Genomic DNA, 115,343 nt, shown 5'->3' with positions numbered 1-115,343 from the left:
GACCTAATTTTTCACCGATTTTTGCTTTTTTCGTAGAATGAACCAGCCACTCGTTGCCATCTTCATCAATACAACCAATTTCGTAATGCACCCCACGGAATAATACCCAGTCTACGGTGACACGCAAGTTGCCTTTTTCTTCGGTCGTAATTTCCAAATCCTCAGGGCGAATAATCACTTCCACAACCTCATTCGGGTTGAAACCTTGGTCGACACATTCAAAACGACGCTCCACAAATTCCACTTCGAAATCTTGAATCATCTTCCCAGAAACAATGTTCGACTCTCCGATAAAGTCCGCCACAAAGCGATTAATCGGCTCATCGTAAATATCAATCGGCGTTCCACTTTGCTGAATCTCGCCTTTATTCAAAACAAAAATCTCATCACTCATCGCAAGCGCTTCTTCCTGATCATGCGTCACAAAAATAAACGTAATACCAAGTCGGCGCTGCAAATCACGTAATTCATACTGCATTTCTGTACGCAACTTCAAATCCAGTGCAGATAACGGCTCATCCAGCAAAATAACTTCCGGCTCATTCACAATCGCACGAGCAATCGCCACACGTTGCCGCTGACCACCAGACATCTCCGTAATCTCCCGTTTTTCATAACCAGCCAAGTTCACAAAACGCAAAGCTTCCACGACTTTTTGCTGAATCACGTCTTTCTTCATTTTCTTAATACGCAAGCCAAAAGCCACGTTTTCAAAGACATTCAAATGCGGAAATAACGCATAATCCTGAAAAACCGTGTTTACAGGTCGCTTGTTCGCTGGAATTTCATTAATGACCTTATCGTTTAGAAAAATCTTGCCATCACTCGCCTCTAAAAAACCAGCAATCAGGCGCAAAATCGTCGTTTTACCGCAGCCAGAGGGGCCAAGTAATGTATAAAACTTCCCTTTTTCAATCTCAAAACTAACATTATCAAGTACCGGTGGATCATTATCGAACTGCTTTGTTACATTTTCAAAGCGAATAATTGTTTCTGCCATCCGTGTTTCCTCCTTACAAATACGAATCCGTCGCAACCAGAATGACGGTCGCTGGCGTGTCTTCTTCATTATATATTTGATGTTCATCCGAAGCATGGAAATAAATCGCTTCACCTTGTTTGGCAGTATATGTTTTTTTACCTAACTTAATCGTTACTTTGCCTTCTAATACATAGGCGAACGTTTCTGAAAGCGAGGGCTCGAACTGCTTAAATGCCCCTTTGGCAAACAATGTGACGTAGACCGGTTCCATTTCTTTCTCGTTAGACTCTGGAACAAGCCACTTTACTTGATACCCTTTTTCCTCATCTTCAAAAAAAGTATGCTCCGTTTCGTCGTACACTACTTTTTGTTCCTGCTCTGCTTCATCGAAAAATTCCTTTGGCGAACAGCCAAGCACTTCTAAAATATCAAATAATGTTTCGATGGAAGGTGAGCTTAAATCGCGCTCTAATTGCGATATGTAACCCTTTGTTAAATCCGTTCGTTCCCCAAGTTCTTCTTGCGTCAAATTCTTACTAAGTCGTAAATTCTTAATCCGCTTCCCTATATCCATAGTCGCAACCTTCCTGTTAGTTTAGTAGAAGTAAACTCCGAGTCATTATTGTTTAGTGATATTAAACTTCATGTTTACTACAGCATTGATTATTATACAACACGAAGTGACCTCCCCGCAATACTTTTTTACAAAAAAAAAACTAATGAAGATCTCATTGCTCCATTAGTTTTTTCATTTATGCTAAGTCTTCTGTTCCTAAATAATATGTCTCGTATAGGCTTAGATTTTGTCGTAGTTCGCGTGCTAGATCACGTGAAACTTTACCTTTTTCGAATAATTCTTGAATGATGTCTCGTTCTAGTTGAACAGCTTGTAGTTGGACATCTTTTTTCTGTTGTTCGAATTTCTCTCTTGATTTTGGTACAACGCGATCGCGGCGCATTTGTTCTGCGATACGTTTATTTTCATTAATAAGCGGCCAAATAACAGCCGGATTCATGTCTCCAAGGCGTTCGTTTAATTTCTCCGTCACGAATGCTGCATTTTTCTCACGTAGCAAACGGATTGTTTCCATTTGCGCACGGCCACGCTCTGGATCTTGTTTCATTTCGGCGATTCGTTCTCTTGCTCGCCTCCATTCTTTTGGATGTAACAGCTGACGGGTTAGGCGTTTAGCCATTATTCCCATCATACGATAACGCGTTCTTAATTTGTGCGTCAAAGCATTTTCTAACGCATCGATGTATTTTTCATAGCGGTACGCTGTTTTTTCATCTATTTCGCCGTTTTTAAGAAGTAGTTGGGTATTTTCGCGCTCCCAGCCTAAAATCTCTAAACGCAATTGTTGTTGACCAATCTCGATGTCACGCTGTTTCGTCATATCTAAATCTTGTTTTTGCACATCGCGCATCCGTTGCCGGTAGTCGTCCATCACAGCTTGTGCTGCAGCCTTGCTATCGGCATCTACTTCTTTGCCTAGGTTGTCAATCACATAGCGATAAACCATCAACTTCATTGTTTGTTCCGCGCGTGGACTGTCCGATTTCGTCTCATCTTTTCGAGCCAAAATTGGCAAAATCGCCGTCGCAATAATAAGCGAGCACAAAATAACGCCTGATGCGATACAAATGATGAGCGAGCGTTCCGGAAACGGGCTACCGTCACCAAGTACAAACGGAATCGACAGCGCCGAAGCTAGTGTTACCGCCCCTCGTACACCAGATAAGGAGGTTAACATCATAGCACGTAGATTTGGTTTACGCATATCCTCCTTTTTCATTAGATGCAGACTGAGCCAGCCCAAATGAATCCACAAGTAGCGAATCGCAATAAGCCCAAATGAGATAAGTAAAATATAGAGTAGCACCTGCCAATTACTAATGCCTGAGTTTTCCCATACGACTTGAATAATGTCCGGCAATTGCGTACCTAAAATAATAAACACTAAACCGTTCAACACAAAAATGATAACCGACCACGTTCCCTGCGATACTACGTTTAGCTTCACAGACATCGGGTCCATTTTCTTTCTTTCAAAAGCATGCATAATTCCAGCAGCAACAACGGCTAGAATTCCTGAAACATGAAATTCTTCTGCCACCAAATAAATCACAAATGGCGTCAAAATTTGAATTAACATATGTAATGTGACATCTTCCATACCCAGCTTGCGCATCCATTTTAAAAACCTGAATTTGATAAATGTTAACACGAGACCGCAAATAATCCCACCAACTGCAACCACAACAAATTCAACAGAGGCATCCCAAAGCGAGAACACACCAGTTACCATCGCTGCAATCGCAAATTGGAATGCTACAAGACCAGATGCGTCATTCATCAACGCTTCGCCCTCAAGCAAATGCGTGATTTTTTTTGGCAAATCAATACGTCCAGACAAAGAACTCACTGCTACGGCATCCGTTGGTGCAAGTGCCGCTGCCAGTGCAAAAGCTGCCGCGAGAGGTATCGTTGGAATCATCCAGTTAACAAAGTAGCCTACAACAAACACCGTTACGAAAACAAGCCCTAATGCTAACATCAGGATTGGTGCTCGTAAATTCCATAGCGCCTGTCGATCTGATCTCTTCCCGTCATTAAATAGTAGCGGTGCAATAAACAACACTAAAAATAATTCTGGGTTTAATTTCAATTCAAAAGCTAGCGGTAAAAATGCCACTAACACCCCTAATCCAATTTGAATTAGAGGTATCGATACGAATGGCACAAATCGATTAACAACATTCGAAATCAAGATGGCAGCTAACATAATGAGTACGTAATAAAATATATCCATCTTTTTTCCTCCCCTTACTCCTTGCCCTCTACCTCATTTTTATACTGGTCAATTTCATCATTTAAATATTTCATCTTATCATCCAAATGCTGAATAATGGCCGCAGCTTCATATAGTTCTTGCGTCAAATGCGCTGGAGCCGTTGATTTATACTTATAATAAATTTTATGTTCGAGACTGGCCCAAAAGTCCATCGCCACCGTACGAATTTGGATTTCCACACACATTTTGCGAGATGTATTTGTTAAGAAAATAGGTACTTCACAAATTAAATGAAAGCTCCGATACCCGTTCGGTTTAGGATTTTCTACATAATCTTTCACATTTAAAATAGTCATATCATCTTGGTTCGCTAACATTTCATAAATTTTATAAATATCTGAAACAAAAGAACAAGTGATACGGATTCCCGCGATATCACGAACATGAGCATAGGCGTTCTCTGGCGTTATATCTAAGCCTTTTCGTTCTAGTTTTGTTGTAATACTTTCAAAGCTTTTCACTCGTGATTTCAAATGTTCCATCGGATTATAATCATGAATAAATTGAAACTCATCATTTAAGATTTTTAACTTCGTATTGACTTCCTCTAGGGCGAAACGATGCATTAACATCACATTGCGCCATTCCTTTAATTCTTTTATAGAAGGTTGCTGCACAAAAATAACTCCTCTCTTCTTTCTATATTACCTTCTTATGTTACTACATTTTTGAATTTTTCGCACATCAATTCATCAAAATAAGGTGATTTCTTACTATTTTATCACCATTTTATTATTTTTAGGATTCCTATTTTTTATAGTTTTTGGTATGATAGGGTTGTGTAAATCAAATGGAATGGGTGTGTAGCAAGTGTTAAACAAGGAAGCGAAGTTACAATTTCGAATTATTTCTAAAGCATTGGATATGACTAGTGTTGGCGTAATTATTACAGATGGTGATCTTCCGAAAAACCCGATTATTTATGTAAACAGCGGATTTGAACGGATTACTGGTTATACATCCGATGAAGTGATGGGTAAAAATTGTGGTATGCTCCAAGGCCGCAAAACTGATAAAGCCGCACTTGCAAAAATTAGTCAAGCCGTGAAAAATCGAACAAACGTAAATGTTTTCCTGCAAAACTACCGTAAAAATGGCGAAATTTTCTTCAATGAGCTAACAATTGATCCAATTTATGACGAAGAGTCGGGTAAAAACTATTTTATTGGGATTCAAAGGGATGTTACTCGTGAAGAAAAATACAAGATGTTACTGGAGGACTCCATCGAAGAAATCGTGAAGATGTCTACACCTATTGTTCCCGTCCAGGAAGGCGTCGCCGTATTACCACTCGTTGGTGCACTTTCTACTGATCGTTTTGAAGAAATGACACAAAATGTCGCATCGTATCTCGATGATAACCATATTGATTATTTAATTATGGACATTTCAGGCCTTGCGGACTTCAATGACGATATTGCAGCCAACCTCATCAAGTTCCTAGCGTTGACGAAACTAACTGGTGTTAGTCTAATGCTTACAGGTGTCTCACCCAAATTCGCGATGTTAATGGTCAATTACGATAGTCGTTTGCCAAATATTCCAACCTTCAGCACCGTTCGTGAAGCGTTAAAAAATGTCTAACACCAGCAATCCAAAAACTTTTTTTTTTCAAAAAAAAACTTGCATTTACGCATTAGATTCGTTAGTATAGTACATGAAAAACTTAATAAAATCCTCATCAATGGTGAGGTAGAGGTTGCGAAATTCACGACTACCGGCTAATGAGGTGCATGACACACCAATGACTAGCCGCGAAAAGGATGCTCGCCGAAGTAAAAATAGGTGTCTGACTATTTTAAACTGGGGCTGTTATCGAAAGAAACAGAACTGCTGTTTTTGCCAATAGCTTGGCGGGACGGGTGTGCTATCTGATGCTATTTCGACGTTGGTATTATAGAACTGGTCTCTGAAGAAACACTTTCGAGATCGGTTTTTTTGTTTCCAAAACCTCATTTTCAGCAGAGAAAGAAAGGGAGTTTTACAAGTGAAAAAAGAGCAACAAGGTCACATACGGAGAGATTTAAAAACGCGTCATTTATCGATGATTGCGATTGGGGGCTCAATAGGAACAGGATTATTCTTAGCGAGCGGTAATGCGATTGCTACTGCTGGTCCTGGCGGTGCATTAGTAGCTTATGCTGCTATTGGTTTAATGGTTTACTTTTTGATGACAAGTCTTGGTGAGATGGCGACGTATATGCCGGTTTCTGGTTCTTTTAGTACGTATGCTTCACGCTTTGTCGATCCTGCGTTTGGATTCGCGCTTGGTTGGAACTACTGGTTTAACTGGGCGATTACGCTTGCTGTTGATATTTCTACGGCTGCACTCATTATTCAGTTCTGGTTCCCGCACGCCCCTGCTTGGTTGTGGAGTGCCGTGTTCTTACTACTTATTTTTGGTTTGAATGCACTGTCTGTTAAAGCTTACGGTGAATCGGAATATTGGTTCTCGATTATTAAGGTAGTTACCGTTATTGTCTTCTTAATCATCGGTGTCTTGACGATTTTTGGGATTCTTGGTGGTCAATTTATTGGTTTTTCTAACTTTACGACTGGGGATGCACCGTTTAATGGTGGGTTCTTCGCGATACTCGGGACGTTCTTGCTCGCTGGATTCTCTTTTCAAGGTACAGAGCTTGTAGGGATTGCTGCTGGAGAAAGCGCAACTCCTGAGAAAAGTGTACCGAAAGCGATTAAGCAAGTTTTCTGGCGTATTCTACTGTTTTATATCTTTGCGATTTTCGTCATTGGGATGATTATTCCTTATACTAGCCCGAATCTACTCGGCGGCGAAGCAACAGATGTAGCGATTAGCCCATTCACACTTGTTTTTGAAAAAGCAGGGCTGGCCATTGCTGCATCGGTGATGAATGCCGTTATCCTAACTTCGGTATTGTCTGCTGGTAATTCTGGTCTTTACGCTTCCACACGGATGTTATGGTCAATGGCCAAAGACGGCAAAGCACCGAAATTCCTATCAAAAGTAAATCGTCGCGGTATTCCGATGGCGGCGCTTATTTTGACAACGATTGTCGGAGCAATGACTTTCATCACAACACTTAGCGAAAATGGAACGGTTATTTATACGTGGTTACTAAGCGCTTCTGGTCTTACTGGCTTTATTGCTTGGGTTGGTATTGCGATTAGTCATTATCGTTTCCGCCGAGCGTATGTGAAACAAGGGCTGGACTTAAATGCCCTGAAATATAAGGCGAAATTCTTCCCGTTCGGGCCATTACTTGCGTTAGTACTATGTATTTTAGTCATTGTCGGGCAAGATTACAACGCGTTCCTACATCCCGACATTTCAAACCCCGAGTGGTGGCAAAAAATTGCGATTTCCTATATCGGACTCCCGATTTTCCTAGCTTTCTGGCTCATCTATAAATTTACGAAAAAAACAAAAGTGATACCGCTTAATGAGTGTTCTTTCGATGAACATTCGTATGTGGATGGAAAACGAGATTAAAAAAACAAATAGATTCCGGTCTTATCTTGGGCTATAGACAAAGTATTAAAATACGGCGCCTATAGTCTTTTTCTTATGCCTTAAATTCAAAGTCTTAGAAATTACGTCATGCCTTGATGTGATGTTACAATCGCACGCAAAAGAAAACTGTATAAGCAATGATCCTAAAATTCATTATTTACACAGTTTATTTTACATTGCATTTAATCCATTTCCATTATCTCGTTAACTTGTACTTATGTCTCTGTCTAAAAAGCTGATACTACTACTTTGCAATACACTAAATCAGACTTATTGATATTTGCTGTACAATCTATCTGCCTGATCTCGTAATTCTTTCATATCTTGGCGAGCTTTGTCGAGTTTTTCATCTGCTTCATTTTTAGATGTTGTTAACTGTGCTTTCTGAGCATTTAGCACTTCGACTTGTGATTTATATTGGTCACGTTCTGTTTTTAATTCATTAATTGTGGTATTTAATTGATTAATCGAGTTATTTAACTGATTAATTTGTGAATTCAATGCGCTAATATCATTATTTTTTTGATTTACTTCATTCTGTTTGTTTTGCAACTCGTTTATTTTTGCATTTAGTTCTTGCTGTTTTGATGCAATTTGATTATCTTTATCTGTCAATTGATTTTTCAAGTTTTGAATTTCATTAGTCAATTCATTAATTTTTTGTGTATTAACTTGTTTTGTTTGTGTGAGTTGATCGATTTTTTGATCCGCCCAATCTAATACTTCTGATACTCTAGCTTTATCATTTTCTCCGCCCCATAAAATAACACTAGTCCCAATTACAAGTGTACCAGTTCCAAAAATCATCAGACTTACTAACAAAATAACTGCAAACTTCTTTGATTTTCTCATGATCTCCTCTCCTTTTATTTTTTTTTTATGTATAAAAAGGAAAAAGTTACTTATTAGTTTATACCACCTTTTTTATTATTGAAACTAATCGATTCAGAATAATGTCTATTATTCTATAATTCTACAAAAAGAGTTTCCCCATCATAAAATAGTACCTATAGAATAGACACATCAAAAAGAAGCGCCTTCTATAGATACCATTTTATCGATAGCTTTGTCATTATGATTGATGTCGGCTAGAGCTAACATCGGAACTTGTCCTTTTTCGTTTACTCTGTCTTTAATAATTTCTCAATTTTGTGGTTAATCTCAATAAGTTTATCAATATCTTCATCGTCCAGTTCTTCGAGTGCCTTCATCATCGCTTTGTAGGCAAAAGCATTTTGTGTAGAGCGCTCCGACATTTCTCTGCCTTTATCTGTTAGTTGTAAGCGCCATGCATCGGTATTTTCTACGAATGCTGTATTTAACTTTTCAACAAGTCTGCCGTGAACAAGCCCGTTAACATTGGCTGTAATGACATCGGTGGAGGTAAACAATTTCTTTTTTAGGTCATCTATGGTGGAATCTGGTCGTGTGTATAAAATATTAATAATCGCCATTTGCTGTAACGACAAGCCCAAGCTTAGTGCGTTTTGTTCGGCGTGTTTGGCAGTGATTCGGTTAATAGCCCAGTAAGATCCTAATACTTCTTGAACGCGTTTTACTTTATCTTCACTTAATTCCATCTTTCTCACCTCTTTATTTCTATTTTACGCTATTATACATGATACACAAGCATCTTTACACAAATTTAACGAAGAAATTTTTATTTTTTACGCTTTTGTGTTGACTTACTTTTTACAAGTATGTTATTATTTGTTTGTAATATGTTTCGATATTAAAACATTTGACTGAAACGGGGTGTTTTCTGTGGAAGATATCGACTTGAAATTATTCACCGTCTTGTTGCGATCTGCCAATTGGATTCAGAAGGTTCATGCGAATTTAGTGGAGTCTCATGGAATTACGCCGAGTGAATTCGGTGTTTTAGAACAGCTTTATCATCTTGGCCCGCAGCAATTGCAGACACTTGGACAGAAGAATTTGATTTCTAATGGAAACACGACTTACATGGTTACCAAACTTGAAAAGAAGAACTATCTAGTCCGCGTCAATGATCAGAATGACCGCCGCATTGTTTATGCAAAATTGACCGCACAAGGTACACAATTTATCAGCAATCTTTTTCCCCAGTTTGAAGCCTTGATTAAAGAACAACTCACGATTTTAAACGAGGAAGAGAAAGAAATACTTATTTCGGGATTAAAAAAAATCGGTCTAAACGCCGAATCCCACTGGCGAGCTAAATGAAGATGGCGCCAAATAAAACAAATATTGGAGGAATTTTAAAATGACAGTAGAAAAATGGAATGTAGACCCAGCACACAGTTCAATCGAGTTTCAAGTAAAACACATGATGGTATCCAAAGTAAAAGGTGCTTTCAAAAACTTCAGCGCGGATTTAACGCTTGATCCAGAAGATTTAACAACAGCTAATCTTTCTTTCACAGTGGACGCAGCTTCTATCGACACACGTCAAGAACAACGCGATGGCCATTTGAAGGGCCCAGATTTCTTCGATGTTGAAAACTATCCATCGATTACGTTCCAATCAACAAATATCGTAGCCGATAGTAGCAACGAATATAAAGTGACTGGTGACTTAACAATCCGTACGATTACAAAACCAATCACATTTAACGTGGAATATGAAGGAACAAGCAAAGACCCAATGTCTGGTAACATGGTTGCAGGCTTTGAAGGAACTGGTAAATTCAATCGTAAAGATTTCGAACTAAATTACAACGCAGTGCTTGAAACTGGTGGCGTATTAATTGGTGATGAAGTGAAACTAAATATTCAAATCGAAGTTTCTAAATAAGATGTAAAAACCCGAGTGCGTGATGGTTGCACTCGGGCTTTGTTTTTATATTTTGCGCCAGATAATCGTTGCTGTGATAAAGCCTGCTACCCCTAGTATAAGTTCGATAAGCGCTCCACTTGAAATGACTTTTCCGAAGTTTGGTAGAATCATAAGTAGGAATACAAGCACGAACACGTACATAATGAGGATTCCGCTACCAATTAGAAAATATGCAGCGATTGATTTAGCAGCAGTCACAGTGTAGTGTTTCCAAAGAATATAGCCACCAACGAGCATACACACGATACAAATAAAGACGAGCAAAATAGATACGACAAATGTCCCGACGTAAAACACACGATCTTTATTTATAAAATGAATGATGCCCATCACGACTAAAAAAGCGCTCATGAGTAGTGTTCCAATAAAGAGGAATATTGGCGTTTGATTGGTTTGCGCTACGTCTGGTAATTTATGTGTGAGCTGTCTGGCGTACGTTGCTGCATCCATGCCAAGTGTTTCTTCTGGTGCTGCATCTTTTGCTTCTAATAGGCGTTCGATGGTTTTTAGCAAGGCCACTTCTTTGTCTTGTTCTGTAATATGTTTATCGGAAGCGACAACCCATTCCACCGTTTTTATGTAAGCTTGTTGTGGTTCGGTTAATTGATCGCTTTTTTCTTGAATTAGTTGTTTCTTGGTCAGCATTAGTTTATCTTCTCCCCTTCACTTCTTTAGTTAATCATATGCGAAAAAATATTTTTCAGCAACTTTCAGCTTTTCGGGGATATATATATGTTACAATGGTTCTATTATTTGTAGAAAAAGGTGAGGACATGTATTCAGAGAAAGAAAAAACGCTGGGGATTTTAACTGCGATTGCCGCGTATATTATTTGGGGCGTTTTACCGCTTTATTGGAAGTTAGCAAGCGGTGTTCCTGCCAGCGAAATTCTAGCATACCGCATTATTTGGTCTTTTGTTTTCATGGTTATTATTATTGTGTTGCTAGGTAAGACGAAGGAAATTTGGGCGGAAATTCAAGCCCTTTTTAAAAAGCCTAAATTGATTTTGGCGATTACAACAGCATCCGTGCTAATTACAGCGAACTGGTTTATTTTTATTTTTACGGTCAATGACGGGCATGTTATTAGTGCGAGTCTTGGCTATTATATTAATCCGCTAGTCAATGTGCTTCTGGCAACGGTGTTCTTGAAGGAAAAATTGAGTCGTGGCGAGATGTTAGCGGTGCTTTCAGCGGCAATTGGTGTATTGATTCTAGCGATACACCAAGGCGTATTCCCTTGGGCGGCGATTTCGATGGCAGTGACATTTGGCCTTTACGGTTTGATTAAGAAGTTAGTGCCAGTCAGTGCTTGGGGCGGGCTTACAGTCGAAACAATGATTATGACACCATTTGCCCTTGTATTTTTGTTGTTCTTTGCGCGCGATGCGTTTATGCACTTTGGCTTTGATACGAACCTTGTATTGTTTGGCGCTGGGGTAGTGACGGCGATTCCGCTTTTATTATTTGCGACGAGTGCGCGGCGGATTTCTTATGTCATGCTCGGTTTCATTCAGTATGTTGGGCCAACTTTGATGCTTATTCTCGGCGTGTTTGTATTCCATGAAGCGTTTGATTTCATCCAGCTAATCGCCTTCATCTTCATTTGGGCAGCGTTACTGATTTTCACTATCTCACACGTAGTCTTTGCCGCAAAACTCAAAAAAACAACCGTATCATAAAAATAGGATGGGGTGTCCGAGTCATGGACACCCCATCCTATTTTTTAGTTGCGAATCATGTAGTCGAATGCGCCGAGTGCCGCCGTGGCACCTGAGCCCATCGAGATGATGATTTGTTTGTAAGCACTGTCGGTACAGTCGCCTGCTGCAAATACGCCGGGAACGTTTGTCGCGCCATGTTTGTCGACAATAATTTCTCCCATTGGATTGCGATCCACGGTGTTTTCAAGCCATTCTGTATTTGGCGCTAGGCCGATCAGGATGAACACGCCTGCGACATCGATATGCTTTTCTTCGTTTGTTTCGCGGTCCACGTATGTAACGCCATCCACTTTTTCTTGTCCGGTAATTTCTTTTGTCTGTACATTTTTTAAAACAGTGACGTTCGCCAAAGAGTACAGTCGTTTTTGTAAGACATCATCGGCTTTTAGGTCTGGTGCGAATTCTAGTACGGTGACATGTTTTGCAACACCTGCAAGATCGATTGCGGCTTCGATACCGGAGTTTCCACCGCCAACAACGGCTACATTTTTACCTGCATAAAGTGGTCCATCGCAGTGTGGGCAGTACGCGATTCCTTTATTTTTGAATTCCTGTTCGCCTGGAACGCCAATGTTACGCCATCTTGCACCAGTCGAGATAATTGCTGTTTTTGTGGTTAAGACTGCGCCGTTTTCTAGCGTTACTTCTACGTTGTCTTTTTTCTGGATGCTTTTCGCGCGGACTTGTTTCATTACGTCAACATCGTATTCGTTCACGTGCTCTTCTACTTGAGCCATCAGTTTAGGACCTTCTGTATATTTCGTCCCAATCAGATTTTCAATGCTCATCGTTTCTAACACTTGTCCTCCGAAAGTATCGGCTACGATTCCTGTTCGAATGCCTTTACGGGCTGCATAAATCGCGGCACTGGCTCCCGCTGGACCGCCACCAATAACTAATACATCAAAAATTTCTTTGTCTTCAAATTCTGAAGCATCAGCTGCTCCAACGATTTTTGTTATGATTTGGTCAATGCTCATCCGACCGCTTCCAAACGCCTCGCCATTGTCAAAAATAGTTGGTACTGCCATGATATTTTTGGCTTCGACTTCGTCTTTGAACATGCCACCTTCGATCATGGTGTGTGAAATATTTGGGTTCAACACACTCATAATATTGAGCGCTTGGACGATGTCTGGGCAGTTATGACATGTCAAACTAACATACGTCTCAAAATGATGCGGTGCATTGATTTTTTGAATTTGGGCTTTGATTTTGTCATCGATTTTCGGCGGACGACCACTCACTTGAAGCAGTGCCAAAATAAGCGATGTAAATTCGTGGCCTAATGGAATCCCTGCAAAAACAATGCCGTAATCTTCGTCTTCACGCGCAACACTAAAACTTGGTGTTCTTGAAAGTGAAACGTTCTCCATACGAATTTTGGAAGACATATCCACGATTTCGCTAACAAATTCAAGTAACTTCTGCGAGTTTTCATCTGTTGCGACACTTACTTTTAAAACAATGTTTTGTTCTAGTAAATCCAGATAACCGGCAAGCTGTTCCTTGATTTCTCTATCTAAAGCCATTTTTAGATTTTACCTACTAAGTCTAGGCTTGGTTTTAATGTTTCGGCGCCCTCTTTCCATTTCGCTGGGCAAACTTCGCCTGGATTGTTGCGCACGTATTGTGCAGCGCGGATTTTGTCTACTAAAGTACTAGCGTCGCGACCAATACCATCTGCATTAATTTCTACTGTTTGAACTACGCCTTCTGGGTCAAGAATGAACGTTCCGCGATTTGCCAAACCTTCTTCTTCGTCTAAAACGTCAAAAATACGTGAAATCGTATGTGAAGGATCTCCAATCATTGTGTATTCGATTTTTCCAATGGCATCTGAGGAATCATGCCATGCTTTATGTGTAAAGTGTGTATCTGTTGAGACCGAATAAATCTCCACACCTAAATCTTTTAAAGTACTGTATTGATCTTGCAAATCCTCAAGTTCTGTTGGACAAACAAACGTAAAGTCCGCTGGATAAAAACAAACCACGCTCCATTTCCCTTTGAAATCTTCAGATGAAACATCGATAAACTCACCTTGGCGAAAAGCCTTTGCAGTAAATTCTTCTATCTCTTTTCCAATCAACGACATTATAACTCCTCCTTGAATCTTATTTATTGTGAAAGCTCACACTCAAAATTATCAACTTAATTAGCGATATTGTCAAGTATTGTTTATAATATATATTATTTGAAAACAAATATTGATTATGTTCACCTATTGCAAATTCTATTAAATTCGGATTTTCCCATTAAAAATATCGCATAGCATTGCTATTTTATCAATTATGAGCTATTTTTCTCATTTAGAATAATTGCCGTGAAAGATAGCTGGATGCAACTTTATGCTTTACATTTCGAACAGATAACAGTATACTTTAACCAACAGTTGTAACTGAATTAGTTACAACTAAAATTCCAAGGAGGTTTTTATAATGAAAATTGGTATTATTGGAGCAAATGGTCGGACAGGTTCCAGAGTTTTAACAGAGGCAAAGAATCGTGGGCATGAGCTAACGGCGATTGTTCGTAATGCTAGCAAGATCACAGATGCTTCCATTGATATATTAGAAAAAGATATTTTTAGCTTAACGAAAAAAGATGTTGCGGAATTGGATGTCTTAGTGGATGCGTTTAGTGCGCCGGTTGAGGAGTCAGATAATCATTGGAAAGCTATCGATCATTTAATTGCTATATTGAATGGCATGACTTCCCCACGCCTAATCGTCGTTGGCGGGGCGGCAAGTTCATTCGTGGATGATAAAGGCACACGTGTGCTAGATACACCTTCCTTTAAAGAAGCGCCTTATTATGCTACTGGTGCAGCGCAAGCAATTCAATTAGATCATTTAAGACAAGATGCCACATTTGATTGGACATTTATTAGCCCAGCTGGACTATTCGAACCCGGCGAACGTACAGGCACCTATGCAACTGGAACAGACGAATTAATCGTAGATGCGAACGGTAATAGCTATATCAGCATGGAAGACTACGCCATTGCGCTTATCGACGAAGCAGAAAATGCCAAACATATCCGCGCCCGCTTCACTGTTGGCCAACGCTAATAACGAAAAAGCGAACTCTCTTCAAATGAGACCAGAACGGCAACTCATTTAGAAAGGGTTCGCTTTTTTATTATTGAACAGTTCCAGTAAAGAATGCTAGGTAAAGACTTTGTGCAAATGTATCAGCGTCTTTGATTTTCCACTGATCTTTATTCGACTCTAAGTTCATCTTCACTTTGACAGCTTTATCAGAAACTTTCGCTTTAGCAATCGTTTCTTGATATACCTCAAGCATTGCTTTGGCTGCTTTTTTAGCATCTTTTTGAATCGAAGGATCCGCCTTTACTTTTTCTTGAAGCTTCGTTGACATGTCTGCTTGAACAGTTGTCATATCAAGCCCGTTGATAGAAATTTCAACAGTGGGTTTGTCTTTGTCGTCGTTAGTTACTTTTGTTTTGTATTTCGTCACTTCATCGACACGTTTTGTAAATGTGTCGTAGAGCGCTTCCACTTCTTTATCAATACTACCGTCTGTAATATTTAGGCTACTTGTGAAACCTTTTTTGAAGCCTTCTTTGATTTCTTTTTGTAAATTCGTTGCATCTTCACCGAATACATCTTTGAATTTATCCGTGTCTTTGTTATAAATGATGGTGTTAACAGCAGTATCAGCGGCCTCTGTTGGTTCTACTTGGCTATTTCCGCAAGCCGCTAACGTCACCGCAGCAGTTAAAACAGCAACAAACATTAAAGCTAACTTTTTTTTCATGTTGTACACTCCTCTTCCCATATTTTATTTTCATACCTCTCTTATTCTAAAGGTTTATATCGATATTACAAGTTTTTAGCCAATAATATCAGGAATAAGCCTTAAAATAAGAGTATCAAGCCTATTTATATGCGAAAATTAGAAAGGTAGTGGTTTTTACAAGATGATGTGAAAGCGATGCTTCATTCGCGTATTATTATTCTGTTTGTATATTCTCAGATTCGGTTCCTGCTTTTACTTTGCTAGCGATATGGCCAACTGGATCTGCTTCACGGGCGCGTTTAACGGTGCTACCGATTTTTTCGATTGGTGCTGAGTCGCGGACGCGTTTTGCGGTATCGACAATTTTGTCTTTTGGACGGAATGCTTTTGTTGTTACTGGTGCTTTTTCTGTTTGGCTCGTTGTTTCCAGTTGTTTTTTTGCGATAGACAGCATTAATTTGATTCGGTTAAGTTGGTTAACTGAGCTTGAGCCTGCGTCGTAATCAATGGACATGATGTTTGCCGCTGGGTACATTTTTTTCAAGCCTTTAATCATGCCACGACCAGTGATGTGATTCGGCAAGCAGGCGAATGGTTGGAGGCAAGCAATATTTGAAACGTTACTATCCAGTAATTCAATCATTTCTCCGGTTAAGAACCAGCCTTCTCCCATTTTATTGCCAAGTGATAGGAGTTGACTTGCTTTTTCTGCAATGACTTCGATATTTTCTGGCGCGGTAAATCGCTTACTTGCGCGTAGAGCGTCAGACATTGGCTTGCGATATTTATTAATAACTGGAATGGCGATGCTATGTTTAGCAAATGATTTCACTTTAGACATGCCGAATGTATTGGCTGCGAAGTGGCTGTCGTAGCAACAGTATAGCAAGAAATCTACGAAATCTGGAACAACTGCTTCCCCGCCTTCTTCTTCAATAACGCCGACAATATCATTGTTGGCACCTGGATGGAACTTCACTAAAATTTCACCGACAACTCCGACTTTTGGTTTGATTTCTTTTGTTAGTGGGATTTGATCGAATGCTTCCACCATCTCACGACAAAATTGAGCATAAGCCGATGGACTGTAATTCGCTAGCATTTCTTTTGCAGCTTCGACGAAATAGCGATGTAGTTTGTTCGCGCTACCTGCTACTCTTTCGTATGGTCGTGTTTTGTAAAGCATTCGGTCTAACCCGTCGCCAAGACAAAGGCCAACAAGGAATCGAACACCGACTTTTGGTGTGATTTTGAAACCTGGTTGTTTTTCAAGTCCGTTTGCGTTTAGCGAAATAACTGGAATATGATCAAGTTCAGCTTGTCCTAGTGCTTTTTTCAACATCGAGATGTAGTTCGTTGCGCGACAACCTCCGCCAGTTTGTGTCATTAAAACTGCCAAATTGTCAAGATCATAGTCTCCATGTTTTAAGGCATCCATCATTTGACCAATTGTTAAAATGGCTGGGAAACACGCATCGTTGTTGACGTAACGCAATCCCTCATCAACAGCACGCGGTGTTACAGCTGGTAAAACTTCCAAATTATAACCTACTTCGCGACCTGCTGCTTCTAGTAATTCGAAATGCGTTGGTGCAAGTTGTGGCGCCAAAATCGTGTAGTTTTTCTTCATTTCTTTTGTAAAAAGGACACGTGGTTTCGGAGCTTTCATCGCTGTTGGTAACACGTTATTGCGTTCGCGCTCGTCCATCGCAGCTTTTAAAGAACGGATTCGAATTCGTGCTGCGCCTAGGTTGTTTATTTCATCGATTTTTAGAAGTGTGTAGACTTTGTTGTGACCTTCGATGATTTCTTGTACCATATCCGTTGTAATCGCGTCAAGACCACAGCCAAACGATGTGAGTTGAACCACTTCGAGATTTTTCTGTTCTGCTACAAAACTAGCAGCGCGATAAAGTCGAGCGTGGTATTTCCACTGATTTTCCACGCGAAGTGGGTGTTTGATTTCGCCGAGATGTGATACGGAGTCTTCCGTCAAGACTGCCATGCCGTTCATTGTGATAAGTTCTGGTAAACCATGATTTACTTCCGGATCAATATGATAGGGATGCCCGCACAAGACGATACCGCGAATTTTGTTTTTGCTAATGTACTCGAGTGCTTCTTCGCCTTTTGTTTGAATGTCTTTGCGGAATGCTTGCGCTTCTTCCATGCCAGCTTTCACGGCACTTTCCATTTCAGCAAGCGGGATTTCTGGGAACGCCTCGTGCAATCCTTTTAGTAGTGCTTTTTCATTATCTAATGTTAGGAATGGCGCGATGAGTGGCACGTTTTGTTCTTCTAGCGCATCGACGTTCACACGGATAACTTCTGGATAGCCTGCAACAACAGGACAGTTGAAGTTATTCGTTGCTTCACCGTATTCCTTATTCTCATACACGACAGACGGATAGAAAATATAGTCGACCTTCTTCTTAATCAAGTCCATCACATGACCGTGCGTTAATTTCGCAGGATAACAAACCGCCTCAGATGCAATCGTTTCAATGCCTTTTTCATACAAATTCTTTGAAGATTTCGTTGATAAAGTGACACGGTAGCCTAAATTCGTAAAAATCGTATGCCATAATGGATAGTTTTCAAACACATTCAGCGCACGTGGAATGCCAATCGTGCCGCGAGTCGCTTCGTCTTTTTTCAACGATTTATAATCAAAAACGCGTTTGTATTTATATTCAAATAAGTTCGGTAACAAATTCTTCTTCGACTCGACACGTTCCCCGCGTTCACAACGATTCCCACTGACAAACTTGCGGTCATCACCAAATCTCGTAATCGTTAATTGACACGAGTTGCTACATAAATTACAGCGTGATTGCGAAGTTTCCGCTTGAAACTCTCGTAATTTCTCCAAAACGAGTAATTGACTAACTTCTCCTGTTTCGTAGTTTTCTTTGGCGATTAGCGCTGCGCCGTATGCTCCCATCATTCCTGCGATATCAGGACGAACAACTTCACGCCCTGTTAGCAATTCGAAAGCGCGCAAAACCGCTTCGTTATAAAATGTGCCACCTTGAACAATCACCTTTTCGCCGATATCTTTTGGACTGCGTAACTTGATGACTTTTTGTAATGCGTTTTTGACAACAGAATAGGCTAGACCTGCGGACAAGTCTTCCATTGATACGCCTTCTTTTTGTACTTGTTTCACTTTTGAGTTCATGAATACTGTACAGCGTGATCCTAAATCAACCGGTTCTCTTGCTTGGAGCGCTTTGTCTGCAAATTCTTGAATGGTCACGCCTAGCGTTTGCGCGAATGTTTCTAAGAACGAGCCACAGCCCGCCGAACATGCCTCATTTAGCATTAAACTGTCCAACGCTTTATTTTTGATTTTCATACATTTCATATCTTGTCCACCGATATCCAAAATAAAATCCACATCTGGCAAAAACTCGCGAGCAGCTCGATAATGTGCCACGGTCTCAATCTCACCAACATCGATTTTCAGTGCCGCCTTAATCAGTGACTCACCGTAACCTGTAATTCCCGACTGTCTAATTTTCACCGCTTCAGGCAAAATTTCATACAGATGACTCGTCGCATCAATCACTGACTGCAGCGGATTTCCTTTGTTGCTATCATAAAAAGAGTACAAAATCTCATTATCTTTCCCCATCAAAACAAGCTTAGTCGTCGTTGATCCAGCATCGATACCTAAATAAACATCGCCTTCATAACTTGCCAACTCACCACGTGGCGCTTTCATTTGATTGTGCCGATCACGAAAAGCCACTAAATCCTCCGCACGCGTAAATAAAGCCGGTAAAATTTCTGTATCTGTCGCCATACTCGAAAAATCCAAATCACGAAGTCGCGTAATAATGTCTTCTATCGCAAGCGCTTCGTCTTTCCAACCATTATAAGCCGTTCCAAGCGCGATAAAATATTCCGCATTCAGCGGCGCAATAATATCGGAATCTTTCATTTTCAATGTCTCTGTAAAACGATACCGCAACTGATCCAAAAATGTCAGCGGTCCGCCTAAAAACGCGACTTTTCCACGAATTGGGCGACCACAAGCCAAACCACTAATTGTCTGCGTTACCACACTTTGAAAAATCGAAGCCGCAATATCTTCTTTTCGAGCACCTTCATTCAATAAAGGCTGCACATCCGTTTTAGCAAAGACACCACAACGCGAAGCAATCGGATAAATCGTCTCGGCGCCCTTAGCCAAGTCATTTAAGCCATTCGGATCTGTCTGTAACAGCGAAGCGATTTGATCAATAAACGCACCTGTCCCGCCAGCACACGCATTGTTCATCCGTTGTTCGATGCCACCGGAGAAATAAATAATTTTCGCATCTTCCCCGCCAAGCTCAATCACGACGTCCGTTTCAGGAATAGCCTGTTCTACAGCTTCTGTGCACGCAATAACCTCCTGAATAAACGGCACCTGCAAAAATTTCGCAATCGCAAGTCCCGAAGAGCCTGTGATTTTAAACGTCATTTCAGTTTCCCCACACGTCTCTTGCAAATCACGCATAATGGCTAAAGTAACCGATTTAATATCCGAAAAATGTCGCCGATACGTCTGGAACACGATTTTCCCCGTCTCATCCATCGCTACCGTCTTTGCCGTCGTTGATCCCACATCTAGTCCTACATGAATCATAATTCTGTCAACCCCTTTTCAAGTATGAATGCTCATAAAATCACAATGATTAGCGCAAAAAATGAGTGATTACTCACTTTAAAAGTATAAAAAGATACCTATATATACATTTTTATTCTACACACTTACAATTAGAAAGTAAAGTAAAAACTAGGCGTCTGCATACATGCAAATACCTAGTTTCTATCGTTCTTATTTCAATAAGCTGATGCGGCGGATACTTTCTTCAGTCGCAGCATTTAAAATCTCATCTTTGCGCGTTGGATCATAGTCCACACCTTCCACAAAGACGCTTGGCAATGTTTCGATACCAATAAAATTCAAAATCGTATTGATATAAGGTTCACCGTGCGTTTCCAACTCCGATTCACCAGTAGAATAAACGCCACCGCTTCCATGAATTTGCAATGCTTTCTTACCTTTTAACAAACCTTCTGGACCTGACTCCGTATATCGGAATGTCTTACCAGCAACAACTACTGTATCAAAATACGCTTTTAACATCGGCGGGATGCCTAAATTCCAAAGTGGAGAAACGATTACATATTTGTCAGCATCGATAAATTGCTGTGTTAATGCGTCAAATTGCGTTAATTTTTGTTGCATTTCAGGATCTAGGTCAGTAAATGCTTTTCCTTCGCGAAGTGCGTTTCCGGCCGCCATAAATGCACCGTCAATCATTGGAATGTCATGCGTATACACATCAATCCGCTCTACAACATCATCTGGATTTTCTTGTTGGTATTTCTCTAAAAAGGCAGTTGCCACAACCATACTCCGTGATACATTATCAGGAAGCGGTGACGCTTTAATAAATAGTAATTTTGCCACTAGATTCAACTCCAATTTCTACTTTAAATGTGTTCTTTCTTATTCTATCCCAGTTCACCTACACTCGTCAATGTACAAAGCCGCAAAAAAATCAGGCGATTGACAAATAAATTTCGCATGCTAAAATAAATACAGTACAACGCTAGTGTATTAATACACTATTTTTCTACAAAATAAAATCGGAGGCATGTTATGAAACGGATTGAGCGAATCTATCACTATATGCAGCAGCAAAACCACGATAACTTAAAGCAACAGCTTGAACAAAATCAAGGTATCACAGCCACGGAAATCTCTGAAGCGCTGTCCATTTTACGAAATAATGTCAGTATGGAACTAAATGAACTACACCGCCAAGGTAAAATTATTAAGATTACCGGTCGCCCCGTGCGTTATTTTGACCGCCAATCTATAGAAGCAAAAATCGAAAATCTCCTCGAAGATGACGAATTAGAGTATGATAATTGCCAAGCCTTACTTGAAAAATTCTCAGAAAACACCGTCACAAGAAGCCCATTCGACGATTTAATCGGCTCTGATGCTAGCCTTAGAACACAAGTCGAGCAAGCAAAAGCCGCTGTCCTTTACCCACCAAATGGATTACATACACTTATTGTCGGACAAACTGGCGTCGGAAAAACACTTTTTGCAAATTTAATGTATCGTTATTCGCAACATGCCGAGCGTCTTAGCGCCGATTCCCCATTTATTATTTTTAACTGTGCCGATTATTATAATAACCCGCAACTTTTGATGTCACACATTTTTGGACATATGAAAGGTGCTTTTACAGGTGCTGAGAATGAAAAAGAAGGCCTTGTCGAAAAAGCAAATGGCGGTATTTTGTTCTTAGATGAGATTCATCGTCTCCCACCAGAAGGCCAAGAAATGATTTTCTACTTGATGGATACGGGGACATTTAACAAACTTGGTGAAACAGATCGACGTCGTAAATCCAATGTCTTAATTATTGGTGCTACAACCGAAGATCCCGAATCCTCTTTGTTACGTACCTTTGTCCGTCGAATCCCAATTGTCATTTCCTTACCAAGTCTCGAAGAACGCTCGCCGAAAGAACGCGTAGACCTATTGAAAAATCTACTTTCTAACGAAGCGCATCGAATCAGTAAGCCGCTTCGAATTGAAGACGAAGCTGCCAAAGCACTCATCGGTAATACTACGTTTGGTAATATTGGCCAATTGAAATCAAATATCCAACTTGTTTGTGCACAAGGTTTTCTCAACAGTTTTGATACGAATGAAGAAATTCTGATTGAGTTTAAGAAACTACCGATGAATATTAAGGATGGGTTTTTTCACTTTAGCGGTCGGCGGAAAGAACTACAAGAGATTTCTAAATATCTCGATCCCTATACGGTAATTATGCCAGAACGTGGCAAGCAGCTCATTAATTCTGATGAATATGAACCCGACTTCAATCTTTACAAAATCATGGAAGACAAAGCTTCTATTTTGATGGATCAAGGCGTTGAGAATGAAGACATCAAGAAGTTCATCACGATGGATATCGACGTCCACCTCAACAGCTTCTATGCCAAATTCAAAAACACCATTCACGACCGTGAAAATATTTTAAAAATCGTCAATGAAGATATTTTGAATTTTACAGAAGACATTCAAGTCAAGATTGAGCGCCAGCTTGGGAAGAAATTAAATGAACGTTTCCTACTTGCTTTTAGCCTCCATCTGACCTCCTTTCTAAAACGGGCGCGTAGTAACAAACCGCTAAAATACACTAATATTGAAAATGTTGTCAACGATAAACCGGAAAGTTATGCGATTGCCTTAGAAATGAAAAAAGAAATCGAATCCGAGTTTCACATTCGCGTGCCTAATATGGAAGTGCTTTATTTAACACTCCTTATCAGCTCGCTACTTAAAGACCAAGAAGAAAATCGCGTGGCTATTCTTGTTGCAACACATGGCAATAGTACTGCCTCAAGCATCGTCAATGTCGCTAAAAAACTACTCGGCGAAGGCCTAGTGGATAGTATCGATATGCCGCTTGATCTCAGCCCGAAAGTTGTCCTAGATAAAATCACGCAGCGCGCACGCGAGCTCGATATGGGACGTGGTGTTCTACTACTCGTTGATATGGGGTCACTCACTAGTTTTGGCTCGGTAATTACGGAACGAACCGGTATTCCCGTCCGCACGATTGACATGGTTTCCACCGCTACCGTTATCGAAGCCGTCCGCAAATCAAATATTTTAGATATGGACCTTGATAGCATTTACGATTCTCTGAAAGATTTTCGTGGTTATGGTGGTTACGATTCCGAATCGAGCACACTTGCAGGAGATAAAGCGCACGCTATCGTCACTATTTGCGCTACAGGTGAAGGTACCGCTGAGAAATTGCAAGCTTTCATTCAGCGTATCCTAGACACGATTACGACCGATAATATCAAAGTCATCCCTCTTGGCGTTCATGAAGCTGCTGGAAAAATAGATCAACTGCAAGAAGAATACGATATTCTGATGATTGTCGGCATTCACGATCCAAAGGTGCAAATCCCGTTCATTCCAATTGAGCGTTTGTTTGCCCAAGATGGTGAAGAGCAAATTATCCAACTCGTTCGACAACGCGATATCTTCATCAAAAAAAGCGAAACCAACTGGATTGCTCGTGAAGTCATCGAAGACAGTCTTAGCGAATTTCTCACATATCTCAATCCAAAAAAAATCGTACCCGTCTTATTAAAATTCGCTGCTTCCTTAGAAAAGGAATTAAATATGACGATGGAAAACACACAAAAAATCAACTTATTAATCCATGTTGGCTGTGCCATTGAACGTATGGTTGTCAAAGACAGTTTGATTTATCATGATTCATCTGAGTCAATCGTTCAGACTCCGATTTTCAAAGCGATTGAACAAACAAATCGAGATTGTCTAAGTCCGATGAAGCTTATGCTAACTACTGATGAGCAACTATATATATATGATATTTTAACAAAAACTCACCAACTAACAACATAATTTAGAAGTCATTGCGAGGCATTTCTACTTATTGGAATGCCTCGTTTTTTTTTATTTTTTTTTGTTTTTAAGCTTTTCAGATTAGGGTAATGAACATTGTATGTACGAAAGTTGATATTCTATTTGCTAGCTAGCGTATTAAGCATAAAATTAACTGTATCATGCTCATTCGCGCATATTTTTTCGGGATACCACGCCCTTACATAAGCCCTTATAAAATTGCCATAATAGAAACGTCAAACGTATCCTAAATTAAAGAAAAAAAGGAGGAATTAATATGCCAGTAGGTATCATTATTGGAACACACGGTGAATCAGCACGTGAATTGCTTAAATCAACAGAAATGATTATTGGTAAGCAGGAAAATGTTGAATTTATCACATTTGTTCCAGGAGAAAACACAGAGACATTAATTCAGAAATTCACCGAGAAATTAAACACCATTGATGCTTCTGATGGGGTTCTTTTTATGGTTGACTTATTTGGCGGTAGCCCATACAATGCAGCTAGTCAGATTGCATTACCTAAAGAAAAAATGGATGTCATTACAGGAGTTAATATTCCAATGTTATTGGAAACGTTATCCATGCGTGCCGTCAGTGGCTTCGACGAGCTACTTAGCACAGCACTCACTGCAGGAAGTACAGGAGTAAAGTCACTAAAACAATCACTAAAAGATGTCGAGGAGGATGATTTATAATGGATATTCGTTTAGCAAGAATCGATGACCGCCTAATTCACGGTCAAGTAGCCACAGTTTGGACAAAAGAAACAAAGGTGGAGCGTATCATTGTATGTAATGATGACGTTGCCAAAGATGAAATTCGGAGTACCTTATTAAAACAAGTTGCCCCACCAGGCGTTAAATCAAGCGTCGTTGATGTAGAAAAAGCGATTCGCGTATATAACAACCCGAAATATGAAACAACGCCAGCCATGCTTCTTTTCACAAATCCGACAGACGTACTTCGTATGGTTGAAGCTGGTGTGCCAATCAAAACAGTCAACATTGGTGGCATGGCTTATCGCGAAGGTCGCACACAAATCACAAATGCCGTTTCTGTAGGACCAGAAGATATAACAGCATTCCGCGCATTAAACGACAAAGGAATTGAACTTGAAATCCGCAAAGTTGCAGCGGATAGCAAAGTCATGATGATTCCATTATTAGATAAAGAAAGTCTGTAATTTTTTTAGAAAGTTAGATGTAGGTGTATACAGCTTGCATCTTGCAATCCCTAATTAAGGGGAATTTTCCAGCTAAAATCATTACATCACTTCTTTCAGCCATTATTCATTTGTTTCGTAAAGAAAAATTGGGAGGGAATTTTATATGGATGCAATTCAATTAATCCTTGTCTTCCTCGTAGCTTGTATCTGTGGTATGGGTAGTATCTTGGATGAGTGGCAGTCCCACCGTCCATTGATTGCTTGTACGTTAACAGGTCTTGTACTTGGCGACATGACAACTGGTATTATTATCGGTGGTTCACTTGAAATGATCGCATTAGGCTGGATGAATATTGGGGCCGCTGTTGCACCTGATACTGCACTAGCATCACTAATTTCAACAATTCTCGTTATTACAGGGGGACAAGACATCAGCGTTGGTATCTCCCTTGCGATTCCACTTGCTGCTGCTGGTCAAGTTTTAACAATTCTCGTTCGCACAATCACTGTAGGTTTTCAACATTCAGCCGATAAAATGGCCGAATCAGGGAATCTGAGGGGCCTCGATCTCCTGCATGTCACGGCACTGCTCCTCCAGGCGATGCGTATTGCGATTCCGGTTCTAATCGTAGCATTATCTGTTGGTACAGACGCTGTTACCAATATGTTGAATGCCATCCCAGATTGGTTGGTTAACGGGCTAAACGTTGCTGGCGGATTCATCGTTGTTGTCGGTTATGCGATGGTTATCAACATGATGGAGGCGAAATACTTAATGCCATTCTTCTTCTTAGGCTTTGTAGTCGCTGCCTTTACAACATTCAACTTAGTAGCACTAGGTGTATTAGGCCTTGTAGCCGCTATTATCTATATCCAATTAAGCCCTAAATATTATCTCAAAGAAGCACTTGCCCAGTACGAGGCGGCAGGTGGCGGTGGGTCGAAACCAGCGAACGATCTGGATGATGACCTAGACGACTAAAAAAGGGAGGTAACCAAATTATGAGTAATGAAACTGCAAAAGTAACCGTTGGCGAGAAAAAGCTAACAAAAGGTGACTTAATGAGCGTATTTATTCGTTCTAACCTGTTCCAAGGTTCATGGAACTTCGAACGTATGCAAGCGTTGGGATTTTGTTTTAGCGTTATTCCAATCATTAATCGCTTGTATGAAGGCGACGAACGTAAAGAAGCAATTAAACGTCATTTGGAGTTTTTCAATACACATCCATATATGGGGGCTCCGATTTTAGGGGTAACTGCGGCGATGGAAGAACAAAGAGCAAATGGCGCACCCATTGACAATGGCGCTATCAATGGTATTAAAGTTGGTTTGATGGGGCCACTTGCCGGCGTTGGTGATCCAATTTTCTGGGGAACAATTCGTCCAGTATTAGCCGCGTTAGGTGCATCTTTTGCATCAACTGGTAATATCTTTGGGCCACTACTATTCTTCGTGCTTTTCAATGGCATTCGTCTAGGCTTCCGTTATTGGGGCGTGTTCTACGGTTATGGTAAAGGTACAGACGTTGTATCTGACATGTCCGGTGGTGTACTTCAAAAATTAACAGAAGGCGCGTCCATTCTCGGTCTATTCGTTATGGGTGGACTGGTTAACAAATGGACAACCATTAATATCCCAATCGTCGTATCAAAAACAACCAACCAAGAAGGTAAAACAACAACAACTACTGTTCAAGATATTTTGGATAGCTTAATGCCTGGTATTCTTGCATTAGGTCTAACATTTGCTTGTATGTGGCTGCTCAAGAAAAAAATCAACGCGTTGTGGATTATCTTGATGTTGTTTGTTCTTGGTATCGTTGGCTATGTACTTGGTATTTTCTCAGTTCCGGGTGCGTGATTAATTCAAAGTGTGATGGAGCAAAAGTTGATTAATAGCAACTGATGCTCCATCTCTTTTCGCAGGACTTTGCTGATTTATACTCGAAATCAAACAGAAATCGTCTAATATGGGCTGCTACTCGCCAGCGTTCTTTGGGAGTGGTAGTCTAATTTTTGCTTGTCATATACTTATTCCTAAGAAATACGGCTTGAATGATGTGATTCGGTTCCTTTTTTTAGTATAGAATGGTACAATGAAGTGAAATTTAATGAATGTAGGTGTGGTTAATGAGCTTTGATGCAACAAATATTTTCTTGCTGATTATGATTGCTGGAGCCCTCTTATTTTCCTTGTATGACGGCGTTGTACTTCATTTTTGGAAAGGAACAACGGTTCGCAGTATTCCGCTTCGCTCGCGCGGAAAATGGGATGGATACATATTCGTTGGGTTAATTACTCTCTTGTTTATCTCCAATGCGTTTTTACGTCACGGACCTATGTCGACTTCTATTTTGCTGGCAATTCTTGGTGTTTTATTCTTCTATATTTGTTTTATCCGCAAAAGTCGTATTATTTTTAAAGAGCATGGTTTCTTTTATGCCCTACTCTTCTTTGAATATAAGAAGATGGAGCGGATTAACTTGTCTGAGGATGGTGTCTTGGTGATTGAAACAGGGCGTCAACGTCTTCTATTGTTTGCGCGAAATGAACAAGATTTAGCGGAGATGCTACAAATTTTTACAGAACGCAGCTAAAAAAATCGAGTCTGGGAGCTACCCAAACTCGATTTTTTATATACCGACTTTACTTAAATGAATCCGTTCTACTTCAAACTCGATAAATTTACCATGTAAGGCTTCGATTTGTTCGTCGTATTGCGTATTGAAACAGATGATGCTATCTTCTAATCGGAGTACCGCAAAACCGTCTTCCTCATAGTCTTCTAGTTGCCCGACGATGTGAACAAGTGCATCTTCGGTTGTCTCTAAAATACAATGTTTCTCGTCACTTTCAGCAAGCCTCGCCGCCGTCAAATCTTCTGGTATTTCAATTTCTACCGTATATTTGCGATTCGACTCCGGCTCGTCATCGTTCCAAATTCCTTCACACGTGCCGAAATCACTTTCAAATCTAACTTGCCCAGAAGCAAGCTTTTTCTGAACCTTAATTTCCACTAAAAAATTCCTCCTGAAGTTTTTCGCTTTATTGTTTATTATAGCACGAAATGAATAAATCGCACCTATTTTTTACTGCAAAAGCCCATAAATTTCTTTCGTTAATGCCGTGTTTCCTTTTTCTGAACGAATATTGGAAAACAGGATAACTGCATCTTTCCGATTCCTTGAAAAGCTGTTAATTGTTTCGTAGTTGTAAATAACACCTCGTGAAATATAAAAAGTATTGCGATCGTAAAAACCAAAACCGTAATCTCCTGCGCCAGATTGTAGCATTCTCGTAAGGCTTGCCTGATTAATTAGTTTACCGCTTGTCAATGCTTTATCAAACAAATAAATATCTTTTGATGGCATATACATATTTCCAGCACCAAATAATTGAGAATTGTCTAGGAGATATGGGTTTTTGATGAGGCTTCCGTTACTTAGCTTATAACTTACGGCTTCGTTTGGATTCGTGAAAAAGCCGTCGCCAATGCCTGTGTGTGTCATTTTAGCAGGGATAAAAATATGTTGCTTTAGATAATTGGTAAGGGATTGGTTCGTTAGCACTTCGATTAGGCGCCCCATCACCGCATAATTATCATCGCGATAGTCCCATTTGCCTGGTTGACGGTAAATGCCACCTGCTTCTATATCTCTCAAAATTTGTTCGGATGTTATTGGTTGATTTCCCTTCTTACGCCCTTTGATGCCTGATGTATGGCCAAGAAAATTCTTTTATTTTGATGTTCTTACCATTAGGGAAATTGGGAAAATATTTGCTGATTGGATCTTCAACATTTAGTATTCCTTTTTCTTGCAACTGCATGATTGCTGTTGCTACAACTGCTTTTTGCATGGAGCCAATGATATATAGACTCTTATCATCGTTCATTTTTCCAATAGTTTTGTTGGCAATACCGAAGCCTTGATTTAGAATGACATGGTTATCTTTTACAATATAGGCCGTACCGTTGAATTGATTCGCTTGTAAAGTCGTTTCAATCTTTACTTTCGTCGAAGCATGCGGGTCAACTACAATATTGGCCTTTCTAATAGTCGTTGTCTCATCATTAACGGTAATCTCGTTTGCTGTTACTTGAGGGTGCATCTTTACAAAGGCATAACTCCCTCCTACGCCTACAACTAACAAGCACACTATAAAGGTTGCAATGGTTCCTAGACGACGCTTACGACGTTTCTTGCGCGCCTTTTCTGTTCTATTCATATGCATGTTAATTCCTCCTTACAAAATAGCATCTGACACAATCGTAACACCTCGTAACATAATTGTAAAATATTTTTTGGCACAATCTATTTTTTAACACTTGTTTTTTGTTCTTCCGCAACGTATGCTTGAGATAATTCATAGCAAAGGAGTTAGATTAGATGACTTTATTAGCATTCGACATGGGTGGAACTTCCGTAAAATATGCACTCATGAAAAAAAATGGTACCGTTTTACAGAAAGGACACTTCAAAACCCCAGACACTTTAGAAAAGCTTACCATAGAATTGCAAAATGTCAAAAATACATACGCCGATAAAACACTGAGTGGTGCTGCCTTTAGCTGTCCTGGAGCCGTTGATAATGAAAGCGGTATAATTGGCGGTGCTAGCGCAATTCCCTATATCCACCACTTTCCCATTAAAGCATTACTAGAGGAAAAATTAGCACTTCCTATCACGCTAGAAAATGACGCGAACTGTGCGGCCTTAGCTGAAACATGGCTTGGCGTTGCTAAATCCGCGCAAGATATTCTTTTTATTATTGTTGGCACTGGCGTTGGAGGTGCGGTCATTAAAGATGGCAAAATCCATACGGGGGCTCATCTTCATGGCGGCGAATTCGGCTATATGCTGATGAATGATAAACTTGAGTCACTAAGCGACACAGGAACAGTTGTTAATGCTGCAACTCGAATTGCAAAAAGAAAAGGTATCCCAACCTTGAGCGGTATCGAAGCTTTTCAGTTAAAAGAAAACAATGACCACATCGCCATCGAAGAAATTCAAATAATGTATCAAAACCTAGCAAAAGGCATTTTTAATTTACAATATGTCTACGATCCGGAAATGATTGTCATTGGTGGTGGCATCAGTGGGCGTGAGGATTTTCTACCGTCTATTCAAGCTGAGCTAAACACGCTACTGGACAAGATAACCATCGCTAAAATCGCGCCTAAAATTGTGTCCTGTGCATTCGGTAATGATGCCAATCTCATTGGTGCCGTAGCGAATTTCAACCAAATTCACGCATAAACTAAAAAATAATATCTTAAAACACCGAACGCGTGTCTTAAGATATTATTTTTATTTTTTAACTAACTTGTCTATTTCCCCGCGCGTAGCAAGTACTTTTTCAATGGCAGCTAGCCACTTCTTCTGTTTATTAATGATAAACTGATATTTTTTACCACTCTTTGTTTCCACATCGAGCAAATTCGATAGCATGTTGCGACCTAACACCTTAGTCATAGCTCCCTCAATTCGAGCAATGTCATGAAACGGAATCGTTAAGTCTTCTGTGAAATAATCATTCGGCTTATGAATCAAATACGTTTCTGTAATGAATAGCTTTCCTGGCACTGGCTTGAAGCCATTCTTTAAGTTGGCTAAGCTTTATAAATAACATCAACCGTTTCCCCCATAAATCATCACCCTCATCCTTTTTTCCTCCTTACAATTGTATCAAAAATAACTTTAAATTTGTAGCAACTTTCGACATATCGCACTTTTGTTCACATTTTCTTAACATTTTTTCATAATTTCTCACAAAAAAGCCTTGGCACGAAGCTTTAAGAAGATTAGAATAAGACTATGTAATCTATGCTTGGCTTATTTGAGAGGGGCTAATTAACTTGCGCGCAATTATTTATATTGGCAATGGAACACAACTAGCAGAAGGTAATGCAGAATTCCACAGATTCATTAATCAAATGAAAAAGAAACGACCTGAACAAATTCAAGAGCTTGGCTTTCTAAGCATGAGCTATCCTACGATTGAAATTGCCTGCGAGAAAGCAATCATCGCTGGAGCTACAGACTTAATTATCGTCCCTGTATTCCTATTTTCTGCAACCAATATTAAACATGAAATTCCCAAAATTTTGCGTGCTGTCGAATTGAACCATCCAGAAGTCACCATAAAAATGACAAAAACATTTGGTTTTGACCCAGAAATAATTGCATTAGTGGAGCGAAATATCTTGCAAACAAATATCAATCAAGATGCCGCCGTTCTGCTGGTTGGCCTTGGGAGTACGCATGATCAAGAGCCTGCTAATAGGCTTCACAGTGTTGCAAAACTTCTCGAATCACAACTACACTTCCCGGTTTTTCATAGCGAAATCAAAGGAGAACCGGCATACCCAAAACAACTCGCACATCTCCTTTCCAGCTATAAAAAAATCTACATTATCCCTTATTTCCTTTTCACTGGTGCCCATGTTGTCACTATCGATCAAGAACGGATGTGCTTACAAAAAAAATATCCAGATGCAGAAATCGTAGTTTGCGAATCTTTCCATTATCACCCATTATTAGAACAAGCTGTCCTACACAAAATCTCAGAATTAGTAAACGAATGAGTATAAAAGCATGAGCTCAGCAAACCTCCTCTTCAATAAGGCTTGCAGTATCTCATGCTTTTTGTTTATCTAGGAACAAGCACTTCCAAATGTTCTTTCAAAACTTCAATCTTAATTGGGAACGTATCACCAGGATCTCCGTCCACATTCACCTTCACTTCTGGCTCCGCGCAGTCAATAGCAAGTGTCGTTGTTGAGAAATACATCACGCCATCCGCTTTTTTCAAAGTTCCTAACGCAATTTGTGGTAAAATTTTGGCTGCATCAATGATACCTAATTTCGTAATAATAAAAACATGTATCAACCCGTCATCGACCTCTGCTTCTGGCGCCCATTGCTCCATTCCTCCCACAGAATTCGTCAAACTAGCTATGACAAGTGCAGCCTCACCTTTCCACTCACCGTCATCATACATTATTTCAAAATCCAATAGCTCATGTCGTGAAAACGCCTTCAAACCTTCTGCAAAATACGCCACCGAACCGAATCGTGTTTTTTGTTCTACACTCACTTTATCGACAGCCTCTGCGATCATTCCTGCTGCCAACACATTCATGAAGTATGCGTCACCAATTTTTCCGATATCCATTGTTCGCTTCTTTGCCGTTTCCAGCGCTTTAATCGCCTTGTCTGGGCGTAATGGAATGCCAAGTGAACGAGCCAAGTCATTCACCGTCCCAAGCGGTATGAAACTAAATGCTGGTCGGTTTTCTTGTTCTGCCAAACCATTAATAACCTCATTTAATGTCCCGTCACCACCCATGGCTACTACGACATCAAATCGTTCCTGCGCCGCTTGTCTGGCGAATTCTGTTGCGTCGCCCCCTTTTTGTGTTTCTTTGACCACTACTTCACGATAGCGCCTAAGCAAAGCTTTCTTTGCCTTTTCTGCGTAGACTTTGCCTTTTTCCTTACCAGAAGAAGGATTAACTATTAACATCGCTTTTTCCATTATGTATCACTCCCCAACGTTACTATAATACATTATACCCCGTAACCCCTACAAAAAAACAGTATAACTATATATATTACTTGAAAAATTGTGCATTTGGCGTTAAAGTTAAAGCATAGTATTTCACTAGGATATACGAGGAGGAACGAAAAAATGGAACGAGTCACCTTTAAAAACAAAGCAGGCTTATCACTAGTTGGTCATTTTTATGCAGCTCCTTCGAAGTCTATCATCATTATGACGCACGGTTTTTTATCTAATAAATCATCCAGCGGCCGCTTTGATCGTTTTGCCTTAAAACTACAACAAAATGGTTATAATGTATTAACATATGATTGTGGCGGCTATGGTGAAAGCGATGATACCGCAATTCACTTCGAAAAGCAAGTTACCGATTTGCAAGCTGCAAAACAATTTAGCCAGTCGCTAGGTATGGAGAAATTTGCATACTGGGGCCATAGTCTTGGTGGTCGTTTATCGCTAGCATGTTATCAGGATGATATTGATACAATGGTGCTTACCGGACCAGTGACAGGTGCGATTTTTTATCAGCATGTCGATTATTTTTCACAAGAGCAGATTACACAATGCGAATGTAATGGTAGCATGACTGTTTATGTAGATGACCCTTGGCGCTCGGAAATTGTGCTGGATAAACAGATGCTCACAGATTTTGATACAATGAATCAGCAAGCAACATTAGCAGGCGTTCAATGTCCAGTTTTAATTATTCACGGCACAGAAGGCGCACTTGAACAGGAACTTGCCCACATTACAAAAAAGGGCTTAGACTTGTTTCCAGAAGGCTCGAAGCTGATTGAGCTGAATGGCGCCGATCATGACTTTATGAATCAGCTAGATGAAATCGAAGCACTAGGACTGCACTGGCTACATCAACAGTTCGCATTACAATAAAAAAAGCTTGAAATCTGGATACGAGAACCGTGATTTCAAGCTTTTTTCCTATTGTAATGCTGCTTTCATCGACATTCCTGGTACCATTCGTATGCGAGGTAGCGTGTACATGCCAGCTTTCTCGTTTGCTCGGCCAGGTTGTGTGGTAAAGCCCATCGTGTAGCCAGCAGCTTTTGCGGCTCGCTTTGTGTCTTCGTTGTAGCGACCAACGGGGTAGCAGATACTATTCACCGTTTTGCCTGTCAGTTGTTGCAATACGGCTTTTGATTCTTTTAATTCTGTAAGTTGCTGGTTGTATGACAACGTGTTTAACTCTTGATGATGCACTGTATGACTCTGCATTTCAATCCCATTATCGCTCATCTTTTTTAAGGCCACTTCATCAAAATGGTTCTTTTTCGCAATTTTATCTGTAATAACAAAAATATTAGCCTTTAGTCGATATTTCTTCAAAATCGGATAGGCATTCGTATAATTATCCAGATACCCATCGTCAAACGTAATAACAATCGGCTTTTCTGGCATATTCTTTCCTGTTAGAAGTAGCGTATCCAATTCTGATAAAAATAACGGATGGTAGCCATTTTCAGCAAGCCATTTCATTTGCGCATCGAATTCTTGTGGCGGTGTAATGAGGTTATTCTTCACATTCTCATTGATAGAATGATACATCAAAACCGGAATTTGCAAAGTTTCTGGATTCACATCTGTACCGGTTGGAATAATTGCCGGTTCTTTTTTCTGTGGTTCTTGCACGACTTGTTTGTGTGGTACTGGCCTAGGCTGCACTTGTCGTTCTTGGGCACATGCGCTAATAAATAGGCAGACTGCAAAAATCGCAATAGTTTCTATGAATCGTTTCATCTAGTTGCTCCTTCTTTCATCTAAAAATAAATAAAATCCGATCATTAATGATTTGCTTTATGACTGCCCGTGCTTCATCAAATTTATAAATCTCAATATATCTACCACATGCAATATAGTTGTCCAGCGTCTTATCAAATAACTTCATTGCCGACTGAAAAACATCTGGCTCACCAAATTCCAATAAATCATCATAAAACTGATTCACGACTTGCAAATAATATTCATTCTTCGCATAACCAAGTATTTCATTAACAAACCAACGTTGATATTCCATGCATTCACGATCTGTTGGGTTTTCAATACTTAAAAACTTCGTAACCATATCAAACAAATGTTGATTACTAAAATTCAACGACTTCGCCTCAATTTTATCAATCGTCGCCATCAAAAATAGCTCCATCACATCCAGCATTTCGATATAGCGCTCTTTCGTGATAGCACAATTTTTGACGATAACGCCTTTGTAGTCTTCGAATTCTAAATAACCGTCGACAGTCAGCATCGCAAAGGCTTTACGCACTGGTGTCCTACTCAATTCTAATTCCCTCGAAACATCCGCTTCAATTAGTCGCTGCCCGACTTGATACTCGCCACAACGGATTTTTTCCTTAATCATGCGATGCGCTTTACTTTCTAACGTTTCGTGTCCAGTTTTACTCATAGATAGACCCCTTTTAGTTCATTCTTCAAGAAACATCTCAGGCTAGAAAAAAGCCTTTTCCTCAATAATTTCTCGCAAAATATCATTATTCTGAATCACTACTTCCATCTCTCGATACGGCTGATATTCCGTGTTTTGCTGCGCTACATAACTTGCACGAAGCTCCTTCATATCGCGTAATAAAGCCATTACGTTCCGCTTCCTAGCATCGATAACATGAGAAAAAACATAGCTAATCCCCCGTAAAACAACGGCGCTAACCACCACAAGAATGGCAAGCAACACTGTCAATAAAATGCGATTACCCTCCGGATTGGCTTCTAAAATAAAAACAGCTCCAAGTGCTGCAAAAAGCAACACAATGAGTAAAATAGCCGTGTTTTTTATTGTTGCGCCTTTTGTAAGAGAAGTATTATCTTCTTCGATCATTTGCTGCAGCACCATTAGTTCTTCTGATGAATGAAAACCGTTGCGCGCCAAGTAATTCCGAAGTAAACATAATTTTAGTTGTTGCAGCTTCTGGAAATCACGAATTCGATATCGTTTCCACAAGACTTTACGAGCTTTGCGCACAATAAACATGTAGTAAAGCAAAATGAAAAGCATTGCATAAACCGCAATCCCCAACCACAGACCATCGATACCGTAAGCTAAACCAAAAGCAACGGGAAACGCCGTGCAAAGAATCATCGTCAAGCAAAAGCTTACAATATTCGGCACCATGAAATAATATATTAAATTATAATTACTCAGCTTTGTACGATAAAACCGAATTAGTTTCTCCCCTGCCATACACCCATCATTCCCTCTTATTTCTATCATTCAAGTTTATCACGTAAACCCAAATATTAAAAGCACTAGGTGGAGATATAATTCATCCACTAAAAAAGACACCCTATCTTTATCGATAGAGCGCCTCTGGCTGTAGAAATCTATATTGCTAGATAAAAAACTATCCGTGTCTCTGCAAAAAACTGGTATTTGCCGATAAGCTCGATTTTGCTTTGTCTTGATTTTTGCCAAGCTTCATCTTGATTAGTCGTCTTGTTCCGTGGATAATACTGCTAATGTTTTTGCATCTAGTTTCATATCGAATTTTTGGTTACCATTTATAATTTTCACTTCAAAATATGTTTGATTCATTTCACGTTCAATTGTCCATTCGGATACAGTCCCTGCTTGTTGCTTCAGTGCTGCTGTCATGGCTTCTTGCGGTGTTTTGATGCCGTCTAAGTCTAGTTTTTCATTTGCTCTTTCTTTGCCATTCGCATCCTCTGCATCTAGTTTTTCATTGTTATCTTGTAAAATTGCCTTTGTATCTGCATCGAATTTCATTTCGTATTCGTTATTATCGTCCACACCGTCAATTGTATATACATACTTGCCAAGTTCTTGAGATAGTTCAACAGACGTTATATCAGTTTTTGGATGCTTATTCTTAAAAATTTCGATGGCATCTGTATAGCTCATAGAGAATTTCTTATTGTTTAAATCAGATGTAGTGTTGGAATTTGAGTTGGAATCCGTTGTTTGTTCAGTATTATTGTTGTTATTTGATGAATTGTTCGAATTTGCATCGTCATCCCCACACGCTGCGAGCGCTCCAATCATCACCGTCGACATTGCTAATACACTAATTTTTTTCCACATAATTTCTCTCCTACTTTCTTTTGTTTATAGTAATACTGTAACATTTAGCTATTATGCAATACATCATACCAGAGTCTTATTTTATGTTTAGATTGAAAAAATATGTGTTGCCAATTCTGATTCCGTTATTTGACCAAAATAGAGTCGTACGTCAATCTGTTTTAGAATCCTCGCTAAATCATCTTGCGTGTATGGAATTCCTTGCATTTGCTGCTCCACGTCATGAATGTCTCCAGTTGCGAAAAAATCACCGAAAATACGGACTGACTGAATTCTGCCGTGCTCGACTTGCAACTGCATCTCTACTAAACCACCGGGAAATTTGTATTCTTTTTTTATATTGCATTTCGGAGATTTACCGTAATTCCATTCCCAATTTTGGTAGCGTTGCTGCTGAATTTCAGTGATTTTTTGCCAATCAGACGGTGTGAATTGGTAGGTTGGAATGGCGGATGATTGAAAAATGTGTTGCAATAGGATTTGCTTGAATGCTTGTATATTCATGTCTTCGGCTAGATGTTCACGAATGTTTGTCACGCGGGACCGAACAGATGGGACGCCTTTTGCTTTTAATTTGAGTGGATTGACATGAAGCGCTTTGGCAACGTTATCTAGTTGGACATCGAATAGCAAAGTGCCGTGGCTGTAAAGCCTTCCTTTTGTTGAGAACTGAGCGTTTCCCGAGATTTTTTTGCCGTCGATTTCAATGTCGTTGCGCCCGTTTAGCGTAGCATCTATACCCAACGATTGCAGAGCCTCAATGACTGGTTTTGTGAAGCGGACGAAGTTATGAAATGCATCGCCATCGTCTTTCGTAATAATGCTAAAACTAATATTGCCTTCATCATTGTACACCGCGCCACCGCCAGAAAGCCTGCGCAAGACAGGAATTTGGTGTTGCTCCACATAAGCCGTATTAATTTCTGCGAGTGTATTTTGATTTTTTCCCACAATAACTGTTGGATGCATGCGGTAAAACATAAGGTACGTTTCATTTTCATCCAGATGACGCAATGCAAATTCCTCTATCGCAAAATTTCTCGTTTGATCTAAGCAATCTTCATTATCAATATACATCATTCTTGTTCTCTCCCTGGCAAAAAGGACTTGAAACATAAGATTCGCTTCAAGTCCTTTGTTATTATTTGTTGTGCAGCGTGATGAGTGGCATTTCGGGTTCATTGAAAATACGTGGTATTATCGTAGCATTCCCGACGCCGCGGCTTACAATCATTTGCTTGTCGCCTTCTTCATGAATACCGGAAGTTAGCTTTGGCATTAAACCTTGGTGTGGCGCATAAAGTCCTTCTGTATATGGCAGCCTTACTTGGCCACCATGTGCGTGCCCACAAAAAACAAGATCAACCGGTGCTTGTTGGTAGATTGGCCATTTCTCAGGTCGATGCGATAACAAAATCGTAAACTGCGAATCAGGAATGCCAACTGTAGCTTCTTTTATTTTATGTTGGACAATAACTTCTTCTAACATAATTTCTTCATCGTGACTTAAATCATTCGGTTTATCAATCGCAATACTTGGATCATCAATACCTGCAATCGCGATGGATTTCCCATCACGCGTTATATACGCGTGGTCATTTTGCAAGTAGGTAACGCCCATTTTAGCAAGCTCAGGCAGTAAGTCTTGTAAATTCGCACTTCTTGCTTCGTGATTACCAGTCACATAATAAATCGGACAGACTTTAATTAATTTGCGCATCAGTGTAACAGCAATATTAATGCCTTCATCGCCATCGAGCAAATCACCAGTCAAGACTATTATGTCTGGCTGTATTGCCCAGATTTTCTTAATTAAACGGTGATTATAGCGGCCAAAGACATTACCATGAAGATCCGATAGTTGCAAAATTCGCAAACCATCGAGCTCTGGCGCGATTTTGGAAGATGTAATATTGTATTCTGTCGTCCTTAATTGTTTCGTTGACCAGTACGCATAGCCCGTAAAAAGGAGCGCAGCAGCACTGGTTGCTTTTAAAAGGGATTTTTTCATAGCTTTTTGATTCCTTCACAATAGTTTCCCTCATTATAACAGAGACATTCAAGATTCGTCTTCTATTTGCGTTTTCTTTTTCGATGAAAGCGTTAAATTTCATACGATCTGCTTGCTTCGCGTTCACTTTTATACGAGTTCCCTCTTCTTCATAAGCTGTTTCCAATACTTCGGCGTGCTCGTTCAAATACGACACAACATCCCCACGTTCAAAGGGGACATGTAGTGTGACAACTTCATAGTCGCCAAATACCTGCTCTGTAATCATTTGTACTAAAATATCTAAGCCTTTTTGTTCTTTTGCAGACATATAAACTGTATCGCCATCGCGACGAGGATAAATCGTATTTAGCGCCATATCCGCCTTGTTAAAAGCATACATAACCGGAATATCTACAACATCCATTTCTGCTAGTGTTTCTTCGGTCGTCTGCATCATCGCTTGAAAATGCTCATGCGATACGTCAACTACGTGGATTAACACATCTGCCATCGCAGCTTCTTCCAATGTCGAACGGAATGCTTTTACCAAGTGATGCGGCAATTTGCTAACAAAACCAACCGTATCTGTTAACAAAAATTGTTTCTTATCTGGTAAAATAATTTCTCGGACACTCGTCTCAAGTGTTGCAAAAAGCATATCTTTTTCAAAAACTTGCTTATGCGTCGATGTGCTGTGTGCCGAAACCATCGCATTCATAATCGTAGACTTTCCAGCATTGGTATAGCCAACAAGGGACACAATTGGGATTTCATTTTTCTGACGTTGCGTCGTTGCACTTGCCTTTCAGCAACAAGACTATCTAATTCTTTATTTAGCTGGCTAATTTGTTGTTTGATGCGACGACGGTCCATTTCAAGTTTCGTTTCACCAGCCCCACGGTTTTTTAGTCCTCCTTTTCCGCTTTGCTGGTCCATTCCTTCACCTTGACCTACAACTCGCGGCAACTCATATTTCAAACGAGCCACTTGGACTTGAAGTTGCGCCTCTCTTGTTTTTGCCCGATCCGCGAAAATATCTAAAATTAAACGCGTCCGGTCCATCACTTCGATTTCTAACAATTCTTCTAAATTACGAATTTGCGAAGGAGAAAGTTCATCATTGAAAATGACTAAATCAACATCTTCATAATCCGCTAGCCCTTTGATTTCATCTACTTTTCCTTTGCCCACATACGTCGCTTTGTTTGTGCGATCTATTTTTTGCGTAATGACACCGACTGGTTCAATCAAATTCGCTTCCGCTAAATTCGCCAGTTCTTCCATCGAATAGTCAAAATTGACTTGATTCATCGTTATTCCTACTAATATCGCTGTTCTTGTCATTGTTCATTCCTCCAGTGTTTTTTCTTTTACACGTGCGAGGGACTTTTGTGACCTTCCAACTGAAAGCGCCAACTATTAAGTTATGACCGTATTTAAGCATAACAAAAAGAAGCAAAAATTCATCTGCTCCCCTGTTAAATACCGTTGCGACTTAAAATTTATTAAAGCACGCAATCTATTTATTTTAGTATCACAACTAAAAAATGGGTTCCTTCTTGTAAAGGCAGACCAATCCCGTTTTGAGTGTAGAATATATCTTCTATACAAATGCATTCTAAACTCAATCTCGCACTATTTAATTACTGTTTGCGAATTTGGAATTCTAAGTCTAACACTCCACATTTGGCAACCCTCCGTTCACTTTAATTAGTCACATTGTAACATGCTGGAAAACGCTTGGCAAGTGCTAAATGAGTTTGGAAAGCCAATATGTATCGTAATATTCGTCTCCTATCATGAAAGAATCACGATGTGTGCCTTCAATTTCATAGCCAAGTTTTTGATATAAACGCAGTGCTTTTTGATTTTTACATAAAACACCAAGTTCGATACGACGAACCACACCTCGACTCCTAGCCCACGTTTCCATATACTCGAATAAACGTGTTGCAACGCCTTGTCCCCAATAATCTTTTAGCACTCCAACCGCAATATAAATGCTGTGTTGCATGCGATTTGGCGGATTCCCATCAGCAATTAAGAAACCAACCAAGCTCTCCGTTTCCATATCCTCCGCCACTAAAATAATCGAATACGGCAAATCCGAGAAATATTCCAATCGTTTCTTCGCATCTTTCGTTGAAATTTCTCGCTCTCCAGCGCCGTACAGCATATAATCCGTCTCTCCATCTATCTGTAATTGCATTTTTGCAAACCGCTTCGCATCATACTCACAAGCTTCCCGAATCTGAATCACTGGCGCCACCTCCTCAAAAAATGATTCTTTGTTTAGTATAACAGAAAAAAGACGATCAATAAAAAATCAACCGTCTTTCAAAAATTAATTGGGGCGCGCTACTGTAAACACATCGCCAATTTTCGCATAATCATTCCCAGCTAACCGAGCTACAGGTGCCAATTTGGCGGCATCAATATACTGTTTTTCCTCATCAAAAACCGTATTATCAAATACATAATAACTGATTTTCGCCAAAATTAAATCTGTCACGACTTTCCCAGCCTCGTTTGAAATCGGAATGTGCTGAAAAAGCTTAGCTTCCATCCTGATTTTCGCTTCCTGTATCGCAGGCGTTTTGACACTCATACTTGATGTTGTCGTTAACTTCGTTCGCAATAATTCACTGTCATTTGGCGCAAGTCTAGCAGCCGTCGCGTTCATATCTTCCGTCAACGCCTCATCGACAAGATGGATCACCAATTCGCCCGTTGCAAGCACATTTCGCGCTGTGTCTTTCATCGTGTTACCATCTCGCTGAATCGCCAGTGACACAATCGGCGGATTGCTCGACACCACATTGAAAAAGCTAAAAGGTGCTGCATTCAAAACACCTTCCTCCGAAACCGTTGTCACAAAAGCAATCGGTCTCGGAATAATCGCCCCACTCAAAAATTTATAATGATCCTTCGCGTCTAGCGTCGCTGCATCAAAAGCTATCATAACAGCGTCCCGTACCAATCTCTAGCCGCTTCAACTTCTGGCAGTGTCAACTGATGCCCCTGCTGCGTCCAAACATCCGTCACAACGGCACCTCGTTCCACCAATAAGTCAATCAATTGTTGCGAACCTTCCGCACTAATCAGCGGATCATTTACACCTGCCGTCAAAAAAAAGCGTCGCACTAGCAAGCGAAAAGTCAGGCATCGCAGCACCAGACGGCATCGCGTGAAACAAAATCGCCTTCCTAAAACCATCTTCCCGCGTCAAAATCGCATTCGCCGCAATGTTCGCACCATTCGAATACCCGACCGCAATCGCGTTCTCCAGCCTAAAATCATATTCCGTCGCCAATTTTGCCGTCTGTACCATAAGCTGTTCCGTTTTCTCCGCTAAGCTTTCCAAGTCAAATGACCCGTCCATATACCGCGTAAAAAACCGATTCGCGCCCTGTTCCGGCACATCCCCACGAAAAGCCAGCACCGCAGCATCCGGCGCAATCAATTCCGCAATCTGAAGCAGCGAGTGTTCATCGCCTCCCGTCCCGTGAAGCAGAACAAGTGGCGGTAACGCAGGATTTTTACCAGGAATAAAAATGTGTTCCATCATATTTACTAACCCCTTTTCGTATTTAATGGTCGAACCTCTGCCTCAATCGCGGCCCGCTTGCTCTCCAAAAACGGTGGTAAAGACAACTTCTCACCCATCGTCTCATACGGCTCATCTTGCGCAAAACCAGGACCATCCGTCGCAAACTCAAACAAAATCTGTTGCGAAACCGGCATGTATAGCGATTCAAAGTAGAAACGATCCACATAACCAGAATTCGGTGCTTGGAACTCATTCGCGCGCGCAATCCATTTCTCAAGTTCCGCATGATCTTCCACTCGGAACGCTACGTGATGCACATTACCATAACCTTGCATAGCCGGCAAAATATCCGTCCGTTCCTCCACAATGACTTGCGCACCATTTCCGCCTTCGCCAACTTCAAATAGATGTTCGCCACCCTCTGTTGCCACTTCACGGAATCCAAGAATTACTGTCAACACTAAGCTGATATTTTCCTTGTTTTGCACCGTCAAATACACTGGGCCCAAACCATAAATCGCGAATTCCGCAGGCACTGGTCCATTTTTCCAAGGAATTCCTGGCGCCACACCTTCATTCTTCTCATCCGAAATCAACTGCAACGACTGCTCATCAAAATCGCGGAATCCCAATACTTTCTTACCGAAACTTTCCGTAATCGCATCATGATCCACACCTAGCGAATCAAAGCGTTCCACCCAATATTCAAGCGCCGCATCACTCGGCACGCGGAACGATGTTTTCGAAATACTGTCCGTGCCCTTACGACCTTTCGGCAAATTCGGAAAATCAAAGAACGTCATATCCGTTCCCGCCGAACCTGCATCATCTGCAAAAAACAAATGATACGTCTGAATATCGTCTTGATTCACCGTTTTTTTCACTAATCGCATCCCTAATGTTTCTGTATAAAACGCATAATTTTTCTCTGCACTACTTGTCATCGCCGTTACATGGTGGATTCCTTTTAATTCTTTCATTTGTCATTCTCCTTTAAATTAGATTCTATTTGTTCCCGTTTCGCTTCCAAAAATGGCGGTAAAGCCAATGTTTCACCTAACGTATCAACCGGTTCATCAATCGCAAAACCTGGTGTATCGCTCGCAATCTCAATCATCAAGCCATTCGGTTCACGAAAATACAAACTCGTAAAATACGCCCGATCCACAAACTCTTCCACTTTCAGTCCAGCATCCAACGCCTTCTGATGCCACATAGTCACAGCTTCCTTCGATGCCACCCGGTATGCTACATGGTCAATACTGCCACGCCCCATCCGCGTCTGCTTATCCGAATCCGTCGCCACAAAAGATGTAAAGTCATCTTCCGGTAACGCCAAAAATTCCGTCGCAAAATCCGTCAAACGCCTCGTATCACGAACGTGCCAATCCACGCCCAGCACTCGAATAATCTGCTTATCCGCTGGAATATCCGTATGCCGCGTCGCATTTTCCGTCGCAATCCGCTCGTCTAACTCCACAAGCATAATCGCAAACGTATCCGCGTCTTCCAAATAAAGTCCGCGCTCCGTCCGCCGCATCACCATCACATCTGCCGCCACACGCGCTTCCCAATAGTCCAGCGACCCACGCGGAACAGCCAAATACGTCGTTCCATAATAATCCTGTTCTCGTCTCGCCCCGCCTAATCTTTTTATCTCAAAAAAAGTAAGCAATGTTCCTGGGTTCCCTTGATAGTCCCCATAAAATAAATGACGCATCCGCGTATTATTCTGATTCACCGTATTTTTCACAAGCCGCAAGCCAAGCACTTCCGTATAGAAATGTCGATTCAGCGCCGCCGATTTCGTAAACGCAGACACATGATGAATACCCGTAATCATGTTCGCCCACTCCTTTCTGTTATCTTTAAAAACAGTTTACCACTAAACCATAAAAGAGTAAAGCATTTTCTCTTACAAAAAGTAAGTACTTGAAAAATAGGCATTCCTGAAGCACCTACTTTAATAACAAAACCGCACACTGCCATCATCAATTAAGCCTTGAAATGTTTTATACATATAGCTCTTTTTTTGACTCTCCTTTTCATGGATTGTATTTCCACAAAAAAGCACTACTTACTGCATAGCATTATAGCTAAGTGCAGTAAGTAGTGCTTTCATACTGTTACATACTCTCTATTTGCATTGATTTCTTCAATACTAAGAGCCCTTCTTCTAGGTTTGTGCGTGCATTCCAACCCAAGGCTTCTTGAGCTCTTTTACTAGATAATACAGAGCGTTTTACATCCCCTGCTCTAGGTCCTTCTATCCGTATTGGAACTTCTTTATTAAATATTTTTAAAATCGATTGATAGATGTCTAAGATAGATATCTCTTCGCCTGTTCCAATATTAACTACCATATTAGGTGCTTTTTCAGTGGCTAATCGATTTGCCTCTACAACATCACCTACAAACACATAGTCGCGCGTACAACCTCGTGGCATGTCTGGATAAGTCATTAGTACCGATGTCTGATTCGTCACTATATTATTCACAAAAATAGGAACAACACCGCATTCCCCGTCTGGAATTTGTCGTGGACCATAAATATTGGCATAGCGCAATACCGTATAATCAAAGTCATATTCCTTGGCGTAAATCTCTAAATATTTCTCTCCCGCATATTTCGTAATCGCATACGGAGAAATAAGTTGCGGTGAATCAGATTCTGTAGATTTTTCATCTCCTAAAATAACCTTGCTTAGCGCACCACCAGAAGAAACATAAACAAAGCTCTGGATTGGATACTTTTGCACGCATTCAAGCAAGCAAAGCAATCCATTCAAATTAATATCTAAGTCATTTCTAGGTTCTTCTAACGATGTAACAACTGATTTTTGAGCAGCATGATGGTTTATAACATGTGGTCGAAAAGTTTCGAATACATGCATCAACCCTTCCAAATGACAAATATCTTCTTGGATAAATTGAAAACGTGGATGCCCTGACAAACTAGTTAAGTTCTCTAGTTTACCAGATGACAAGTTGTCCACACATAATACATCGTACCCCTCTTCCACATACATCTCGCATATATGAGAGCCTATAAAACCCGCACCGCCTGTTACTAAAACTCGTTTATTCATCGTCTCAACCTTTCTCAATATCTTTGATTTAAAATCTCTATAGAATAGAAATTCTAGTTTCATTTATTCTGTCCGAGATTGCACTACACTCTATATTTACTCTAACTTCTTTATCATTACAGCGCTTTTTAGGATTTCGCTACTTTTTCACCACTTAATATGCGCTTAACAGTCTTCAATAAAAATGGTGCATAGTATTGACCTGTTTGATTATGGTCGCTGTACTCTTGTAAATCTAGCTCATAAGGAATACCTTTAGCCTCACACCGCTTCAAGAAAGGCTTTAAATGCTCTTCATAATGAAAATCACCTGTCCCAACATGAAAAATAAATTCTGGAAAACTTTGCTCTGTTTCTAATAAATGCATAATGAGATCATCGTAATACTTTTCTCCAAATTCTCTATCTGGACCGATTAAATTATGAAATCCTTTCGTAATAATTGGATTATTCATCGCTCGGCGTTTTAAATATTTTGCAATATAGACTTGCGGCGCTCCGACAATTGCTGTACCAAAATGATATTTCATGGAATAATACAAAGATGTAGCGCCACCTTTACTGGAACCGGAAGCAATGATGTTATTAGGTGAAATGCCTAAATCATTGGCAATCGTCGTAATCAATGCAATAACGGAACGCTCGTAATCATGCTTACAATTGTGGCCCATATAATAACAAAATTGTCCTTTATATTCATCCAAAATAAACAACTTATTCACATCACACGGCCATAATGTGCGAAAGTGATTATATACAGGATCCCCGCCTTTAAATTCTTGCGAGTGTAGTCCTGAAAAAGAAATCAATAACTTTATCAGATTTTTTTTTTCGCCTTTTGGAAAAGATATTTAACCGGATTATCATTGTAATAAACCTGCTCTTTTTCAAGCGTCGTCATGACTGTTTGCTTATTAGCAACATCCACATTCAACATATTGGTGAGTTTATTAATAATTACCTGATCATTTTTTTTTTCAAAAATAGTCGAAGTTTATACGTGCCACTATGCAGTGGTTTGTAGTCAATAGAAACCTCTTCTTTCCCAATCGGCTCATACCAATTGCTTTCGATGAGTGTATCATTATAATAAATGTAATACGCATACGTGTAAGTTGCTTCCAATAAATAGAGGGCTTTAAAACGAACGGTTAAGGTACCTTCATGATAAACTAGTGGTGTCGCCGTCATTTTTTCGATAATTAAGTCGCTTGTCATACTCTCTCTCCTTATACATTTTTTACCCTAGATACGTTTCCCAGAGTAAAGTTTCAATTTCATGGCAAATTTTCGCTTTATTAAAGTAATGGTACGCGTAGTCTTTATAACTTTGCTGTTCTTCAGGATTTAATTCATGCGTACTGATAAATGTTGCAATATCTTCTGGTGTTTTAAAAATACTATCAGCAGGATATACCGTTTCTACGCCGGGCCAGTTGAGTAAACATGGTGTAGATCCTGCTGCCATTCCTTCCATCAACACAGTATGAAAACTTTCTGACTCACTTGTAGACAGCAAATAACCAATTTTTTGCAACCATTCATGCACATCATTACCATGTTTATCAAATATCACATTGTCTTTCCATTCCGCTTGCTGAATACGTGCGAATACTGCGTCGTAATACTCACGCTCAGCCGTCCGTCCCATGAGCCAGGCTACATCTTTTGGTAACTGCCCTTTGATGAACAAACGATATCGTCTATCCTGTTGCCAAAGTTGTTCAAAAATATCTAATGCTTTGTCGAGTCCCTTAATCTTTGGAATAACACCACAAATACCAATATTAAAACGAATGTCAGACTGTTTTGGACGATCGAACTTTTCTGTATCAATTGTATTGGCAATTAAAATCATCTTATGGCGAGGAATTTGGCAAATACGATGCATCTCTTCCATAATGAATGGACACACTGCAATAATATGGTCGATAGCATCTAAATTATAATTAAATGGATGCGGTGTTCGCTTTTCCTGCGCGTGAACACGGACGAGTAACTTTTGGCCTGGTTTCTTATTCTGGGAATACCATACTGCATTCCCAAGTCCCCATTCACAGAAAATCATGTCAGCCCACGCTAGTAAATCTTTACTTTCTGCTTCATTGTGTTCCGTATGATTAGTCCAAGTATCAAATTTGATACGAATATTTGATTGGCTCTCTAAGTAAGCAATGATATCCGTCATAAATTTCAAATCGTGACTAGCAAATAGAAGATTGATTGGTTCTTTGTTGTAGCTCCATAACAGGTTTTTCAGTCGATTGTAGGAAGCCTCTAACGTGAAGTTCTGACTCGCTCGGTACACAGCTTTTGCAGCACGTTTATACACCGCTGAATCACTTAATGCTATCTGTGCTTTTGTTAAAAATTCCTCTTCTGTGTCGACAAATAAAGCATAATCTTTACCTAGTAATTGTTCATGCATTTTTGTGCGGCGGAGTAATACAGGTTTTCCAAGTCTAGCGTATTCTAATAGTTTCGTAGATAATTCTACGGATGCATCATTATCAATAGATTCACTACGCCAGCTGATTCCAATATCAGAGGCCGCGATATACGCCTGAGATTCTGCACGAGAAACAGCACCCACCCAATCAATGTTGTCCGTTTCTTGAAAGGCTTGTTTAATCTCAGCACTACGTGGACGTAAGTCCCCTTGAAACTTATCTCCAACAATGCAAAAAGTGATATCTGTATCCGCCATTTTTCGCGCCGCTCGGATAATTTCTTCGGTATACCACTCCGGTGCAAATTTCCCACTATAAATTAATTGGTTATTGCGATTACGATAATCCGGAATGACAGGCTGTGCGGGAATCATTGGAGAAAGAATCGCTACTTTTTTTTCCGTCTACATCCATCAGCTCACTAAAAATTGCACGTGTTGCCTCTGTCTGCAGAAACATATTTGGAAATTGATTATAGATACGTCTCAAATCAGTACGCTCTTCGTCCGAAATTGTCTGTGGATCATGGTTGAAATCCGTAATATAAGGAATTGTTTTTTGCATTAGATTCGGATGTTTCATCATTTCCTTCACCAGTGCAAAGCCACGGATAATAATTAAGTGATAGCTGTTTTGCTTATCTAAAGCTTCCATTCTTGCGAGCGCTTCTGTCACATTAATCCGATTTGCATTATCAAAGGACATCGTTGGAAAAGTCGTAAATGGATCAATTAATGTCACATTCTCAAAATTTGAAATACTACCTGTTAGACGAGTATTCTGTTCTTTCGCCTTGAGTAGAATATCCGTTTTTACACTCTTGTTAATGGCAAGCATGGACGCCATTGATGTCAGCCATACTGCTGAACCATCCATAATATTCAAGTCCATATCCCCATATACTAAGATTTTTAACTGTCTCAAAAGTCATCGCTCCTATATTTCTACTTTTGTTTGGAAATGTTGCGGCGCTTGGGCCCCATCTGCGATAAAATTAAATTTATCTGCACTAAATAAGGTCACACCTTGTCTGAAATAGGGCGCCAGAGAGTCATCCTTAGCCATACTGGCGAGTAATGTCTGAACTTTTCCCATCCAAGGAAGTCCTGTTCGTATTAATGCTTTGTGATAAGTAATATCTTCCACAAATTCATACGCTTGCTCTCCCTGTACTTCTTGCAATTCCTCAGTGTCCCATTGGAAATAATTCTTCTTCCCAATCACATCTGCTTTTGTATATTCCGTTGCCAACAATAAATCCGTAAGATACTGCTCCCCGTAAAAATGTTGACCACTCATATAGCTGATATATTCAGTTGGAATTATTTCTTGCAAACGGTGATAATGATTCAAATAGGTAATTGCATACATACTTATTTGCTCTGTATTATACGTATTCATTACTTCTGTCACACCATCAAACATAGATGCGAATAGCACTAATTGCTTCTCTGGGTGTGCTTGACGATCAAAATTTGCTTTTACCGCTTCGATGTCCTTGATGGAATGTACTACAGAAACAACTGTGACACGCTTTGCTTTCTTATTTAACTTGATTCCAATGTGCTCTAGCATCATCTCAAGTCGATGTTTATACGTGTGATGTTGGTATACTTCGCGTACGCCTTCTACTGCTTTTTGTTGGTACAATGCATCATCACTCGTAATCGCTTGAATCTTGGTTTCTAGGTCTTCTTTGGTTTCGGCAATCAATACTAAATCACCAAACATCCGTTGAATTCCCTTGGAGTAGCTACTAATAATCGGTGTACCACAAGCAAGTCCTTCAAATACACGACGAGAAAACATCGTTGGAGACTGCTTTATACTGTTAATATTGAGCATGTATTTATAACCTTTATAAGCCATATTCATATCGTTATAAGACAAGCTTCCAAGAACGTGAGGTAAAAACCGCTCTGGAAAACGGAAATCTGGTGACTGGCGTTCATAATTACGATCATAAATAGCTAACCCATACTTTTGTGTTACATCTAAAATCTGATCCATATCTCGGCGACGGTCTTCATGACGGTTTGCATAGTACGAACCCGCAAAACACATTTTATCAATCCGCTTTTCATTCCATTTAATTGGATTATGCATCTCTGGTTGAATCGCAAAGCTTTGTGCATATACACGATTATGTCCTGCTGCTTTTTTATAACTAGGAATCATATCTGCATCTGTGGTGTAGATATAATCAAATAATTTTGCTGTATCAATAAATTTTTGATAGTGAATCGGGTCTTCTTTGTTCCAAAAAATGGTTGGAACCTCATTTTGACGGCACCAATCTAGTAAGTTAAGTAGCGCACTACGGTCCTGATTCGCATACCGACCAATCTTGTATTCCCAAGCCTTATTATTTCCATGCCATGCGGACTCTACCATCAGTAGGTGCGGTTGTTCTCGTTCCAGTACTTCTTCCCAATTGTCTGGTGTAAAAGAAATCAATTGCACTTCTTTTTCATAACAAGTACGTGTAAATTCATCAAAAATACAAGCTACTCGTAAATCACTTGTTTTTGTAATATCTTTTAATCCTAATCTCGAAGAAGCAAACGCATGATTATTTTGTTTAGCCACACTCACTTCATCAAAAGTCCGGTAAAAATCACATCCTCGAATTGTTACTACACTGTTATTTGGTGTTCGAATGGCGACACGCAAACGCACTGTTTCTGGACCTACTTTGAGCCGATTTTTCTTATTCGGATCAAACAGTGTTGATTTTACCTTTCCTTTGAGACTGTACTCAATAATTGCTACTTTGCATGGTTGCTTACCATCACTTTCAACATCCATATGCATCGTGAATTCAAACTTTTCACCTGGTACAGCTTCCAAAATATGCATCGGATATCTACTAAATAGCAAGTTTGTTTCTAAATACGAAAAATAAATAAAAACATCACTACTGTTAGTTGCTTTTACGGCACCAATTTCTTGTTCGAAAGTAAGCTTGTCATTGGAACTGTGCCAATTCTTTGCCTTCACAAAATCTTGTGTAGCAATAACTTCTGGCTTAATATTGCTCAAAATCCTTTTTTGCAAGTATTCTATTTCATGATACAAATTCTCCATCTTTTTCACGTGTCATTCCTCAATCTTCTTTTTTTTTTGAAATTCCAGTACTTCCTCATAACTCGGATGACCTTGGTATCATTGAGTCGCTGGTATTTTTCTGTCGCGATAGTTAAATTACGCGCTAATTTTCTGTTCTCATATCTTAAGGTACTAAGCTCTTTTTGTTGCTGGGTTTGACGCTTTTCCATCGTGAGTAGGACAGGTTTTTCTTCTGCTAGTAACGCGAAAATTCGTTTATTTAAATCATGATTCATCGCTTTCTCTGCGTTCAAAGCATCAGATATATGTTGTACTACTTGCCTTGCCTCTCTTGTTTCTTTCTGTGATTGTTTGTTTTCTTGCTCGTACTGTTTGGCTAGCTCAGCTTGCTGTTTCACTTCTTCTTCCAGCCTCTTTACAGTCGCACGATGTTCTGTCTCCATTGCTGCTATTTTTTTAGCCTGTACGGTTTTCTGTTTTGTCTCTTCATCCAATTTCTTTACAACCGCACGATGTTCTGTTTCCATTGTCGCTAGTTTCTTGGCTTGTTCGGCTTGCATGTGAGATATTTGTTGCTCGCATTCTTGTTGCAACTGATTTATTTGACGCTTATACGTTTCTAGTCGTTCCAACAGCTTCGCTTCCAGCTCATTTTTTTCCTTCTTCTGCTTCTTTCGTTTCTTGAGAGACATATATCGCTTGGTGATTTTGCTCTATTTGTAAACGATAGTGTAGTTTCTCTAGCCATTTCGCAATCTCCGCAAAATTATGGCTTGATGTGTCTAACCATAATACCGGCTTGTACTGCTCCACTTCTGTCGCAAATTTAAGAAGCAAGCCTGCCTCAATCACGGCTTTAGAAGCATGAATCACATCAGCTGACCTTGGTGTTACATGGATAAACTTCTCTTTATCTCGTCGCACAAACTTGTTAGTATCCCAGTCTGGTTGCAAACACTCGATACCTATTATATGATTTCGCTGCACATCACTGCGCGCTTCCCTGTATTTCGCTCGATTCGTCTCAAACAAATACACTTGCCTTGCATGGCCGTATTTCAGAAAATAAATGGCATGACTCACAAAGCGGCTATCCATCTCATAGATTATTGCTTGTTCTGGTATATACGCCATGAATGCTTCTAAAATTGGTTTTTGATAATAGTCTTTTGTTCGCGCCATCTCCATTGCAATCGAATCTTTTCTTCGATTCAATTTCACATTGTCGCTTAGTTTTAAAAGGGCATTATTTTTTGTCATGTCCATCCTCTACTTCTTTATAAATTTCTAAAAAATGTTTTTTCTCATGTTCCCAATTATAAATCTCACGTGCCCGGTAACAATTTTGATGATAAGTTTCTCGTAAAACCGGATTTGCAAGCAATTGGTTCACTCCAGCTGCAATCGATACAGGATTATGAGAATCCACAACCAATCCAACTGATTCTCCTTGTATAATCTTCTTAATTTCTGGAAAATCACTGCCGATAACTGGCACTCCGCTCATAATATATTCAAATAATTTGTTTGATGAGGCAGAATAATGATTAAAACAAATATTATTCAATACTTGAAATCCTAAATAGGCTTGTTTCGTGTAATATAATAAATCACGTAACGGAACCTTGGGTAAAAACTTGATTTTGTGTGTTAGTTTGGCATCAGTGACTTGCTGTTGTAAGTATTTTTTAATGCGACCATCTCCAATAATAACCACCACACCTCGGTCAAAATAGGGCACTGCTTGGACTAATTTGTCTAGGCCTCGTCCTATTTGCACACCACCTTGATATAATAAAATTGGTTCGTGTCTTGGAATCGCTAGTATGCCATGTAAATCAATGGCTGACTGCTTCTCTAAATACACTTTTTCTGGGTAATTATGAATGACTTTGGGATAAAAGTGATACCTTTTGGCGATATAGGCAGCACGTGTATCGTTTTCGTGGATGCACACATCTACAAAACGAAGCAACCATTTTTCGCTTATTCCGTATATGGGATGATTGTACCCTGTCCGACTAGTCTGTACCTCGTGCGAATCATAAATCAGTTTTTTTCGATGAAATACTTTAGCACAAACAGTAGCCTGCGGTAAGGTATTCAAATCATTCGCATGGTACAAATCATAAACATCCGCCAGCCCTTGCCGTATCATTCGAAAAACAAGAAATATACGCCGAATAATGGTGTGTGTTTTTTTGAGGAACATCGGGCTGATGACTACACTAAACACGATGGTGCTTCGAGGGAAGAGTAGGAGGAGAGTGATAAACAAGCACGCAATTAGCACGAGGCACCATACATGTTGTTGGACATATTTCAGCACAGCTTGGATGGAAGGAGGATAACCCGCTTTCATTCGATAGACTATAAAACGTTCCGCCGGTGATTCTTGAAAAGGGAGGTCAGGATTTTTAGCATCATGTATCGCAATTAAATCTACACTATAGCCAGCTTCTTGAAGTGCCATACATTCCCGCATCACACGTGCATCGTTAGTAAAATGATTCCAAACGAAGACAGCCACTTTTTTTTGACATATTTGTAATACCCGCCTTTTCTAAAGTTAAAAATTCTTTTCTGTTTCTTCAAAATTTTCTTCTAATTATAATAGTATGTTGCATATTTTAATCATAAGGATCTTCAATCTGTGTAAACAAGCCTTTATCCAAATGAAGCCACATTATAAGCCCTGATAATGCTATGCCTAGTCAAATCAATGTGCCGCCCTGTAGACCATCTTATTAAATGGAAATTTGATAGCCTCCAAAAAATAGACTACCGCACATGTTATCAGCCCCTAATCTATGCTAGTATTTAAGAAGTGTTACTCAAATATTATAGCATTATTTTTTTTTTGCTCATGTAACATTTACACAGTTTGTTCACTCATTTTTGACAAAACTATATATTCTTATGCTATTAGTAAGATTAAGTACTATATAGTAATATCAACAGGTAAGCTCACTTTTTAAGGTGTCGTTTTGTAAGGTTTTCCAAAAAAAAAAGAGTCAGAACGCCTCTTGCAAGGTTTTCCGACTCCATATACTTCAATATACATCGCGCTTCATAAATACCCAATAGGATACAATCAATCCAACCACAGTCCAAACGAGCAATGTCACAACAGAAAATCCAAGTGTCATTCCGTCAACTGGCGGGCTGGTGCCGTTTAAATAATTCGTAAGTTGCAAGTTCACCATAAATAAATATTTCGCGCTTGGCCATGATGAAACTAAATTACTCAATATTGACCCTGTAATGAGCGCCGACAGCATAATCCCCATGACCGCCGCCGTACTGCGAACAAGGACAGAACACATCAGCGTCAACACGCCAATAACCATCGCTACAAGCCATGCCAAACCGAATTCCATCAATAAATACTGCCACATCGGTAATGAATAAACGCCAGCTGTTCCAACCGTATCCCCGCTCACATCAAATCCTGTCAAAATTGGTGCCGTCCAGCCATTATAGCCAAATACAACACCCGAAATCGCATACGCAATCAATGCCGAAGCGAACAAAATAATGGAAACCGACAGCATCATCGAAAGAAACTTACTCGTCAAAATGCGCCATCGTTTCACCGGTCTTGTCAACAAGAACTTAATCGTTCCACTTCCCGATTCCGACGAAATCAAATCTGCCGCGATTACCATTACAAATAACGGAAACAGTAACCCAATGCCATTTTCCACAAATGATTTTAAGAACGTTGGTGCACCTGGCGCATTCGGGTTCACATCTTTATCCAAGTAATATTGCAATTGCCCTAGCGTCACACGCATATACTTCTTATACTCATCCGGAATCCGATTCGAACTCAACCGATTTTCAATATCCACCACTTGTTGCTGCACTTGCACATGCCAATCCGTCGTTCCCGATTTCTTCTCCGTCTCCTGATGTTCCCGAAACTGCGCATACGTAAAAATACCGACAATGATTGCGACAAGAAACAAAATAATCAGGAGGCGCCGCTTGCGATAAAGCTTCAGTTGCTCGTTGTACACTAAATTAATCAATGCCTTGCCCTCCTGTCAACTCAATGAATAAATCTTCTAATGATGGTGTGATTTTCTGCATTTCAAGCACTTGCACACCTGCACGAACCACGCGACTATTCCAAACTGGCAACTTATCCGCATGAAACGGCGTATATAGCGCTCCATCACGCTCTTCTACTTCTGTCATGCTTTCCAAAATCGCTTTTCCTTTTGCCATCGGTTCAAAGCGCCATCTTGTTTTTTCACGATCCGACAATAAACGGTGCACATCATCTGTTGCAATAATCTCACCCTGTGTCATAATCGCCACACGATCGCACAACAGTTGAATCTCACTAAGTAAATGTGAAGAAACTAGTACACTAATCCCTTGATCCTTCGCCAGAAAACGAATAAAATCGCGCATCTCTCGAATTCCTGATGGATCTAAACCATTCGTTGGTTCATCTAAAATCAATAGTTTCGGATTCGACAACAACGCTTGAGCAATTCCTAAACGTTGTCGCATTCCAAGCGAATATGTCGAAACTCGGTCATGTACGCGCGCTGTCATACCAACCAATTCCGCAACTTCATGCAGTCGTTCTGGTGGAATCGTTTTATCCATTCGTGCAAAATATGCCAAGTTCTCCCAACCAGTCAAAAACGGGTAGAATTCTGGATTTTCCACTATACAGCCAAGACTTTTCATTGCTTCCGTGAAGTTCTTGCGAATATCTTTACCACCAATTAAAATCGTGCCTGATGTTGGCTTAATCAATCCGACAAGCATCCGAATCGTCGTTGTTTTGCCAGCGCCATTCGGTCCTAAAAAACCAAAAACTTCACCTTCATTGACCTCGAAACTAATATCTTTAATAATCTGCCGCTTGCCGATTTTTTTATTTAAATCTTGTACTAAAAGCGCTGCCGTCATTTGCTATCACCTGCCCCATCGGTTGTCATTACGGTATTTAAGCGGTCCGCGAACAACTGATAACCCGCTCCATTCGGATGAAAATGATCGCTTGATAAATATTTTTTACCGTTCAAAATAAAGTAATCATACGTTGGCACATATACCACGCGTGAATACTTGCTCGCTAAGTTCTCCGTATCCATATTCCACTTAGATGCAATTTTTGCTAATTCGATGCGATTTTCCACATCAACAAACGGATTATACAAACCTAGATGGTACACGACAGCATCTTTATTCAGCTCACGAATCCGTTTATAAATTTTCTCCAAGTTACTCAGATATGCCGTCTCATTCTTCTGAATTTCCGCCGCATTCAAATTCTCAAGCGCTGCACCACCGCGGAACAAATCGTTCCCACCAATCGTCAAGAAAATCACATTCGCATTTGTCACTTGCTGGCCAATTTCTTTTTGTCCGAGTTGAGTCAGCAATTGGTTACTTCGTGCGCCGCTGATTGCAAGATTAGAGAGTGTTACATTCTTGCCATCTTTTTCAAGCGTATCAATAACACGACGGACATATCCTTTGCCATCTGTATCACCAACTCCTGCTGTTAGTGAATCGCCTAATCCCGTCACTTGGAATTGTGATGTTTTTTTGGTGTCTGTTTTTGTCTCTGTTGTTGTCGTCGTACTTTTACCTGTTTGACCTAGTGCCACTGCGGCAATCCCACCTAGGCAAAGCAACAATGCCAGCACAGAAAGCCACGTCATCATGACAACCCATTTATTTCGTTTCAAGTTATTTCCTCCTGTTCGCCTCTTTTAGCCCCAACTATAAATAAGAGGAAGCCTGCAAATCCAATAATACCTATAAACAACGGCAATAATTCTCCTACCGTTAATCCTGCTCCACTCGGTTGCCCTGCATTAAATTGCAACCATCCAAATAATAATTCCCGCAACGCAATGCCCATTCCAATATAAGCAAACACACGCCGCCATTTGACAAATAAAAGAACTGCCAAACAAAGAAACCCAAGGCCTACAAAAAGATATTCTCCAATCGCAATCATCGCTGGATAATAAACCGTTGTATCAAAACTAATACCACTCCATTTCGCCACACCTAAGTACATCTGATATCGCAAAATCGCTAACACAAAACTCAAGCCAGCACCAAGCAATAGCAAAACAAAACCGCTGACCGTTACCATCCGATTCTCCATTTTTGGCAAAATCGGCTCCGCTTCAATCGTGTAAAAAAGAACAAACGCGGAAAACATCGCTAGTCCTGCAATTAAACATAGGACATTTGCATTTTGAATATTCACAGTTTCTTCTACACCCATAACCGCACGAATCACAAAATACGTAAAGTAGGTGACAAATAGCAAACTCACGACCACTTCAGTTCCTTTTAGCTTATAGCCAGCATTCGAAAGCACAGCTGTTACAATCATAATAACCGCTAACCCTAATTCAACTATCCAATAAATGCTAGATCGTTCTTGATTAAGTAGCAAGATGTAAAGCACACGTCGCACCGCACCAAGACCTGTTGTCACTCCGAGCATTAGCATTAACGCTATACCAATTTGATGTCGATAATATTTACGCATCCCCTTATCAGCCCCTTTTACGAACAAACTCACTTTCGCTTAAGTATAGCAGAATTATCCGTAAACCTAAACAAAAAAGCCAGCACCGCGCAAAAACCAATCCATTATTGGTTCCTAACGGTTCTGACTTAATTTTATTCTTCCGCTTCGGCTAATTTTTCTTGCCAAAGTTCTAAAATCACTTCTAATTCTTCTTTAATATCGTCATTTGTCATTTCGTCTTTCAAATCGACAAGCTCTAGTTCCTCAAATTCAATCGTATCCAAGCCATATTTCGCGGCTTCGTCCGCCATAATCCAAGGCAACGCGCCCGGTGACTTCATCTTAATAGCGAATTGGTATTTGTTTTGAATACCTCGTAAATCCATGCTCGCTGCCAAAACATATTTCCCTGTTTCGCGGCTCACAAAGCGATACACGCCGGCCCGGTGCTTCGTCTGCTTATATTCATTGATCATTTTCTTCTTCGTATCTCGGTCCATGTTCACTTTAATAACCTGCTTCCTTCAAAATTCGGCTTAACGTGCGCAACCGCTCGCTTAAAAGCTCATCGCTATCGGTCATCGCTTGCTGGAACAACGCAATGTCCTCATCAATTCTTTCATTATCATCACAAACCGCAACCGTCATCGCGTCACCTTGCAAGCCAATCCGATCAATCTGCGGGTTCTCTTTATCATAAAAATGATCGTGTTTATACGCATCACGAAAATATAATGTCGAACGACTAATCAAAATCGCTAAATCTAACACACGGTGAAGCGGTAATTCTTCTGACTGGCGAGACCATTTCCCGCCCGTATGACGCCAAACTTTCGCTGAAATATCAACTTTGCCGCGATCATTCCATTGTGCCAATCCAAGTGACAAGCCTTTCGCATCTGAGTTGTAAGCGTATTTACCATCCACATCATCGTAGTTCTCTGCGACAATCACTGGCTTATGTTTCAAATTTGTTGGGATATTCATGGTATCTCTCCTCCTACTAGTTTAGTAAATTACTAAAAAAGTATAACAGTATTTGCGATAAAAAGCAACCTAACAAAAAAACACTACCTTATTTGGCAGTGTTAAATGTTATTCTTACTGGAGTCGTGGCTTCCGGTAACACAATTCGATCCGTGTTAATAATTTTAATTTGTTTTTGCTCACTGTTTATCATGATATCGTAGTCACCAGCTTTTGGGATAACGTATTCATCCATTCCTGTTAGCCAATGCATTCCACGCTTTTCAGTCACTTCTCCTTCTATAAAATAAGGATGCCCCAGCAAAAATTGCGCCGTCTCAAAATCCCCATCAACGATTGCTGCGCGAATATCTGTGGAACTAATTTTGTGGGCGCGATCTTTAATAAACGGTATTTCCGTCACTGGAACAGCTCGTTCGTTGCACAAAGTAATGAGCAAGTCGACATCTGAATCGCGTCCTTTTCCGAAGTTAAAGCTTTCTCCAACCACAATGTGTCGCAAGTTCAACTCACGCAAATGTTCACGAATAAATGTTTCTGCAGAGTTCTCAGCATATTTAGTTGTAAATAAAATGTTGTATACTTTATCCACTCCGTAATATTCCAGCCAATAGAACTTGGCGCTATCCGGTGTAATAGCACGCTGGTATGCTGGATCTTTTCGCAATGCCCATAGTGGATGAGGCGTAAAGCAAACGATAGCTAACTTTTCTTCCTTTGTGCACAATGCTTTGGCCTGTTCCAGCAAATACTGATGTCCTTTATGCACACCATCGAACTTGCCAATCACTAAAACCACAGGGTCATCACTAGCTGGCAACTTATCCGTCGCTTGAAAAATTTCCATTCTCGTCTCCCCCTCTTCTCTACAAAGATACTCCATTCGAAGCCTTTTTAACAACTTCTTTGCTCTAAACAGACTACTAATAAATAGTAAGCAACTTCTTTGAATTCACTGTTTAAAAAGGCTACACTAGAAGTAGTGTTGCAGTATTTTTTTAGGAGGAATAATCATGAAGGTAGAAATTTGGTCGGATTTTGCATGTCCGTTTTGTTATATTGGAAAGCGTAACTTTGAGTCTGGTTTACAGAAATTTGGCAAAGACGTGGAAGTGGAATATCGTAGCTTCGAGTTAGACCCTGGCGCACCAGTGACGTACGACCAAACACTGGACGAGATTTTGGCAGAGAAATACGGTATAACAGTCGAAAAAGCAAAAAGTATGAACGCACAGGTAAGCGCCCAAGCAGCAGCAGTTGGACTTGATTATCACTTCGATACGATGATTCCAACAAATACATTCGATGCTCACCGCCTGTTACAATTCGCGAAAACAAAAGGAAAATCTGAAGCATTAAAAGAAACTTTGCTTCACGCCTATTTCACAGAATCCAAACATTTAGGCGACCACGAAACATTGGCTACACTTGGCCAAACAGTTGGCCTAGACAAAGCAGAAATCTTGGCGATGCTAGCAAGCGACGCTTATGCCACAGACGTTCGCGATGATGAGCAAACCGGCGCAGCGCTAGGCATTCAAGGCGTACCATTTTTTGTTATCAATGGAATATACGGCGTTTCAGGCGCACAACCAGCAGAAAGTTTCAAAGAAGTGCTCGATAAAGTATGGAAAGAAGAAAATCCACTGACCATGCTCGATGGTGACGGAGACCAATGCTGTTCTGGTAATTCCTGTAATTGCTAAACCATGCTAAGAGTTTGGAACATAACCCAAATAAATTGGAGACAAGCGCTCGCATTGTTGGGACTGTTCGAAGTATTGAGTTACAGTCCCAATATAAGCGTGAACACAGGGAACGGTTATTCCTTTCCGACTGTTCGAAGTATTGAGTTACAGTCCCAATATAAGCGTGAACACAGTGAATGGTTATTCCTTTCCGACTGTTCGAAGTATTGAGCTACATCCCAATATAAGCGTGAACACAAGGAATGGTTAATCCTTTCCGACTGTTCGAAGTACTGAGTTACAGCCCCAATATAAGCACGAACAAAATGAACAGTTATTCCTTTCCAAATCCCCTGAATAAAAACGCTTTCGCTCGATTTGTGTATAGCAGAAATCACGTCTTACCCGAAAAAGGGGACTCGTAGTTTTCTGCTTATTTTGTGTGAAAATTAGTTATTTCTCAGATCCTTTTGCTATTTAGATTTCGTTTGATGACGTACCTGTGGACAAGTCTGTATCTGGATTTATCGATGCGCCGGAATTAGCGTCTGTGTCGCCACTTTGATCAGAGTTGCTTCCACTTTGGCCACCTAGTCCTCCGCTTGGTGGCGTACCATATGTTTCATCGGAACCTCCCATTTGAGATTGGCCGTTATTTGGCATATTTCCTTGCCCGTTCATCCCGTTTTGATTTTGCTGAAATAAAGCGAAACCCATAAAAGAGATTGTAATAAGTGAGACGATGCTCACAATGATGGTACTCCATTTCCATTTATTCACTGTTTTTTTTGGTGTTTCAAACTGATTTTCCATGCCATCTTCAGCTCCTTTCCATTACATGTATCTTATCTAATAAATAAGAAAAAACTATGAACGAGCCATGAAATTTATGATAACTTTCTAAAATGGCATTTCTAAGGCTAATAACCATTGTTTACGTTCAATGTCGCTACCGTTATATCCACCGATTTTCCCGTTCGCTTGAATCACGCGATGGCACGGAATAATGATCGGAATTGGATTAGCATGATTGGCTTGCCCGACAGCGCGCACTGCTTTTGGACTTCCCGCAAGTTTCGCAATATCTTTATAAGAAACGACCTCCCCATATGGAATCGTCCGCAACGCCTCCCAAACACGCATCTGAAAATCTGTTCCCACTACTTCAATTGGAACCGTAAACCTCTGAATTTCTCCTTTGAAAAATTGCTGTAATTCCACTTTCAATTCGTGCATCAGCGGTGTTTCTTCATCAGAAACCGCTTCATGTTGCGCTATAAAATCGGCTTTGTCATACGAAATATAGTTCACTTTATCATCAGAAACTCCTAAATATATCTTTCCAAGCGGTGAGTCTATTTCATTCACATAAAGTAACATGTCACCCCTCCTTTTTGTCTCTTTCAACATAGCATAGCCTTCATTTGATAACAAGTATCATATAACGATATAATAAAGTCATTAAGCTGATTGCCAACTTTTATAATTGCTTTACGATTTTGTCTATTTTTGTTATGATCATTATTTTTCTATGTTTGATACTGAAAATACGATTATTCTTCACGAAATAGGGTAAAAATACCTTGTACGTATATTTATTGCCGAGTTTCTTTATCAATAATTAATTTTGTAAAGAGGCTACGACTGATTTTTTCGATAATTTGTAAATAATCGTGTTGGAATCGTTATTTATTGGGATTGGCTTTTTCTTATCTAGCTCATTTGTAATGGCAATGTGGCAACCGATGATTGTACAGCAGACGTCGAAGTGGAAATCATGTATACGTATCGCATAGGTTGATTTTCACATGTATAAGAAAGAGAACATGGATGAAATCACAGACAGGGGGGAGAAAAATTATGTCAAGAACATTGGAATTAGTTCTCGGTCTCATTGGCGCTATCGTGGGATTAGTTGCTGGTTTTTGGATTGTGGGCTATGGAGAAGATATTTCGGACTACATCCAAACATTCACGTATTTAAATGGAGCCTTAGGAGATGAAATTGCGAACTTAGGCTGGGTAACGGTCGTGGCGTCAGCGCTAGCACTCATCGCTTCGTTACTCATTAAAAAAAGCCCACGCGGTTGGGGCGTTTTACTCGTACTTATTGGTATTTTAATGTTTTTCGTAGTCGGCCAAATTTGGATTGTTTCAGGAATCTTATTAATTCTTGCTGGTTTGATGGGCATTTTCCGTGTACCTTCACCAAAATACTAAAAAACAAAAACTAGCAGAATGCTTATCGTTTTGCTAGTTTTTATTGCACTACAGAAGGAATAATATGACAAAGGAGGTTATCCGATGCAACCGTATTTATTCCCGATTGAAATCGCGTTACTTGTTTTTCCTTTTCTGGCCTTCTTTTTGACGTTACCATTTGTGATTTATCAATATCATAAATTTGGTGGCTTACATTTTTTGCGAAATGTAGTTTTGTATACATTTATTTTTTACTTGTTATGTACGTTGCTACTTGTCTTGCTACCATTACCAGATCCTGATGATGTGGCAAAAATGACGGGTTCGCCTTTACAATTAGTGCCTTTTAAGTTTATTCAAGATTTCTTGACACACACGACACTTGTTTGGAATGATCCTAGTACATATTTGGCAGCATTGACACAAGCTGTTGTTTTGCAGCCTGTCTTTAATATTTTGTTAATTATTCCGCTTGGTGTTTATTTGCGCTATTATTTTCGCTTTTCATTTTGGAAGACGACATTGTTTTCGTTTTTGCTTTCATTGTTTTTTGAAATAACGCAGTTGACAGGAATTTATGGGATTTATCCGCATGCATATCGGCTTTTTGACGTGGATGATTTGATGTTGAATACGCTTGGTGGGATGGTTGGTTTTGCGATTGCGCCGATGTTTACGAGTTTGTTACCATCGCGAACGAAAATGGATGAAGCAACATATATCAAGGGGCAACAAGTCAGCTATTTGCGCCGATTTTTTGCATTTCTGGTGGACTGGACAATTCTGCGTTTTTTGACTTGGCTGCTCGGGATGCTGCATATATTGCCATTTACAACGCTTGAAATCGATGGTGGCTCGCGATTTACACAGCTTTGGTGGTTGCTTTTACTTATTTTTCTTTATTTCATCTTGCTACCTGCATTCGCACATGGACAAACACTCGGAAAAATGCTTGTGCGCATTCGAATCATTTCGACGACGCCATCGGATAAGGCAACATTGTGGCAGTTACTGATTCGAAATGGGTTGTTATATTATGTGACGTTGGCCATTATTATTTTCCCATTTAATCCGTTTTTTGTGAATCAATTACCACCAGTTCTGTTTTTAACGGTTCTCGGTGTTGGTATTATGAGTGCATTTATGTTTTTCATTCATTTTTGTATTAATTTTTTCTCGAAGGATCGCCAACTTTTTTATGAAAAATTAAGTCATACGATGCATATTAGTACATTTAAGAGGAAAGTATAAGAAAAGGCTCATCTAGGAAACGCGATACATGATGCGTAAACTAAACGAGCCGTTTTATTTATTCGATCGTTGTGCTATCGTTACCATACAATGATTTGTAGTAGCTTGCTGTTGATTCAGAGATGATTTTTTGTAGTTGTTTTGTAGAAATAACGTCAGATGATGATGGGAATTTGGGAAGCTTTACGGAATCCGTTGTTTTCATTGTCACTGTAAAACCAAGTGTTTCTGGCTTCACTTTTTCTGTTTCGGTAATTTTTACTTTCATTGTCATGTTCTTGATGTCATCATTTTTGCCCGGTGTGATTGTCACATCTATATTTATTTTAGCTTTAGTATCTTCTTTCATTTTTTGAATGGCATTATCAACGGATTTCTTCATAGCGTCGAATTGCTTGTCAAACTGGTCAGCAGAAACGCCATTCGCTTCAAAGATGGTTTGTAAATCTGCTTTGACATCTTTGTCATCTAGTAATTTAGATAGATTTGTTGCTAATTTTGTAATGTCATCTTGTGTAAGTTTGACTGTAATATCACCATTATCATTTTCTGTGAAACGGTCTTCTGGTAAACTGTTGAAGTAGTCATTCATTGTTTTCGTTACTTTTTTAGATAGGTCTTTGCTTGCTTTTTCGACTTCTTTTGAGTCTACATTCTCTTTCTTCGCTTCTGCACCAGAAAGATCTTGGGCTAGTGATGTCACTTCTACGTATTTCGTTGCTAAATCTGGATTTTCTTTTTTGATTTGTGAGAACATGCCGCTTGTTACTTGGTCTAATAATGTAGTCAGATTTCCCTTATCATCATATAAATCCGCTAATGGGAAGTATACTTTCTCAGCTTTAGAGTCTACAAGTAAGTCCAAATTTACGTCTAAGCTTACTAAGCCTGCTGTTTTTACTGCAATAGTTGTTGCTGTTTTCTGTGCTTTTTGGTCATTTGCAACGGTCATTTTCAAAGATAAGCCGTCTAACATTGCGCTTGTTTGGTCTGTTTTTAAGGTTGTAGGTAATTCATCTACTTTAAAACCGATTGTTGTTGTTGACTGATCAGCTGGCTTCGATGCTTTATCTACACTTTTTGTAAACGTTTCCTGCGGCGTATTTCCACAAGCAGCTAAGAGCAAACTCATTGCAAATGTTAAAACTAAAAATACTAACTTCCCTTTTTTCATAAATAGAAACCTCCACTCTCTTTGTATGGTCTCAATTTACCATAAACATAGCCTTAACTCAATCAAAAATAGATATATTCACAATTCCGACACATTTGTGATTGTTTTCACGTTTATTTTATTTCAACATTATATTGAATTATAATTTAGAAGACAGTATACTAGGAAATGAGAGAGGGAGATGATGATGCTTTTTGCAGAAATTGCTGCATTTTTTATTATTTTATTTGTTATTTTATTTATTATTGATAAGCGGCGAATTAGTAACGGGATATTTTTGACTATTGGGCTTTTTTTTCACCATTTTTGCTGTGGCTTATGGATTTATGGCCTCGCGAAATAATATTATGGCGATTATTGTAGTTGTTGTTTTCTTTTTGGTTGTTACCTTAATTCCTTTTACAATTATTGGCCTTGGAATTGGGCTCGTTGTGAATGGGAGATTGATGGCCAAACGTGAAGGCCGCAGAATTCCTAATTTGTTGACATTGTTTGTAGGGATAGCGATTTTAGGGCTAATCGTATTGTTTATTTTGCACATTACTATCTGGCCTTATGTTTGGCTGAGTATTTTCTTTACTGGAGTACTCTTTGTCGTCGGGTATTTTGCATTTATTTTGATAAGTTTCTTGCTTTCTTCTTACATTTATCAGTATAATAGGCCGCGTTTGAGGCAGGATTTTATTATTGTGCTAGGCAGTGGCCTGATTGGCGATAAAGTGCCTCCGCTCCTTGCTAGCCGACTAGACCGTGGCATTACTTTTTACTACAAACAAGCAGCGAAAAATTTCGCCCCCCAGTTCATTGTGTCTGGTGGACAAGGCCCTAATGAATGGGTATCCGAGGCGTTTGCAATGAAGCAATACTTGCTTGAAAAAGGGATTCCAGATGAGCATGTGTTGATGGAAGACTTGTCTGTCAATACGTTACAAAATATGCAGTTTTCTAAAACCATTATGATGGATTTGAAAGAGAAGTGCCGCAGTATTTTCGTAACGAATAATTTCCACTTGTTCCGTGCTAGCCTGTATGCGAGAAAAGCGGGGCTAAAAAGCCAAGGCATCAGCTCTAAAACGGCGCTTTACTACTTGCCAAATGCCTTGTTACGCGAATTCATTGCAGTTATTGTGATGTATAAATGGTGGCACATTGTTATAATTAGTTTCATTATGCTAATAACGCTGGCACTGGTTGCCGTATCCGTATTTTTCTAAAAAAAGCCTGTCCTTGATTGGGACAGGCTTTTTTTTATATTATGCTGTAAAATGAGACGTATCATTTAGCCGCTCAATTTTGAAAAGACCATTTTCATAAGAAAGTACCGTGACACTCGCATTGTCAAGAATAAAGTTAGCTTTTACAGATGGCTCTAGTTCATGCACGATATTACGAATGGTATTGCCGTGCGCCACAATCAGAATATTCCCACCTGACTCACGATGTGTATTAATCACATGCAAAAAGCCTTTTTCTACGCGATTCCAAAAGGTCATGAAATCCTCCGCCTCATGTTTTGGATCAGCAACTTTCGTTCCATTCATCGTTTCGCGAACATTTGCTTTCTCAAAAAGCTCTTCTTGGCTCGCATACCCCATAGATTTAGCCACTTTTGCCCAAGTCATCGCACTCGAATCTCCTTCAAAGGAACCGAAAAAAGTTTCCCGGAATTCACTCCGCGGCTCAAGCGTTAAGCCAAAACCATGTTTATTTTCTTTTAAAATCAGCTCCGCAGTTGCAATTGTCCGGTGTAAGTCACTAGAATACGCCGCAACAAATTCAGTATCCGCCAGGCCTCGGCCACTCTGTTTCACGATTTCCACGCCCTCAGGTGTTAGTGGAGAATCTGCCCAGCCTTGCATTTTTTCATATTTATTCAAATAGGTTTGTCCATGACGTACAAAGTATAGCGATAATGGTTTGTTCATTTCTCTTCCCTCCAAATGAATATGTAATAGCTCCTTCTTAACTATAGCATATTTTCAGAGGTAGGAAAAACTTAGGGAACTGCTAGCTTCTTGTCAAAAGTGAATAATCTTCCCACAAAAAGCTACTGCTAACATGGTGCATCGATTTCATGCGTTGCTCCGCCATCTGATTCGCTGCTTAGGCTGGCAATATTTGTTCTTCCTTCGCACTATCAAAAACTTTTCCAATTCGGCACGTAAAATAAGACTAAAGGCGCCCAAACAATACTTAGGCGCCTTCGTTTTTTATTCTGTTACAATCGCTGTAATTCCGTCGCGTTCTGAGAACCGCAATTCCAGCCCGCAATTCGGGTCAAAGTTACCCTCTTTTGTTGCCCAATAACGAATGGCTTGAATAAGTGAGAAGTGATCCAGTGCCTGAACTAGCTGGCCATTTTTCATCACATCAGCACCAAACCCTTTGCTCTCGTCATACGTCAACACCACTTCCACGTCGTCCAACTGCAGACCTTTTTCATGCGTGAAGAAATGAATCACGGCGTTCGAGATATTGCCTTCATCAAGAACCGTTGCCCCGTCGTTATTCTCAGTCGGACCTTGATGATCAAAACATTCGACTGCGGCTTCGGATTATTACGATTCCGCCATTTCTGGAAGAAGTAAATCAGAATACGAATCACTAAAATAATCGCAATCACGTTAATAATAAGGGCTAAAATATCACCAAACGCACCCATATTTCCTAACATACTGCCAAAAAGCAAACCGGCAATCCCACCGAACAAAAGTCCGCCTAGGAAACCACGATTATTACTTTTATTTTTTGTTGCTTGGTTATTCGTTGTTTTTTTTCGTCGTATCCCGTTTAATTTGGTTATTATTCGGGCGATACGAACGGCTCGGCGAACGATACCCCTTCGCGTGCGCTTCACTTACTTGTTCATATTTCGCTGGCACAATGGTGTTGTATGTCGTCGTTCCAAGCGGTGAGAACACGAGTACAACAGACATCGCAAATAATAAAACTAGTTTTTTCAATTGCTCTCCTCCTGATTTTTGCATTTTCTCATCAAGTCACACGAGCACAACTGGCCGTTTACACGCAAAAAAGAGACCTCACGAATAAACGTAAGGTCTCGCAAACAATCGAAAATTGCTAACAATGCCGGGGTTTTATCCCGTACTGACGACATTGCTATACTGCTACTCCCCTTATCGGGCTTACTGAATTTGAATAAGGTTAGTATATTATATTTTGCGTGGAATGGCAAGGGATTGAGAACAATACTACCACGAAAAATCAGCTATTTTGCTGGAAATCTAATTTATTCATCTAGCCCTAACAATTTTTCAACGTTTAGATGAGCGATTTTTTCCCTGTCTTCATCAGAAATCGGAGACCATTCTGTGCTGTTAAAATAGGTTTCCAAATCTTTTTGATACATTGAATTGATGAAAAATTAGCATCTTCATTCCCATCAATACTTAGAATAACTTCACGTTTTTTCCCAAACATTGTGATTGAAGTTTTTCCACTCCAATACATATCAAATTCTATTTCGCCAAATTAATCATCATTTATTTTTTCAGATTAAATCTACTCCTTTTTATCAACGCTCGAGGAAACACCCTAAACTTATTTTTAGGATTCATCGTCAGAAAATCCTAGTGATTCATTTCATATAGTACAGATCGTCTTCCATTATTTTTTCCAAAAACTCTTTAAGAGAATTGGCTATCAACGTATCAAATAAATAAATCGGACTTGTTTCCCCTTCTCCTAGGCCTATTAAAATGGTTGTACTCTCATCGCCTTCAAAAAAGACTAATTTATCTTCTTCTACCTCATCAAAAATTTCTATGTCTGGATAAAACTCATAATCGTCTACTCTCAACCTAAAATCTCTCACTGACTCTGGATCCATTAATCTATTTATTTGATACTCTGAGCCTTTGAAAAAACCATAGCCTATTTCTAAATAAAACTGTCTTAATTCACTTGGGAAAGTTAGGTCTAATTCATTTTCTACTTGTTCAATATCCTTTAGGTTCAATGGATAAAAACTGTTTTCAGGATTATTAGTCACAAATTTAAATTGCATTATTTTTTCACTCCTTTAAATAACTCTTTTGCAGGTGAACCAGCTCCATGAATACCCGCTTGATGCTCATCTGGGAATTTTGCTGGATGCATATTCCACCACTCATGTTCGCCACCGAATGTATTTTCGATAAGATGATGCGCGTCGTATGGCTCTCCTGTTTTACGTATAACTCTACCAGATTTAGCAGATAATATTTCTTCAGAATATCGTGGCCATGTTTGATTAGTTTTCTGCTCCCACTCTACGATAAGTTTATTTTTTACTTGTTTGAAAGCCAATCTGTGTTTATTTGTTTCCGCTGGAGTCAGCTTTGTATACTCTTTTGTTCGCAATGCATCCTTTAGAGCATCTATTTGAATTTTAGCCAACTTACGGCTCGTTCTCTGTTCTACATCCTTAATATAACTTCTAACTAACCCAGAATTAATGGATTTTTTAATAACAATTGGTTCGCCATATTCTTTAATTTTCAGCTCAGACTCTACTTTGCTGATATTACTTTTTTTTATATACCATGCCACGACCTTTGAAGGCAACCATGCCTGTCATGACTCCTGCAATAATAGAGAAGCTTTGCATCTTGGTTAACGGTTCTTCTGGATTCAGCAAATTAACGCCTTTGACAGCAGCAACCATATAATCGGTCATAAAGTCACCAGACGCTTCGTCTGCCATTTTAATTGTACCATCTTTTAACGCATCGTTATAGGCAATGGTCGCCTTCGCGCTTTCTTGGTCAGTGATACCATTCTTACTCAGTATCCAATAGTTTCCCTCCAATGTTTTTGTGTAGTCATCGAAGTTATATTGCTTCGGCTTTTTCTCTGTCACCAAACCATCTAGCCAGCCCATATGTAGCGCTTGTGTGTGGAAGGTATGACTGACGGTATTAAATGCTTTACTGCTTTGAATTTCTGCTAACCCCTGCTTCACTTGATACAGCTTTATCAGCACATCTTCCATCACATTTTGGTGGCTCATATCAAAATCTAAATAGCGTTCAATAATTTGCATTTCCTGTTGTAATTGTCCCATTGCTGTTTGCATGCCTAACTGCATCCCGATTTGTTGTCCTAAAGAAGATCCACCAGCCATCGATTTCATTTTTACTAGCAAGTCTTCGTAGCGATTTTGGCATTTTCTTATCTCGCCTTGTAGCGCTTGTAATTCATCGGAATCGATTCTCGCATTCATCGATGGATCCACTTGATTATGAAAATCTGTGATATACTTTTTTTAAAATTTCTTCGGCATCCGTCATACATGCCTTTGTTGTGTCCACAATGGGATAGTGAACCGTTTGGTAATAGTCTTTCGCACTGTCTGCGATGTCACCTTTGATTTCTTTATCTGCTACAATTTTTGCAACTGCTTTTCGATAGTTGGTCAGCGCTTCCTTCAATTTTTGAGACTCGTTTAAAAATTGGTCGACAAAATACCGTACTTCACCAATATCAATACGTGGCATCCGCTTTCGCCTCTTTCACTCGTTCGACGTCAGCTTTTGCTTGTTTGTGTTCGGCTTGTAGTTGGTCATCTAAGTTATACAGGCGCTTTTGGGTCATGCGTTGTTCTTGATTTAACTCTAATGCGATCGCGCCTAATTTGTTCTCCGAAAGGTTGCCTCGCCATGCACTCCCAATTCGTACGAGCAAATCTTCTTGTTGGCGTTTTTAATTGCCTAAAATCGCGTTCTACTTCTTCTAACTCCCGTTGTTTTTCTATACTTTTTCTTACGGCATCTTCCTGCTGTTTCATCCCTTCTTTTCACTCCTCAAGTTATTTTATTTGTCTAAATGAAGCGCTTTACTCCACATGTCCGCCATCTTTTTCTCTGAGGCAACAAATGCTTGCTCGACGTTTTTTAGATTTTGTACATCCTTGTTAAAAGCTTCTGGCATGGCTTTAATCATGTTTGCTGCATCCATACTGCTCTGTACCAATTGACGTGCAGAACTTGTGGAATACGACATATTAGGTCGCAAATCAAACGATATGTCATTGGCACTACTGCCGATTTCTTTGGCATGTTCTGATAGACGCCCGCTCGGTAATTGAATTTTCTTTGACATGGCGTTGCTTCCTTTCTAGTTGAATTTTCTGTGTAATCATTGGATCATAATTATATATATCTCCTTGATTATACCATTGATTTTATTGAAAAAATAGTACGCTAAATTATCATTTCAACATATTTAACGTTGCTCCAGAAATTCAGCTATCAGTATTTTTTCTTTTTGCTTACGCTGATCAATTGTTAACTCAGCAAGCCATCTCCTATGCTCAGCAAATGCTAATCCCCTAAGATTATTCCGGATATTATCAATATATGTCATTTATCCCTCTATATGGCATCTAACTTTAAAGAATAATCCAATTTGGAAAAACATAGTTACTGGAAATTTAACTATCCAAAAGCCGAAGCAAAAAAACAAAATCAAAACGCAAAAAAGACTCGATCAAATTCGACAAAGCCTTTCATATAGAAAATTATTTTAATAAATGATATCACTTAAAATTGATAAACTATTATCTGTAAAAATACTATGGTAATAAAAAACTGTTATCACTCGACATAAAAAAAAGCCCTAAAACCCCATCATTACTGAGTTTTTAGGGCTTTGTTTACTATTCCCACTCCACAGTCGCAGGTGGCTTACTCGTAATATCATAAACAACCCGATTCACATGCGCAACTTCATTCACGATCCGCGTTGAAATCAGTTCTAACACTTCCCACGGGATTCGTGCCCAGTCTGCGGTCATTCCGTCAATGGAGGTTACCGCGCGGATGACAACTGTGTGATCGTACGTGCGGCCGTCGCCCATTACGCCTACGCTGCGGATGTTTGGTAGTGCTGTGAAGTACTGCCAGATTTCGCGGTCTAGGCCGGCATTTTTAATTTCTTCGCGTAAAATGTAATCGGAATCGCGGACGATTTCTAGTTTTTCTTCAGTGATTTCGCCTAATACGCGAATGCCTAGTCCTGGGCCTGGGAATGGTTGGCGCCAAACGATGGCATCTGGCATTCCTAGTTCGGTTCCTAGTGCGCGTACTTCGTCTTTGAACAGCGTGTTTAGTGGTTCGATTAGTTGGAACTGCATGTCTTCTGGTAAGCCGCCAACGTTGTGATGTGATTTAATTGTTTGTGCTGTTGCCGTGCCGCTTTCGATAATGTCTGTATACAATGTTCCTTGGGCTAAAAATTCTACGCCGTCCAGTTTTGTCGCTTCGTCATCGAATACGTAGATGAATTCATTACCAATTGTCTTACGTTTTTGCTCAGGATCGGAAATTCCTGCGAGTTTGTTCATAAAGCGTTCTTTTGCGTCCACTTTAATGATATTCATATGGAAGTCACCGTATAGTGTCTCCATGACTTGTTCTGCTTCGCCTTTACGCAATAAACCGTGATCGACAAAAATACATGTTAGTTGGTCGCCAATGGCTTTGTGAATTAACACGCCGACAACAGAGGAGTCAACGCCGCCGGAAAGGGCTAGCAAGACTTTCTTGTCGCCAACTTGTTCGCGAATTTTGGCTACTTCAATGTCAATGAAGTTCTCCATTGTCCAGTCGCCTTTACAGCCGCAAATGTTTAGCGCGAAGTTCTTCAATAGTTCGTTACCGTGTACGGAATGGCGCACTTCGGGGTGGAATTGGACGCCGTACATTTTGCGGTCTTCGTTTGTAATCGCCGCGATTGGGCATGATGCGCTCGTTGCTGTTACTTCAAAACCTGCTGGCTCTGCAACAACAAGGTCACCGTGACTCATCCATACGATTTGGTCTGTTGGTAAGCCTGCGAAAAGGCGAGACGGTTTCTCCACGTTAATACTTGCTTTTCCGTATTCACGGTCTTTTGCGGGCTCTACTTTTCCAGCGAAATGGTTAGTCATTAATTGCATGCCGTAACAAATGCCCAAGATTGGAATGCCCATCTCAAATAGATCTTCGTCGCAACGGAACGCGCCTTCATCGTATACACTGTTTGGACCGCCAGAGAAAATAATTCCAGTTGGATTCAAGGCTTTCATTTCTTCTACTGTAATCGTATGTGGGTGTAGCTCACTATATACGCCAAATTCACGAATGCGTCGTGTAATTAGCTGATTGTATTGGCTACCAAAATCAAGGACGATAATTTTCTCTTGCTCTGTAAAGTCTTTCATCTTTTTTCACAAAACCCCTTTAAAATTTATTTATGTAAGCTGCGCATTTTGAATGTACTTCCTCTTATTGTAACGTTTGCTAGCCATTCTTGCAACCCGAAATTTGTATGAAATCAGTCGTTCATTAATGCAAGTCCTTGTTTTAAAATCAAATCGCCGCGCATTCTCCCAAATGAAAGCGAATCAATATTGTCACACGGAATTTCGAGTTGTTGTAATACTTTTTCAGCACTTTTGAAAAGATATTTGACTTGTGGTGATACTAAAACGGCGTCGACACGGCTGAAACCTTGAAGTCGTAGTGTGGTAATCATGTCGATTGGACCCATGACAACAACGAGGTCCTTGTCTTCGTGGGCTTTGACGCGGTCATATTTTAGGTCTTCTGGAAACAATAGCTTAGCTTTCATGCCTTCTTTTTCGGCTTCTTGTACGACGCGCTGAGCCATCATGCTCGATGTGGCCCCACCTGCGCATACGATAAGTAGTTTTTTCAAACTCGTTCCTCCTACTATAAAAACTGCCCTTAAAAAAATAAGGACAGCTTCTTTCAACTTATAAACCTTTTCCGCCTACAACGTCCATTTTTACGCTTTTTTCGATGGAATGGATAAGTGGTTTGGCGCGTTCAATGACGGCTTTGACTTCTTCGTTATCAAGTGAGGCTGCATGGTGGCCCTCGTCCGTCCATACTTCGCTAACGATAACGACATCGGGATCTTCTTCGTTCACACTAACAACGTACTGAATACATGCGTTGTATTTATCAAGCCCCGTCGCTGCCTCCAACAAAATGTTTACCAATGCTTTGCGGTCTCCTGGATGGGCTTTGAATTTCGTAATTAAGCCAAAAGCGATTTTCATTGTCATCTCCTCCTCCACTTTACTTCTTCCAAAAATCGTCAAAAATGGTGATTGCCATGTGACGCTTATGTTGTGTTTTTAAATACCAGTTTTCAATCATTATTGCGATTTCAGTTGGTACTTTCTTGCCTTCGAGATAATCGTCAATATCATCATATGTGACGCCAAGCGCAACTTCATCTGGTAAGGCTGGTTTGTTTTCTTCTAAATCGGCGGTCGGTTTTTTAAGATACAGATGTTCTGGACAACCGAGCGTTTTTAGAAGGGCTTTGCCTTGGCGTTTATTCAGACGGAAAAGTGGATTAATGTCTGTGCCACCATCACCGTATTTCGTGTAAAAGCCTGTGACTGCTTCGGCGGAATGATCGGTTCCTACGACAGCTCCGTGATTCATCGCCGCAATGCTATATTGGGCCTTCATGCGTTCTCGGGCTTTCTCGTTTCCTTTTGCAAAATCGGAAAGATCAATATCAGCGTCCCGTAACGTTGCTACACTTGCATCGACCGCCGCTTTAATGTTGATAGTTACAACCCGGTCTGGCTCGATAAAATCAAGGGCATCTTGGCAATCTTCTTCGTCAAACTGTGTTCCATAAGGCAGGCGCACGGCGATAAATTGATAGGACTCGTCCCCCGTTGCTTCGCGCAATTCGCTGATGGCGATTTGTGATAATTTGCCGGCAAGCGTTGAATCTTGTCCTCCAGAAATGCCTAGTACAAGCGTTTTAATAAACGGATATTTTGTTAAATAGGCTTTTAAAAACTCCACACTTTGGCGAATTTCAGCCGTTTCATCGATTTTTGGTAAGACGTGCATTTCTGCAATAATTTGTTTTTGTAAACTCATTCTCTAACCCCTTTCACTTGCTTAAAATGGGAGATCGAAATTGACCGGCGAATGTTTTTGGACTGTTTTGCGGACGTTTTCGATGTTTTGCATTTTATTTTTCCAGCACTTGACGCTTAGGTCTACAGGGTATTGTTCTGGGCGCACGGTACGTTGGTATTCATCCCAAAGCAAGGCTAGATTTTCTCCTTTGTATTTTCTCGTTTGTTCTAAAGATGGTCTTTGATATACTAATTCCCCATTTTCGTAAATTGGAACCAATAATTCTTTGGCTTCGAAATTTTCTACTTCTTTTGTGATATATGTGTGGACGGGATGGAACATCGTTAAACTTGTAACGCCTTCTAATGACTCGTTCTCTAGGCAAATGTAGTCGCCTTCCGCTTTTGGTCCATCTTCATGTGTGATGATGCGGTAAACGTTCTTTTTGGCGGGTGTTGTGACTTTTTCGGTGTTGCTGGAGAGTTTGATGGAGTCTTGTAGAACATCATTCTCATCCGCGATTGCCACGAGTTTGTATACGGCACCTAATGCTGGTTGATCGTAAGCCGTTATTAGCTTTGTACCAACGCCCCACGCATCGATTTTCGCTTTTTGGGCTTTTAAGTGTAGAATGGTTGTTTCATCCAGATCACTCGACGCAAAAATTTTCGCATCAGGAAAACCCGCTTCATCTAGCATTTGGCGGGCTTTTTTAGATAAGAAAGCCATGTCACCACTGTCTAAACGGATCCCGATAAAATTAATTGCATCGCCCATTTCTTGTGCCACTTTAATCGCGTTTGGAATACCGGATTTTAGTGTGTCATACGTGTCTACAAGGAAAATCGAATCTTTGTGTGTTTCGGCGTAACGCTTGAACGCTTTGTATTCATCTCGGTAAGCTTGAACCATCGAATGCGCCATCGTGCCCGAAACAGGAATCCCGAAAATTTTGCCCGCACGGATATTACTTGTCGAGTCACAGCCACCAATATAGGCCGCACGTGTGCCCCAAAGCGCTGCGTCCATTTCTTGTGCGCGACGTGTTCCGAATTCTGCTAACGGCTCTCCTTCGACTACGTTTTTGATTCTGGCTGCTTTTGTCGCGATTAGCGTTTGGAAGTTCACAATGTTAAGCAAGGCCGTTTCGATTAATTGCGCCTCCGCTAAGTTTGCCTCCACTTGAATAATTGGCTCCGTTTTAAATACAAATTCGCCTTCCACGACAGAACGAATCGTCCCAGTAAAGCGTAAATTCTTAAGATAATCTAAAAATGCTTCTTCAAAAGCTGTTTCTTCACGCAAGTAAGCGATATCGCTCTCGGTGAAGCGCAAATTCTCCATATAGTCGATAATTCGTTCGAGCCCTGCAAATACACAAAAACCCGTGTCAAACGGCATATCGCGGAAGAATACTTCGAAAACAGCGCGACGCTCGTGAATATTATCATCCCAATACGCCTTCATCATATTAATTTGGTATAAGTCTGTGTGCAACGTTTTACTATCATCTGGAAATAAAGTCATGCCCCATTCTCCTGTCTAAGTTTTCTTATAAAACATCATAGCGCAGTTACGCAAAAAATGCTAATGTTTCAAGCCTAATTAAACAAAAAACACTTCACTCACGATTTTGCGAGTCAAGTGTCCCTTATTTACAAGTTAAAACGATAGCCCGCGCCCCAAATGGTTTCGATGGATTCGGAAAAATCGCCGTGACTTTCTAGTTTTTCGCGGATTTTGCGGATGTGCACGACAACCGTTGATACGTCTCCCGCCGCCTGCATCCCCCAAATCTGTTCGAAAAGTTGCTCTTTATTCCAAACACGGTTCGGGCGCTTCGCAAGAAATACGAGTAAATCGAACTCTTTCGTTGTAAAAATGATTTCTTGATCTGCAACAAAAACTTTGCGGCCATCTAAATCAAGCGTCAAATCGTGTACTTGTAAAATCTCATTTTGTGATGCGATATTGTTTTTTGCAAGTCGTTCATAACGCGCCAAATGTGCCTTCACACGCGCCACTAATTCACTCGGGCTAAACGGTTTCGTAATATAGTCATCCGCGCCAAGACCCAGTCCACGAATTTTATCAATATCTTCTTTTCGAGCAGAAACAAGCAAAATTGGCACTTCCTTCTTCGCTCGGATTTCACGGCAAACATCAAAACCACTCATGTCCGGCAGCATGATATCGAGAATAATCAAGTCAAAATCGTCTTGTAATGCTAGTTCCAGACCACGTGCACCATTTCGCTCAATCGTCACTTCCATCTCATTAATCTCCAAATAATCACGCTCTAACTCCGCAATTTCCAGTTCATCTTCTACTAATAATATCCGCTTCATCCTGTTTCCTCCTCTTTCAATGGCAGCGCAACGCATACCGCCGTTCCGACTCCTAGTTCACTCGTTGCCCAAATCCGCCCTTGATGCTCCTCAACAATTTGTTTGGCAATCGATAAACCAAGTCCACTTCCACCTGTATTCGAATTTCGCGATTGTTCCTCACGATAAAATCTGTCAAAAATTGCGTTTAAGTTGGCATCGGAAATTCCTTTTCCATTATCACCAAATGCGATTATCGCCATGTCCTGTTGTTTTTCTAATTGAATTGTTATTTTTGCTTGCGTCTTGTCCATATATTTCATGCTATTATGAATCAAATTCTCAAAAACACGCTTTAATTTCTCACGATCCGCGTTCGTCATTAGTTTTTCATCTGGAACGGTAAGCGAAATCTGTGCATCTGGAAAACTAAATTCGGATTCCTCCGCAATTTGTGCTAGTAAGGCGTTTAAATCCACACTTCGCATGTAAAACGGCTCTTTATGCAAGTCTAACTTGGAGAACAAGAATAGTTCATCAATTAACGCGTTCATGTCTTTGGCTTTCGTATGCGCGATTTCTAGGTATTTCGCTTGTTTTTCAGGGGTATTGGCGACACCATCTTGAATGCCTTCGATATAGCCGACGATGGATGTAATCGGTGTTTTTAAGTCGTGTGAGATATTGGATAATAGCTCTTTACGGTTGTTTTCATATTGTTCTTGGACTTCGAGTGATTTTTTAAGTCTGATTCGCATTTTTTCGAAGGTGGAAATAAGTGTTGCGATTTCGTTTTTGCCTGTTGTCTTCTCCATTTCGAAGTCGAGATTGCCTGATTCAATTTTCTCTGCACCTTCTTTTAAATGCAAGATTGGCTGAATGACACTTTTGGCAACGAAATAACTAAGTAATGCGATGACTAAAAAGCCAAATAATAAAATAATCCCAACGATTGGTATGCCCCATTTTTGCATAATTTCGGTGTAAGAGTTCTCAGGCTGAAGCACCATCACACTGCCATGAGAGCCATCTGAATACAGAAAGTCAAACTTAATATAACGGAATAAATCGCCTTGATTATCAATGGTTCCGCGCATGTTCAAGTTATTGATTTCATACTCTGGCATGTGAACTAGCAGTGATTTCTTTGATAGTTCAGTGGATGAGTATACGATTGTATCATTTTTTCGAACGACAACTTGGATACCGCTATTTTCCAATTTTTCGAAGTTCTGATATTGTAATAGTTTGTCTGGTGTAATTTTTTGCCAATATTTTTAGCTCTAAAAAGGCGTTTTCTTCTCCAGTAGACAGTGGGCGTTGGAGGGTTGCTGATTTATAGAGTTGGCCCGGTGAGGCGCCAGTGATTGTACATACCCCAAGCACGAATGCGGAGATTAGAAAAACGCCAGTTAGCAAGATAACGGCAATATAAGATAGCATAAATCGCATTTTTATAGACATAAAACTTCCTCATTTCATTGGACTTATAGCAAGCATATAGTGAAACCACCGTTTTAACAAGCGCTTTTGGCGGAAATTAATGTTTATTTAAGAATGCAAAAAAACCCGACCAGCAAAAATGCCAAATCGGGGGTTACATTAACGCAAATCGTCTTTAATTTTTGTTGTAGAAATACCGGTTGTTCGCGGTAAATATACCACTTTGCAATAATCTTCTAGGAAATCAAATTCACCTTTCCAATCATCACCCATCACAAAAATATCAATATTATGGTCCTTCACATCTTGAATCTTCTGCTCCCAGTCATTCTCTGGTATCACTTCATCGACGTAGCGAATCGCTTCTAAAATTAATTTACGATGTTCAAAGCTGTGGTAGGCCTCTTTATGCTTCAAACGATTGAATTCATCCGTTGAAATCGCAACTACTAAATAATCGCCGAGTTCCTTCGCGCGTTTAAGCAACTTAATATGACCCCAGTGCAATAAATCAAATGTGCCATATGTAATTACTTTTTTCATGCAAACACCTACTTTCCTAGACCAGTATATCAATAAATTAGCCTTTCCGCCAGCCTATTCCTGCTCCATTTTCACTTTCAAAAAGTCTACAAATCGCTGACTTGAAGCTCCATCGGAATATGTATTCCAACGCGCACCAAAATCACGAATTTGCGCAGTATAATCGGCCGGATTCTCAATTTCACGAATCACTTCGCCTGTCATCGTGCAAAGCCTCCCTGGCAATCGATCCACATATCCATCCGCAAGGCCGCGACTCGTATCATACACATCCTTATCGTACGCAAAGAAAATCATCGGCTTTTCGAAAAACGCGAATTCAAATGGAATGGACGAATAATCGGTGATTAAAATATCCACGACCGGCAAAAGCTTCTCAATTTCCATTTCTTTGTCCACGAAAATACAGAAATCATCCTCTTGTTTCGGCAAATCTGTCAACATCGAAGGGTGTAATTTCAACAATAATTTATAGTCAGCACTAAGTTTCTCTTTCATTAAGGCGACATCCAAATGTAATTTTGTATCATCTAACGCCTCATCGCGAAACGTTGGCGCATACAAAATGACCTTTTTACCATCTAATTGATACTTTTTAACGCTGTTTTGTTTATTTTGCTGTAACGCTGCCTCATCGAAATAATAGTCCGTCCGCGGCACGCCAAGCTTCAACAAACGTGAATCATCTAGCAAAAATGCGCGCTTGAAAATTTCGCCCATCTCGTCTGAACCGACAAGTACTTTGGAGAACGTTTGATACACGGCTTGAAAACGAGCTTTGTCAGCATCCGAACGAGCTTGTGCGGCTTTGTCTTCCCAGCCGAACTTCTTAAGTGCACCATTTGCATGCCAAATTTGTACACATGTTGCACTATCACGCCATTTCACACCAGCGAGCTCCGCAAAATAATTATCCGTCACAACCACTTTTGCCGTGCTTAAATGAAACATCAAACGCATCAAATTACCATTTGTCTTTGGCAATGAACGCATGAAATTCCGCGCCATCCCGTCCACATTCAACCGTGGATCATAAAAAACGATTGTTTCCGGTAAATAATGCATTTTATCCATCTCACGTAAAATCGCCGTCGGATTTTCCGGAAAACTAACCAACATCACGACTTTTTGTTGCATTGGAAAACGTCTAAACACAAAGCCTAACACCTGAATTGCCGTCATATAAAGCCTGATTGCTACTTTTTTCATCTACACACACCTACTTTTTAAAGACAATTTTCACAGTTTTTTCCGCTGCGTGCCCATTCTCCCATTCACAAAACTGTCGGAAAAATTGGCGATGACTCTGCGCTGGTTGCTCCAATATCGCGGCAATCTCATCCATCAATTGCCCGTTTGTCTCCACCAAAGGACCCGGCGCATTTTTCTCAAAATCAAAATAAAAACCACGTAACGTATCGCGATATTCCGCCAAATCATACGTAAAGAAAATCATTGGCCGATCAAGATTCGCATAATCAAAAAAGACCGACGAATAATCCGTAATCAACATATCACTTACTAAATACAAATCACGAATATCATCATATGCAGATACATCGCGAATAAAATCCCCATACTGCGCAAAATCAAACTGCTCAGCCACCAAATAATGCATCCGTACAAGTAGCACAACATCTTCACCAAAATGTTCCTTCATCTGCGCAACATCGAATTTCAAATCAAATTTATACTCGCCCATCTTGTAAAAATCATTATCACGCCACGTCGGCGCATACAGCACGACTCGTTTCCCATCAGGAATCACCAATTTCCGCCTAATATCAGCAATCAGCTGCCCCTTATTCGGACTAAACAACACATCATTCCGCGGGTACCCTGACTCAATCATCGCACCCGTGTACCCAAATGCACTGCGGAAAATCTCACTCGAATATGCATTGGGTGCTATTAGATAATCCCATTTCGCAGCTTCACGTACAAAATCTGCCTTGTATTGCTCTGTCGTCTGGCCTGGCATATGTACCTCATCAATATCCACACCTAGTCTCTTAAGCGGTGTCCCGTGCCATGTCTGCACATAAACCGTCTTCGCTGGCTTCGGCAACTCAAGCGGCAGGCGACTATTCGAAATCCAATATTTCGCCCGCCCCATCGTAAACAACCATTTCACCGAAAACCGCTTCACATAAGGAACACCATGCTCCTCAAAAAGCTTCGTATGGCGCGGATTAACACTCCACAAAAGCGTATACTCCGGTTCCTGCTCCAACATATATTCATAAATCGCCCGCGGATTACAACTATACTGTTTCCCAGAAAAACTTTCAAACATCACTAATTTTCGTTTTCGCGGTAAAAAGCCTACTAGCCGGAATAAAAAATAATAGACTCCTTGTATTAATTTTGCCATTCGATGTACCTCTTATCTCTATTGATTCAGCGCTCGTTTCAACTTCAATCGCCGTTTTGCTTTTTTTCTAAACTCTACCGTTAGATTAAAGTCTTCCAATACAACTTTCTTCTCCGGGTTTTGATAATACCATTTTCCTCGTAATTCCCAAGGACGCAACTTAATTTTCGTCGCGGAAATGCTGCCAACTGGCCGCACCACAACATCCCAAATGAGCTGGGCTTCTTTTCGTTTCACAACGCTCGCCTGCTTCGTCGCAAACAGTGTCTTCACTGCGAAAAAGCCATCCTCTGGCAATTCCATTCGAGCTTCTTCCACTTGACAAATCAGCTCCGCATGCCCATTTTTATGCCATTTCTTGCTCATCGTAACAACAGGTATATCCGCCAGTTCCATCGTTTCAAACTGGATGGGCCAACCATTTTTGCGCAGTGACAGCATCATTTCCTTCACCACTTGTGCAGTATCCAATTCCCAAATAAATCGCGTCTCAATCTCACTAAAAATCTGCTGAAAGTATGACACAAATGCCACCTGTTCATCCTCTGTCAACACTTCTCGAAAATACACATTTTCTTTATAAAAATATAATTTTGCGTGGTAACTAATCAAATATTGTACATACGGAATCACTTTACCGAATTTCGACTTGGACTCCTGTAAATACGATTGATAAACAGCTTCCATAAACGGCTGATAGCGCGATTTATTTTGCCATGATTTATTTACAAGTGACTTCTCTTCTTTCATATTTCGGTAGTAAAAATAGCCAACATTCGCCACCACGCCATATTTCTCATCGGCAAGCAACAGCTTCGTCAGCAACAGCTGGTCTTCACCAAAGCGCAACGATTCGTCAAACGCAAGATATTTCAAACTGCTAAAACGCAAAAAAGTTCCGCCAATATAAAAATGGATGGCTTGGTGTTCTTTTTGAATGTCAATGACGCGGGTTCCTTGTTCGAATCGTGTGTTCAGTTTATGTGTCCCAATTTTTCTGCGCGAACCGTAATCGTCTAAATAATAGAAAGGCGGCACTATCATGTTTATTTCGTCATGTTTCTCGGCAAAGCGAGCCATTTCGCGTATCATATGTAATGAATATACATCATCCGCATCTAAAAAGCCAACGAAATCAATGTCTTCTTTTATATGCATTAAGCCAATGTTTCTGGCGCGTGCTGGACCTCCATTTTTGATTCGGATATGATAGATATTATTTGGATGTTTTTGAGCAAATTCGTCGGCGATAGAGCCACTATTATCTGTGCTTCCGTCATTGATGAGTAGGATTTGGATGTTCTCTGTGAAGTTGTATGATTGTTTGATAATGCTTGTGATTGAGATTTCTAAGCGGGCTTCGGCATTGTAGAACGGGACTATTATTGCAAATTTCATGGGTTCACCTCCGTTAAAAGGGCTATATCGATTAGATGGGATATAGCCCTTGATTTGTTGAGTTATTTGGTTCTTAAAAGATGGGACTTGTTCTCACCTGTTTGTTTTGTTTAGTGATGGAATAATGGAGCGGAAGTCTCCGCGATAGCTTGCATGGTTTCGTTGTTTGGTGGTCGTATTTTCTGCGGGAAACATTGCATGGTAGGCGTCGCCTTCTTGTTCTAGCTTCCGGCCTCAACAGCCAGCCCTTCGGAGATTTTACTGCGCCTGCTCCAAGCTCTTTCAGGGCTAAGCGGGCTGTTTTGGCACTAGGTTTGGCACTAGGTTTGGCACTAGATTCTCCACTCCATCACACTCTTACCCCACGGACTGCGGAGGTCGGCTTCGAAGGCTTCGATTACGTCTTGGATGCATTTTACGGTATGGACTTCGCCTACTAAGTTTTGCAAGTATTCGACACCGCGTTTGTTTTTGCTTAGGAATTCGACTGTTTTTTCGAAGTCTATGCGACCACTGCGGCTACTTCCATACACTGTTAGACCTTTTTCTAAAACCATGCGGGAATTAAATTCGATTGGATATTCGGATACGCCTAGTAATGAAATCGTTCCTTCTGGTTTGATTAGGTCAATGATTTGGCTTACTGCGTACTCGCTACCACGTCCGCCTGCACATTCGAAGGCTTGGTCTATGGATAAATCCTCTGGGACGTTGTCGATAGAGAAAGCTTCGTCGACAAACGAGAAGAAGTCTAATTTATATGGTGTTTTTCCAAAAATATAAACTTTGCTTTCTGGATACCAATTTTTTAGTAATAATGCTGTGATGAAGCCTAAATTCCCGTCGCCCCATACACCGAATGATTCGCGGTTCGCATTGGCTTTCTCGTCGAATCGTAAAATCGCATGGACCGCTACGGAGATTAGTTCTGAAAACGCGGCTACACGTGGGTTAATGTCATCTGGAAGGACAACGACACGGTCGCGACGCATGAAAACGTAATCTTGCATCAAACCATCGTAACCACTCGAACGGAACTTACTTGTACGCAAATAATTCTCATCAATAATTGGATCGGTTTCCATAGGTGTATTTGGAATCATGACTACCTTTGTGCCTGGTTTGAATTCTTTGGTTGCGTCATACACGATTTCGCCGATACCTTCGTGAATAAGCGCCATTGGTAGTTTTTTAGAAAGCATTTCTTTTCCACGAGAACCGGTATAATAGCGCTGGTCCGCGGCACAAATCGATAAATGGGTTGGGCGAACAACGACCACATCTTCATTCAAAGATTCATCCACATTGGCAACTTCGAATTGTCGCTCCGATACTAGTCGGTATACTTGGTTAATCATTGGCAATACGCTCCTGAACAATCGCATTAGCCACTTTTAGATCGTATGGTGTTGTAATCTTGATATTGAAGATTTCGCCCTTCACAAGCTTCACGTGGTCTCCTGCAAGCAAGCAAATCTTACAAGCATCCGTCAAAATTTGTTTCTCATCTGCCGTTAGCTTCTGATAGTGATTGTACAGCTTCTTAATGTTGAAGCTCTGCGGTGTTTGACCTTGGTACATATGATCACGAACTGGAATGTCCGTAATAAAATCATGATTCGATGATTCTACAATCGTGTCAATCGCTTCGATAACTGTGTCAACCGCGCCAGTTTCAAGTGCCGCGTCAATGTTATCCTCGATAATCCGGTGCGTTAAGAACGGGCGAACCGCGTCATGCGTAATAATAACATCGTCTTCATTCAAGCCAAAATTCGACTCAATATAGCGGATGCCATTCATAATCGTTTCATTTCGATCCGAGCCACCTTCAATAACAACCACACGGTCATCTGACACATATTTCTTAATATTATCTTCCGCGTGATTCATCCATTCCTTCGGGGACGAAATAATAATCTTATCAAAACGATTATTCAAAATAAACTTCTCCACGGTATGCACAATAATCGGCTTACCATTAAGGGATAGAAACTGTTTTGGCATGCTGACGTTTCCCATCCGCGTACCTTTACCTCCAGCTAAAATTTGAGCGTATATCATTCTCTAATCTCCTTTAACTGTTTTTTATGTTGATATGTTTCATTGTAACATAAAACTAGCGCATAAACTTCTCTTACCTCATTCATGCGCCAGTTTTTCATTTTTATTTAATTAATTCTCGTACAATCCGTTCTGCTGACTTTCCGTCTAAATCGTCGAAGAAACGTTTTTTGAATGCGCGGACTTTATCCAAATCAAAATCATTCGTCTCAATCGCGCTAATAATCTCGTCGTTTGTACGTACAATCGGACCAGGTACGAATGCTTCGTAATCGTAATAGAAGTTACGCTCGCCAAGATAATTCTCAAGATCGTACGCATAGAATAACACCGGTTTTTCCATAATGGAGAAGTCAAAAACAACAGAAGAATAATCTGTAATGAGGATATCCGTATTAATTAAGACATCATTAATGTCTTCACGGCTCATATTAAACGCAAACTCTTGCAAATCAAATGGAACACCTACGCCTCGTGTAACAGATGGATGCATCTTCAAAATCAGTGCATATTCGTCGCCAAGTTGTTCTGCTAGACGGCGAATGTTCAAGTTCATCACAAAATTCTGACGTTCTCCTGGTCCACCGCGGAATGTTGGCGCGTACGTAATAATTTTTTTACCTTTTAGATGCGGGTATCTCCCTAAGAAAGAAGCTTTAATATATGTTTTATAATCCTCATTGAAAAAGCGATCTGTTCTCGGAACCCCAAGAGGTACAACGTCTTTCACTGGGACATCAAAAGCATCCGCATAAAACGGCACAATTTCACTAGAAGAAACAACCACTTTTGAATAGTTCTTGTGCGCCGAACGTTCAAAGCTTTCCGTATTACTGTCCGCATAGCCAATGGAACTAAAACCGAACTTCTTGAAAGCACCAGCTGCGTGCCAAAGTTGAATGACTTCCGTACCATTGTTCGTCGTTAAACCGTACATTTGGCGATAATAATCATCTAAAAACACATATTTCGCCGTCGCCACATCTTTGTACAGAGCTAACAACTCACGAACAGAACGGTTTGGCTGTTTCAAGTAGCCAACAACTTCGTAATCAGGCTTTTGCTTCAATATTTCATCGTAAACAGCCTTAAACGAATCCGCCAAAATATCATGTTTATTCGTCAAAAATACGATTTTATTCTGCTTCTGGCCTAATTTGTAAATTGGAAACGCAATACGGCGCGCGTAGAAGTTCCGCGACATACCTTGAATCTTCTTCCACGTACCAATCACCACTTTTTTGAAACTAGCTGAAATCATCGTTCCAGCCTTCCGAACTGCTAAGCGATTATAAATTGGACGCACGGAATTACGGTTTGCCGCTTTTTGCCCAGCACGAACTTCTTTCGGAAAATTAGAAGAAAGCAATTTATTCATTGAACCTGGGTCAAGCTTGCTATACGCTAATTTCAATGCTCGCAAATAATTCGGGCGCGCTTTTTCTTTAATAAAAGTATAACGATTAATGGTCTCAAATGTTAACAAGCGCTGCAATACACCTAGACTATTATAGAGATTCACATCCATAGAATCGACTAATTCATAAAACGCATCGAACATTTTGACCTGCGTTCCAGCATTGCCTTCCATGATAATTCCTTTATATGCTGGCCAAATATCAGCAGATACAATCCGGTCATAATAATCTGTACGAATTTTTGCAAGAGCAATCGGATTTTCTACGTATTTTGTAAACAGCGGATCAGATAACTTGGTACTCTCAATAATATCTTTAAAACTTACATACGGATCTGACTTCACAATTTGTGATAAGGAGACATCTCCCTCATCTTCACGCGCACGGTAATTGTAAATGATTTCATCTACCGTATATATATCGCCAGACTTCAAATAGGCTTCTAAAACAAACGGATGATCCTCGGCAACTTTAATAGATGTAGGGAAACCAATATTTTTCACCACATCCGCACGATATAATTTATTACATGGGCCAAGCGTGTATAACATCTCTGGATTTTTCACAAGCGTCTTGCGCCCTTTCTTGAAAACCCCTTTCTTGAAATGTCCGCCGATAAACCACGAACGGCTACTATTGAAGCTTACTGAAATCCCAGTAACAACACCAACTTGCTCCGTTTCAGCAGCGTGATACATGATTTCTAGGGCTTTTTCCGGCAAAATATCATCCGAATCAACAAAACTAATGTACTTCCCTTTAGCAACAGCTAAACCATTATTACGTGCGGTTCCAGGCCCTGAATTAGGTTCTTTAACGACCACGATATTATCATGCGCATTTGCGATCTCGATAATACGCTCTAAACTGCCGTCTGATGAGCCATCGTCCACCAGCACAACTTCAATTCCGTTCAATGTTTGATTAAGTAAAGAGTCAATGGTTTCATCAATGTAGCGAATAACATTATACACCGGTATAACAACCGATACTTTAGGTTCTGCAATAGCAGCTGATTTTACAATCTCATAGAGCATTCTATTTCTCCCTCAAACTTTTATTTATCACTCTCAAATCTATTATAATTACAGCAAAATGTCAAGGACTCAGTAAATTTAAAAGGATGCACTCATATAGGCTTAAATAATTACGTTCACAAGAAATAAGACAATGCCTGCAAAAACTTGTAAATCAACGTACTTATCCCTTATAATGAATTACGTGGACGACAATATTTTTTTTGAAGGAGAATGCCATTATGAAAGTAAGGAAAGCGGTCATTCCAGCAGCGGGACTTGGAACTCGTTTCTTACCCGCAACAAAAGCAATGCCTAAAGAAATTTTACCTATTGTAGATAAACCAACGATTCAATATATCGTCGAGGAAGCAGTTGCATCAGGAATTGAAGATATTTTAATCGTTACCGGTAAAGGAAAACGCGCGATTGAAGACCATTTCGACTCTGTGCCAGAACTAGAAAATAACTTGCGTGAGAAAAATAAACTAGAACTCTTGCATTTGGTAGAAGAAACGACAAATATCAATTTACATTTCATTCGCCAGTCCAAACCAAAAGGTCTAGGTGATGCGATTTTGCAAGCAAAGGGTTTTGTAGGGAACGAACCATTTATCGTTATGCTAGGTGATGATATTGTTCAGTCCAAAACACCGTGCTCCAAACAACTTATCGATCAATATAAAAAAACGCATAGCTCCGTCATTGGTGTACAGCACGTTCCACACGAAGAAACATATCGTTATGGTATCATTGATCCATTAAATGAATACAGCAATGGCTTATATAATGTTAAAGGTTTTGTAGAAAAACCAGATCCAGACAAAGCTCCATCCGATTTGGCGATTCTTGGCCGATATTTACTAACACCGCAAATCTTTGACTTTTTGGAAACACAAGAGCCGGGTGCTGGCGGTGAGATTCAATTAACAGATGCTATCAATCGTTTAAATGAAATCCAACGTGTGTTTGCTTATGATTTTGAAGGTCAACGTTTTGATGTTGGAGATAAATTTGGATTTATTAAAACAACGATGGAATTTGCATTAAGACATCCAGAAATTAAAGACGAAGTTGCTGGCTTGATTGATGAGCTATACGTTGAAATTCATAAAAAAGACACGAAAAAGAAGAAATAACAAAAATGCTTGACCCGGCAGTCTCCTGCTAGGCCAAGCATTTTTTATTGATATTTAGGCACTTCAAAGTTTTGAATATAGCTTGTTAGTAAGCTATAGATGTTATACATACTCGTTGTTTGACTTGTCGCCCATTTAATATCTGTTGCATATTGATGTACGCCAGGATTAGCGGGATTCCATCTCATTTTATAGAGCGTATCTTGTCCTTTTGATACATAGTTTTGCGCAACGAACTGCGCGCCACCAATAATTGCTTTTTCAGGTGTGTCCCAGCCTTGTTTGTAAGCATATTCAGAACCACCCTTTAACGCATTACTATCTACAGCGCCAATTCCATACATGTTGTATACAGTCTTAGGTGTTACTGGTTTGCCATCAACACTACTTACTAATACACCATTAGCAAGTTGGGAAGAACCATTTCCTGTTTCTAACATCGCATGCGACATCAAATAAATTTCATTTACTTTATATGTCCTAGCGGCAGTTGCAAAGCTTGCACCTTTTCCAGTTAAGATTCCTTTGTTAGCAAGAACTTTACTGTTTACTTCGGCAATATTGATTCCTGCTGCTTTTGATAGAACAAGGAATTGCAAATATTCTTTAGAACCCTTCGTGAAATTGTTTGGATTCATATAATATTGTACGTCTTTTTGGTAGGCGTTAACCCATGCACGTGTGTAGTTGAATTTATACCATTTCGCGCCATCCGTTCCTGTTACAGTCCCTGTAATGGTGATAGTAACGTCTTTCGCGAGTGGTCCAACAAGGAATGCGTTCGGGTTTGCCGCATCTCGCACACTAGTTGCAGCGTTCATTTTACCTGTCCCACCACCAGCATTTAAAGTTACAAAATTACTGCGAACATAATTATTTGGTGGCTTCACGCTTGTTTGTGGTGGCGGTGATCCCGCCATTTGTTTCGCTAGCGCCGAAGCAAGTGTGTAGTTATACGGGATTGTTGTATAATTTTGCTCGATGCCTGTAACATAGTTGATATTGAAAGAAAGCGCTGCACTTCCCGTATCTTCCATGTATTCAATGATAAACTTATGGTTTCCTTTTGAAAGCGGGATTGTTTCTTTGTAATTATTAAGCCCCGCTACCCATTGCTGATACACAACTTGACCATCTACTTTTACACGGATACGATCATCGGCGCGACCCGTTATTTCATAGTTACCATCTTTCGCCATGTTTAATGTTGCTTCATAGCGAGCCGTGAAGTTGTCACTAGGAATGCTTGGTCCTGGACTACCTGTACCCCAGTTATCATTAATACTACTCATTGTTTTATAAACTGGGCGACCAGAGAAGGTATTTGTTGGATAATATCTTGCCACCCATGTGTTGGAAGGTAACATATTAAAATCAATAGATGCCGCTCCTGTACGTTCCACATATTCCACTTTGACATTATGCCAGCCAGCCGTTAAGGCTACGACATCGTTTTCTTCACGTACATAAGTTTGATTCCGATTATCGAAAACAACTTTGCCATCAATTGTCACACGCATACCATCATCAGCACGACCTACAATATTGTAGTTTTGCGCTTTTGGAGCATAGTATTGTTTCTCGATGACTGCAGAGAAATTGTCTGTTGGTATTGCTTTATCTGGACTACCATATGCCCAGTTTTGATAAAATGCGGTTTGTGTGTCATATGATTTCGTCACGTAATCACCTGTTAATGTGGTGTTTTTATAGTAACGCGCAAACCATTTATCTAGTTTTTCAATATTCATATTGATGGACGCTGCACCTGTCTTATGCTTGTAGGCAATAGAGATGGCATGTTTGCCTTTTGGCATCCAAATCACCTTGTTGTATTGTCCAGACACGGTACCCATATTTTTACCATCCATATAAATAATAGCTTCGTCTTTCACATTACCGTAAAAGCGATAGTGAAACGACTCTGGAACACTGATTTGACGGTGAATTCTTGCAGAGAAATGATCACTTGGTACGCTACTATTCGGTGAACCAGTTCCCCAGTTCTTCATGAGTGCTGTACCAATCACTTCGTCATATGCATATGGAAAACCTGATACAGTTTCATTAGGATAATATTTCGCATACCAAGAATTAGCATCGACGAGGTCAAAATTCACATAAGCTGCTCCACCGCCTTCTTTGAATTTAATCCGGATGTCGTGAGTACCTTTTGTTAAAGATACAACCGGATAAAATTCACCACGTGCTGTCTGGTTTACAACCTGCTTACCATCTACAAAAATTGCTGTTGCATCGTCTACATTACCAATAATGCGATAATCCTTTGCTTCAGTAATTTCGACTTGCTTATCCATAATACCCGTAAAATTGTCTCTGTTCACACTCGAATTCGGAGAACCAGTTCCCCATTTATGCGATAGCTTATTCGATGTCGAACCCACTGTCGTATAAACCGAGCTAAGCCCCCAAGTTGTATTGTTAAAATACTGTTCATACCACGCATTAGCCTTCACAAGGTTCATTTGTACATGAGCTGCTCCAGTCTTTTCGCGGTATTGAACGGTCACTTGGTGTTTACCTTTTGTCAGCGGGAGGGTATAGTTCAGATTATCCTGAAATGTATCCCAACTATTTACAACAGCTTTTCCATCCACATAAACACGTACGCCATCGTCTACTTTCCCAACAAGGCGATAGTTTCCTGCTTCCGTGATATTGTATTGCTTCGAGAAGAAGCCACTAAAGTTGTTCACACCAATACCAGCACCTGGCGAGCCATAACCCCAAACTTTATTCAAGTAGCTGTCTGTATTTAGCTTTTCTGTTCGCTTCGGCGTACCTGTCATATTGTTGTTCGGAAAATATACCGCGTTCCATTGATTCGCCGGAACTAAGTCAGCCGTAATATAAGCTGCACCGCCTGCTTCCAAATAATCTACACGTACTTCATGCGTACCTGCTGTCAGAGGAATCGTCATATTCAGATTAGCCATGCTTGGTTTAAAATTATTATACACAAGCTTATTATCTACATACACCCGAATTCCGTCATCAGCACGACCAATAATACGATAATCAGCCGCAGCATTTAGCGTAATATTTTTACGAAATGTTGCTGAAAAAGCATCTACTGGTAGCGCTGTGTTTGGTGAACCGTAACCCCAGTCTTTCTTGATTTTTGCACCGAGATCTTCAGAACCTTTAATCGGCAAGCTCACCGTTTTGTTCGGATAGTATTGCGCACTCCAATTGGTACTCTTCGTAAAGTCTACCCAGAGTTTCGCGGCACTTGATACTTCCACGTACTCCACTTTAATCTTGTGCGTTCCCTTAGTAATACTAACCAATTCGTTGAGTCGGTGAACATTATTCGTCCACTTATCAACTACCAATTTTCCATCGACATAGACCTTGACCCTATCATCCGCCACACCACTAATTCGATACGTCGCTGTTTCATTAAATGTCATGTCAGCTTCGTACTTCGCCGAAAAATTATCTTTATTAACTTTCGAACTTGGTGAACCATAGCCCCAATCAAAATGAAGTGCTTTCTCTGTTTGTTTCAGGACCGGCGTGCCAGAAAGCGTTGTGTTATTATAGTAACTTGCCGACCAAGAAGTCGCTGCCTCCGCTTGTAACGGTTCTTTCGTCACAAAAAAAAGTGCAAGTTGCTACAAACCCCAACGCTAATATTGCTATTTTTCTGATTGACCTTTACCTCCTTGAAATAATTTACGTACCTGTCTATTATTTCACAGTTGGCAGTCGAAAACAACATTACAAATGTGTTATTTTGCACCTTTGTATGGAACTATTTTTAGGGTCGTGCCTTTAGGTAGATTGTAATATTTCACAAAAACTGGTGCATGCGGTCCGTCCTGAATTGGCGTGCTCATCCATAAATACTGTTGATATGGAAGTCTCTCTAGTTCAACAACCTGCTTTCCAGCGGCGGCCTGCTCGCGAACACTCTTCATGCGTGCATCACTTGCTTGTCCGATTTCTGTAAAAACATAAGAATAAGCTATTACGAACAGTAAGACTAAAGAAAATATCGGTAAATATAAAGAACGCAAATTCAAATAGTTCTCTGTATACAAAAATTGCACAGTTCTAACAGCAAATAATACAAAAAACATATAACAAATAATAAAGTTACGTGGTCCAAATGGAGTCACAAAGAAGAGTGGTGCGGCCAATGTAACGACTGAAATAAGATAGAATGACAGCTCCGCCTTTAGATTCGCTGTTGGTATGAACATTAGCACTGTAGCAAGCAATACTAAATAAAAGAGTAAGGAAAAGTAGGCTTCAAAAGTAGTAGTCGCTTCTGAAGAAATTTGGAAAACACCTGCTACTAATGGTTTGTAAAGCGGATAAATAGTTAGTACTACAATGAATAGCCCCTTAAAGATAAGCTGCACTGTAGAAATGTTTTGCGCTACTTTCATTAATACGAAAATCGCAATGATTGCAAGTACAATATTCAGCCCCACATTATTCATAACAAGATACTGGTACATCGTTGTTTTAAATGTATCATAGACCCTTTCAAAAATCCCCATATCACTGTTGACAGTTCGATAGCCATCTTCCCCACTAAATATTTTTGCATATGCACCATTGGAAAACATAATTGCAGCTCCAACAATTACAGATACAAAGTACACAATGTGAAGAAGAAAGAATTTACGATATTTCACAAATGACCAAATAATAACAAAAATACTAGCAACAATCGTATACAGCGTTGCATGCTCTACAAAAAGTTGCCCAACAATCCCTAGCGGAATAACGAGTATAGTCAGCCATATGCTATATGTAGGCTTCTTATCATAAAAATATTTTTAATAATTAGCAAGTAGAGTAAAATAAATACTGCTGCAGTGTTATAGTTTGAAAAGCCAGCTGCCCATCCATAGGTTTGAGCAAACATATTCGCAGGAACAGTGAGGAATAATAAAAAGCTAAGTAAGTACACACCTAATGATGTCGTTTTCGAAATTAGAGCTGGTAAAATGACCATTAATGATCCAAATAGCCCCATAAGTAATATACGCAACCAACCGATACGCGTAATTAATAATTCCGTATAATTTCCAAAATAGCGTCCATTATAGTCTTTAAAACCATTATGGAATCTCTCCATTCCAACATTCATTCCCCAATTCCAATCATCATGTGTTAACGGCGTTCGATATGCAATATACGTATAAAATAAAAATACTAAAAACCCTATCAAACCTAATAATTTCCAATTTTTCTCTGTACGAATCATAATTTACCTACCTTTTACTTCCTAATTTTAAAGATTATCCATTTACTAAATACATAGTTCAAGACAAGTACAATGACATTTGTTAGAATTTTTGCTACTAGTGCATTTGTACCCAAGCCACTAATCAAAATAACCATCACTGCCAAATCGACCAAGTATGTCAAGAAACGGAAACCAAAGAATGATGACGCTTCACGCACACGATCTTTCCAAGTGGGTGTATAGCTTTCAAATACATATCGTTTATTCGTTGCATAAGCAAAAATAACAGATGCTATCCAAGAAACAGTATTTGAAGTCACATAATCAATCCCAAAAAATGAATTAACAGAGCCAAAACGACGCAATATTAACGACAGTCGTAAAGCCTCCCATGATGATATACATAATAATACTATAGAAATTGCCATGTTCTTTTCTGAAATTCGTGATTAAGTCCTTTATCTTTTTCATTTTATCGGCTCTCTCTCATCGTTGTATTCTTCGACAAAGTATAATGGTCGACCCTTCACTTCATTAAAAATTCGTCCCAAGTATTCTCCAATAATTCCAATCGAAATCAACTGAACTCCACCTAAGAATAAAATGACTATCATTAGTGTTGGGAAACCTTCGACGGCATTTCCCGTTACAAGCGTTGCAATGAATATATATATCATATAAATAAAAGCAACAATCGATACAATAAATCCTAAAATAGAAGAAATTTTGAGCGGTGTAGTGGTGAATGATGTCATTCCTTCCAAAGCAAGGTTAAACAGTGAGCCGTAGTTCCACTTCGTTTCTCCAGCAAGGCGCGGGGCAGCATCAAACTCAATTTCTACTTTCTTGAATCCCATCCAGCTGTATAGACCTTTGGAGTAGCGCTGTGTTTCCCGTAATTTTTTGAGTGCATCAATACAGCGACGGTCAAGTAGACGGAAATCACCAGCATCTGGAAGAACTGGCGTTTTCGACATTTTTTGTAGTAACTGATAGTATTTCTTAGATGTATATTTCTTTAGCCAAGTTTCACCTTCACGAATTTTTCGTTTCGCATAAACATCCTCGTAGCCCTGTTCCCATAGTTGTAACATTTCTGGAATCAACTCTGGTGGGTGTTGCAAATCTGCATCCATCGTCACCATCGCATCACCTTTTGCATAATCAAACCCTGCAGCCATAGCGATTTCTTTTCCATAATTCCGAGCAAGGTCCACATAAGAAACACGAGAATCCTTGGCGCGCAATTCTTTCATAATCTGAACCGAATTATCCGAACTACCATCATTAATGAACAAAAGCTCATAATCATAACGATCCGAAACCGTAGTCATGACTTCCTTTATACGGTCGTATAGGTGCGGTAATACCTCACTTTCGTTATAAGCAGGTACCGAGATTGTTATTAATTTCATATTTCACTACATCCTTATTGTTTTTTACATACTTATACAGTATAACAGAAAAAATTTATTCATAAAAGGAAAGACATGCAAACACATAGTTATTCCTTACACGTATCCTCTATTTATGTATGTGCTTATTAAACTATACAACCTACAATTCCTTTATTAAATTTAGAAAAAAAATGCAATAACACTACTGCTAAACAAAAAAATACCAATGGATATATAGTCCATCAGTATCTTCTATTTCTGCGTTAACTATTGAATACATAGACTAATACTCTTTATGTGAAAAAGTATGTGTAGTGGGAAGAGGTAAATAGATACTATCGCTATTCGCTAACTCTTTCCTTATTCTTTTTAAAGATTCGAAACCAGCTGTTGTCTTTCTCAATCGCACTTAGTCTATTCATGAATAAAGGATAATAGTCCATTGTGTAATGCACATAAAAAAGCCCCCATGGATGTTCATCAAAACTTAAAAACTCTCTATTTTTTTTGAACAAATCAATAACTTTAATAGATTGGTTACTTTCTCTGATATACGCATGCATTTCATCTAACATCTCATTGTAATAATCCACATTAATATTTTTCACCTTACCAGAAGTTGCAATGTCAAATCGATTATCATCAAAATTATAATATTCCTTCACATTCCGGATTTGATGAAGAATAATCTTACTCTTTGGTGATGCTTTTTTTAATTTTTCAAGAACTGTATCCCATGATTTTTTCCAGAGTTCCATGTACTGTTTGCGATCTTTATCGATAGATAGTTCTGCGGCTTTATCTTTTAATGCTTCTTTATAATACGCGGTACGCCACAATTTCCAACGATTATTCGACACATACTCTCCGGGTTCTATTTCTAAAACACCGAAATGAGCATCAGCAAATAAATCCACTATAATTGTATCTGGTTGAAGTCTCGCTAAATGGTCAAAGAATTCTTTTGTAAAATCGGATCTAACGCACCACTCATCGTATTCCGAAAAATTGTCTGCTGAAACCACTGGATTTTCTCTTTTTTTAGATGCCATGGAAATAATAGAGCTCTGATTCTGCATGAGAACACATTCGAATTTTTTTTTTTATAATTAACATTGAAAATAGAATTAAAGTTATCTCTTGTAGCACAACTACCCAGTACTGCTATTCTTTTCATTTCATTTCTCTCCTTCAGATACGCTCTCTCAAAAAATCGGACAGCCTTAGTAAATAACTGTCCGATTTTCATTATACTATTTATTCATAAACTAATAAAGCCGTTGTGCCTCACTTCTCGCATCCATTGCTGCATCAACATGCTTCACAATTTGCGGTTCATCGCCGCTCGCTTTGAACATACCTAGAACAGACTGACCTGTTCCTACGCAGTAGCCAAAGAAAATCGCCAATGCAATTAATACAGTAAGCGCAATTTTGTCGAACCAGCTTAGTTTGTATTTATTGGCATTTGGATTTGGATAGATGACTTTTTGTGGGCGTTTTTGCTTGCGTTTGAAGTCGTTTTGGTAGTCTTTTTTGTAGGATTTGGATTGGCCATTAAACCAGCGTACAAATGTATCGTACTTATCTGCGACTTCTTGGGCGTTTCCCATCTCACGGATTTGCCCGTAGTGCATCCAGATAATGCGGTCACATAAGCTTTTCATTTGGCCTAAGGAGTGACTGACGAACACAATTGTACGACCTGCTTCTTTAAATTCTGTGATTTTTTCTACGCATTTCTTGTAGAAAGTCTGATCTCCTACAGATAGCGCTTCATCGATGACAAGAATATCAGGATCGGTATGCACGGAAATCGCAAAACCTAGACGAGAGCGCATCCCACTGGAATAGTTCTTGATTGGTTGGTTCATGAAATCACCAATATCTGCGAAATCAATGATTTTTGGCATCAAAGCGTTTATTTCTGATGTTTTTAAACCATGCATAAGCAGTTTCAAGCGGACGTTTTCGTAACCGGTTAGCGGGCCTTTTAAACCGACGGCTATTGCGATTAGAGAAGTCTCGCCATTGATGACCACTTCGCCTTGAGTTGGTGGGATAACGCCAGACATGATATTAGATATGGTTGATTTTCCAGAGCCGTTAATTCCGATTAGCCCCACTGTTTCACCATCGTAAATGTTAAAACTAACGTCGCGTAATGCCCAGAATGATTGAGTTTGCTTATTTTTAGGTAAGAATAGACTCTTGATTTTGTCAGATTTATTTTGATAGAGGTCGTATTCTTTGGACACATGTTTGAATGCTACTTTGATATTTTTTGCCATTTGCCCTTACCTCCTATAAATAATCCACGAAGCGTTCGCGGAATTTCATGTGTAATACGGATCCTACGTACAGACAGACGATAGTGATGAGCCAGAAGTAGACGGTGTAGGATGGTTCTTGCCAGAAGCCTTTATGACCGACAAAACTCTCCCTGAAGCCCTTCAAGATATAAACAAGTGGATTTAGTTTCAAAAGGTCAACAACCCATCCTGGAAGTTTCGTGTCTAAGTTCCAGACAACACCCGAAACATAGAATAGGACACGCATAACTGATTGTAGCATGACGTAATAATCGCGCACGAGTACACTAATCGTCGCATTCAGCAATGTAACACTGAAAAGAAATGCAATCATCGCAACAAAATAATAGAAAAATTGAATCCAATACATCGAAACTGGAGCGCCTTTTACAAAAAGCAACGCAAAAAAGATAATCATCATTGTGACATAGCTAGTTAAGTTAGAAACAATTGTTATACTTGGCATAACGCTCATCGGAAACTTCATTTTAGAAACCATGTGTATTTTATTAAAAATGCTATTTGCCCCTTGCAGGATAACTGCGCTAATAAAGAACCACGGAATGATACCCGCCAACATCCATTCGATGTAGCTTGCTCCCGCAATTCCTGATTGGCCTCGCATCGCGAATCCAAATACAAAGTAGTAAATCGCAACTTGAATTAGTGGGTTTAATATTTGCCACGCAAGACCTAGGTAATGGCTTTGGTAGGTGGCTTTATCTTCATAACGCGCAATTCGAAAAATCATTGGCGCGTACTTAAATTGTTCTTTTAGGACTTCTAATACTTGTTTCACAAAAACACTTCTTTCCGGAATAATAATGCGGTTTACTGTGTCAGCAACCGAAAATCTCTTGCTACATGTCGTATAGGCTCCACCTCTTGTGTCCAGAAAAAGATACATAATGATGTCGTTTACGCGTGTCTTAGTTGCTCTTCTTGTTGTTATTTGTCGATTCTTCCGTAAATGTAAGCCATTTCTTCGTATTTGTAGTGAGACAATAAAACCCCACCTTATGTTAAATTACCGCAAAAACGGGCGTTTGTAAAGTAAGAGCCTTACTTTTTCAAAATTATTCTGGATACACGGCTTCAAAAATGGCTTCTTGCCCTTCGATAAGTCGTGGTCCTGGTCGGCTCACGATGGATGGATCGATTTCGTAGATGCGATTATTTTTGACTGCGGGGATGTTTTTCCATGCGGAGCGTTTGGCGATAGTTTCTTTGGCATTTGGGTAGATGGTGATGATGACGTCTGGGGCTGCTTTGATGACTTGTTCTTCGTTATATTGTGGGTAGCCTTCTTCGGAGACGATATTCGTTGCTTGAATATTGGTTAACATTTCGTTGATAAAAGTCCCTTTGCCTGCGGTGTATAAATCTGGACTGATTTCTAGCCACACTTTGGCTTTTGTTGTCACACGTTTTTTGGCTTCTTCGCGGATTTGTTTGTCTGTTGCTTCCATCGAGGACACGAGCTTATTCGCTTCTTTTGTCGTACCTGTTAGGTCACCGATTTGAGTGAATGTTTTGTAGACTGTGTCGTAATTTTGGGCGTCTTCTACGATAAATAACGGGATATTGGCTTTTTTGATTTGGTCGTAGGAATCTTTGCTGTACATCATCGTGGAGGCGTGGCCTAGGACAAGGTCGGGTTTCATGCCGATTATTTTTTCAACGTTGATTTCAGTTGTTGCAACGACTGGGACTTTTTTGATGGCTTCTGGGTAGTCATCGCTGGATGTGACACCAATCACATTTTTGCCTACGCCTAGGCGGTATAGTGTCTCGGTATTGCTTGGCATCAGTGAGACGATTTTTTTAGGTTTGCTGCTTAGTTCTACTTTGGAACCGGTCGCGTCTGTTGCTATGTATTCTGGTTTTTTTGCTTGTTTTTCGGCAGTGTTTTGGGCGCTGCATCCTGTTAGAACGAGGATGATGGCGAGACTTAAAACTGCGAGGCTTTTTTTGATTGGCATGTGTTATACTCTCCCTTTCATACACGTAGAAAGAGCCAGGCAAATGGATACGCCCGACTCTTCTGTTTTATTATGTGTTTATACGCGACCAACTTCCATGAGTAGGTCTGCTGATTCGATAGTGTCGCCGTCTGTTACGAAAATGGCATTTACTTTTCCGTCGAATGGGGCTTGGATGGTTGTTTCCATCTTCATTGCTTCTGTAATTAGCAATGGATCGCCTTTTTTCACTAGCTGGCCTTTTTCTGCGACAATCTTGATAACAGAACCGGTCATTGTTGCGCCAACGTGTTCTGGGTTGGTTGTATCAATCTTATGACGCGTTACAACGGTTGATTGAACGTTGAAGTCTTGAATCGAGATTTCACGTGGTTGGCCGTTTAGTTCGAAATAGATAACGCGTGTTCCGTCGGCAATTGGTTCTCCAATAGAATTTAACTTGATAATGAGTGTTTTTCCTTTTTCAAGTTCTACTTCTACGGTTTCGCCTAAGCGCATGCCTTTGAAGAATGTTGGTGTATCAAGTACTGTGACATCACCATATTTATCGATCATCGTTAAGTAATCTAGGAATACTTTTGGATAAAGGATGTAAGACATGACATCATGGTCTGTAGGCTCGGCATTTTGGCATTTTTTCTGCTAGCTCGGCACGAACTGCTTCAAAATCAACCGGCTCCATAAGAGCTCCAGGGCGTTCTGCTAGAGGCTCACGACCTTTAAGCACTAGTTTTTGTAGTTTTTCTGGGAATCCTTGGTACGGTTGACCGATTTCGCCCATGAAGAACTCGATGATGGAGTCAGGGAAATCGATGCTTTCACCTTTGTCGTAGATATCTTGTTCGCTTAGGTCGTTTTGGACCATGAATAGCGCCATATCCCCTACAACTTTAGATGATGGTGTTACTTTTACAATATCGCCGAACATGTCATTAACGACAGCATATGTTTCTTTTACTTCGTCCCAACGATCGCCAAGTCCAACTGCTTTGGCTTGTTGTTGCAAGTTCGTGTATTGACCGCCTGGCATTTCGTGAATGTAAACTTCGGTTTGTGGTGAGTTTAGCGCGTTATCGAAGTCTTTGTAGTATTTACGAACGTCTTCCCAATAATGGTTAATCATTTGCGAGTTATGTGCATTAAGAATCGCTTGACGTTTTCCATTTTCGAGACCGTAGTAAAGGCCTGTCATACTTGGTTGTGATGTGGCACCACTCATTGCGCTTGAGGCTACATCGACAATATCAACGCCCGCACTTACTGCTGCAGCGTACGTGTAAATACCGTTACCACTTGTATCGTGTGTGTGCAAGTGAATCGGTACATCGACAGTGTCTTTTAGTTCGCTAACAAGACGATACGCTGCTTGTGGTTTCAAAAGTCCAGCCATATCCTTAATTGCTAGAATATCGGTACCTTGTGCGACAAGTTCTTTCGCCATGTCTTTGTAGTAATCTACATTGTATTTCGTACGTGTCTGGTCTTCAATGTCACCTGTGTAACAAATTGCTGCTTCCACAATTTTCCCAGCATCACGAACAGCTTCAATGGATACTTCCATACCTTTCAACCAGTTTAAGCTGTCAAAAATACGGAATACATCAACACCGCTTTGTGCGGACTGCTTCACGAATTCGCGAATCACATTGTCTGGGTAATTTTTGTAACCAACAGCATTGGCTCCGCGTAGTAACATTTGGAACATCACGTTTGGAATTTGTTTGCGCAATGTTTCTAAACGTACCCATGGGTCTTCATTTAGGAAACGATACGCTGTGTCAAATGTTGCCCCGCCCCACATTTCAAAGGAGAACATGTTTGGCAATAAGTGAGCCATTGGATCGGCAATTTGGAAAATATCTTTAGAACGGACACGCGTTGCAAGTAACGATTGATGCGCATCACGCAATGTCGTATCTGTTAGTAATACTTCTTTTTGTGATTTTACCCATTCGACTACGCCAGCAGGACCTTTTGCATCCAAAATTTGTTTCGTTCCTGGTTCGATTTTTGCATCAAACGGGATTTTTGGAATGCGTAGCTCATCGTAAACTAATTTCTCACGTTGTTTGATTCCTGGGAACCCATTAACAGTAACGTTACTGATGTAGCGTAGCGTTTTCGTGCCACGGTCGCGTACTTTAGGAAAGTCAAACAGTTCTGGTGTGGAGTCGATAAATGATGTATTGTAGTTGCCACTAATGAAATCCGGATGTTGGACAACATTTAAGAGGAACGGGATGTTTGTTTTAACACCGCGAATACGGAATTCAACCAAGTTACGGATCATTTTACGAGATGCTTGTTCAAATGTCATACCCCATGTACATAGTTTTACAAGTAAAGAATCGTAAAAAGGTGTTACGACCGTTCCTTGGAAACCATTACCTGCATCAAGACGAACGCCAAAACCACCTGTTGAGCGGTATGTATTAATACGCCCAGTGTCTGGCATGAAGTTGTTCAACGGATCTTCAGTTGTAATCCGGCATTGAATTGCTGAACCATTAATATGAATATCTTCTTGTTGCGGAATGCCTACGATTTGATCATGCATCGACGAACCATCAGCAATAAATAATTGCGACTGAACGATGTCGATACCTGTAATCATCTCTGTAATCGTGTGTTCTACTTGAACACGAGGATTGACTTCAATAAAGTAAAATTCTTCGCCAGAAACTAAAAATTCAACCGTCCCTGCGTTCAAATAATTCACGTTTTTCATTAGTTTTACAGCAGCATCACAAATACGTTCCCGTAAATCAGATGTGATGGCATTACATGGCGCAACTTCTACTACTTTTTGATGACGGCGTTGCACAGAGCAGTCACGTTCAAATAAATGGACGATGTTACCATGCGAATCACCGAGTATTTGTACTTCGATATGTTTCGGATTAACGACGCATTTCTCAACGTATACTTCGTCGTTACCAAATGCCGCTTTTGCTTCTGATCCTGCGCGGTCAAATGCTTCTTTTACATCAGCTGGGCCTTGAACGACACGCATGCCACGTCCGCCTCCGCCAAGTGATGCTTTTACCATCAATGGATAGCCATGTTTTTCTCCAAAAGCAGCTACTTCCTCAGCGCTTACTACAGGTCCGTTACTACCTGGAATAACTGGAATATCGGCTAATAAAGCTTGTTCTTTTGCTTTAATTTTGTCACCGAACATGTCTAGGTGTTTCGATTTAGGTCCTACAAAAATGATGCCTTCTTTTTCACAACGCTTGGCGAAGTCGATATTTTCCGACAAAAAGCCATAACCAGGGTGAATTGCGTCAACATTTGCTATTTTAGCAACTTCGATAATATTATCGATATCAAGATAAGCATCGATCGGTTTCTTCCCTTCCCCTACGAGGTAAGCCTCATCCGCCTTATAACGGTGAAAAGCCGCCGTATCCTCTTGCGAATAGATCGCCACTGTCTTAATGTTTAGTTCCGTACATGCACGCAATACGCGAATTGCGATTTCGCCACGATTGGCAACTAAAACCTTTTTAATGTTGTTCATTTTTTTTCCTCCTAACCTACACTACCTAAAATTTTTCTCCAGCTCTTACTGACAAACACTGTCTTGGGCATAAAATAGCCAAGGTCAGGCTGCCGTGCACTGGATTTTTTCTATCTACATAGCTGCTAACATATTACCGTCATGGAGAAATTCGGTATATCCATTAATTATAGTATTAAAGTGCCCCGAATGTAAATTCTTTTTACCTATTTTCATAAAAAAATATTGTATGCGACTCTGATAATTCAACCTATACAGCCATTTATGAAGGAAAAACGAGCCAAACAATTGGCTCGTTATCTTCGTATTCCATTTTGCACCATTTTCACTGGTTTCTCTAACTGCCCATCTGTTCCGTATTTTTTCTGAAACTTACTAATCATTGAGACATTCAACACAATGCCAACTAAAATCGACAAAGACATTAGGGAGGAGCCACCAAAACTCGTAAATGGTAATGTTACACCGGTCAATGGGATCATTCCAGTCGCTCCACCGAGGTTAATGAATGCCTGAATGCCAATCAAAGTCGCAGTTCCATAGCAAAGCAAAGAGCCGAATGCATCATTGGAACGCATACCATTGGCAATAGAACGCAATACGATAAAGAAAATACCTCCAACTGTGATTAAAATCCCAAAAAAGCCTAGCTCTTCCGCAATAATCGCGCTAATAAAATCAGTATAGGCTTCTGGTAAATATCCCAATTTCTGTACACTTTCACCTAGACCTTGTCCAAAAAATCCGCCTGAACCAATCGCATAGAACGAGTTGACTAGCTGATAACCACTGGCTCCATGATCTGTAAACGGATTTTGGAAACTTGTGATCCGTCCAATCCGCTTTGGGGTAATTAATTTGGAACGGATATCTTCTGGTAGTAAAAATACGATAATACATAAAACCGCTAAGATGGCTAAGCCCAATCCTACGAGTTTGAGAATCGTTTTTAAGCGCATTCCAGACGCCATGATAATTCCGCACCCTGTCATAAAAATAATAGATGCCGTTCCAATATCTGGTTGCAACAAAATCAAAAAGCAAATCACAACGAGGAAGAGTACAGGGGGCAATACGCCACGGTTAAAATCATCAATATAGCGCTGCTTCTTGGAATAAACAGCCGCCATGTAGACAATCATCGATACTTTGATAAATTCTGATGGTTGTATCCGAATTGGACCTAACACAAGCCAGCTCTGTGCGTTATTAGCCGAATCACCGAATGCTAAAACAAGTAATAACAGGCTGACCGATCCAAACATAATCAACATCAACATTTTATTATTTTGCAAGATTTTATATGGAAAGACAGCGAAGAAAATCAGTAGAACAAGTGAAATAATCCAATTCTTCAACTGACTATTATAAAACGTTGCTGGGTCCCATCCTTTGTTAATGGCAACAAACATACTGGAACTATAAACCATAATTAATCCGAAGATACACACGATGAGATATACAGCTAACAATGTGTAGTCATAGGACTTGAGCATTTTCTTAAACATAGACATCTTCCAATCATTTCGAGCCTGTCTTTCGAGGTCCCTACTTTTAGTATATCTTTTCATTATATCGGAAATAGCTCTGAAAAGAAATAATAATTGCGCCGCATTGGAAAAAATGATTGAAAAGTCATCCGTTGTGTGTTAATTTTTACGTCGTTCATTGATGGCGCGAATCGCGGAGAGGTCCACTTTGTCTTTGCGATTGATGGTGAGCAAGCCATTAATTTCTTGCTGCACATCACTGACTTGCGTATAGCAAAAACCGGAAATATAATCGAGCGCTTGAATCGCACCTGTAATCTTGTCAAATCGCTCGATAAAACTCGCCTCGTCTTTGACTTGATTGCCGTAACCCCAGCCTGATTCGGATTGGAAAGCGATACCACCAAATTCAGAAATAATCACTGGCTGTCCTTTATCGACGTAGTTTTTCGCGAATGGATGGCGGAAACGGTTGTGTTGGAACGCGTTGGAGAGTAATTTTTCGCGATCGGTGTAGCGTTTGGTGAAGCACTCACCGATTTCTTCATAATCATGTAATGTGATAATATCAGAAATCGTGTGGTCCCAGCCGTCGTTTGTGATGACTGGTCGCATGCCGTCAAATGCTTTTGTTAGATAGTAGATGCCTTCTGTGAATTGTTGTTGTTTTTTGTTGCTGTGAATGTCGGAAACGCCCCACGATTCATTGAATGGCACCCATGTGATGATGGACGGGTGGTTGTAATTTTGTTTCACGATTTCGAGCCATTCGGAAGTGAAATTCGCCACGGCTTTGTCGCTGAAACTGTATGTGGAGCCAACTTCTGACCAGACAAGGACGCCTTTTTTGTCGCAGAGGTATAGGAATCGGTTATCTTCGACTTTCTGATGTTTGCGCACGCCGTTGTAGCCCATTTCGAGAATTTTGTCGATGTCCAGTTCGAGCGCGCTGACGGATGGCGGTGTTAAGTCGCTGTCCTGCCAATAACCTTGGTCGAGAATGAGGCGCTGATACAATTCTTCGTTATTTAGCAAAATTTTATCTCCTTCAATTGCGATCTTGCGCATGCCGAAATAAGATGTGACGTGATCGATTTCGGTGTTTTCTTCTATTAGTGAAAAATGAATATCGTATAAATTCGGCGTTTCGGTATTCCAAAGTTTCATACTCCACGGATTGCCCTTCGCAAGGACAGATGCTTGCATGGTTGCAACACCGTCTTTTACAAACGCGCTTACTTTTTCGATGAGTTCGCCGTCGAATGTGATCGTTGCTTCCGCGATTAAGCCGTCATGCCATGCGTTCGTTTCTAGCTCCAGATCGATTTTGCGGTTATCTACGTCTGGCGTCATTTTCACGTAGTCGATATGAATCGGTGACACGTACTCTAGCCAAACCGATTTCCAAATACCCGTCGTTTGCACGTACCAGCAGCCAAAATTGTCCTTAATCCAGCGTTGTTTACCGCGAGGTTGCGCTGTGTCCACGCTGTCTTGTACGCGAACAGTGATACGATTTTTGCCTTCGACCATGTAATCCGCGATGTTAAAAGAAAACGCCGTATAGCAACCGTAATGCTCGCCAACAACCTTACCATTCACCCAAACCGTCGTTGCATAATCCGCACCTTCGAAGTGTAGCAACACATGTTTATCCGTCATAAGCGTCACTTCTTTCTCATACCAAACCGTCGCGTGATGCGATTCATCATGAATGCCACTCGCTTTTGTTTCATAAGTGAATGGCACTTGAATCGGCGTCTGCTCTGGCAAACCATCATACCACCGCTCCTTCACGCCAACTTGCGCATCATCAAACGCAAATCCCCACGCACCGTCCAGACTCTCCCAATTCTCCCGCACAAACTGCGGCCTTGGATGTAAAATTGTCATCCTATTTCCTCCCTAATCGTCACATTTTGCCGCGCCTTCATACCTTTGTTTTTAGCCAAGCCAATAATTCCCGCGCTCATAAACAAGAAAATGTTTGGAATATCCATAATGAAGTAAGAGAAAATCCCACAAACGAGCAACCAAACTGGTAATTTCCAGCCAACTACGCCGTCCTTCCAATGTTTTCGCGCCAAATAAATATTCAATAATCCGAGTAAAATCAACAATACCCCGAAAATCACGACAAAGTTAAAAATACTGCCAAACAACGCCTTCATCGCCCGCATTTGCGCAACAGAAAGCCCCGCTACATCCAAGCCTTGCTTTTTAATAAATACGCCGTACACGAAGATTGTCAGCAAGCCGTCCAACAACTGCCAAGCCGCTGCGATATATATAAAGACTCGTTCTAATCGTCTGCTCATGCCAACTCCCCCTTATCCTTTTACGCCTGATGACAATGCCATAGACTGTAAGAAATATTTTTGCGCGAATAAATACAAGATAAATGTCGGTACAATCGCGACAAGTGCCCCTGCCATCAAATGCGCCGGTTGCGCTTGGTACATCCCTTGTAGCAACTGCAATCCTGGCGTAATCGGCATCATTTCAATATCATTAAACACAATCGACGGCCAGAGGAAATCATTCCAAGCAGCCGTAAACGTAAACAACGCCACAACCATCAATACGGGCCGCAAAAGTGGCAAAATAACCTTGTAAAAAATCTTGAAATCGCCAGCACCATCAATACGCGCCGCCTCATCAAATTCAATCGGAATATTCACCATAAACTGTCTCACTAAGAAAATATTAAAGACAGCCGCAGCACCAGGCACAATCGCCGCTAAATAATTATTCACCCATCCGAACGTGTCGATAATTTTATAAAGCGGAATCAAATTCACCACACTCGGAAACATCATCGTAGCCATCAAAAATACAAACATCGCATTGCGTCCGCGGAACTTTAAACGACTATAAGCAAACGCCGCCAACGACACCACAACGAGCACCAACACCGTTTGCGAAACCGCAATAATCATCGAGTTCATAAACCAACGTAAAAGCGGTGTCGCCGCATTATCAAATAGCAATTCCGTATAGTTCGTCGTCACCCATTGCACCGGCAAGAACTTAAAGCCCACCGTCGCCACTTCCGCCTCTGATTTAAACGACGTCACAATCCCCCAAGCAAGCGGAACAACCCAGATGATCGCCATCACAAGCAAGAATACAAAAGCAATTAATTTTGGAATAAAGCGCGAATCTTTTTTCATCAGATTTTCATTCCCCTCACTCTAGTTTTTATTCCGTAAAAAGAAAAATTGGACAGCAGAAACGGCCATGATACACAATCCTAGAATAACCGCCATCGCAGACGCAATCCCCGCAATCGACTGACCTGTACCAAACGCATTTTGCTGAATATACATCAAAAGTACCGTCGTCGAACCAGATGGCCCACCTTTTGTTAGCATCAACGGTTGGCCATAAACGTTAAATTGCGCAATCGTTGTCATTACGACGGTATAAAGTAACTGCGCGCGAATACTCGGCAACGTAATCCGGAAGAATTTTTGCACCGAGGTAGCTCCGTCAATGTCCGCCGCTTCATAGAAATCTTTCGAAATCCCATTTAGCGCTGCTTGGTAAATAATCATGTTCCCACCAATACACCACCAAACCGTTACAATCACAAGCGTCAGCCAGGCATAAGGCTGCGTTCCAACCCAGTTAACCGTCGTTCCAAGAAACTGATTAATCGGTCCGAAACTCACATTAAACATCAATCCCCAAATAATAATAACCGCTGAAATCGCAAATAGCGAAGGCAAATAAAACAACGATTGGAACAGCTTATTTAACTTCGGTTTCGCGTTCAACGCACTCGCAAGCAACAGCGGCACGATAATACAAAATGGCACAGTCAACACAACAAAGATGAAGGTATTGCGCAACCCATTATGTAGCTGCTCATAAAACGTTGAATCCTTCTGAAACAAAATCTCGCGATAATTATCAAATCCAACAAAATCAGGTGTCCCAACTAAATCCCAATCCGTAAACGAAATATAAATCCCATACACAACCGGAACCAAAAAGAAAATCAAGAAAATAATCAAATGCGGACCTGCAAATAACCACGGCGTAAAGCGCCAGTTCTTTTTTTTATACGTGATTGTTTTAGCATTTGCTTCCATTAACCAAACCCCCACTCTAAATTCTTCATGAAGGGGCAAGACATCTTCACATCTTTAACCCCTCATTTCTTATTTATTCGATTTATCTTTGGCGATTTTATCTTCGACTGCTTTTTGCATATCTGCGAGGCCTTTATCTACCGGTGTTTTGCCGAAAATAATATCATTTCCGTTCGCGTCCAGTTGTTCTGATACGTAACCATTGTATTTATAATCGAAAATTTTCAATGATTTTTGTTCTGCTGGATCAAGTAACAAGAAGGATTGTGGCATTTCTTTATACGTTGGGTCTTCTACAATTTTAAGTGATGCTGGGTTTTGACCTGATTTTGCCCATTCTAGCGAGTTGTCTTGTACCCAGTCGATGAATTTCAATACGCCAGCTGTTTTTTCTTTAGAGCGGCCTTCACTATTAAACATCGTGAATTGATGCGAGCTGGACCAGTTCACCATTTTATTTTTATCTTCGCTTAGTTGTGGCGCATTGGTGATACCCCAGTCGAACTTGGCATCTTTCGCCGTATTTTGCATCCAGATACCTTCCGGTGCGAAAATAACTTTGCCAGCGATGAATTTTTGGAAGTAGTCTTCGCCATCTTTTGTTGTGATTCCGTCTTTGTACATATCTTTCCATAAGTTGAATGTGTCTTTAGCTTGTTGGTTGTCAAGTGTTGGATCAATACCGTTTTCCGTTAATTTACCGCCGTTTTGTGCGTAAAGTGATAGGAACGTTGGTTTTACCCAGCTCACTGTTACGGCGTCTATTTTATCTTTTTTAGCTAATTTTCCAGCAGCTTGAATTTCATCGAACGTCACAACACCGTCGTCAAGCGCTGTCGGAGCATATTTTTTCACTAAATCCTTGTTGTAGTACATAATAAAGGAGTGAATATCTAGCGGAACACTATAGCGCTTATTATCGATTTGTCCGATATTCCAAGCTTCTGGTACGTAATTCTCGGCTTTAATATCTGGAAAATCTGCTAAGTAATCATCATATGACATCAGCATATCGTTATCCACATATTGTTTAATGCGCTCGGCGTGAACAATCGTCAAATCTGGAATGTTTTTGCCAGAGTTAACAACCGTTGGAATCTTCGTGTACATATCCCCTTCTTTTAATGACATGTTTTTCACTTTGAATTCAGGATTGGTCTTATTATATGCATCCACCATTTTTTGCATATTTGCGCCATCAGGACCCGTAAATGGATTCCAGAATATAATTTCCTTACTTTTCGCCGTATCTTTCGCGTCCGTCGAACCACCACATGCTGCCAACCCAACAACTAGCATTAACATACAAATTAGCCCTACTACCTTTTTCATCTCAATTCCTCCCACTTTCATTGTTCTAAAGTAAACGACTTTTCACAAACTTTTTGATGACATATTCGCGTATTTCCACATCAGCTGCAGTCCGATGTAAACGCCTACATATAATGTTGTAAAAAAAGAAAAAAACTTAGTTAACTAAAAAGTAAATTAAATAACTAAACTTCTTTTATATTTTTACTATAATTCACTAAAATTTTATTGTCAACACTTTTATTTCTTTTATTAGCAATTTTATGTTATGCTAAACTAATAGGTTTACTAAACTGATTTAAAGAGCAAAATTTAACTATTTACATCTATAAAAGTATTAACTAAAGGAGGTTTTTTATACATGCAGTTAGATATTTCTAAAGATTCCATTCCTGTTTACGAAGCCTTAGCTAGCGAGACGAGAATCCAAATTTTGAACTTACTTTCACAAAGTTCGATGAATATTAAAGAACTTGCACATGCCTTACATATGAGCAGTGCGATTATTACAAGACATATTAATCAACTCGAGAAAGCCCAACTAATCCGCACAGAAAAAAAGCCCGGAAAATCTGGTATCCAGAAGGTTTCCAAGCTTGTAGTTGATAAAATCGAGATCAATTTCCCGACGACGATTTATCCGAATTTCAAAATGCGTTCTGTTGCACTTCCTGTTGGGCATTATACGGACTATGATGTAACCCCAACATGCGGGCTTGCGTCGAGCAAAGCGTTTATTGGCCATGTCGATGAACCGAAATATTTCATGGATTCCAGCCGAATGGACGCACAAATTATTTGGTTTACACAAGGTTATTTAGAATATAAAGTCCCCAACCCGTTGCAAGCCAATGAGCGCATTGAATTATTGGAAATCAGTTTTGAGATTGCATCGGAATTTCCGTATTCGAACAATGTCTGGCCGTCGGATATCTCCTTTTATATTAACGGACGTAAATTGGGCACATGGACATGTCCTGGCAATTTTTCCGATATTCGTGGTAAATACACGCCAAGCTGGTGGCAAGACGCAAACAGTCAGTACGGGCTATTTAAAACGATTCGCATTTCGAAGCACGGTACGCACTTTGACGGAGATATCCTGTCCGAACTGACATTGGATGACCTAGAACTAACTAGCGACCTTGTGAGCTTTCGTATCGCCGTTGAAAAAGATGCAAAAAACATTGGTGGAACAACGATTTTCGGAAAAGGATTTGGAAATCATCAGAAGGATATTGAGTTTGGGTTTTATTATAGTGAGAAAAGCTGAATATCAAAAAACATCCCTCTTAACCGTTGCACTAAGCTCACGTTAAGAGGGATGTTCTATTTATTTACTCGTCGACAACTCATGCAACACCGAAAGTTCTTTCTCCAGCGTGTTTAGCAGGCTTTGTCCTTCTGCTCTATCAATCAGTCCTAATCGCACCGCAAAATTAATTTCGCGCGATAAGCCGTACATTTGAGTATCCAAAACTTCTTCGTAAGCTGGGCATTGAGGTAAAGTTAAGTTATCCATCTGCACTTTAATCAACTGCAAAATTCGCTTTGCGTCTTCTTTAAGAAGCTTTACGGCCTCTTCTCTGTGGTCTATTTGTTTGTCCGTCACTACAGAAACCCCCATTCAAAACACATCCTATGCGCCTAATTCATCTATTTCCAAAGAAAGTACAATTTTTTGAATTTTATCTTCCTAAAGTATAGCATATTTTTTTACGAAAGTAACCTGATATCAACATAATTTTTTATCCTAGCCACATAACTGTTAAAAGAAACATGCATACGGCTAAAACCAAACTCGCTGGCATGGAAAAATAAATGACGAGCATTTCAACTCCTGATAGCGTACCCTTCAATGAGCGTACAAATGAAATGCAGGTAGCAACAAGGTAACTTGCAATCATAATTCCTGCGGCACTAAACACCGTGTAGAAGTTATCAAACCAATACACAGCCTCTTGGACGAACACCAATGCCACAACAGCTAGTACCCCAGTAATCGAAGTCCAAATCAATTCTGTATATTTTTTCTGTATTTGATTCATAGGAAACAGCTCCTCTACGTTTTACTTTCTATTTTTCCATGCTATAATAAAGGCATGAGGTGAACGCAAATGAAGGCACAATGTATTTTATGTGAAACAGTTGATGAATTAGACGATAAGAAATTTAAGACGAAACAGCTACGCAATAAGCCGATTCGGATGTATCTTTGCCCAGAATGCGAAACCAGAATTGCACAAAAAACGGTGGAACGAATTAATTCTGGCAAGTTCGAATTTCATAAACCAAAAACGAAAAAATTTATCGAAAAACCCGCTAATCTCTAAGACTGGCGGGTTTTCGCGTACTTACGACTTTGTTACTCTGTGATGCGAAAATCTAAATCGATTGCCTTTTGTTGTTTTTACAGGTAATGCTTTGTCTGCAAATTCATTTGGGTTTGGTACGACAAGCTTCGTTAAATGGACAAGTGTATAGTAATTTTCTTTGTTGAGCATATACGTGATTGCTCCTTCACGTTTGGATTTCGCTGGGAAAATATTGTGTGATGTAGCGCTGCCGCTCAATTGGTAGGCAGTCGGCACAAAATTCTCTAAGCTAGCTCCTTTAGAAATGCCACCGCCATTAATCTGGATGCGCTCAGCCAAGTAGTTGATATTGCTTGCTGATGTGTTTTCAATAACGACGTCTGCTGTAACAACAAAACCATCTTGATTCGCTAAATAAGATTCTGGGCTATACGGGTCCATCTTCTTATTAGATCCTGTTACGCTTTCTAGTTTGTATTGTTTGATAGTTACTTTAAGCGGTCCAAAATCGGCTGTTTCTGGCGTTGTATTCAAATAGACAAGTGATACCGTTCCACCTGTTTTTGGCGCTACTGCGGATTGCTTGAAACCTGCTGGTGTTAAAGAAAATGTACCCGTTGGTGCTACCGCTTGTTTTTGTTCCGGGGATTTTTCTTCTGTTTTTGCTTCGGTTTTTTCTTTCTGCTTTTGCAGTGTCTGGTGTTTCTTTGGTTGTATCACTTTGTGCTTCTGATTCACTTGTTTTTTTCTTTCTGCCTTTTTGGGTTGCTGGTGTTTCTTTTTTTAGCTGTTGCACTCTCTTTATCTTGTTTTTCCTCTGTTTGTTTATTCGCATCGATATTGGAATTTACATCTTGCTTTGTTGTTTCCTCCTTCTTAGCCACTTCTTTTTCCTCGGTTTTGGGTGCTGCTTTGTCTTGTTCTGCTGATTTTGAATCTGCGTTCGAACCACAAGCCGCAAGTCCCACTAACATTGCACTCATCATGCCTACCATCAGTACTTTCTTCATGTAAATCCCTCCTTATTCAACATTTACCCTTACCCCAACTATACCAAAAAAGACACCATATTACAATCGTGTTACAAAAATAATTAATGCCATGAAGTTCCTACAATAAAAAAACCGCCTGATAATCAGACGGCTTCAAAAATTATTATTTATCAGCAGTTTTTGTACGTTTCGCTGCTTTTTCACGTTCGTTTTTGTTCAAGATTTTCTTACGCAAACGAATGTTTTCTGGTGTGATTTCGCAATACTCGTCGTCGTTTAGGAATTCTAATGATTCTTCTAACGTCAATGTACGAGGTTTTTTGATTACGTTTGTTTGGTCTTTGTTTGCGGAACGGATATTTGTCATTTGTTTCGCTTTTACGATATTTACTGCGATATCACCTTCACGGTTGTTTTCACCGACGATCATACCTTCGTAAATGTCTGTACCTGGCTCAACGAAAATCGTACCACGGTCCTCAACTTGCATTGTTCCGTAAGTTGTTGATTTACCTGTTTCCATAGATACAAGCACGCCACGGCTACGTCCACCGACACGACCTTTTTGCATTGGTTGGTAAGAATCGAATGTGTGGTTGATAATACCGTAGCCACGAGTCATGGATAGGAATTCGGTAGTGTAACCAATCAGTCCACGTGATGGTACTAGGAAAATCAAGCGAACTTGACCAGAACCATCGTTGACCATGTCAGCCATTTCACCTTTACGTAAACCGATAGATTCCATGATGCTACCAACATATTCTTCCGGTGTATCAATTTGCACGCGTTCCATTGGCTCACATTTCACGCCATCGATTTCGCGGATGATAACTTCTGGTTTCGATACTTGTAGCTCGTAACCTTCACGACGCATGTTCTCGATTAGGATAGATAAATGCAACTCACCACGACCTGATACAATCCAAGCATCTGGTGAAGCAGTAGGCTCGATACGTAAACTTACATCTGTTTGTAATTCAGCAAGCAAGCGTTCTTCGATTTTACGGCTTGTTACGTGTTTTCCTTCGCGACCTGCGAACGGGCTATTGTTTGTTACGAATGTCATTTGTAGTGTTGGCTCATCAATACGCAAAATTGGCAATGCTTCTTGGTGATCGTCTGGCGTTACTGTTTCCCCTACGAAAATGTCTTCCATACCAGAAACGGCAACTAAGTCACCCGCTTTTGCTTGCGTGATTTCGACACGTTTTAGACCTAAGAAACCGAACATTTTAGTTACGCGGAACTTCTTCACGCTTCCGTCCAATTTCATCAAGGCTACCGATTGACCAACTTCCATTGTACCACGGAAAATACGGCCAATACCGATACGACCAACATAGTCATTGTAATCAAGTAAAGATACTTGGAATTGCAATGGCTCGTCACTGTTATCCACAGGAGCTGGTACGTTATTAATAATCAAGTCAAAAATTGGGTCCATTGTTTCTTCTTGGTCATCCACATTATCGCTTAATGAACTTGTTCCATTAACTGCCGCAGCGTAAACAACTGGGAATTCCAATTGATCTTCGTCTGCACCTAGTTCGATAAACAATTCTAAAACTTCATCGACAACTTCTGCTGGACGAGCAGATGGGCGGTCAATTTTGTTTACAACAACAAGCGGTGTTAAATGTTGTTCTAACGCTTTTTTCAATACGAAACGCGTTTGTGGCATTGTACCTTCGTAGGCATCAACAACCAAGACAACACCGTCAACCATTTTCATAATACGTTCTACTTCCCCACCGAAATCGGCATGTCCAGGAGTATCTAAAATATTAATATGCACGCCATTGTGATTGATGGCTGTATTTTTAGCTAAAATAGTGATACCACGTTCTTTTTCAATTGCGTTACTATCCATCGCACGTTCAGCTACTTGCTCATGATCGTTGAATGTTCCTGACTTACGTAAAAGTTGGTCCACCAATGTTGTTTTACCATGGTCAACGTGGGCAATAATAGCGACGTTACGAATATCTTCTCTTAATTTCAAAACTAGTTCCTCCTAATATAAAATTACCTTTCGCGAAGCTGGCTTTTGTGTTCGTTAGCTCAGCGACTCAAATATTGGCCTAACTAAAGTCAAGCGCTCTACATATATGGTAATACGACTTAGCTACCAGAGCCAAAAAGAAAAAAGGAAAATTAGTTATTTTCCCCGTTCCTAGATCGTTTAGTT

The 115,343-nt window shown here is 40.1% G+C and carries 111 protein-coding genes, 7 pseudogenes and 1 riboswitch (1 of these 119 cut by a window edge); of the genes and pseudogenes, 22 read left to right on the top strand and 96 right to left on the bottom strand.

Annotation, left to right across the window (positions count from 1 at the left end):
• From PRIP_RS01560 to PRIP_RS01545, 4 genes are all read right to left on the bottom strand, one after another.
• On the bottom strand, positions 1-1,000 hold the 5' portion of the coding sequence (locus PRIP_RS01560) for an ABC transporter ATP-binding protein (protein WP_036086058.1). Its footprint begins 92 nt before the window's first position; only the first 1,000 of its 1,092 coding nucleotides appear in the window; it begins with the start codon at positions 998-1,000; its stop codon lies beyond the left edge, outside the window.
• 13 nt (positions 1,001-1,013) lie between these two features.
• A complete protein-coding gene (locus PRIP_RS01555; RefSeq protein WP_036099065.1) occupies positions 1,014-1,556 on the bottom strand; it encodes a helix-turn-helix domain-containing protein in 543 nt (180 codons plus the stop codon).
• Positions 1,557-1,734: 178 nt separating this feature from the next.
• Positions 1,735-3,795: a Na+/H+ antiporter gene (locus PRIP_RS01550; protein WP_036099064.1), complete on the bottom strand. Its 2,061-nt coding sequence runs from the start codon at positions 3,793-3,795 to the stop codon at positions 1,735-1,737.
• Between the two features lie 14 nt (positions 3,796-3,809).
• Entirely contained in the window at positions 3,810-4,454 is a 645-nt protein-coding gene (locus PRIP_RS01545) for a GTP pyrophosphokinase (RefSeq protein WP_036086062.1), read from the bottom strand.
• A gap of 193 nt (positions 4,455-4,647) precedes the next feature.
• Here PRIP_RS01545 and ytvA point away from each other — a divergent pair, with 193 nt between their 5' ends.
• A complete protein-coding gene (gene ytvA / locus PRIP_RS01540) occupies positions 4,648-5,421 on the top strand; it encodes a YtvA family blue-light photoreceptor (RefSeq protein WP_036099063.1) in 774 nt (257 codons plus the stop codon).
• A gap of 101 nt (positions 5,422-5,522) precedes the next feature.
• Positions 5,523-5,715, top strand: a riboswitch (Lysine riboswitch).
• Between the two features lie 109 nt (positions 5,716-5,824).
• Positions 5,825-7,309 carry an amino acid permease gene (locus PRIP_RS01535; protein WP_036099062.1) on the top strand — a complete coding sequence of 495 codons (1,485 nt, stop codon included), beginning with the start codon at positions 5,825-5,827 and terminating at the stop codon, positions 7,307-7,309.
• Between the two features lie 291 nt (positions 7,310-7,600).
• On the opposite strand, the gene PRIP_RS01530 is transcribed toward PRIP_RS01535, so the two are convergent.
• Entirely contained in the window at positions 7,601-8,182 is a 582-nt protein-coding gene (locus tag PRIP_RS01530) for a hypothetical protein (protein WP_036099061.1), read from the bottom strand.
• 269 nt (positions 8,183-8,451) lie between these two features.
• Positions 8,452-8,910 carry a MarR family winged helix-turn-helix transcriptional regulator gene (locus PRIP_RS01525; RefSeq protein WP_036099060.1) on the bottom strand — a complete coding sequence of 153 codons (459 nt, stop codon included), beginning with the start codon at positions 8,908-8,910 and terminating at the stop codon, positions 8,452-8,454.
• Positions 8,911-9,094: 184 nt separating this feature from the next.
• Here PRIP_RS01525 and PRIP_RS01520 point away from each other — a divergent pair, with 184 nt between their 5' ends.
• Positions 9,095-9,535, top strand: a complete 441-nt coding sequence (locus PRIP_RS01520) for a MarR family winged helix-turn-helix transcriptional regulator (protein ID WP_052008667.1) — start codon at positions 9,095-9,097, stop codon at positions 9,533-9,535.
• 40 nt (positions 9,536-9,575) lie between these two features.
• Positions 9,576-10,106, top strand: a complete 531-nt coding sequence (locus tag PRIP_RS01515) for a YceI family protein (RefSeq protein ID WP_036099058.1) — start codon at positions 9,576-9,578, stop codon at positions 10,104-10,106.
• 45 nt (positions 10,107-10,151) lie between these two features.
• Here the strand turns inward: PRIP_RS01515 and PRIP_RS01510 are convergent, their stop codons facing one another.
• A complete protein-coding gene (locus PRIP_RS01510; RefSeq protein WP_036099057.1) occupies positions 10,152-10,793 on the bottom strand; it encodes a DUF1129 family protein in 642 nt (213 codons plus the stop codon).
• A 128-nt stretch (positions 10,794-10,921) separates the two neighbouring features.
• Here PRIP_RS01510 and rarD point away from each other — a divergent pair, with 128 nt between their 5' ends.
• Positions 10,922-11,830: an EamA family transporter RarD gene (rarD, locus tag PRIP_RS01505; protein WP_036099056.1), complete on the top strand. Its 909-nt coding sequence runs from the start codon at positions 10,922-10,924 to the stop codon at positions 11,828-11,830.
• Positions 11,831-11,874: 44 nt separating this feature from the next.
• Here the strand turns inward: rarD and ahpF are convergent, their stop codons facing one another.
• Both ahpF and ahpC read right to left on the bottom strand, forming a co-directional pair.
• Positions 11,875-13,404 (bottom strand): alkyl hydroperoxide reductase subunit F, encoded by a 1,530-nt coding sequence (gene ahpF, locus PRIP_RS01500; protein WP_036099055.1) that lies wholly within the window; start codon positions 13,402-13,404, stop codon positions 11,875-11,877.
• Positions 13,405-13,406: 2 nt separating this feature from the next.
• Positions 13,407-13,970: an alkyl hydroperoxide reductase subunit C gene (gene ahpC / locus PRIP_RS01495; RefSeq protein ID WP_036099054.1), complete on the bottom strand. Its 564-nt coding sequence runs from the start codon at positions 13,968-13,970 to the stop codon at positions 13,407-13,409.
• A 343-nt stretch (positions 13,971-14,313) separates the two neighbouring features.
• On the opposite strand from ahpC, the gene PRIP_RS01490 reads away from it, so the two are divergent.
• Positions 14,314-14,946, top strand: coding sequence for an NAD(P)-dependent oxidoreductase (locus tag PRIP_RS01490; RefSeq protein WP_036099053.1), 633 nt, complete (start codon positions 14,314-14,316; stop codon positions 14,944-14,946).
• Between the two features lie 70 nt (positions 14,947-15,016).
• Here the strand turns inward: PRIP_RS01490 and PRIP_RS01485 are convergent, their stop codons facing one another.
• The 3 genes from PRIP_RS01485 to PRIP_RS01475 all read right to left on the bottom strand — a co-directional run bounded on the left by PRIP_RS01485 (position 15,017) and on the right by PRIP_RS01475 (position 21,104).
• Complete coding sequence (locus PRIP_RS01485) at positions 15,017-15,655, bottom strand: DUF5105 domain-containing protein (protein WP_036099052.1); 639 nt, start codon at positions 15,653-15,655, stop codon at positions 15,017-15,019.
• A gap of 196 nt (positions 15,656-15,851) precedes the next feature.
• Entirely contained in the window at positions 15,852-20,273 is a 4,422-nt protein-coding gene (locus tag PRIP_RS01480) for a 2-hydroxyacyl-CoA dehydratase (RefSeq protein ID WP_036099051.1), read from the bottom strand.
• A gap of 192 nt (positions 20,274-20,465) precedes the next feature.
• A complete protein-coding gene (locus PRIP_RS01475) occupies positions 20,466-21,104 on the bottom strand; it encodes an FMN-dependent NADH-azoreductase (protein ID WP_036099050.1) in 639 nt (212 codons plus the stop codon).
• 192 nt (positions 21,105-21,296) lie between these two features.
• On the opposite strand from PRIP_RS01475, the gene PRIP_RS01470 reads away from it, so the two are divergent.
• From PRIP_RS01470 to PRIP_RS01445, 6 genes are all read left to right on the top strand, one after another.
• Positions 21,297-24,107, top strand: a complete 2,811-nt coding sequence (locus PRIP_RS01470) for a sigma-54-dependent transcriptional regulator (protein WP_036099049.1) — start codon at positions 21,297-21,299, stop codon at positions 24,105-24,107.
• Between the two features lie 277 nt (positions 24,108-24,384).
• Complete coding sequence (locus PRIP_RS01465; protein ID WP_036099048.1) at positions 24,385-24,807, top strand: mannose/fructose/sorbose PTS transporter subunit IIA; 423 nt, start codon at positions 24,385-24,387, stop codon at positions 24,805-24,807.
• Positions 24,807-25,295, top strand: a complete 489-nt coding sequence (locus PRIP_RS01460) for a mannose/fructose/sorbose PTS transporter subunit IIB (protein ID WP_036099047.1) — start codon at positions 24,807-24,809, stop codon at positions 25,293-25,295. The genes PRIP_RS01465 and PRIP_RS01460 overlap by 1 nt, the downstream gene beginning before the upstream one ends.
• Before the next feature lie 145 nt (positions 25,296-25,440).
• Entirely contained in the window at positions 25,441-26,259 is an 819-nt protein-coding gene (locus PRIP_RS01455; RefSeq protein WP_036099046.1) for a PTS mannose/fructose/sorbose transporter subunit IIC, read from the top strand.
• A 20-nt stretch (positions 26,260-26,279) separates the two neighbouring features.
• A complete protein-coding gene (locus PRIP_RS01450) occupies positions 26,280-27,140 on the top strand; it encodes a PTS mannose transporter subunit IID (protein WP_036099045.1) in 861 nt (286 codons plus the stop codon).
• Positions 27,141-27,409: 269 nt separating this feature from the next.
• On the top strand, positions 27,410-27,877 hold the full coding sequence (locus PRIP_RS01445) for a DUF986 family protein (protein ID WP_036099044.1): 468 nt from the start codon (positions 27,410-27,412) through the stop codon (positions 27,875-27,877).
• 36 nt (positions 27,878-27,913) lie between these two features.
• Here PRIP_RS01445 and PRIP_RS01440 read toward each other — a convergent pair whose 3' ends face one another.
• The 3 genes from PRIP_RS01440 to PRIP_RS17895 form a co-directional block, all read right to left on the bottom strand.
• On the bottom strand, positions 27,914-28,297 hold the full coding sequence (locus PRIP_RS01440; RefSeq protein ID WP_036086095.1) for a hypothetical protein: 384 nt from the start codon (positions 28,295-28,297) through the stop codon (positions 27,914-27,916).
• 72 nt (positions 28,298-28,369) lie between these two features.
• Positions 28,370-28,960, bottom strand: a complete 591-nt coding sequence (locus PRIP_RS17900; protein WP_277620074.1) for a serine hydrolase domain-containing protein — start codon at positions 28,958-28,960, stop codon at positions 28,370-28,372.
• 16 nt (positions 28,961-28,976) lie between these two features.
• Positions 28,977-29,513, bottom strand: coding sequence for a serine hydrolase domain-containing protein (locus PRIP_RS17895; RefSeq protein ID WP_052008665.1), 537 nt, complete (start codon positions 29,511-29,513; stop codon positions 28,977-28,979).
• A gap of 155 nt (positions 29,514-29,668) precedes the next feature.
• Here PRIP_RS17895 and PRIP_RS01430 point away from each other — a divergent pair, with 155 nt between their 5' ends.
• Positions 29,669-30,541, top strand: coding sequence for an ROK family protein (locus tag PRIP_RS01430; RefSeq protein WP_036099043.1), 873 nt, complete (start codon positions 29,669-29,671; stop codon positions 30,539-30,541).
• 51 nt (positions 30,542-30,592) lie between these two features.
• Here the strand turns inward: PRIP_RS01430 and PRIP_RS01425 are convergent.
• A pseudogene (locus tag PRIP_RS01425) lies at positions 30,593-30,930 on the bottom strand (GRAM domain-containing protein).
• A gap of 210 nt (positions 30,931-31,140) precedes the next feature.
• On the opposite strand from PRIP_RS01425, the gene PRIP_RS01420 reads away from it, so the two are divergent.
• Positions 31,141-31,869: a sirohydrochlorin chelatase gene (locus PRIP_RS01420; RefSeq protein WP_036099042.1), complete on the top strand. Its 729-nt coding sequence runs from the start codon at positions 31,141-31,143 to the stop codon at positions 31,867-31,869.
• A gap of 65 nt (positions 31,870-31,934) precedes the next feature.
• Here PRIP_RS01420 and PRIP_RS01415 read toward each other — a convergent pair whose 3' ends face one another.
• Positions 31,935-32,822: a diacylglycerol/lipid kinase family protein gene (locus PRIP_RS01415; RefSeq protein ID WP_036099041.1), complete on the bottom strand. Its 888-nt coding sequence runs from the start codon at positions 32,820-32,822 to the stop codon at positions 31,935-31,937.
• 153 nt (positions 32,823-32,975) lie between these two features.
• On the opposite strand from PRIP_RS01415, the gene PRIP_RS01410 reads away from it, so the two are divergent.
• Positions 32,976-33,737, top strand: coding sequence for an alpha/beta hydrolase (locus tag PRIP_RS01410; RefSeq protein WP_036099040.1), 762 nt, complete (start codon positions 32,976-32,978; stop codon positions 33,735-33,737).
• Positions 33,738-33,785: 48 nt separating this feature from the next.
• Here PRIP_RS01410 and PRIP_RS01405 read toward each other — a convergent pair whose 3' ends face one another.
• The 28 genes and pseudogenes from PRIP_RS01405 to PRIP_RS01275 form a co-directional block, all read right to left on the bottom strand.
• The gene (locus PRIP_RS01405) at positions 33,786-34,601 is read right to left on the bottom strand and encodes a polysaccharide deacetylase family protein (RefSeq protein ID WP_036099039.1); all 816 of its coding nucleotides are present in this window, start codon (positions 34,599-34,601) and stop codon (positions 33,786-33,788) included.
• A 16-nt stretch (positions 34,602-34,617) separates the two neighbouring features.
• A complete protein-coding gene (locus tag PRIP_RS01400; protein WP_036099038.1) occupies positions 34,618-35,265 on the bottom strand; it encodes a GntR family transcriptional regulator in 648 nt (215 codons plus the stop codon).
• A gap of 42 nt (positions 35,266-35,307) precedes the next feature.
• On the bottom strand, positions 35,308-36,087 hold the full coding sequence (locus PRIP_RS01395; RefSeq protein WP_149023733.1) for a hypothetical protein: 780 nt from the start codon (positions 36,085-36,087) through the stop codon (positions 35,308-35,310).
• 213 nt (positions 36,088-36,300) lie between these two features.
• Entirely contained in the window at positions 36,301-36,915 is a 615-nt protein-coding gene (locus PRIP_RS01390; RefSeq protein WP_036099036.1) for a PepSY domain-containing protein, read from the bottom strand.
• Between the two features lie 87 nt (positions 36,916-37,002).
• Complete coding sequence (locus tag PRIP_RS01385) at positions 37,003-37,995, bottom strand: lipoate--protein ligase (protein ID WP_036099035.1); 993 nt, start codon at positions 37,993-37,995, stop codon at positions 37,003-37,005.
• Positions 37,996-38,056: 61 nt separating this feature from the next.
• Positions 38,057-38,782, bottom strand: a complete 726-nt coding sequence (locus PRIP_RS01380) for a metallophosphoesterase (RefSeq protein WP_241434062.1) — start codon at positions 38,780-38,782, stop codon at positions 38,057-38,059.
• A gap of 241 nt (positions 38,783-39,023) precedes the next feature.
• Positions 39,024-40,252, bottom strand: a pseudogene (gene hflX / locus PRIP_RS01375) (GTPase HflX); the annotation flags it as partial.
• A 406-nt stretch (positions 40,253-40,658) separates the two neighbouring features.
• The gene (locus PRIP_RS01370; protein WP_077912869.1) at positions 40,659-41,168 is read right to left on the bottom strand and encodes a GNAT family N-acetyltransferase; all 510 of its coding nucleotides are present in this window, start codon (positions 41,166-41,168) and stop codon (positions 40,659-40,661) included.
• A gap of 84 nt (positions 41,169-41,252) precedes the next feature.
• The gene (locus PRIP_RS01365; protein ID WP_036099033.1) at positions 41,253-41,870 is read right to left on the bottom strand and encodes a flavin reductase family protein; all 618 of its coding nucleotides are present in this window, start codon (positions 41,868-41,870) and stop codon (positions 41,253-41,255) included.
• Positions 41,867-42,473: pseudogene (locus tag PRIP_RS01360) on the bottom strand (alpha/beta hydrolase). Before PRIP_RS01360 ends, PRIP_RS01365 begins: the two are co-directional and overlap by 4 nt.
• Positions 42,474-42,481: 8 nt before the next feature.
• Positions 42,482-43,438, bottom strand: a complete 957-nt coding sequence (locus PRIP_RS01355; protein ID WP_036099032.1) for a ring-cleaving dioxygenase — start codon at positions 43,436-43,438, stop codon at positions 42,482-42,484.
• The gene (locus tag PRIP_RS01350; protein WP_036099031.1) at positions 43,435-44,301 is read right to left on the bottom strand and encodes a VOC family protein; all 867 of its coding nucleotides are present in this window, start codon (positions 44,299-44,301) and stop codon (positions 43,435-43,437) included. Before PRIP_RS01350 ends, PRIP_RS01355 begins: the two co-directional genes overlap by 4 nt.
• A 283-nt stretch (positions 44,302-44,584) precedes the next feature.
• The gene (locus PRIP_RS01345) at positions 44,585-45,547 is read right to left on the bottom strand and encodes an NAD-dependent epimerase/dehydratase family protein (protein WP_036099030.1); all 963 of its coding nucleotides are present in this window, start codon (positions 45,545-45,547) and stop codon (positions 44,585-44,587) included.
• A gap of 128 nt (positions 45,548-45,675) precedes the next feature.
• Positions 45,676-46,218, bottom strand: a complete 543-nt coding sequence (locus tag PRIP_RS01340) for an accessory Sec system protein Asp2 (RefSeq protein ID WP_149023732.1) — start codon at positions 46,216-46,218, stop codon at positions 45,676-45,678.
• A 286-nt stretch (positions 46,219-46,504) separates the two neighbouring features.
• Positions 46,505-46,765 carry a hypothetical protein gene (locus PRIP_RS01335; RefSeq protein ID WP_036099028.1) on the bottom strand — a complete coding sequence of 87 codons (261 nt, stop codon included), beginning with the start codon at positions 46,763-46,765 and terminating at the stop codon, positions 46,505-46,507.
• 22 nt (positions 46,766-46,787) lie between these two features.
• The gene (locus PRIP_RS01330; RefSeq protein WP_052008664.1) at positions 46,788-48,371 is read right to left on the bottom strand and encodes a glycosyltransferase; all 1,584 of its coding nucleotides are present in this window, start codon (positions 48,369-48,371) and stop codon (positions 46,788-46,790) included.
• The gene (locus PRIP_RS16055) at positions 48,334-48,921 is read right to left on the bottom strand and encodes a hypothetical protein (RefSeq protein ID WP_052008663.1); all 588 of its coding nucleotides are present in this window, start codon (positions 48,919-48,921) and stop codon (positions 48,334-48,336) included. Before PRIP_RS16055 ends, PRIP_RS01330 begins: the two co-directional genes overlap by 38 nt.
• A 12-nt stretch (positions 48,922-48,933) precedes the next feature.
• The gene (locus PRIP_RS01325) at positions 48,934-51,084 is read right to left on the bottom strand and encodes a CgeB family protein (protein ID WP_241434066.1); all 2,151 of its coding nucleotides are present in this window, start codon (positions 51,082-51,084) and stop codon (positions 48,934-48,936) included.
• Positions 51,085-51,089: 5 nt separating this feature from the next.
• A complete protein-coding gene (locus PRIP_RS01320) occupies positions 51,090-51,698 on the bottom strand; it encodes a hypothetical protein (protein WP_149023731.1) in 609 nt (202 codons plus the stop codon).
• A 16-nt stretch (positions 51,699-51,714) separates the two neighbouring features.
• A complete protein-coding gene (locus tag PRIP_RS01315) occupies positions 51,715-52,326 on the bottom strand; it encodes a hypothetical protein (RefSeq protein WP_036099026.1) in 612 nt (203 codons plus the stop codon).
• On the bottom strand, positions 52,313-53,611 hold the full coding sequence (locus PRIP_RS01310; RefSeq protein ID WP_036099025.1) for a glycosyltransferase: 1,299 nt from the start codon (positions 53,609-53,611) through the stop codon (positions 52,313-52,315). The genes PRIP_RS01315 and PRIP_RS01310 overlap by 14 nt, the downstream gene beginning before the upstream one ends.
• Before the next feature lie 508 nt (positions 53,612-54,119).
• Positions 54,120-55,100 carry an ABC transporter permease gene (locus PRIP_RS01305; RefSeq protein WP_036099024.1) on the bottom strand — a complete coding sequence of 327 codons (981 nt, stop codon included), beginning with the start codon at positions 55,098-55,100 and terminating at the stop codon, positions 54,120-54,122.
• Positions 55,093-55,998 (bottom strand): ABC transporter ATP-binding protein, encoded by a 906-nt coding sequence (locus PRIP_RS01300; RefSeq protein ID WP_036099023.1) that lies wholly within the window; start codon positions 55,996-55,998, stop codon positions 55,093-55,095. The genes PRIP_RS01305 and PRIP_RS01300 overlap by 8 nt, the downstream gene beginning before the upstream one ends.
• Positions 55,995-56,783 carry an SGNH/GDSL hydrolase family protein gene (locus PRIP_RS01295; RefSeq protein ID WP_036099022.1) on the bottom strand — a complete coding sequence of 263 codons (789 nt, stop codon included), beginning with the start codon at positions 56,781-56,783 and terminating at the stop codon, positions 55,995-55,997. The genes PRIP_RS01300 and PRIP_RS01295 overlap by 4 nt, the downstream gene beginning before the upstream one ends.
• Entirely contained in the window at positions 56,780-57,604 is an 825-nt protein-coding gene (locus PRIP_RS01290; protein ID WP_036099021.1) for a hypothetical protein, read from the bottom strand. Before PRIP_RS01290 ends, PRIP_RS01295 begins: the two co-directional genes overlap by 4 nt.
• Positions 57,605-57,738: 134 nt before the next feature.
• Complete coding sequence (locus PRIP_RS01285; RefSeq protein ID WP_036099094.1) at positions 57,739-58,086, bottom strand: GIY-YIG nuclease family protein; 348 nt, start codon at positions 58,084-58,086, stop codon at positions 57,739-57,741.
• Positions 58,087-58,093: 7 nt separating this feature from the next.
• Positions 58,094-58,573, bottom strand: coding sequence for a DUF6530 family protein (locus PRIP_RS01280; RefSeq protein ID WP_036099020.1), 480 nt, complete (start codon positions 58,571-58,573; stop codon positions 58,094-58,096).
• Between the two features lie 88 nt (positions 58,574-58,661).
• Positions 58,662-59,420 (bottom strand): FAD synthetase family protein, encoded by a 759-nt coding sequence (locus PRIP_RS01275; protein WP_052008661.1) that lies wholly within the window; start codon positions 59,418-59,420, stop codon positions 58,662-58,664.
• A 166-nt stretch (positions 59,421-59,586) separates the two neighbouring features.
• On the opposite strand from PRIP_RS01275, the gene PRIP_RS01270 reads away from it, so the two are divergent.
• Positions 59,587-60,279: a DsbA family oxidoreductase gene (locus tag PRIP_RS01270; RefSeq protein ID WP_036099019.1), complete on the top strand. Its 693-nt coding sequence runs from the start codon at positions 59,587-59,589 to the stop codon at positions 60,277-60,279.
• 459 nt (positions 60,280-60,738) lie between these two features.
• On the opposite strand, the gene PRIP_RS01265 is transcribed toward PRIP_RS01270, so the two are convergent.
• Positions 60,739-61,074: a hypothetical protein gene (locus PRIP_RS01265; protein ID WP_036099018.1), complete on the bottom strand. Its 336-nt coding sequence runs from the start codon at positions 61,072-61,074 to the stop codon at positions 60,739-60,741.
• A gap of 87 nt (positions 61,075-61,161) precedes the next feature.
• Positions 61,162-61,641 (bottom strand): methylated-DNA--[protein]-cysteine S-methyltransferase, encoded by a 480-nt coding sequence (locus PRIP_RS01260; RefSeq protein WP_036099017.1) that lies wholly within the window; start codon positions 61,639-61,641, stop codon positions 61,162-61,164.
• Positions 61,642-62,118: 477 nt separating this feature from the next.
• On the opposite strand from PRIP_RS01260, the gene PRIP_RS01255 reads away from it, so the two are divergent.
• Both PRIP_RS01255 and PRIP_RS01250 read left to right on the top strand, forming a co-directional pair.
• Positions 62,119-62,481 (top strand): DUF4064 domain-containing protein, encoded by a 363-nt coding sequence (locus tag PRIP_RS01255; RefSeq protein ID WP_036099092.1) that lies wholly within the window; start codon positions 62,119-62,121, stop codon positions 62,479-62,481.
• 84 nt (positions 62,482-62,565) lie between these two features.
• Positions 62,566-63,714 (top strand): VanZ family protein, encoded by a 1,149-nt coding sequence (locus PRIP_RS01250; RefSeq protein ID WP_036099016.1) that lies wholly within the window; start codon positions 62,566-62,568, stop codon positions 63,712-63,714.
• A gap of 58 nt (positions 63,715-63,772) precedes the next feature.
• On the opposite strand, the gene PRIP_RS01245 is transcribed toward PRIP_RS01250, so the two are convergent.
• Positions 63,773-64,888, bottom strand: a complete 1,116-nt coding sequence (locus tag PRIP_RS01245; RefSeq protein ID WP_036099015.1) for an Lmo2079 family surface lipoprotein — start codon at positions 64,886-64,888, stop codon at positions 63,773-63,775.
• A gap of 187 nt (positions 64,889-65,075) precedes the next feature.
• On the opposite strand from PRIP_RS01245, the pseudogene PRIP_RS01240 reads away from it, so the two are divergent.
• Positions 65,076-66,102 (top strand): annotated as a pseudogene (locus tag PRIP_RS01240) (YdcF family protein).
• Positions 66,103-66,141: 39 nt separating this feature from the next.
• Here PRIP_RS01240 and PRIP_RS01235 read toward each other — a convergent pair.
• The 27 genes from PRIP_RS01235 to PRIP_RS01130 all read right to left on the bottom strand — a co-directional run bounded on the left by PRIP_RS01235 (position 66,142) and on the right by PRIP_RS01130 (position 87,388).
• Positions 66,142-66,813 carry a histidine phosphatase family protein gene (locus tag PRIP_RS01235; protein ID WP_036099013.1) on the bottom strand — a complete coding sequence of 224 codons (672 nt, stop codon included), beginning with the start codon at positions 66,811-66,813 and terminating at the stop codon, positions 66,142-66,144.
• A 285-nt stretch (positions 66,814-67,098) separates the two neighbouring features.
• Positions 67,099-67,350 carry a DUF2653 family protein gene (locus PRIP_RS17490; protein WP_241434061.1) on the bottom strand — a complete coding sequence of 84 codons (252 nt, stop codon included), beginning with the start codon at positions 67,348-67,350 and terminating at the stop codon, positions 67,099-67,101.
• On the bottom strand, positions 67,347-67,598 hold the full coding sequence (locus PRIP_RS17485; RefSeq protein WP_241434060.1) for a hypothetical protein: 252 nt from the start codon (positions 67,596-67,598) through the stop codon (positions 67,347-67,349). The genes PRIP_RS17490 and PRIP_RS17485 overlap by 4 nt, the downstream gene beginning before the upstream one ends.
• Positions 67,599-67,647: 49 nt before the next feature.
• Complete coding sequence (locus PRIP_RS17480) at positions 67,648-67,851, bottom strand: hypothetical protein (RefSeq protein WP_241434059.1); 204 nt, start codon at positions 67,849-67,851, stop codon at positions 67,648-67,650.
• A gap of 319 nt (positions 67,852-68,170) precedes the next feature.
• A complete protein-coding gene (locus tag PRIP_RS18155; protein WP_420912102.1) occupies positions 68,171-68,371 on the bottom strand; it encodes a hypothetical protein in 201 nt (66 codons plus the stop codon).
• 115 nt (positions 68,372-68,486) lie between these two features.
• Positions 68,487-68,915 carry an SMI1/KNR4 family protein gene (locus PRIP_RS01225; RefSeq protein ID WP_036099012.1) on the bottom strand — a complete coding sequence of 143 codons (429 nt, stop codon included), beginning with the start codon at positions 68,913-68,915 and terminating at the stop codon, positions 68,487-68,489.
• Positions 68,915-69,439 (bottom strand): hypothetical protein, encoded by a 525-nt coding sequence (locus PRIP_RS01220; RefSeq protein WP_036099011.1) that lies wholly within the window; start codon positions 69,437-69,439, stop codon positions 68,915-68,917. The genes PRIP_RS01225 and PRIP_RS01220 overlap by 1 nt, the downstream gene beginning before the upstream one ends.
• The gene (locus PRIP_RS01215) at positions 69,414-70,112 is read right to left on the bottom strand and encodes a hypothetical protein (protein ID WP_036099010.1); all 699 of its coding nucleotides are present in this window, start codon (positions 70,110-70,112) and stop codon (positions 69,414-69,416) included. The genes PRIP_RS01220 and PRIP_RS01215 overlap by 26 nt, the downstream gene beginning before the upstream one ends.
• Positions 70,113-70,128: 16 nt before the next feature.
• Complete coding sequence (locus PRIP_RS17890) at positions 70,129-70,386, bottom strand: T7SS effector LXG polymorphic toxin (RefSeq protein WP_036099009.1); 258 nt, start codon at positions 70,384-70,386, stop codon at positions 70,129-70,131.
• Positions 70,373-70,573 carry a hypothetical protein gene (locus tag PRIP_RS01205; protein ID WP_036099008.1) on the bottom strand — a complete coding sequence of 67 codons (201 nt, stop codon included), beginning with the start codon at positions 70,571-70,573 and terminating at the stop codon, positions 70,373-70,375. Before PRIP_RS01205 ends, PRIP_RS17890 begins: the two co-directional genes overlap by 14 nt.
• A gap of 129 nt (positions 70,574-70,702) precedes the next feature.
• Entirely contained in the window at positions 70,703-70,990 is a 288-nt protein-coding gene (locus PRIP_RS01200; RefSeq protein ID WP_036099007.1) for a TIGR04197 family type VII secretion effector, read from the bottom strand.
• A 123-nt stretch (positions 70,991-71,113) separates the two neighbouring features.
• Entirely contained in the window at positions 71,114-71,254 is a 141-nt protein-coding gene (locus PRIP_RS17080) for a hypothetical protein (RefSeq protein WP_159101506.1), read from the bottom strand.
• Between the two features lie 292 nt (positions 71,255-71,546).
• Positions 71,547-73,091 carry a glutamine-hydrolyzing GMP synthase gene (gene guaA / locus PRIP_RS01195; RefSeq protein WP_036099006.1) on the bottom strand — a complete coding sequence of 515 codons (1,545 nt, stop codon included), beginning with the start codon at positions 73,089-73,091 and terminating at the stop codon, positions 71,547-71,549.
• Between the two features lie 113 nt (positions 73,092-73,204).
• A complete protein-coding gene (locus PRIP_RS01190) occupies positions 73,205-73,588 on the bottom strand; it encodes a PTS sugar transporter subunit IIB (RefSeq protein WP_036099005.1) in 384 nt (127 codons plus the stop codon).
• Positions 73,589-73,646: 58 nt separating this feature from the next.
• Positions 73,647-73,955: a putative quinol monooxygenase gene (locus tag PRIP_RS01185; protein ID WP_036099004.1), complete on the bottom strand. Its 309-nt coding sequence runs from the start codon at positions 73,953-73,955 to the stop codon at positions 73,647-73,649.
• A gap of 19 nt (positions 73,956-73,974) precedes the next feature.
• Positions 73,975-74,802, bottom strand: a complete 828-nt coding sequence (gene nadE / locus PRIP_RS01180) for an ammonia-dependent NAD(+) synthetase (RefSeq protein ID WP_036099003.1) — start codon at positions 74,800-74,802, stop codon at positions 73,975-73,977.
• A gap of 21 nt (positions 74,803-74,823) precedes the next feature.
• Entirely contained in the window at positions 74,824-76,311 is a 1,488-nt protein-coding gene (locus PRIP_RS01175; RefSeq protein ID WP_036099002.1) for a nicotinate phosphoribosyltransferase, read from the bottom strand.
• Between the two features lie 128 nt (positions 76,312-76,439).
• Positions 76,440-77,132, bottom strand: a complete 693-nt coding sequence (locus PRIP_RS01170) for a response regulator transcription factor (RefSeq protein WP_036099001.1) — start codon at positions 77,130-77,132, stop codon at positions 76,440-76,442.
• Positions 77,129-78,331 (bottom strand): sensor histidine kinase, encoded by a 1,203-nt coding sequence (locus PRIP_RS01165; RefSeq protein ID WP_479494818.1) that lies wholly within the window; start codon positions 78,329-78,331, stop codon positions 77,129-77,131. Before PRIP_RS01165 ends, PRIP_RS01170 begins: the two co-directional genes overlap by 4 nt.
• The gene (locus PRIP_RS18350; protein WP_479494817.1) at positions 78,321-78,575 is read right to left on the bottom strand and encodes a hypothetical protein; all 255 of its coding nucleotides are present in this window, start codon (positions 78,573-78,575) and stop codon (positions 78,321-78,323) included. Before PRIP_RS18350 ends, PRIP_RS01165 begins: the two co-directional genes overlap by 11 nt.
• 138 nt (positions 78,576-78,713) lie before the next feature.
• Positions 78,714-79,097, bottom strand: coding sequence for a glycerol-3-phosphate cytidylyltransferase (tagD, locus tag PRIP_RS01160; RefSeq protein WP_036099000.1), 384 nt, complete (start codon positions 79,095-79,097; stop codon positions 78,714-78,716).
• A gap of 54 nt (positions 79,098-79,151) precedes the next feature.
• Complete coding sequence (locus PRIP_RS01155; protein WP_036098999.1) at positions 79,152-80,306, bottom strand: CDP-glycerol glycerophosphotransferase family protein; 1,155 nt, start codon at positions 80,304-80,306, stop codon at positions 79,152-79,154.
• A gap of 10 nt (positions 80,307-80,316) precedes the next feature.
• Positions 80,317-81,471 carry a CDP-glycerol glycerophosphotransferase family protein gene (locus PRIP_RS01150; RefSeq protein WP_036098998.1) on the bottom strand — a complete coding sequence of 385 codons (1,155 nt, stop codon included), beginning with the start codon at positions 81,469-81,471 and terminating at the stop codon, positions 80,317-80,319.
• Positions 81,472-81,489: 18 nt separating this feature from the next.
• Positions 81,490-82,869 (bottom strand): glycosyltransferase family A protein, encoded by a 1,380-nt coding sequence (locus PRIP_RS01145; RefSeq protein WP_036098997.1) that lies wholly within the window; start codon positions 82,867-82,869, stop codon positions 81,490-81,492.
• A 332-nt stretch (positions 82,870-83,201) separates the two neighbouring features.
• Positions 83,202-84,227: a ribitol-5-phosphate dehydrogenase gene (locus PRIP_RS01140; protein ID WP_036098996.1), complete on the bottom strand. Its 1,026-nt coding sequence runs from the start codon at positions 84,225-84,227 to the stop codon at positions 83,202-83,204.
• Positions 84,220-84,933 carry an IspD/TarI family cytidylyltransferase gene (locus PRIP_RS01135; RefSeq protein ID WP_036098995.1) on the bottom strand — a complete coding sequence of 238 codons (714 nt, stop codon included), beginning with the start codon at positions 84,931-84,933 and terminating at the stop codon, positions 84,220-84,222. The genes PRIP_RS01140 and PRIP_RS01135 overlap by 8 nt, the downstream gene beginning before the upstream one ends.
• Positions 84,934-85,036: 103 nt before the next feature.
• Positions 85,037-87,388 (bottom strand): bifunctional glycosyltransferase/CDP-glycerol:glycerophosphate glycerophosphotransferase, encoded by a 2,352-nt coding sequence (locus tag PRIP_RS01130; protein ID WP_036098994.1) that lies wholly within the window; start codon positions 87,386-87,388, stop codon positions 85,037-85,039.
• A 221-nt stretch (positions 87,389-87,609) separates the two neighbouring features.
• Between PRIP_RS01130 and galU the strand changes: the two genes are divergently transcribed.
• The gene (gene galU / locus PRIP_RS01125; protein ID WP_036098993.1) at positions 87,610-88,506 is read left to right on the top strand and encodes a UTP--glucose-1-phosphate uridylyltransferase GalU; all 897 of its coding nucleotides are present in this window, start codon (positions 87,610-87,612) and stop codon (positions 88,504-88,506) included.
• Between the two features lie 44 nt (positions 88,507-88,550).
• Here the strand turns inward: galU and PRIP_RS16050 are convergent, their stop codons facing one another.
• The 16 genes and pseudogenes from PRIP_RS16050 to PRIP_RS01050 form a co-directional block, all read right to left on the bottom strand.
• Positions 88,551-92,126: a PA14 domain-containing protein gene (locus tag PRIP_RS16050; RefSeq protein WP_052008660.1), complete on the bottom strand. Its 3,576-nt coding sequence runs from the start codon at positions 92,124-92,126 to the stop codon at positions 88,551-88,553.
• Positions 92,127-92,261: 135 nt separating this feature from the next.
• Positions 92,262-93,107, bottom strand: a complete 846-nt coding sequence (locus PRIP_RS16915) for a hypothetical protein (protein ID WP_149023730.1) — start codon at positions 93,105-93,107, stop codon at positions 92,262-92,264.
• 170 nt (positions 93,108-93,277) lie between these two features.
• Positions 93,278-93,751 carry a hypothetical protein gene (locus PRIP_RS16910; protein ID WP_149023729.1) on the bottom strand — a complete coding sequence of 158 codons (474 nt, stop codon included), beginning with the start codon at positions 93,749-93,751 and terminating at the stop codon, positions 93,278-93,280.
• Between the two features lie 14 nt (positions 93,752-93,765).
• A pseudogene (locus PRIP_RS01110) lies at positions 93,766-94,204 on the bottom strand (GtrA family protein).
• A complete protein-coding gene (locus PRIP_RS01105) occupies positions 94,201-95,148 on the bottom strand; it encodes a glycosyltransferase family 2 protein (protein ID WP_036098992.1) in 948 nt (315 codons plus the stop codon). Before PRIP_RS01105 ends, PRIP_RS01110 begins: the two are co-directional and overlap by 4 nt.
• 323 nt (positions 95,149-95,471) lie before the next feature.
• A pseudogene (locus PRIP_RS01100) lies at positions 95,472-96,212 on the bottom strand (DUF6270 domain-containing protein); the annotation flags it as partial.
• Between the two features lie 186 nt (positions 96,213-96,398).
• Entirely contained in the window at positions 96,399-97,421 is a 1,023-nt protein-coding gene (tagH, locus tag PRIP_RS01095; RefSeq protein WP_036098991.1) for a teichoic acids export ABC transporter ATP-binding subunit TagH, read from the bottom strand.
• A gap of 13 nt (positions 97,422-97,434) precedes the next feature.
• A complete protein-coding gene (locus PRIP_RS01090; RefSeq protein ID WP_036099090.1) occupies positions 97,435-98,241 on the bottom strand; it encodes an ABC transporter permease in 807 nt (268 codons plus the stop codon).
• A 277-nt stretch (positions 98,242-98,518) separates the two neighbouring features.
• Positions 98,519-99,424, bottom strand: coding sequence for an ABC transporter substrate-binding protein (locus PRIP_RS01085; RefSeq protein WP_036098990.1), 906 nt, complete (start codon positions 99,422-99,424; stop codon positions 98,519-98,521).
• 78 nt (positions 99,425-99,502) lie between these two features.
• A pseudogene (pyc, locus tag PRIP_RS01080) lies at positions 99,503-102,947 on the bottom strand (pyruvate carboxylase).
• 296 nt (positions 102,948-103,243) lie between these two features.
• Entirely contained in the window at positions 103,244-104,455 is a 1,212-nt protein-coding gene (locus PRIP_RS01075) for an FtsW/RodA/SpoVE family cell cycle protein (protein ID WP_149023728.1), read from the bottom strand.
• A gap of 141 nt (positions 104,456-104,596) precedes the next feature.
• Entirely contained in the window at positions 104,597-106,330 is a 1,734-nt protein-coding gene (locus tag PRIP_RS01070; RefSeq protein WP_036098988.1) for a glycoside hydrolase family 2 protein, read from the bottom strand.
• Entirely contained in the window at positions 106,327-106,755 is a 429-nt protein-coding gene (locus PRIP_RS01065; RefSeq protein ID WP_036098987.1) for a hypothetical protein, read from the bottom strand. Before PRIP_RS01065 ends, PRIP_RS01070 begins: the two co-directional genes overlap by 4 nt.
• A gap of 12 nt (positions 106,756-106,767) precedes the next feature.
• Entirely contained in the window at positions 106,768-107,610 is an 843-nt protein-coding gene (locus PRIP_RS01060; protein WP_036086654.1) for a carbohydrate ABC transporter permease, read from the bottom strand.
• Between the two features lie 21 nt (positions 107,611-107,631).
• Positions 107,632-108,534: a carbohydrate ABC transporter permease gene (locus tag PRIP_RS01055; RefSeq protein ID WP_052008658.1), complete on the bottom strand. Its 903-nt coding sequence runs from the start codon at positions 108,532-108,534 to the stop codon at positions 107,632-107,634.
• 69 nt (positions 108,535-108,603) lie between these two features.
• Positions 108,604-109,866, bottom strand: a complete 1,263-nt coding sequence (locus PRIP_RS01050) for an extracellular solute-binding protein (protein WP_036098986.1) — start codon at positions 109,864-109,866, stop codon at positions 108,604-108,606.
• A 340-nt stretch (positions 109,867-110,206) separates the two neighbouring features.
• On the opposite strand from PRIP_RS01050, the gene PRIP_RS01045 reads away from it, so the two are divergent.
• Entirely contained in the window at positions 110,207-111,118 is a 912-nt protein-coding gene (locus PRIP_RS01045) for an ArsR/SmtB family transcription factor (RefSeq protein ID WP_036098985.1), read from the top strand.
• Between the two features lie 60 nt (positions 111,119-111,178).
• Here the strand turns inward: PRIP_RS01045 and PRIP_RS01040 are convergent, their stop codons facing one another.
• Both PRIP_RS01040 and PRIP_RS01035 read right to left on the bottom strand, forming a co-directional pair.
• Positions 111,179-111,457 carry an Fpa/YlaN family protein gene (locus PRIP_RS01040; protein WP_036099088.1) on the bottom strand — a complete coding sequence of 93 codons (279 nt, stop codon included), beginning with the start codon at positions 111,455-111,457 and terminating at the stop codon, positions 111,179-111,181.
• Positions 111,458-111,593: 136 nt separating this feature from the next.
• On the bottom strand, positions 111,594-111,893 hold the full coding sequence (locus PRIP_RS01035) for a hypothetical protein (protein ID WP_036098984.1): 300 nt from the start codon (positions 111,891-111,893) through the stop codon (positions 111,594-111,596).
• A 69-nt stretch (positions 111,894-111,962) separates the two neighbouring features.
• Here PRIP_RS01035 and PRIP_RS01030 point away from each other — a divergent pair, with 69 nt between their 5' ends.
• The gene (locus PRIP_RS01030; RefSeq protein ID WP_036098983.1) at positions 111,963-112,178 is read left to right on the top strand and encodes a YlaI family protein; all 216 of its coding nucleotides are present in this window, start codon (positions 111,963-111,965) and stop codon (positions 112,176-112,178) included.
• A gap of 21 nt (positions 112,179-112,199) precedes the next feature.
• Here PRIP_RS01030 and PRIP_RS01025 read toward each other — a convergent pair whose 3' ends face one another.
• From PRIP_RS01025 to typA, 3 genes are all read right to left on the bottom strand, one after another.
• Complete coding sequence (locus PRIP_RS01025) at positions 112,200-112,880, bottom strand: DUF5068 domain-containing protein (protein ID WP_159101505.1); 681 nt, start codon at positions 112,878-112,880, stop codon at positions 112,200-112,202.
• Between the two features lie 14 nt (positions 112,881-112,894).
• Positions 112,895-113,170, bottom strand: coding sequence for a hypothetical protein (locus tag PRIP_RS01020; RefSeq protein WP_052008656.1), 276 nt, complete (start codon positions 113,168-113,170; stop codon positions 112,895-112,897).
• 145 nt (positions 113,171-113,315) lie between these two features.
• Positions 113,316-115,157: a translational GTPase TypA gene (gene typA / locus PRIP_RS01015; protein ID WP_036086633.1), complete on the bottom strand. Its 1,842-nt coding sequence runs from the start codon at positions 115,155-115,157 to the stop codon at positions 113,316-113,318.
• Between the last annotated feature and the right edge of the window lie 186 nt (positions 115,158-115,343).

This window comes from Paenilisteria riparia FSL S10-1204 (genome assembly GCF_000525995.1).
GTDB lineage: Bacteria > Bacillota > Bacilli > Lactobacillales > Listeriaceae > Listeria_A > Listeria_A riparia.
The sequence above is the reverse complement of the archived record's forward strand: the minus strand, read 5'-3'. Positions and strand labels throughout refer to the sequence as shown.

Bases quoted from the DNA above. Each gene is read 5' to 3' on its own strand.
- PRIP_RS01555 (WP_036099065.1), bottom strand. From the start codon at position 1,556: ATGGATATAGGGAAGCGGATTAAGAATTTACGACTTAGTAAGAATTTG.
- PRIP_RS01550 (WP_036099064.1), bottom strand. From the start codon at position 3,795: ATGGATATATTTTATTACGTACTCATTATGTTAGCTGCCATCTTGATT.
- PRIP_RS01530 (WP_036099061.1), bottom strand. From the start codon at position 8,182: ATGAGAAAATCAAAGAAGTTTGCAGTTATTTTGTTAGTAAGTCTGATG.
- PRIP_RS01525 (WP_036099060.1), bottom strand. From the start codon at position 8,910: ATGGAATTAAGTGAAGATAAAGTAAAACGCGTTCAAGAAGTATTAGGA.
- PRIP_RS01515 (WP_036099058.1), top strand. From the start codon at position 9,576: ATGACAGTAGAAAAATGGAATGTAGACCCAGCACACAGTTCAATCGAG.
- PRIP_RS01510 (WP_036099057.1), bottom strand. From the start codon at position 10,793: ATGCTGACCAAGAAACAACTAATTCAAGAAAAAAGCGATCAATTAACC.
- rarD (WP_036099056.1), top strand. From the start codon at position 10,922: ATGTATTCAGAGAAAGAAAAAACGCTGGGGATTTTAACTGCGATTGCC.
- ahpF (WP_036099055.1), bottom strand. From the start codon at position 13,404: ATGGCTTTAGATAGAGAAATCAAGGAACAGCTTGCCGGTTATCTGGAT.
- ahpC (WP_036099054.1), bottom strand. From the start codon at position 13,970: ATGTCGTTGATTGGAAAAGAGATAGAAGAATTTACTGCAAAGGCTTTT.
- PRIP_RS01490 (WP_036099053.1), top strand. From the start codon at position 14,314: ATGAAAATTGGTATTATTGGAGCAAATGGTCGGACAGGTTCCAGAGTT.
- PRIP_RS01485 (WP_036099052.1), bottom strand. From the start codon at position 15,655: ATGAAAAAAAAGTTAGCTTTAATGTTTGTTGCTGTTTTAACTGCTGCG.
- PRIP_RS01480 (WP_036099051.1), bottom strand. From the start codon at position 20,273: ATGATTCATGTAGGACTAGATGTGGGATCAACGACGGCAAAGACGGTA.
- PRIP_RS01470 (WP_036099049.1), top strand. From the start codon at position 21,297: ATGAAACGGATTGAGCGAATCTATCACTATATGCAGCAGCAAAACCAC.
- PRIP_RS01465 (WP_036099048.1), top strand. From the start codon at position 24,385: ATGCCAGTAGGTATCATTATTGGAACACACGGTGAATCAGCACGTGAA.
- PRIP_RS01460 (WP_036099047.1), top strand. From the start codon at position 24,807: ATGGATATTCGTTTAGCAAGAATCGATGACCGCCTAATTCACGGTCAA.
- PRIP_RS01455 (WP_036099046.1), top strand. From the start codon at position 25,441: ATGGATGCAATTCAATTAATCCTTGTCTTCCTCGTAGCTTGTATCTGT.
- PRIP_RS01450 (WP_036099045.1), top strand. From the start codon at position 26,280: ATGAGTAATGAAACTGCAAAAGTAACCGTTGGCGAGAAAAAGCTAACA.
- PRIP_RS01445 (WP_036099044.1), top strand. From the start codon at position 27,410: ATGAGCTTTGATGCAACAAATATTTTCTTGCTGATTATGATTGCTGGA.
- PRIP_RS17895 (WP_052008665.1), bottom strand. From the start codon at position 29,513: ATGCATATGAATAGAACAGAAAAGGCGCGCAAGAAACGTCGTAAGCGT.
- PRIP_RS01430 (WP_036099043.1), top strand. From the start codon at position 29,669: ATGACTTTATTAGCATTCGACATGGGTGGAACTTCCGTAAAATATGCA.
- PRIP_RS01415 (WP_036099041.1), bottom strand. From the start codon at position 32,822: ATGGAAAAAGCGATGTTAATAGTTAATCCTTCTTCTGGTAAGGAAAAA.
- PRIP_RS01410 (WP_036099040.1), top strand. From the start codon at position 32,976: ATGGAACGAGTCACCTTTAAAAACAAAGCAGGCTTATCACTAGTTGGT.
- PRIP_RS01405 (WP_036099039.1), bottom strand. From the start codon at position 34,601: ATGAAACGATTCATAGAAACTATTGCGATTTTTGCAGTCTGCCTATTT.
- PRIP_RS01400 (WP_036099038.1), bottom strand. From the start codon at position 35,265: ATGAGTAAAACTGGACACGAAACGTTAGAAAGTAAAGCGCATCGCATG.
- PRIP_RS01395 (WP_149023733.1), bottom strand. From the start codon at position 36,087: ATGATAGAAATAAGAGGGAATGATGGGTGTATGGCAGGGGAGAAACTA.
- PRIP_RS01390 (WP_036099036.1), bottom strand. From the start codon at position 36,915: ATGTGGAAAAAAATTAGTGTATTAGCAATGTCGACGGTGATGATTGGA.
- PRIP_RS01385 (WP_036099035.1), bottom strand. From the start codon at position 37,995: ATGATGTATATTGATAATGAAGATTGCTTAGATCAAACGAGAAATTTT.
- PRIP_RS01365 (WP_036099033.1), bottom strand. From the start codon at position 41,870: ATGATAGCTTTTGATGCAGCGACGCTAGACGCGAAGGATCATTATAAA.
- PRIP_RS01355 (WP_036099032.1), bottom strand. From the start codon at position 43,438: ATGAAAGAATTAAAAGGAATCCACCATGTAACGGCGATGACAAGTAGT.
- PRIP_RS01350 (WP_036099031.1), bottom strand. From the start codon at position 44,301: ATGATTACGGGTATTCATCATGTGTCTGCGTTTACGAAATCGGCGGCG.
- PRIP_RS01345 (WP_036099030.1), bottom strand. From the start codon at position 45,547: ATGAATAAACGAGTTTTAGTAACAGGCGGTGCGGGTTTTATAGGCTCT.
- PRIP_RS01340 (WP_149023732.1), bottom strand. From the start codon at position 46,218: ATGGGCCACAATTGTAAGCATGATTACGAGCGTTCCGTTATTGCATTG.
- PRIP_RS01335 (WP_036099028.1), bottom strand. From the start codon at position 46,765: ATGACAAGCGACTTAATTATCGAAAAAATGACGGCGACACCACTAGTT.
- PRIP_RS01330 (WP_052008664.1), bottom strand. From the start codon at position 48,371: ATGATTCCCGCACAGCCTGTCATTCCGGATTATCGTAATCGCAATAAC.
- PRIP_RS01325 (WP_241434066.1), bottom strand. From the start codon at position 51,084: ATGGAGAATTTGTATCATGAAATAGAATACTTGCAAAAAAGGATTTTG.
- PRIP_RS01315 (WP_036099026.1), bottom strand. From the start codon at position 52,326: ATGACAAAAAATAATGCCCTTTTAAAACTAAGCGACAATGTGAAATTG.
- PRIP_RS01300 (WP_036099023.1), bottom strand. From the start codon at position 55,998: ATGACGGCAGCGCTTTTAGTACAAGATTTAAATAAAAAAATCGGCAAG.
- PRIP_RS01290 (WP_036099021.1), bottom strand. From the start codon at position 57,604: ATGCGTAAATATTATCGACATCAAATTGGTATAGCGTTAATGCTAATG.
- PRIP_RS01285 (WP_036099094.1), bottom strand. From the start codon at position 58,086: ATGGACCGAGATACGAAGAAGAAAATGATCAATGAATATAAGCAGACG.
- PRIP_RS01280 (WP_036099020.1), bottom strand. From the start codon at position 58,573: ATGAATATCCCAACAAATTTGAAACATAAGCCAGTGATTGTCGCAGAG.
- PRIP_RS01275 (WP_052008661.1), bottom strand. From the start codon at position 59,420: ATGGAAATTTTTCAAGCGACGGATAAGTTGCCAGCTAGTGATGACCCT.
- PRIP_RS01270 (WP_036099019.1), top strand. From the start codon at position 59,587: ATGAAGGTAGAAATTTGGTCGGATTTTGCATGTCCGTTTTGTTATATT.
- PRIP_RS01265 (WP_036099018.1), bottom strand. From the start codon at position 61,074: ATGGAAAATCAGTTTGAAACACCAAAAAAAACAGTGAATAAATGGAAA.
- PRIP_RS01260 (WP_036099017.1), bottom strand. From the start codon at position 61,641: ATGTTACTTTATGTGAATGAAATAGACTCACCGCTTGGAAAGATATAT.
- PRIP_RS01250 (WP_036099016.1), top strand. From the start codon at position 62,566: ATGCAACCGTATTTATTCCCGATTGAAATCGCGTTACTTGTTTTTCCT.
- PRIP_RS01245 (WP_036099015.1), bottom strand. From the start codon at position 64,888: ATGAAAAAAGGGAAGTTAGTATTTTTAGTTTTAACATTTGCAATGAGT.
- PRIP_RS01235 (WP_036099013.1), bottom strand. From the start codon at position 66,813: ATGAACAAACCATTATCGCTATACTTTGTACGTCATGGACAAACCTAT.
- PRIP_RS01225 (WP_036099012.1), bottom strand. From the start codon at position 68,915: ATGCAATTTAAATTTGTGACTAATAATCCTGAAAACAGTTTTTATCCA.
- PRIP_RS01215 (WP_036099010.1), bottom strand. From the start codon at position 70,112: ATGAATGCGAGAATCGATTCCGATGAATTACAAGCGCTACAAGGCGAG.
- PRIP_RS17890 (WP_036099009.1), bottom strand. From the start codon at position 70,386: ATGCCACGTATTGATATTGGTGAAGTACGGTATTTTGTCGACCAATTT.
- PRIP_RS01200 (WP_036099007.1), bottom strand. From the start codon at position 70,990: ATGTCAAAGAAAATTCAATTACCGAGCGGGCGTCTATCAGAACATGCC.
- PRIP_RS17080 (WP_159101506.1), bottom strand. From the start codon at position 71,254: ATGACATATATTGATAATATCCGGAATAATCTTAGGGGATTAGCATTT.
- guaA (WP_036099006.1), bottom strand. From the start codon at position 73,091: ATGAAAGACTTTACAGAGCAAGAGAAAATTATCGTCCTTGATTTTGGT.
- PRIP_RS01185 (WP_036099004.1), bottom strand. From the start codon at position 73,955: ATGAAAATCGCTTTTGGCTTAATTACGAAATTCAAAGCCCATCCAGGA.
- nadE (WP_036099003.1), bottom strand. From the start codon at position 74,802: ATGAGTTTACAAAAACAAATTATTGCAGAAATGCACGTCTTACCAAAA.
- PRIP_RS01175 (WP_036099002.1), bottom strand. From the start codon at position 76,311: ATGACTTTATTTCCAGATGATAGTAAAACGTTGCACACAGACTTATAC.
- PRIP_RS01170 (WP_036099001.1), bottom strand. From the start codon at position 77,132: ATGAAGCGGATATTATTAGTAGAAGATGAACTGGAAATTGCGGAGTTA.
- PRIP_RS18350 (WP_479494817.1), bottom strand. From the start codon at position 78,575: ATGTCTATAAAAATGCGATTTATGCTATCTTATATTGCCGTTATCTTG.
- tagD (WP_036099000.1), bottom strand. From the start codon at position 79,097: ATGAAAAAAGTAATTACATATGGCACATTTGATTTATTGCACTGGGGT.
- PRIP_RS01155 (WP_036098999.1), bottom strand. From the start codon at position 80,306: ATGAAAAAAGTAGCAATCAGGCTTTATATGACGGCAATTCAGGTGTTA.
- PRIP_RS01150 (WP_036098998.1), bottom strand. From the start codon at position 81,471: ATGGCAAAATTAATACAAGGAGTCTATTATTTTTTATTCCGGCTAGTA.
- PRIP_RS01145 (WP_036098997.1), bottom strand. From the start codon at position 82,869: ATGAAATTTGCAATAATAGTCCCGTTCTACAATGCCGAAGCCCGCTTA.
- PRIP_RS01140 (WP_036098996.1), bottom strand. From the start codon at position 84,227: ATGATTAACCAAGTATACCGACTAGTATCGGAGCGACAATTCGAAGTT.
- PRIP_RS01135 (WP_036098995.1), bottom strand. From the start codon at position 84,933: ATGATATACGCTCAAATTTTAGCTGGAGGTAAAGGTACGCGGATGGGA.
- PRIP_RS01130 (WP_036098994.1), bottom strand. From the start codon at position 87,388: ATGCTCTATGAGATTGTAAAATCAGCTGCTATTGCAGAACCTAAAGTA.
- galU (WP_036098993.1), top strand. From the start codon at position 87,610: ATGAAAGTAAGGAAAGCGGTCATTCCAGCAGCGGGACTTGGAACTCGT.
- PRIP_RS16915 (WP_149023730.1), bottom strand. From the start codon at position 93,107: ATGTTTTCCAATGGTGCATATGCAAAAATATTTAGTGGGGAAGATGGC.
- PRIP_RS16910 (WP_149023729.1), bottom strand. From the start codon at position 93,751: ATGATTCGTACAGAGAAAAATTGGAAATTATTAGGTTTGATAGGGTTT.
- PRIP_RS01105 (WP_036098992.1), bottom strand. From the start codon at position 95,148: ATGAAATTAATAACAATCTCGGTACCTGCTTATAACGAAAGTGAGGTA.
- tagH (WP_036098991.1), bottom strand. From the start codon at position 97,421: ATGGCAAAAAATATCAAAGTAGCATTCAAACATGTGTCCAAAGAATAC.
- PRIP_RS01085 (WP_036098990.1), bottom strand. From the start codon at position 99,424: ATGCCAATCAAAAAAAGCCTCGCAGTTTTAAGTCTCGCCATCATCCTC.
- PRIP_RS01075 (WP_149023728.1), bottom strand. From the start codon at position 104,455: ATGTTTAAGAAAATGCTCAAGTCCTATGACTACACATTGTTAGCTGTA.
- PRIP_RS01070 (WP_036098988.1), bottom strand. From the start codon at position 106,330: ATGACAATTTTACATCCAAGGCCGCAGTTTGTGCGGGAGAATTGGGAG.
- PRIP_RS01065 (WP_036098987.1), bottom strand. From the start codon at position 106,755: ATGAGCAGACGATTAGAACGAGTCTTTATATATATCGCAGCGGCTTGG.
- PRIP_RS01060 (WP_036086654.1), bottom strand. From the start codon at position 107,610: ATGAAAAAAGATTCGCGCTTTATTCCAAAATTAATTGCTTTTGTATTC.
- PRIP_RS01055 (WP_052008658.1), bottom strand. From the start codon at position 108,534: ATGGAAGCAAATGCTAAAACAATCACGTATAAAAAAAAGAACTGGCGC.
- PRIP_RS01050 (WP_036098986.1), bottom strand. From the start codon at position 109,866: ATGAAAAAGGTAGTAGGGCTAATTTGTATGTTAATGCTAGTTGTTGGG.
- PRIP_RS01045 (WP_036098985.1), top strand. From the start codon at position 110,207: ATGCAGTTAGATATTTCTAAAGATTCCATTCCTGTTTACGAAGCCTTA.
- PRIP_RS01035 (WP_036098984.1), bottom strand. From the start codon at position 111,893: ATGAATCAAATACAGAAAAAATATACAGAATTGATTTGGACTTCGATT.
- PRIP_RS01030 (WP_036098983.1), top strand. From the start codon at position 111,963: ATGAAGGCACAATGTATTTTATGTGAAACAGTTGATGAATTAGACGAT.
- PRIP_RS01020 (WP_052008656.1), bottom strand. From the start codon at position 113,170: ATGAAGAAAGTACTGATGGTAGGCATGATGAGTGCAATGTTAGTGGGA.